Source organism: Bradyrhizobium sp. BR 10289 (assembly GCF_019455385.1).
In the GTDB taxonomy this organism is placed as follows: Bacteria; Pseudomonadota; Alphaproteobacteria; order Rhizobiales; family Xanthobacteraceae; genus Bradyrhizobium.
Genome location: NZ_JACOFR010000004.1, coordinates 226391 through 340016, shown reverse-complemented (window position 1 = coordinate 340016; position 113626 = coordinate 226391). Strand labels below are relative to the sequence as shown.

At 65.2% G+C, this 113626-nt stretch carries 107 protein-coding genes, 1 pseudogene and 2 riboswitches (2 of these 110 cut by a window edge); of the genes and pseudogenes, 68 read left to right on the top strand and 40 right to left on the bottom strand.

The window, feature by feature from the left end:
• From frc to HYH08_RS10470, 3 genes are all read right to left on the bottom strand, one after another.
• Window positions 1-655, bottom strand: the 5' portion of a protein-coding gene (gene frc / locus HYH08_RS10480) for a formyl-CoA transferase (RefSeq protein WP_220009693.1). 623 nt of this gene lie to the left of the window's left edge; 655 of the gene's 1278 nt are visible here — the first part of the coding sequence; its start codon is at window positions 653-655; its stop codon lies beyond the left edge, outside the window.
• A gap of 65 nt (window positions 656-720) precedes the next feature.
• Window positions 721-2451 (bottom strand): oxalyl-CoA decarboxylase, encoded by a 1731-nt coding sequence (oxc, locus tag HYH08_RS10475; protein WP_220009692.1) that lies wholly within the window; start codon window positions 2449-2451, stop codon window positions 721-723.
• A 74-nt stretch (window positions 2452-2525) separates the two neighbouring features.
• The gene (locus HYH08_RS10470) at window positions 2526-3221 is read right to left on the bottom strand and encodes a GntR family transcriptional regulator (protein WP_166819518.1); all 696 of its coding nucleotides are present in this window, start codon (window positions 3219-3221) and stop codon (window positions 2526-2528) included.
• Between the two features lie 346 nt (window positions 3222-3567).
• Here HYH08_RS10470 and HYH08_RS10465 point away from each other — a divergent pair, with 346 nt between their 5' ends.
• The 11 genes and pseudogenes from HYH08_RS10465 to HYH08_RS37775 all read left to right on the top strand — a co-directional run bounded on the left by HYH08_RS10465 (window position 3568) and on the right by HYH08_RS37775 (window position 16727).
• A complete protein-coding gene (locus HYH08_RS10465) occupies window positions 3568-5697 on the top strand; it encodes an acetate--CoA ligase family protein (protein ID WP_220009691.1) in 2130 nt (709 codons plus the stop codon).
• Between the two features lie 188 nt (window positions 5698-5885).
• On the top strand, window positions 5886-6728 hold the full coding sequence (locus HYH08_RS10460; RefSeq protein WP_220009690.1) for an IclR family transcriptional regulator: 843 nt from the start codon (window positions 5886-5888) through the stop codon (window positions 6726-6728).
• Window positions 6729-6841: 113 nt separating this feature from the next.
• Window positions 6842-7810, top strand: coding sequence for a Bug family tripartite tricarboxylate transporter substrate binding protein (locus tag HYH08_RS10455; protein WP_220009689.1), 969 nt, complete (start codon window positions 6842-6844; stop codon window positions 7808-7810).
• Window positions 7807-8292, top strand: a complete 486-nt coding sequence (locus tag HYH08_RS10450) for a tripartite tricarboxylate transporter TctB family protein (RefSeq protein ID WP_220009688.1) — start codon at window positions 7807-7809, stop codon at window positions 8290-8292. Before HYH08_RS10455 ends, HYH08_RS10450 begins: the two co-directional genes overlap by 4 nt.
• Window positions 8292-9791, top strand: a complete 1500-nt coding sequence (locus HYH08_RS10445) for a tripartite tricarboxylate transporter permease (RefSeq protein ID WP_220009687.1) — start codon at window positions 8292-8294, stop codon at window positions 9789-9791. Before HYH08_RS10450 ends, HYH08_RS10445 begins: the two co-directional genes overlap by 1 nt.
• A 55-nt stretch (window positions 9792-9846) precedes the next feature.
• Window positions 9847-10626: an NYN domain-containing protein gene (locus HYH08_RS10440; protein WP_220009686.1), complete on the top strand. Its 780-nt coding sequence runs from the start codon at window positions 9847-9849 to the stop codon at window positions 10624-10626.
• 161 nt (window positions 10627-10787) lie between these two features.
• Entirely contained in the window at window positions 10788-12590 is a 1803-nt protein-coding gene (locus HYH08_RS10435; RefSeq protein ID WP_220009685.1) for an adenine deaminase C-terminal domain-containing protein, read from the top strand.
• A gap of 150 nt (window positions 12591-12740) precedes the next feature.
• Entirely contained in the window at window positions 12741-14531 is a 1791-nt protein-coding gene (gcl, locus tag HYH08_RS10430; RefSeq protein WP_220009684.1) for a glyoxylate carboligase, read from the top strand.
• A gap of 11 nt (window positions 14532-14542) precedes the next feature.
• On the top strand, window positions 14543-15328 hold the full coding sequence (gene hyi, locus HYH08_RS10425; RefSeq protein ID WP_220009683.1) for a hydroxypyruvate isomerase: 786 nt from the start codon (window positions 14543-14545) through the stop codon (window positions 15326-15328).
• A 13-nt stretch (window positions 15329-15341) separates the two neighbouring features.
• A pseudogene (locus HYH08_RS10420) lies at window positions 15342-16228 on the top strand (2-hydroxy-3-oxopropionate reductase).
• Complete coding sequence (locus HYH08_RS37775; RefSeq protein WP_349631411.1) at window positions 16149-16727, top strand: DUF1236 domain-containing protein; 579 nt, start codon at window positions 16149-16151, stop codon at window positions 16725-16727. The pseudogene HYH08_RS10420 and the gene HYH08_RS37775 overlap by 80 nt, the downstream one beginning before the upstream one ends.
• Window positions 16728-16770: 43 nt before the next feature.
• Here the strand turns inward: HYH08_RS37775 and HYH08_RS10410 are convergent, their stop codons facing one another.
• The 3 genes from HYH08_RS10410 to HYH08_RS10400 all read right to left on the bottom strand — a co-directional run bounded on the left by HYH08_RS10410 (window position 16771) and on the right by HYH08_RS10400 (window position 18391).
• Window positions 16771-17148: a VanZ family protein gene (locus HYH08_RS10410; RefSeq protein WP_220009681.1), complete on the bottom strand. Its 378-nt coding sequence runs from the start codon at window positions 17146-17148 to the stop codon at window positions 16771-16773.
• A gap of 77 nt (window positions 17149-17225) precedes the next feature.
• On the bottom strand, window positions 17226-17822 hold the full coding sequence (locus tag HYH08_RS10405; RefSeq protein ID WP_220009680.1) for a thiamine pyrophosphate-dependent enzyme: 597 nt from the start codon (window positions 17820-17822) through the stop codon (window positions 17226-17228).
• Between the two features lie 8 nt (window positions 17823-17830).
• On the bottom strand, window positions 17831-18391 hold the full coding sequence (locus HYH08_RS10400) for a thiamine pyrophosphate-binding protein (RefSeq protein ID WP_220009679.1): 561 nt from the start codon (window positions 18389-18391) through the stop codon (window positions 17831-17833).
• A gap of 246 nt (window positions 18392-18637) precedes the next feature.
• Here HYH08_RS10400 and HYH08_RS10395 point away from each other — a divergent pair, with 246 nt between their 5' ends.
• Together HYH08_RS10395 and HYH08_RS10390 are read left to right on the top strand one after the other, a co-directional pair.
• A complete protein-coding gene (locus HYH08_RS10395) occupies window positions 18638-19687 on the top strand; it encodes a hydroxyacid dehydrogenase (RefSeq protein WP_220009678.1) in 1050 nt (349 codons plus the stop codon).
• 116 nt (window positions 19688-19803) lie between these two features.
• Window positions 19804-20235 (top strand): flagellar basal body rod protein FlgC, encoded by a 432-nt coding sequence (locus tag HYH08_RS10390; RefSeq protein WP_220009677.1) that lies wholly within the window; start codon window positions 19804-19806, stop codon window positions 20233-20235.
• Between the two features lie 22 nt (window positions 20236-20257).
• On the opposite strand, the gene HYH08_RS10385 is transcribed toward HYH08_RS10390, so the two are convergent.
• From HYH08_RS10385 to HYH08_RS10375, 3 genes are read right to left on the bottom strand one after another with little or no spacing between them, the layout of a single operon-like run.
• Window positions 20258-21199, bottom strand: a complete 942-nt coding sequence (locus HYH08_RS10385; protein WP_220009676.1) for an ornithine cyclodeaminase family protein — start codon at window positions 21197-21199, stop codon at window positions 20258-20260.
• A 60-nt stretch (window positions 21200-21259) separates the two neighbouring features.
• A complete protein-coding gene (locus HYH08_RS10380; protein WP_220009675.1) occupies window positions 21260-21541 on the bottom strand; it encodes a helix-turn-helix domain-containing protein in 282 nt (93 codons plus the stop codon).
• Entirely contained in the window at window positions 21538-21867 is a 330-nt protein-coding gene (locus HYH08_RS10375) for a type II toxin-antitoxin system RelE/ParE family toxin (RefSeq protein ID WP_220009674.1), read from the bottom strand. The genes HYH08_RS10380 and HYH08_RS10375 overlap by 4 nt, the downstream gene beginning before the upstream one ends.
• A gap of 134 nt (window positions 21868-22001) precedes the next feature.
• On the opposite strand from HYH08_RS10375, the gene HYH08_RS10370 reads away from it, so the two are divergent.
• Window positions 22002-22214, top strand: a complete 213-nt coding sequence (locus tag HYH08_RS10370) for a hypothetical protein (protein WP_220009673.1) — start codon at window positions 22002-22004, stop codon at window positions 22212-22214.
• Window positions 22215-22217: 3 nt separating this feature from the next.
• On the opposite strand, the gene HYH08_RS10365 is transcribed toward HYH08_RS10370, so the two are convergent.
• The 6 genes from HYH08_RS10365 to HYH08_RS10340 form a co-directional block, all read right to left on the bottom strand.
• A complete protein-coding gene (locus HYH08_RS10365; protein ID WP_220009672.1) occupies window positions 22218-22796 on the bottom strand; it encodes a GNAT family N-acetyltransferase in 579 nt (192 codons plus the stop codon).
• A gap of 6 nt (window positions 22797-22802) precedes the next feature.
• Entirely contained in the window at window positions 22803-25160 is a 2358-nt protein-coding gene (locus HYH08_RS10360; RefSeq protein ID WP_220009671.1) for an Orn/Lys/Arg family decarboxylase, read from the bottom strand.
• A gap of 94 nt (window positions 25161-25254) precedes the next feature.
• Window positions 25255-27459 carry a xanthine dehydrogenase family protein molybdopterin-binding subunit gene (locus tag HYH08_RS10355; RefSeq protein WP_220009670.1) on the bottom strand — a complete coding sequence of 735 codons (2205 nt, stop codon included), beginning with the start codon at window positions 27457-27459 and terminating at the stop codon, window positions 25255-25257.
• Window positions 27460-27466: 7 nt separating this feature from the next.
• Entirely contained in the window at window positions 27467-28483 is a 1017-nt protein-coding gene (locus HYH08_RS10350) for an FAD binding domain-containing protein (RefSeq protein WP_220009669.1), read from the bottom strand.
• A complete protein-coding gene (locus tag HYH08_RS10345) occupies window positions 28480-28971 on the bottom strand; it encodes a (2Fe-2S)-binding protein (protein WP_220009668.1) in 492 nt (163 codons plus the stop codon). Before HYH08_RS10345 ends, HYH08_RS10350 begins: the two co-directional genes overlap by 4 nt.
• Window positions 28972-29109: 138 nt before the next feature.
• Window positions 29110-29589, bottom strand: coding sequence for an Lrp/AsnC family transcriptional regulator (locus HYH08_RS10340; protein ID WP_220009667.1), 480 nt, complete (start codon window positions 29587-29589; stop codon window positions 29110-29112).
• 137 nt (window positions 29590-29726) lie between these two features.
• On the opposite strand from HYH08_RS10340, the gene ald reads away from it, so the two are divergent.
• The 3 genes from ald (at window position 29727) to HYH08_RS10325 (ending at window position 32477) form a co-directional block, all read left to right on the top strand.
• On the top strand, window positions 29727-30842 hold the full coding sequence (gene ald, locus HYH08_RS10335) for an alanine dehydrogenase (protein WP_220009666.1): 1116 nt from the start codon (window positions 29727-29729) through the stop codon (window positions 30840-30842).
• A gap of 246 nt (window positions 30843-31088) precedes the next feature.
• Complete coding sequence (locus HYH08_RS10330; protein WP_220009665.1) at window positions 31089-31307, top strand: hypothetical protein; 219 nt, start codon at window positions 31089-31091, stop codon at window positions 31305-31307.
• Between the two features lie 111 nt (window positions 31308-31418).
• Entirely contained in the window at window positions 31419-32477 is a 1059-nt protein-coding gene (locus HYH08_RS10325) for a YeiH family protein (RefSeq protein WP_220009664.1), read from the top strand.
• Window positions 32478-32618: 141 nt separating this feature from the next.
• On the opposite strand, the gene HYH08_RS10320 is transcribed toward HYH08_RS10325, so the two are convergent.
• From HYH08_RS10320 to HYH08_RS10300, 5 genes are all read right to left on the bottom strand, one after another.
• A complete protein-coding gene (locus tag HYH08_RS10320; RefSeq protein ID WP_220009663.1) occupies window positions 32619-33491 on the bottom strand; it encodes an ABC transporter ATP-binding protein in 873 nt (290 codons plus the stop codon).
• Window positions 33488-34393, bottom strand: a complete 906-nt coding sequence (locus HYH08_RS10315; protein WP_220009662.1) for an ABC transporter permease — start codon at window positions 34391-34393, stop codon at window positions 33488-33490. Before HYH08_RS10315 ends, HYH08_RS10320 begins: the two co-directional genes overlap by 4 nt.
• Window positions 34390-35802, bottom strand: coding sequence for an ABC transporter substrate-binding protein (locus HYH08_RS10310; RefSeq protein ID WP_220009661.1), 1413 nt, complete (start codon window positions 35800-35802; stop codon window positions 34390-34392). The genes HYH08_RS10315 and HYH08_RS10310 overlap by 4 nt, the downstream gene beginning before the upstream one ends.
• Window positions 35803-35982: 180 nt before the next feature.
• A complete protein-coding gene (locus HYH08_RS10305) occupies window positions 35983-36759 on the bottom strand; it encodes a Crp/Fnr family transcriptional regulator (protein ID WP_220009660.1) in 777 nt (258 codons plus the stop codon).
• A gap of 178 nt (window positions 36760-36937) precedes the next feature.
• Window positions 36938-37255 carry a gamma-butyrobetaine hydroxylase-like domain-containing protein gene (locus HYH08_RS10300; protein WP_220009659.1) on the bottom strand — a complete coding sequence of 106 codons (318 nt, stop codon included), beginning with the start codon at window positions 37253-37255 and terminating at the stop codon, window positions 36938-36940.
• A 195-nt stretch (window positions 37256-37450) separates the two neighbouring features.
• Here HYH08_RS10300 and HYH08_RS10295 point away from each other — a divergent pair, with 195 nt between their 5' ends.
• The 26 genes from HYH08_RS10295 to HYH08_RS10170 all read left to right on the top strand — a co-directional run bounded on the left by HYH08_RS10295 (window position 37451) and on the right by HYH08_RS10170 (window position 66429).
• The gene (locus HYH08_RS10295) at window positions 37451-38224 is read left to right on the top strand and encodes a ferredoxin--NADP reductase (protein WP_220009658.1); all 774 of its coding nucleotides are present in this window, start codon (window positions 37451-37453) and stop codon (window positions 38222-38224) included.
• 101 nt (window positions 38225-38325) lie between these two features.
• Window positions 38326-40068 (top strand): fumarate reductase/succinate dehydrogenase flavoprotein subunit, encoded by a 1743-nt coding sequence (locus HYH08_RS10290; protein WP_220009657.1) that lies wholly within the window; start codon window positions 38326-38328, stop codon window positions 40066-40068.
• A gap of 31 nt (window positions 40069-40099) precedes the next feature.
• A complete protein-coding gene (locus HYH08_RS10285) occupies window positions 40100-40333 on the top strand; it encodes a 4Fe-4S dicluster domain-containing protein (RefSeq protein WP_007593252.1) in 234 nt (77 codons plus the stop codon).
• Window positions 40334-40335: 2 nt separating this feature from the next.
• Window positions 40336-41313 carry a HEAT repeat domain-containing protein gene (locus HYH08_RS10280; RefSeq protein WP_220009656.1) on the top strand — a complete coding sequence of 326 codons (978 nt, stop codon included), beginning with the start codon at window positions 40336-40338 and terminating at the stop codon, window positions 41311-41313.
• Window positions 41314-41393: 80 nt separating this feature from the next.
• Window positions 41394-42566: a fumarylacetoacetate hydrolase family protein gene (locus HYH08_RS10275; RefSeq protein ID WP_220009655.1), complete on the top strand. Its 1173-nt coding sequence runs from the start codon at window positions 41394-41396 to the stop codon at window positions 42564-42566.
• A 548-nt stretch (window positions 42567-43114) separates the two neighbouring features.
• Window positions 43115-44086, top strand: coding sequence for a galactofuranose ABC transporter, galactofuranose-binding protein YtfQ (gene ytfQ / locus HYH08_RS10270; RefSeq protein WP_220009654.1), 972 nt, complete (start codon window positions 43115-43117; stop codon window positions 44084-44086).
• Between the two features lie 113 nt (window positions 44087-44199).
• Window positions 44200-45744: a sugar ABC transporter ATP-binding protein gene (locus tag HYH08_RS10265; protein WP_220009653.1), complete on the top strand. Its 1545-nt coding sequence runs from the start codon at window positions 44200-44202 to the stop codon at window positions 45742-45744.
• A complete protein-coding gene (locus tag HYH08_RS10260; RefSeq protein ID WP_220009652.1) occupies window positions 45741-46733 on the top strand; it encodes an ABC transporter permease in 993 nt (330 codons plus the stop codon). Before HYH08_RS10265 ends, HYH08_RS10260 begins: the two co-directional genes overlap by 4 nt.
• Complete coding sequence (gene yjfF, locus HYH08_RS10255) at window positions 46730-47710, top strand: galactofuranose ABC transporter, permease protein YjfF (RefSeq protein WP_220009651.1); 981 nt, start codon at window positions 46730-46732, stop codon at window positions 47708-47710. Before HYH08_RS10260 ends, yjfF begins: the two co-directional genes overlap by 4 nt.
• Window positions 47707-48483 carry a FadR/GntR family transcriptional regulator gene (locus HYH08_RS10250; protein WP_220009650.1) on the top strand — a complete coding sequence of 259 codons (777 nt, stop codon included), beginning with the start codon at window positions 47707-47709 and terminating at the stop codon, window positions 48481-48483. The genes yjfF and HYH08_RS10250 overlap by 4 nt, the downstream gene beginning before the upstream one ends.
• Window positions 48480-49406: a Gfo/Idh/MocA family protein gene (locus HYH08_RS10245; RefSeq protein ID WP_220009649.1), complete on the top strand. Its 927-nt coding sequence runs from the start codon at window positions 48480-48482 to the stop codon at window positions 49404-49406. Before HYH08_RS10250 ends, HYH08_RS10245 begins: the two co-directional genes overlap by 4 nt.
• A 2-nt stretch (window positions 49407-49408) precedes the next feature.
• Window positions 49409-50485, top strand: a complete 1077-nt coding sequence (locus tag HYH08_RS10240; RefSeq protein WP_220009648.1) for an aldose epimerase family protein — start codon at window positions 49409-49411, stop codon at window positions 50483-50485.
• Window positions 50482-51363: an SMP-30/gluconolactonase/LRE family protein gene (locus tag HYH08_RS10235; RefSeq protein ID WP_220009647.1), complete on the top strand. Its 882-nt coding sequence runs from the start codon at window positions 50482-50484 to the stop codon at window positions 51361-51363. Before HYH08_RS10240 ends, HYH08_RS10235 begins: the two co-directional genes overlap by 4 nt.
• Window positions 51364-51433: 70 nt before the next feature.
• Window positions 51434-52507: a multiple monosaccharide ABC transporter substrate-binding protein gene (gene chvE, locus HYH08_RS10230; RefSeq protein ID WP_228747713.1), complete on the top strand. Its 1074-nt coding sequence runs from the start codon at window positions 51434-51436 to the stop codon at window positions 52505-52507.
• Between the two features lie 170 nt (window positions 52508-52677).
• Window positions 52678-54255, top strand: coding sequence for a multiple monosaccharide ABC transporter ATP-binding protein (mmsA, locus tag HYH08_RS10225; RefSeq protein WP_220009646.1), 1578 nt, complete (start codon window positions 52678-52680; stop codon window positions 54253-54255).
• Window positions 54252-55442 (top strand): multiple monosaccharide ABC transporter permease, encoded by a 1191-nt coding sequence (mmsB, locus tag HYH08_RS10220; protein WP_220009645.1) that lies wholly within the window; start codon window positions 54252-54254, stop codon window positions 55440-55442. The genes mmsA and mmsB overlap by 4 nt, the downstream gene beginning before the upstream one ends.
• 261 nt (window positions 55443-55703) lie before the next feature.
• Complete coding sequence (locus tag HYH08_RS10215) at window positions 55704-56375, top strand: DUF4189 domain-containing protein (RefSeq protein ID WP_220009644.1); 672 nt, start codon at window positions 55704-55706, stop codon at window positions 56373-56375.
• Between the two features lie 605 nt (window positions 56376-56980).
• Window positions 56981-57640: an HAD family hydrolase gene (locus HYH08_RS10210; protein WP_220009643.1), complete on the top strand. Its 660-nt coding sequence runs from the start codon at window positions 56981-56983 to the stop codon at window positions 57638-57640.
• Window positions 57641-57644: 4 nt separating this feature from the next.
• On the top strand, window positions 57645-58595 hold the full coding sequence (locus HYH08_RS10205; protein ID WP_220009642.1) for a sugar-binding transcriptional regulator: 951 nt from the start codon (window positions 57645-57647) through the stop codon (window positions 58593-58595).
• A 259-nt stretch (window positions 58596-58854) separates the two neighbouring features.
• Window positions 58855-60165 carry an ABC transporter substrate-binding protein gene (locus HYH08_RS10200; protein WP_220009641.1) on the top strand — a complete coding sequence of 437 codons (1311 nt, stop codon included), beginning with the start codon at window positions 58855-58857 and terminating at the stop codon, window positions 60163-60165.
• Window positions 60166-60257: 92 nt separating this feature from the next.
• Window positions 60258-61130, top strand: coding sequence for a carbohydrate ABC transporter permease (locus tag HYH08_RS10195; protein ID WP_220009640.1), 873 nt, complete (start codon window positions 60258-60260; stop codon window positions 61128-61130).
• 4 nt (window positions 61131-61134) lie between these two features.
• A complete protein-coding gene (locus tag HYH08_RS10190) occupies window positions 61135-61965 on the top strand; it encodes a carbohydrate ABC transporter permease (RefSeq protein ID WP_220009639.1) in 831 nt (276 codons plus the stop codon).
• Window positions 61966-61976: 11 nt separating this feature from the next.
• A complete protein-coding gene (locus HYH08_RS10185) occupies window positions 61977-62984 on the top strand; it encodes an ABC transporter ATP-binding protein (RefSeq protein ID WP_220009638.1) in 1008 nt (335 codons plus the stop codon).
• Window positions 62985-63027: 43 nt separating this feature from the next.
• Window positions 63028-63801, top strand: a complete 774-nt coding sequence (locus HYH08_RS10180; RefSeq protein ID WP_220009637.1) for an SDR family NAD(P)-dependent oxidoreductase — start codon at window positions 63028-63030, stop codon at window positions 63799-63801.
• Between the two features lie 39 nt (window positions 63802-63840).
• On the top strand, window positions 63841-65487 hold the full coding sequence (locus tag HYH08_RS10175) for an FGGY-family carbohydrate kinase (protein ID WP_220009636.1): 1647 nt from the start codon (window positions 63841-63843) through the stop codon (window positions 65485-65487).
• 6 nt (window positions 65488-65493) lie between these two features.
• A complete protein-coding gene (locus tag HYH08_RS10170; RefSeq protein WP_220009635.1) occupies window positions 65494-66429 on the top strand; it encodes a carbohydrate kinase family protein in 936 nt (311 codons plus the stop codon).
• Between the two features lie 6 nt (window positions 66430-66435).
• Here the strand turns inward: HYH08_RS10170 and HYH08_RS10165 are convergent, their stop codons facing one another.
• A complete protein-coding gene (locus HYH08_RS10165) occupies window positions 66436-67323 on the bottom strand; it encodes a LysR family transcriptional regulator (RefSeq protein ID WP_220009634.1) in 888 nt (295 codons plus the stop codon).
• A 122-nt stretch (window positions 67324-67445) separates the two neighbouring features.
• On the opposite strand from HYH08_RS10165, the gene HYH08_RS10160 reads away from it, so the two are divergent.
• From HYH08_RS10160 to HYH08_RS10125, 8 genes are all read left to right on the top strand, one after another.
• A complete protein-coding gene (locus HYH08_RS10160; RefSeq protein ID WP_220009633.1) occupies window positions 67446-68867 on the top strand; it encodes an amidase in 1422 nt (473 codons plus the stop codon).
• Between the two features lie 280 nt (window positions 68868-69147).
• Window positions 69148-70098 carry an ABC transporter permease gene (locus HYH08_RS10155; RefSeq protein ID WP_220009632.1) on the top strand — a complete coding sequence of 317 codons (951 nt, stop codon included), beginning with the start codon at window positions 69148-69150 and terminating at the stop codon, window positions 70096-70098.
• A complete protein-coding gene (locus HYH08_RS10150) occupies window positions 70095-70988 on the top strand; it encodes an ABC transporter permease (RefSeq protein WP_220009631.1) in 894 nt (297 codons plus the stop codon). The genes HYH08_RS10155 and HYH08_RS10150 overlap by 4 nt, the downstream gene beginning before the upstream one ends.
• A gap of 2 nt (window positions 70989-70990) precedes the next feature.
• Entirely contained in the window at window positions 70991-72004 is a 1014-nt protein-coding gene (locus HYH08_RS10145) for an ABC transporter ATP-binding protein (protein ID WP_220009630.1), read from the top strand.
• Window positions 72001-73002 carry an ABC transporter ATP-binding protein gene (locus tag HYH08_RS10140; RefSeq protein WP_220009629.1) on the top strand — a complete coding sequence of 334 codons (1002 nt, stop codon included), beginning with the start codon at window positions 72001-72003 and terminating at the stop codon, window positions 73000-73002. Before HYH08_RS10145 ends, HYH08_RS10140 begins: the two co-directional genes overlap by 4 nt.
• A 54-nt stretch (window positions 73003-73056) precedes the next feature.
• Window positions 73057-74553 carry an ABC transporter substrate-binding protein gene (locus HYH08_RS10135; protein WP_220009628.1) on the top strand — a complete coding sequence of 499 codons (1497 nt, stop codon included), beginning with the start codon at window positions 73057-73059 and terminating at the stop codon, window positions 74551-74553.
• Between the two features lie 363 nt (window positions 74554-74916).
• Window positions 74917-76593: a methyl-accepting chemotaxis protein gene (locus HYH08_RS10130; RefSeq protein ID WP_220009813.1), complete on the top strand. Its 1677-nt coding sequence runs from the start codon at window positions 74917-74919 to the stop codon at window positions 76591-76593.
• Between the two features lie 2 nt (window positions 76594-76595).
• Window positions 76596-77057, top strand: coding sequence for a hypothetical protein (locus HYH08_RS10125; protein ID WP_220009627.1), 462 nt, complete (start codon window positions 76596-76598; stop codon window positions 77055-77057).
• Here the strand turns inward: HYH08_RS10125 and HYH08_RS10120 are convergent.
• Complete coding sequence (locus tag HYH08_RS10120) at window positions 76971-77924, bottom strand: helix-turn-helix domain-containing protein (RefSeq protein ID WP_220009626.1); 954 nt, start codon at window positions 77922-77924, stop codon at window positions 76971-76973. The two genes, HYH08_RS10125 and HYH08_RS10120, sit on opposite strands and share 87 nt — an antisense overlap.
• A gap of 207 nt (window positions 77925-78131) precedes the next feature.
• Here HYH08_RS10120 and HYH08_RS10115 point away from each other — a divergent pair, with 207 nt between their 5' ends.
• Window positions 78132-78716, top strand: a complete 585-nt coding sequence (locus tag HYH08_RS10115) for a response regulator transcription factor (protein WP_220009625.1) — start codon at window positions 78132-78134, stop codon at window positions 78714-78716.
• A gap of 46 nt (window positions 78717-78762) precedes the next feature.
• Here HYH08_RS10115 and HYH08_RS10110 read toward each other — a convergent pair whose 3' ends face one another.
• The 10 genes from HYH08_RS10110 to HYH08_RS10065 all read right to left on the bottom strand — a co-directional run bounded on the left by HYH08_RS10110 (window position 78763) and on the right by HYH08_RS10065 (window position 88539).
• Entirely contained in the window at window positions 78763-80316 is a 1554-nt protein-coding gene (locus HYH08_RS10110) for a hydantoinase/oxoprolinase N-terminal domain-containing protein (RefSeq protein WP_220009624.1), read from the bottom strand.
• A 6-nt stretch (window positions 80317-80322) separates the two neighbouring features.
• Window positions 80323-81429 carry an S-methyl thiohydantoin desulfurase family protein gene (locus HYH08_RS10105; RefSeq protein WP_220009623.1) on the bottom strand — a complete coding sequence of 369 codons (1107 nt, stop codon included), beginning with the start codon at window positions 81427-81429 and terminating at the stop codon, window positions 80323-80325.
• The gene (locus tag HYH08_RS10100; RefSeq protein WP_220009622.1) at window positions 81426-82112 is read right to left on the bottom strand and encodes an AroM family protein; all 687 of its coding nucleotides are present in this window, start codon (window positions 82110-82112) and stop codon (window positions 81426-81428) included. The genes HYH08_RS10105 and HYH08_RS10100 overlap by 4 nt, the downstream gene beginning before the upstream one ends.
• Before the next feature lie 4 nt (window positions 82113-82116).
• Window positions 82117-83187, bottom strand: coding sequence for an ABC transporter ATP-binding protein (locus tag HYH08_RS10095; RefSeq protein WP_220009621.1), 1071 nt, complete (start codon window positions 83185-83187; stop codon window positions 82117-82119).
• Window positions 83184-84242, bottom strand: a complete 1059-nt coding sequence (locus HYH08_RS10090; protein WP_220009620.1) for an extracellular solute-binding protein — start codon at window positions 84240-84242, stop codon at window positions 83184-83186. Before HYH08_RS10090 ends, HYH08_RS10095 begins: the two co-directional genes overlap by 4 nt.
• A gap of 23 nt (window positions 84243-84265) precedes the next feature.
• Window positions 84266-85126 (bottom strand): ABC transporter permease, encoded by an 861-nt coding sequence (locus tag HYH08_RS10085; RefSeq protein ID WP_220009619.1) that lies wholly within the window; start codon window positions 85124-85126, stop codon window positions 84266-84268.
• Window positions 85127-85134: 8 nt separating this feature from the next.
• Window positions 85135-86010 (bottom strand): ABC transporter permease, encoded by an 876-nt coding sequence (locus HYH08_RS10080; protein WP_220009618.1) that lies wholly within the window; start codon window positions 86008-86010, stop codon window positions 85135-85137.
• Complete coding sequence (locus tag HYH08_RS10075; protein ID WP_220009617.1) at window positions 86007-86789, bottom strand: IclR family transcriptional regulator; 783 nt, start codon at window positions 86787-86789, stop codon at window positions 86007-86009. The genes HYH08_RS10080 and HYH08_RS10075 overlap by 4 nt, the downstream gene beginning before the upstream one ends.
• Before the next feature lie 179 nt (window positions 86790-86968).
• Window positions 86969-87604 (bottom strand): alpha/beta hydrolase, encoded by a 636-nt coding sequence (locus tag HYH08_RS10070; RefSeq protein WP_220009616.1) that lies wholly within the window; start codon window positions 87602-87604, stop codon window positions 86969-86971.
• The gene (locus HYH08_RS10065; protein ID WP_220009615.1) at window positions 87601-88539 is read right to left on the bottom strand and encodes a ring-cleaving dioxygenase; all 939 of its coding nucleotides are present in this window, start codon (window positions 88537-88539) and stop codon (window positions 87601-87603) included. The genes HYH08_RS10070 and HYH08_RS10065 overlap by 4 nt, the downstream gene beginning before the upstream one ends.
• Before the next feature lie 130 nt (window positions 88540-88669).
• Between HYH08_RS10065 and HYH08_RS10060 the strand changes: the two genes are divergently transcribed.
• On the top strand, window positions 88670-89560 hold the full coding sequence (locus tag HYH08_RS10060) for a LysR family transcriptional regulator (protein ID WP_220009614.1): 891 nt from the start codon (window positions 88670-88672) through the stop codon (window positions 89558-89560).
• Window positions 89561-89585: 25 nt separating this feature from the next.
• Here HYH08_RS10060 and HYH08_RS10055 read toward each other — a convergent pair whose 3' ends face one another.
• The 5 genes from HYH08_RS10055 to cobU form a co-directional block, all read right to left on the bottom strand.
• Window positions 89586-92276 carry a hybrid sensor histidine kinase/response regulator gene (locus HYH08_RS10055; protein WP_220009613.1) on the bottom strand — a complete coding sequence of 897 codons (2691 nt, stop codon included), beginning with the start codon at window positions 92274-92276 and terminating at the stop codon, window positions 89586-89588.
• Window positions 92273-93316 (bottom strand): ABC transporter substrate-binding protein, encoded by a 1044-nt coding sequence (locus HYH08_RS10050; RefSeq protein WP_220009612.1) that lies wholly within the window; start codon window positions 93314-93316, stop codon window positions 92273-92275. Before HYH08_RS10050 ends, HYH08_RS10055 begins: the two co-directional genes overlap by 4 nt.
• A gap of 369 nt (window positions 93317-93685) precedes the next feature.
• Window positions 93686-94318: a 5,6-dimethylbenzimidazole synthase gene (gene bluB, locus HYH08_RS10045; RefSeq protein ID WP_220009611.1), complete on the bottom strand. Its 633-nt coding sequence runs from the start codon at window positions 94316-94318 to the stop codon at window positions 93686-93688.
• 5 nt (window positions 94319-94323) lie between these two features.
• Complete coding sequence (gene cobS, locus HYH08_RS10040) at window positions 94324-95106, bottom strand: adenosylcobinamide-GDP ribazoletransferase (protein ID WP_220009610.1); 783 nt, start codon at window positions 95104-95106, stop codon at window positions 94324-94326.
• Window positions 95107-95112: 6 nt separating this feature from the next.
• On the bottom strand, window positions 95113-95619 hold the full coding sequence (gene cobU, locus HYH08_RS10035) for a bifunctional adenosylcobinamide kinase/adenosylcobinamide-phosphate guanylyltransferase (RefSeq protein WP_220009609.1): 507 nt from the start codon (window positions 95617-95619) through the stop codon (window positions 95113-95115).
• Window positions 95620-95741: 122 nt separating this feature from the next.
• Here cobU and cbiB point away from each other — a divergent pair, with 122 nt between their 5' ends.
• Together cbiB and cobD are read left to right on the top strand one after the other, a co-directional pair.
• The gene (gene cbiB, locus HYH08_RS10030) at window positions 95742-96683 is read left to right on the top strand and encodes an adenosylcobinamide-phosphate synthase CbiB (RefSeq protein ID WP_228747709.1); all 942 of its coding nucleotides are present in this window, start codon (window positions 95742-95744) and stop codon (window positions 96681-96683) included.
• Window positions 96684-96694: 11 nt separating this feature from the next.
• A complete protein-coding gene (gene cobD / locus HYH08_RS10025) occupies window positions 96695-97660 on the top strand; it encodes a threonine-phosphate decarboxylase CobD (RefSeq protein WP_220009608.1) in 966 nt (321 codons plus the stop codon).
• On the opposite strand, the gene HYH08_RS10020 is transcribed toward cobD, so the two are convergent.
• Window positions 97649-99097, bottom strand: coding sequence for a cobyric acid synthase (locus HYH08_RS10020; RefSeq protein ID WP_220009607.1), 1449 nt, complete (start codon window positions 99095-99097; stop codon window positions 97649-97651). The two genes, cobD and HYH08_RS10020, sit on opposite strands and share 12 nt — an antisense overlap.
• A gap of 5 nt (window positions 99098-99102) precedes the next feature.
• On the bottom strand, window positions 99103-99738 hold the full coding sequence (cobO, locus tag HYH08_RS10015; protein ID WP_220009606.1) for a cob(I)yrinic acid a,c-diamide adenosyltransferase: 636 nt from the start codon (window positions 99736-99738) through the stop codon (window positions 99103-99105).
• A gap of 40 nt (window positions 99739-99778) precedes the next feature.
• A riboswitch (cobalamin riboswitch) is annotated at window positions 99779-99999 on the top strand.
• Between the two features lie 95 nt (window positions 100000-100094).
• On the opposite strand from cobO, the gene HYH08_RS10010 reads away from it, so the two are divergent.
• The 7 genes from HYH08_RS10010 to cobJ are packed head-to-tail and all read left to right on the top strand — an operon-like array spanning window position 100095 to window position 108002.
• The gene (locus tag HYH08_RS10010; protein ID WP_220009605.1) at window positions 100095-100469 is read left to right on the top strand and encodes a DUF1636 family protein; all 375 of its coding nucleotides are present in this window, start codon (window positions 100095-100097) and stop codon (window positions 100467-100469) included.
• A complete protein-coding gene (gene cobW, locus HYH08_RS10005) occupies window positions 100466-101500 on the top strand; it encodes a cobalamin biosynthesis protein CobW (protein ID WP_220009604.1) in 1035 nt (344 codons plus the stop codon). The genes HYH08_RS10010 and cobW overlap by 4 nt, the downstream gene beginning before the upstream one ends.
• Window positions 101500-104748, top strand: a complete 3249-nt coding sequence (cobN, locus tag HYH08_RS10000; protein ID WP_220009603.1) for a cobaltochelatase subunit CobN — start codon at window positions 101500-101502, stop codon at window positions 104746-104748. The genes cobW and cobN overlap by 1 nt, the downstream gene beginning before the upstream one ends.
• Window positions 104745-105908 (top strand): precorrin-3B synthase, encoded by a 1164-nt coding sequence (gene cobG / locus HYH08_RS09995; RefSeq protein ID WP_220009602.1) that lies wholly within the window; start codon window positions 104745-104747, stop codon window positions 105906-105908. Before cobN ends, cobG begins: the two co-directional genes overlap by 4 nt.
• A complete protein-coding gene (locus HYH08_RS09990) occupies window positions 105908-106537 on the top strand; it encodes a precorrin-8X methylmutase (protein WP_220009601.1) in 630 nt (209 codons plus the stop codon). Before cobG ends, HYH08_RS09990 begins: the two co-directional genes overlap by 1 nt.
• Window positions 106538-106539: 2 nt before the next feature.
• Window positions 106540-107271, top strand: coding sequence for a precorrin-2 C(20)-methyltransferase (locus tag HYH08_RS09985; protein ID WP_220009600.1), 732 nt, complete (start codon window positions 106540-106542; stop codon window positions 107269-107271).
• Complete coding sequence (cobJ, locus tag HYH08_RS09980) at window positions 107268-108002, top strand: precorrin-3B C(17)-methyltransferase (protein ID WP_220009599.1); 735 nt, start codon at window positions 107268-107270, stop codon at window positions 108000-108002. Before HYH08_RS09985 ends, cobJ begins: the two co-directional genes overlap by 4 nt.
• On the opposite strand, the gene HYH08_RS09975 is transcribed toward cobJ, so the two are convergent.
• Complete coding sequence (locus HYH08_RS09975) at window positions 107978-108724, bottom strand: cobalt-precorrin-6A reductase (RefSeq protein ID WP_220009598.1); 747 nt, start codon at window positions 108722-108724, stop codon at window positions 107978-107980. The two genes, cobJ and HYH08_RS09975, sit on opposite strands and share 25 nt — an antisense overlap.
• On the opposite strand from HYH08_RS09975, the gene cbiT reads away from it, so the two are divergent.
• From cbiT to HYH08_RS09945, 6 genes are all read left to right on the top strand, one after another.
• Window positions 108723-109904, top strand: coding sequence for a precorrin-6Y C5,15-methyltransferase (decarboxylating) subunit CbiT (gene cbiT / locus HYH08_RS09970; protein WP_220009597.1), 1182 nt, complete (start codon window positions 108723-108725; stop codon window positions 109902-109904). The genes HYH08_RS09975 and cbiT overlap by 2 nt on opposite strands.
• Complete coding sequence (locus HYH08_RS09965) at window positions 109901-110269, top strand: cobalamin biosynthesis protein (protein WP_220009596.1); 369 nt, start codon at window positions 109901-109903, stop codon at window positions 110267-110269. Before cbiT ends, HYH08_RS09965 begins: the two co-directional genes overlap by 4 nt.
• The gene (gene cobM, locus HYH08_RS09960; RefSeq protein ID WP_220009595.1) at window positions 110266-111048 is read left to right on the top strand and encodes a precorrin-4 C(11)-methyltransferase; all 783 of its coding nucleotides are present in this window, start codon (window positions 110266-110268) and stop codon (window positions 111046-111048) included. Before HYH08_RS09965 ends, cobM begins: the two co-directional genes overlap by 4 nt.
• Window positions 111048-112358, top strand: a complete 1311-nt coding sequence (locus HYH08_RS09955) for a cobyrinic acid a,c-diamide synthase CobB (RefSeq protein ID WP_220009594.1) — start codon at window positions 111048-111050, stop codon at window positions 112356-112358. The genes cobM and HYH08_RS09955 overlap by 1 nt, the downstream gene beginning before the upstream one ends.
• Window positions 112355-113086, top strand: coding sequence for a uroporphyrinogen-III C-methyltransferase (gene cobA / locus HYH08_RS09950; RefSeq protein ID WP_220009593.1), 732 nt, complete (start codon window positions 112355-112357; stop codon window positions 113084-113086). The genes HYH08_RS09955 and cobA overlap by 4 nt, the downstream gene beginning before the upstream one ends.
• 44 nt (window positions 113087-113130) lie before the next feature.
• Window positions 113131-113350, top strand: a riboswitch (cobalamin riboswitch).
• Between the two features lie 37 nt (window positions 113351-113387).
• Window positions 113388-113626, top strand: the start of a protein-coding gene (locus HYH08_RS09945; RefSeq protein ID WP_220009592.1) for an energy-coupling factor ABC transporter permease. Its footprint extends 439 nt past the window's final position; only the first 239 of its 678 coding nucleotides appear in the window; its start codon is at window positions 113388-113390; the stop codon falls past the right edge of the window.

Genomic DNA, 113626 nt, shown 5'->3' with positions numbered 1-113626 from the left:
GGGCGAGGCGCTGCTGGTCGCGCAGCTTGACACGGCAGAGGTTGAGCACGCCATCCTGCATCGCCGCGGTGACGCGCTGGCCCTTGCCGGTGTGGGTGCGCTGATAGAGCGCGGTGACGATGCCGAGCGCCAGGTGCAGGCCGGTGCCGCTGTCGCCGATCTGCGCGCCGGTGACGAGCGGCAGGCCGTCGCGGAAGCCGGTGGTGGAGGCGGCGCCGCCGGTGCACTGCGCGACGTTCTCATAGACCTTGCAGTCTTCGTAGGGGCCGGGGCCGAAGCCCTTGATCGAAGCGACGATCATCTTCGGGTTGATCGACTGGATCTTCTCCCAGGGGAAGCCCATGCGGTCGAGCACGCCCGGACCGAAGTTTTCCACCAGCACGTCGCACTTCTTGATCAGCTCGGTGAGGACTTCCTTGCCCTTGGGATTCTTGGTGTCGAGCGTGATCGAACGCTTGTTGTGGTTCAGCATGGTGAAATACAGGCTGTCCACGTTCGGGATGTCCTGCAGCTGGCCGCGGGTGATGTCACCCACGCCCGGGCGTTCCACCTTGATCACGTCGGCGCCGAACCAGGCCAGCAGCTGCGTGCAGGTCGGTCCGGACTGGACGTGGGTGAAGTCGAGAATGCGAACGCCCTCGAGCGCTTTGGTCATCGTGTTTGCTCCGTACTCTGTGTCTGCCCCTGCACCCGGCAGGGAATAAGGGTTGAGGGGTGGACTTACTTCTTCTTCTGCAGAACGCTCTGCGGATTGAGGTTGCCGATGCGGCCGCTCTCCGAGCCCGCCGCCGGATCGATCACCGCGTTGATCAGCGTCGGCTTGCGCGACGCCATTGCCTCGTTCACGGCGCGCTTCAGCTCATCCGGCGAGGTCGCATTCACGCCGACGCCGCCGAAAGCCTCCATCATCTTGTCGTAGCGCGCGCCCTTCACGAACACGGTGGTCGCCGGATCGTCGTTGGCGCCGTTGACGTCGGTGCCGCGATAGATGCCGTCATTGTTGAAGATGACGACGCAGATCGGAAGGTTGTAGCGGCAGATGGTCTCGACCTCCATGCCGGAGAAGCCGAACGCCGAGTCGCCTTCCACTGCGAGCACGGGATGGCCGGTCTCGAGCGCAGCCGCGATCGCCTGGCCCATGCCGATGCCCATCACGCCCCAGGTGCCGACGTCGAGACGCTTGCGTGGGCGGTACATGTCGATGACGCCGCGGGCGAGGTCGAGCGTGTTGGCGCCCTCGTTGACGAGGATCGCCTCGGGATACTCCTTGATCACGTTCTTCAAGACGCCAAGCGCGCCGTGATAGTCCATCGGCGATTTGTTGTTCATCAGCTTCGGCGCCATCTTGGCGACGTTCTCTTCGCGCTTGGTGGACACGGCTTTGGTCCAGTCGGCCGGCGCGGTCCAACCCGCACCGATCGCCTGGTTGAAGGCGGAGACGACCGAGCCGATGTCGCCGACCACGGGCGCGACGATCTCGACGTTGGAGTCCATCTCCTTCGGCTCGATGTCGACCTGGATGAACTTCTTCGGCGTCTCGCCCCAGCTCTTGCCCTTGCCGTGCGACAGCAGCCAGTTCAGCCGCGCGCCGATCAGCATGACGACGTCGGAATCCTTCAGCACCGTCGAGCGGGCAGCGCCGGCGCACTGCGGATGCGTGTCGGGCAAGAGGCCCTTGGCCATGCTCATGGGGAGGAACGGCACGCCGCTCTTCTCGACGAACGTCTTGATCTCCTCGTCGGCCTGCGCGTAGGCCGCGCCCTTGCCGAGGATGATGAGCGGACGTTTTGCGCTCTTGAGCACGTCGAGCGCGCGCTTCACAGATGCGGGCGAGGGGATCTGCGCAGGCGCAGCGTCGATCACCTTGACCAGCGATTTCCGGCCGGCCTCGGCGGCCATGACCTGGCCGAACAGCTTTGCCGGCAAGTCGAGATAGACGCCGCCCGGACGGCCCGAGACCGCGGCGCGGATGGCGCGGGCAAAGCCGATACCGATGTCCTGGGCGTGCAGCACGCGATAGGCCGCCTTGCACAGCGGCTTGGCGATCGCGAGCTGGTCCATCTCTTCGTAATCGCCCTGCTGGAGGTCGACGATCTCGCGCTCGGAGGAGCCCGAGACCAGGATCATCGGGTAGCAGTTGGTGGTGGCGTGGGCGAGCGCGGTGAGACCGTTGAGGAAGCCGGGCGCGGAGACCGTGAGGCAGACGCCGGGCTTCTTGGTGAGATAGCCGGCGATGCCCGCGGCATAGCCGGCGTTCTGCTCGTGGCGGAAGGAGATCACGCGGATGCCGGCGGCCTGCGCCATGCGGCCCAAATCCGTGATCGGGATGCCCGGCACATTATAGATGGTGTTGATGCCGTTCAGCTTGAGCGCGTCGATGACGAGATGGAAGCCATCCGTCAGTTCCTGCTCGGTGCCCGGTGCCTCGGACTTGGTCGCGGTGTTCAGCATGGGCCTTGTCTCCCTGGTCTCAAGATAACGGGGCGAATGTCTCGCCCTTCTGGTGAACGTTGCTAGGTGAACAGTTACGTGAAAAGTTCCTGGCCGTGCGCTTCGACGTAAGCGGCAAGGCCAAGGGTGTGGTCGCGGGCGCGCTTCTCGGCGAGCTCGGTGTCGCGCGCTTCCAGCGCCTCGATCATGCCGAGATGCTCGGGCAGCGACGTCGCGGTGCGGTCCTTGCGTCCGATCGTCAGCTGGCGGTAGCCGCGCACGTGCAGCAACAAATCGTTGGTGAGATCGACCAGCACCGGCGATTCCGACAGCGAGATCAGCGCCTGGTGGAAGGCGATGTTGGCGCGCGAATATTCCTCGACGTGATCCTCGGGCAGGCGGTCCTTGCCGAAATCCTTGAAATAGTCGCGCAGCGCCGTGATGTCCTTCTTGCGTGCTGTGGTGGTGATCAGGCGCGCGGCCATGCTCTCCAGCGCCGCCCAGGCGCGGATCATGTCGACGATCTCGCTCTTGGTTCGGCGCACCACCATGATGCCGCGGCGCGGAACCGTCTTCACGAAACCGTCCTGCTCGAGCATCGCGATGGCTTCGCGGATCGGCGTGCGGCTGACACCCAGACGTTCGGACAATGCGCGCTCGTCGAGCATCACCGGCTCGGGCGTCGAATAGATGTCCATCTTGAGGATGGCTTCCTTCAAGGCGTCATACGCCTTGTTCTTGAAGCTAGACTCCGGGGCAATACGAACGATTGCGATATCTGCCTCGGCCATGTTCGGCAACGCCTTGGTTGGTTTCCGCAGTGACACGACGAATCTCCTCCAGTGGGAGTCGTCTTTTACAGGAATATTAACGGGAAAGTTTTTGGCATACCACATGCCAGAATGTCAAGCTGCCTATTTTTTGCGGCCTTCCAAGGCACGCGGTAGCTTGACAAGTTGGCTTCTGGCATACCAAATGCCATCGCCAGCCATTTTTGATCCAAGCGGGCGGAGTAATTTCAGGCTTTATGCCACTCCGTTCCGCCGCATGGAACAGAGCGCGGCGAATGGCAAGCATCACGGGCAGCCGCAACACGCGCGCTTTGCAAAGAACGAACCAGGTCAAGGGAGAAGCCACATGTCCAATTCCAAAGACGCAGTCCGCAAAGTCCTTGACCAGGTCAAGGCGGATAAGCGCACCAGCCTGACGGCGCCGGAAGGCAAGCTGGTCTGCGACGCCTACGGCATTCCGGTGCCGAAGGAAGGGGTGGCGAAGTCGGCGGGCGAAGCCGGCAAGATGGCCTCTTCGATGGGCTTCCCCGTTGTGATGAAGATCGTCTCGCCGGACATTCTCCACAAGACTGAAGCCGGCGGCGTCATCGTTGGCCTCAAGACGGCCGAGGATGCCGAGAAGGCCTACGAGACCATTCTCTCCAACGCCAGGAAGTACAAGGCCGACGCCAAGATCGAGGGCGTGCAGGTGCAGCAGATGCTGGCCGGCGGCACCGAGGTCATCGTCGGCTCGATCACCGACGGCTCGTTCGGCAAGCTCGTCGCCTTCGGCCTCGGCGGCGTGCTGGTTGAAGTCTTGAAGGACATCACCTTCCGCCTCGCGCCGGCGACGAAGGAAGACGCGCTCTCGATGCTCGACGGCATCCAGGCGCATGAGATTCTGAAGGGCGTTCGCGGCGGCGAGGCGGTTAACCGCACGGCGCTGGCCGATGTCATCGTCAAGGTCTCGCAACTCGTCACCGACTTCCCTGAAATCGTCGAGCTCGACCTCAACCCGGTCTTCGCGACGGCGAAGAGCGCAATCGCCGCCGACGTCCGTATCGTCGTCGACTTCGCCTACAAGCCGAAGCCCAAGCCGCGCCCGACCGAAGAGATCGTTGCGGCCATGAACCGCATCATGCAGCCGAAGGCGGTCGCCGTGGTCGGCGCCTCCGCCGAGGACGGCAAGATCGGCAACTCCGTGATGAAGAACCTCATCAATGGCGGCTACAAAGGCGACATCTATCCGATCCATCCAAAGGCCGCCGAGATCCTCGGCTACAAGGCGTATAAGAGCGTCAAGGACGTGCCAGGGGTGATCGACACCGCAGTGTTTGCGATCCCCGCCAAGTTCGTCGCGGCGGCGCTGACCGAGTGCGGTGAGAAGAAGATCCCGGGCGCGGTGCTGATCCCGTCGGGCTTCGCGGAGGCCGGCGCGCCGGAACTGCAGGCCGAGATCGTCGAGGTCGGCAAGAAGTACGACATCCGCCTGATGGGGCCGAACATCTACGGCTTCTATTATACCCCGGCCAATCTCTGCGCGACCTTCTGCACGGCTTACGACGTCAAGGGCCACGCCGCGCTGTCGTCGCAGTCGGGCGGCATCGGCATGGCCATCATCGGCTTCTCGCGCTCGGCGAAGATGGGCGTGTCGGCGATCGTGGGCCTCGGCAACAAGTCGGATATCGACGAAGACGATCTGCTCGCCTTCTTCGAGCAGGACCCGAACACCAATCTGATCGCGCAGCACTGCGAAGACCTCAAGGACGGCCGCGCCTTTGCGGAAGCCGCCAAGCGCGTCTCCAAGAAGAAGCCGGTCGTCGTGCTCAAGGCCGGCCGCACTTCGGCCGGCGCCAAGGCGGCCTCGTCGCACACCGGCGCGCTCGCCGGTAACGACAAGATCTACGAGGACGTGCTGGCGCAGTCGGGCGTGATCCGCGCCCGCAGCCTGCGGCAGCTGCTCGAATTCGCCCGCGGCGTGCCGGTGCTGCCGACGCCGAAGGGCGAGAACGTGCTGATCATCACCGGTGCGGGCGGCTCGGGCGTGCTGCTGTCGGATAGCTGCGTCGACAACGGCCTGTCGCTGATGTCGATGCCGCCGGATCTAGACGCGGCCTTCCGCAAGTTCATTCCGCCGTTTGGAGCTGCTGGAAATCCTGTGGATATCACCGGCGGCGAGCCCCCGATCACCTACGTCAACACGGTGAAGCTCGGCCTGTCGGACGAGCGCATCCATTCGCTGATCCTCGGCTACTGGCACACCATCGTGACGCCGCCGATGGTGTTCGCCCGCAACATGGTCGAGGTGAAGAAGGAGATGGAGGCCAAGGGTTTTGTGAAGCCGATCGTCGCCTCGCTCGCCGGCGACGTCGAGGTCGAGGAAGCCGCCGAATATCTCTACCAGAACGGCATCCCGGCCTATGCCTATTCGACCGAGCTTCCGGTCGAAGTGCTCGGCGCCAAGTACAAATGGGCGCGCGGGGCAGGGTTGCTCTGACGGTCTTCGCCTCTCCCCGCTTGCGGGGAGAGGCCGGGATTTGCGCAGCAAATTCCGGGTGAGGGGGACTCTCTGCGAGTCCGTCTCTCACCGTCCTTGTGGAAGCTCCCCCTCACCCCGACCCTCTCAGCGCGAGCGAAGCTCGTCGCGGCCCCGCAAGCGGGGCGAGGGAGAACGGTCAGGTCGCGATGAGCAAGAACGTGATCCGGCGTAAACCGCTTGAGCCCCGATCGCCATCGGAGGCCGACCACGACGCGCGCGACGGCGGCGTGCAGTCGGTCGATCGTGCGCTGTCGATCCTGGAAACGCTGGCCGAAGACGACGAAGGCTATCGCCTCAGCGATCTCGCCGTTCGCACCGGCCTGTCGGCCTCCACCGTGCACCGCCTATTGGCGACGCTGGAAAGCCGCCGCTTCGTGCAATTCGACCGCGCCGAATCCAAATGGCATGTCGGCGTGCGCAGCTTTACCGTCGGCGCGAGCTTCGCGCGGCGGCGCAATTTCTCCACGCAGGCCGTTCCATATTTGCGCAAGCTGCGCGATCTCACCCGCGAGACCGCCAACCTCGCCGTGGTGGACGACGAATTCATCATCGTGCTGACCCGGATGGAGAGTCGCGAGATCATGCGTTCGCTGACCCAGGTCGGCGGCCGCGTCGCCATGGTGACCTCGGGCGTCGGCAAGGCGGTGCTCGCGACCTATTCGGACGAGGAGGTCGGGGCCGTCATCCGCCATCATGGCATGCCGCGCCTCACCGAGAAATCGATCGTGCGGCCGAGCGACCTGTTCAAGGAGCTCGAAAAGATCCGGAAGCAGGGTTTTGCCCTCGACGACGAGGAGGCCTGCATGGGCCTGCGCTGTATTGCCGCAGTCGTGTACAACGACTGCACCGAGCCGCTCGCAGCGATCTCCGTCTCGGGCATGACCAGCCGCCTGACCGACGAGAGATTGCCGGAAATCGGGCAAATTGTGCGCGATGTCGCCGCTGAGCTGACGCTCGCGCTCGGCGGCGTGATGCCGAAGTCCGGCTGACAAAGAACCGGGCCCGTCGCTGGACAGCGTCGGCCGTTTTGGCTGATATGCGGCCAAACGACACAATGCGGCAGCTGATCAGCAAAGTCCGCATGAGCCTGGAGAATGCCCTCATGTTTCAGTTTCCCGCGCGCCTTTTCGGCGCAGCCGTTGCGTTGACCCTCGCTGCGGCGACGCCCGCCTTCGCCCAGCAGCTCGAGCTCAAGCTGATGGCGCCCGCGGCCCCGGGCGGCGGCTGGGACCAGACCGCGCGCTCGATGCAGCAGGCATTGGTTGCCACCGGCGTCGCGCGCAGCGTGCAGGTCGTCAACGTTCCCGGCGCGGGCGGCAGCGTGGGCATTGCGCAGTTCGTCAACGGCGCCAAGGGCGACGGCAACCAGCTGATGGTCAACGGCTTCGTCATGGTCGGTGCGCTCGCCATGAACAAGTCGCCTGTCACGCTCGAGCAGGTGACGCCGATCGCACGCCTCACCGAGGAAATCCAGGTGATCGTCGTGCCTGCGAATTCGCCGATCAAGTCCGCGCAGGATCTCGCCGCCGCGGTGAAGGCCGACATCGCCAAGGTGACGTTTGCCGGCGGCTCGGCCGGGGGCGTCGACCATGTGATGGCGGCGTTGTTCGCCGGAGCGGTTGGCGCCGATGCGAAGAAGATCAACTACATCCCGTTCTCCGGCGGCGGCGAGTCGCTCGCCGCGATTCTCGGCGGCAAGGTCACCGCGGGCATCTCGGGCCTCAGCGAATATGAAGGGCAGATCAAGTCCGGCAAGCTGCGCGCGATCGGCGTGACCTCGGAGAAGCGTATCGCCGGCAGCGACATCCCGACCTTCAAAGAGCAGGGCATCGACCTCGTGATCGCCAACTGGCGCTCGGTGGTCGCGCCTCCCGGCATCACGCCGGAGCAGAAGAAGACGCTCAGCGACGCCGTCGAGAAGATGGTGAAGTCGGACGCCTGGAAGGAGATCCTCAAGCAGAAGGGCTGGGAGGATGCCTACCTAGGCGGCGACGCCTTCGCCGACTTCCTGAAGAAGGAAACCGTGCGCGTCACCGACGTCTTGAAATCGGTCGGCCTCGTCAAGTCATGACCTCACGCGATCCAGCCCAGCCACAGCGGCGCGTTGATCGCGCCGGCATCGTCATCGCGGCATTGCTTGCAGGTCTTGCCGCGGTGCTGGTCTGGGATGCGCGCGGCCTGCAATCCACGTCGATGTACGGCATGGGCCCGGAGGCGATGCCGGTGGTGGTCGCTACCGGCCTCGCGCTGCTGGCGATCGGCAATTTCATCGACGCGCTGCGCGGCAATCTGCCGGCGCGCGAGAGCGCCGATCCCCTCCCGGTGCTTCTGATACTCATCGGCTTGGCGCTGCTGATCGCCATCATCGGCTTCGGCGGCGGCTTCATCCTGGCGACCGCGGCGCTGTTCGTGACGACGTCGGCGGCGTTCGGGCGCCGCGCCATTGTCGTCGACAGCATCATCGCTCTCGTGATGTCCAGCCTCATCTATCTCGCGTTCGACCGCCTGTTGACGCTGAGCCTTCCGGCCGGCCCTCTGGAGCGACTGCTGTGATGGACACTTTTGCGGCGCTGGCCCACGGCATGGCGGTCGCCGTCCAGCCGATGAACCTGCTCTATGCGCTGATCGGCGTGTTCCTGGGCACTGCGGTTGGCGTGCTGCCCGGTATCGGCCCGGCGCTGACGGTCGCGCTGCTGCTGCCTGTCACCTACAAGCTCGACCCCGGCGGCTCGCTCATCATGTTTGCCGGCATCTACTACGGCGGCATGTATGGCGGATCGACCACAGCGATCCTGATCAACACGCCCGGCGAGAGTGCCTCGATGGCGACGGCGCTCGAGGGCAACAAGATGGCCAAGGCCGGCCGTGGCGGGCCGGCGCTCGCGACCTCCGCGATCGGCTCCTTCGTCGCCGGCACCATCGCCACGATTGGCTTGGCTTTCCTTGCGCCGTGGCTGGTCGATTTCGCCGTGCGCTTCGGCCCTGAGGATTATTTCGCGCTGATGTGCGTCGCCTTCGTCACGGTGTCCGCGACCTTCGGCGATTCCCCGATCCGCGGCCTGACCAGCCTGTTCATCGGCCTGACGCTGGGCCTCGTCGGCATCGACAAGCTGACTGGACAGGCGCGGCTCGCGTTCGGTGTGCCTGAATTGCTAGACGGCGTCGAGGTGACGACGCTGGCGGTCGGCCTGTTCGCAGTGGGCGAGGCGCTCTACGTCGCATCGCGCCGCCACCACACCGAGGAAAAGCTCGAGCCGGTGCGCGGCTCGCTGTGGATGACCAAGGAAGACTGGAAGCGCTCGTGGAAGCCGTGGCTGCGCGGCACGATGTTCGGCTTCCCGATCGGCGCGCTGCCCGCGGGCGGCGCGGAGATCCCGACCTTCCTGTCTTATTCGACCGAGAAGCGGCTGACAAAACATCCCGAAGAGTTCGGCAAGGGCGCGATCGAAGGCGTCGCGGGACCGGAAGCCGCCAACAACGCCTCCGCCGCCGGCACGCTGGTGCCGCTCCTGACGCTGGGGCTGCCCACCTCGGCGACGGCCGCGATGATGCTGGCGGGTTTCCAGCAATACGGCCTCAACCCGGGGCCGCTGCTGTTCGCCGAACGGCCCGACCTCGTCTGGGGCCTGATCGCAAGTCTCTTCATCGCCAATTGCATGCTGCTCGTGCTCAACCTGCCGCTGGTCGGCCTGTGGGTGCGGCTGCTCGCGATCCCGCAGCCCTGGCTCTATGCCGGCATCCTCGTCTTCGCCACCATGGGCACCATCGCGGCAAAGCCGTCGGTGGTCGAATTGTCGATGCTGGCCGGCTTCGGCGTGCTCGGTTTCCTGATGCGCCGGTTCGATTTTCCGATCGCGCCGGTCGTCGTCGGCCTGATCCTCGGCCCGATCGCCGAGAGCCAGTTGCGCCGCGCGCTCGCGATCAGCCTCGGCGACCCCGTGACGCTGCTGCAGAGCCCGATCTCCGCGACCCTGCTCGGTATCGCGCTCGTTGCGCTGCTGGCGCCCTTCGTGCTGAAGGGGCTCGGGCGGTTCAAGGCGAACGAGGATTAGCGATCTCTCGCGCGAATATCTGCTAGTCTCCCGTCGATCTCGTTGGGAGAACACGATGCCGTCGGAAATTCGCTCGCCCCGTCTCGCCGTCCTGATCGACGCTGACAATACGTCGGCGAAAATCGCAGATGGGCTGTTCGAGGAGATTGCTAAGATCGGCGAGGCCAGCGTCCGCCGCATCTACGGCGACTTCTCCAATGCGCGGTCGAAGGGGTGGGCCGACATTTTGGCGAAGCACGCCATCATCCCACAGCAACAGTTCGCCTACACCACCGGCAAGAACGCGTCCGACATCACCCTCGTGATCGACGCGATGGACCTGCTGCACAGCAGCCGCTTCGACGGCTTCTGCCTCGTGTCGTCGGACAGCGACTTCACTCGGCTTGCCGCGCGGATCCGCGAGCACGGCATCGACGTGTTCGGGTTCGGCGAGCAGAAAACGCCGGAGAGTTTTCGGCAAGCCTGCCGAAAGTTCGTCTACACCGAGAATTTGCGCGGAGCCGTGCTCAACAATCGAGATGCCGCGTCCGCACCGCGCTCGCTGCAGCCGCCGGAAGCCGCGACATCAATCATCAAGAACGTCATCACCCAGTCGGAAAGCGAAGATGGCTGGGTCGAGCTTGGCGTCATCGGCCAGCAGGTGACCAATCTGGCGCCCGATTTCGATCCGCGGACCTACGGCTCCCGCAAGTTGATCGATCTCGTGCGCAAGACCAATGCCTTCGACCTCGACCTGTCAAAGGGGTCGGTGCGCATACGTGTCAAGCCCGTGACGGTCGCTGCGTCGGCGCCGAAACGTCGTTCGCGGCGAAAGGTCGAGGAAGCCAAGAGCTGATCGCGGCGACATTCTCCTGCGCACGGGTCCAAGCTCGCCCCGGCCTGAAACGGCCGCGGGCCTTTGCCCAATGCGTAAGCACGGGTGCCGCATTATTTGAGTTGCCCCTGCCGCCGCCGGAGGCAACCATCGCTGGGCTGTCCATCCATGCGAGAGCTCCGATGACCAAACTCACCCGTTTCTCCGTCGCGCCGCTGCACAGCATGACGCGGCGCCTCGCCGACGTCGCCTCGGCGCGCGTCGCGCCTGATCTCGTCATCACCGGTGCGCGGGTGCTCTCGACCTATTCGGAGCGGATCCATCCCGGCCGCGAGGTCTGGATCTCAGGCGGCCGTATCGCCGCGGTCAAGCCGGCTGGAACGGCCAGCAAAGCCTGGACCGGCGTCGCGACTTACGATGCAGCCGGCGGCATCATCGCGCCGGGCCTGGTCGATCCGCACATCCACATCGAATCCTCGATGGTGACGGCCTGCGCCTATGCCGAGGCCGCGCTGCTCAACGGCACCACCACCATCTTCTGCGACAGTCACGAGATCGGCAACGTCATGGACGTCGCCGGCGTCGAGGCGATGCTGGAGGATGCGCGCGAGGCGCCGCTCTCGATCTTTTTGACCGTGCCGAGCACGGTGCCGGCGACCTCTGCCGAACTCGAGACGGCCGGGGGCGACCTCACACCCGACAAGATTGCCGGCCTGTTCGATCGCTGGCCGGAGGCCGTGGCGCTCGGCGAGAAGATGGACTTCGTGCCTGTCACGATGGGGGACGAGCGCAGCCACGCGATCATCGCGGCCGCGTTGAAGCGGGGGCGGCCGGTGTCCGGCCACATCTACGGCCGTGAATTCGTCGCCGCCTATGCGGCCAGTGGCGTCACCGACACCCATGAGGCGATCGACCGTGACATCGCCGACGACCTGCTCGAGGCCGGCGTCTGGATTTTCCTGCGCGGCGGTCCACCGACGACGCCCTGGCATTCGCTGCCGCAGGCGATCCGGACGATCACCGAGCTCGGGGCCTCGCACAAGCGCACGGCGGTGTGCACCGACGACCGTGACGCCGACGATCTTCTGCTATTCGGCCTCGACTGGGTGGTGCGCGAAGCCGTGAAGGCGGGGATGTCGCCGGAGCAGGCCTGGTCGATGGGCTCGCTGCACGGCGCCACGCGCTTCGGCATGGAAGGCGATATCGGCGGCCTCGGCGGCGGTCGCCGCGCCGATCTCGTGCTGATGGACGATAACCTCAAGCCGCAATCGACCTGGTACGGCGGCGAGCTGATGGTCGAGAACCGCAAGATCACGCCAAAACTCGATCAGGCGCTGTCGCAGCGCTATCAATACCCGAAGGCGGCCTACGCAACCGTCAAACTGCCGGAGAAGATGAAGCTGACGCCGGAGCTGCCGGCAAAGGCCTGCACCGTCAACGCGATCAAGACCGCGCTGCCGGGAATCACGCTGGTCCACGAGAAGGTCAAGATCGAGCCGGCCAAGGACTGGCCCTCGTTGTTTGAACGCTACGGTCTGTGCTTTGTCACGGTGGTCGAGCGCCACGGTAAGTCGGCCGGCAATGTCGCCTATGGCCTGCTGAAGGATTTTGGCCTGAAGCGCGGCGCGGTCGCCTCCAGCGTCGGGCACGATAGCCACAATCTCATCGTCGCCGGAACCAACGAGGGCGATATGCAGGTGGCGATCGCGGCCGTCAAGGAGCATCAGGGGGCCGTCTGCGTCGTCGCCGACGGCCAGGTGAGGGCGCTGGTGCCGCTGCCGATCGCGGGCCTCTTGTCCGACAAGCGCGTCACGGAAGTGGCCGAAGAGGTCAAGGTGCTCAAGAAGGAATGGGCCGAGGCCGGCTGCACCATCCCCTACATGGGCTTCAATCTGATTCCGCTATCGGTCATTCCGGAAATTCGCATCACCGACAAGGGTCTCGTACTGGTCCCGCAAATGGAGCTGGCACCGCTGTTCGAGTGATCCGCTTTCATCGATGTCTCGGCTTAACCGCTTGAGACATCCACGATTTTTCCACGGCTGCCGCATCGTGGAAAATAAAATCGATCTCGTTGAGATCGGATTCTGCACGCCTGATGATCTCGCTCGCTGACTAACCAAGCGAGGTCCGATATGGCGAAGATGCGAGCTGTCGATGCGGCCGTGCGTATCCTGGAGAAGGAAGGCGTCTCGACTGCCTTCGGCGTTCCCGGGGCCGCGATCAATCCGCTTTACTCGGCGCTGAAGAAGCGCGGCTCGATCCGCCATATCCTGGCGCGCCATGTCGAGGGCGCCTCGCACATGGCCGAGGGCTATACGCGGGCCAAGGCCGGCAATATCGGCGTCTGCATCGGCACCTCGGGTCCGGCCGGCACCGACATGATCACCGGGCTCTATTCGGCGATCGCCGATTCGATTCCGATCCTCTGCATCACCGGCCAGGCGCCACGCGCGCGGCTCTACAAGGAGGACTTCCAGGCCGTCGACATCGAGTCGATCGCAAAACCCGTGACCAAATGGGCGGTGACGGTGCGCGAGCCGGCGCTGGTGCCGCGCGTATTCAGCCAGGCCTTTCATGTGATGCGCTCGGGCCGGCCGGGCCCGGTGCTGATCGATCTGCCGCTCGACGTGCAGCTCGCCGAGATCGAGTTCGACGACGAGATCTATGAACCGCTGCCGGTCTACAAGCCTACCGCGACGCGCAGGCAGGTCGAGAAGGCCCTGGAGATGCTCAACGCCGCCGAGCGTCCGCTGATCGTTGCCGGCGGCGGCATCATCAACGCCGATGCTTCGGACCTGCTGGTCGAGTTCGCCGAGATCGCCAACGTGCCTGTCGTCCCGACGCTGATGGGGTGGGGCGCCATTCCCGACGATCACGTGCTGATGGCCGGCATGGTCGGGCTCCAGACCAGCCACCGCTACGGCAACGCCACGCTGCTGGAATCCGATTTCGTGCTCGGCATCGGCAACCGCTGGGCCAACCGCCACACCGGTTCGGTCGAGACCTACACGAAGGGCCGCACCTTCGTGCATGTCGATATCGAGCCGACCCAGATCGGCCGCGTGTTCAACCCCGATCTCGGCATCGTCTCGGACGCCAAGGCCGCGCTCGAGCTCTTCGTTGGCGTTGCCAGGGAGTGGCGACGTTCCGGCAGGCTCCGCGAACGCCAGGCGTGGCCAGCTTCCTGCCGCGACCGCAAGAAGACCATGCTGCGCAAGAGCCATTTCGACAACGTCCCGATCAAGCCGCAGCGCGTCTATGAGGAGATGAACAAGGCATTCGGCCGCGACACCACCTATGTCACGGTGATCGGTCTGTCGCAGATCGCGGGCGCCCAGTTCCTCGGCGTCTACAAGCCGCGCAACTGGATCAATGCCGGGCAGGCGGGCCCGCTCGGCTGGACATTGCCTGCTGCGCTCGGGGTGCGCGCGGCGTGTCCGGATCGCGAGATCGTCGCGCTCTCCGGCGACTACGACTTCCAGTTCCTGATCGAGGAGCTCGCGGTCGGCGCGCAGTTCAATCTGCCCTACATCCACGTCGTCGTGAACAATTCCTATCTCGGCCTGATCCGCCAGGCCCAGCGCGGTTTTGAGATGGACTATCACGTCCAGCTCTCCTTCGAGAACATCAACGCGCCCGAGATCGGCGTCTACGGTGTCGATCATGTCGCGGTCGCCGAAGGCCTCGGCTGCAAGGCGATCCGCGTCACTGATCCCAAGGACACGCAGGCCGCGTTCGCCACCGCGCGCGAATTGATGGCCAGGCATCGCGTCCCCGTGGTGGTCGAGTTCATCCTCGAGCGCGTCACCAACATCGCGATGGGGACCGAGATCGACAACATCGTCGAGTTCGAGGAGGTGCTGGATCTTCCTCTCGACGAGGTCGGGGTCAAGAAGCCCGGCGTGCTTCAGCCGGCGGAATAGGGGAGCGCACCATGCCGAAATTCGCCGCCAACCTCACCATGCTCTTCAACGAGATGCCGTTCATCGACCGCTTTGCCGCGGCGAAATCGGCGGGCTTTGCCGGGGTCGAATATCTCTTCCCCTACGACTTCGACAAGGCGCAGCTCCGCGAGCAGCTCGAATCCCATGGGCTGACCCAGGTGCTGCACAATCTGCCCGCCGGCAACTGGGCCGGCGGCGAGCGCGGCATTGCGATCCTGCCCGATCGCACCGCTGAATTTCGCGACGGCGTGTTCCGTGCCATCGATTATGCCAAGGCGCTCGATTGCGACCAGCTCAACTGCCTCGTCGGCATCGCGCCTGTCGATGCCGATCCGCGCGAGTTGCAAGAGACGCTGGTCGGCAATTTGCGCTTTGCCGCCTCGACGCTGGCGCGCGAAAACATCAAGCTGCTGGTCGAGCCGATCAACACGCTCGACATTCCCGGCTTCTACCTCAACGGCACCGAGCAGGCGGTGCAGCTGATCTCCGAGGTCCGATCGAACAATCTGTTCATCCAGTACGACATCTATCACATGCAGATCATGGAGGGCGATCTCGCCCGCACCATGCAGGAATATCTGCCAGAGATCGCCCACATCCAGCTGGCCGACAATCCCGGCCGCAACGAGCCGGGCACGGGCGAGATCAACTATCCCTTCTTGTTCCGCCATCTCGACGCGATCGGTTATCGCGGTTGGATCGGCTGCGAATACAAGCCGCGCACCACGACGCTGGAAGGCCTGTCCTGGCACGCCGCGCAGACGTTTGAGACTTGAGGAAATCAAAGACATGATCGACATCGGCTTCATCGGACTTGGCACTATGGGACGGCCGATGGCCGGCCATCTCCTTGCCGCAGGCCATCGCGTGCTCCTGCATGACGTCGCACCGGTCGCGCCCGAATTGATCTCTGCCGGCGGCATCTCCTGCAAATCGGCCAGGGAGGTCGCGGAGGAGGCGGATGCCGTCATCATCATGGTGCCGGATACGCCGCATGTGGAGGCCGTCCTGTTCGGCAAGGACGGCGTTGCGAGCGGCATCTCCAAGGGCAAGATCGTCGTCGACATGAGCTCGATCTCGCCGCTGGCGACGAAGGAATTCGCCAGGAAGATCGAAGCGCTCGGCGCGGATTATCTCGACGCGCCGGTGTCGGGCGGCGAAGTCGGTGCGAAAGCTGCGAGCCTCACCATCATGGTCGGCGGTCCCGAGCGCGCCTTCGGCACCATGAAGCCGGTCTTCGACAGGATGGGCAAGAACGTCACGCATGTCGGCGCCAACGGCGACGGCCAGACCACCAAGGTCGCCAACCAGATCATCGTCGCGCTGACGATCGAGGCGGTGAGCGAAGCACTGCTGTTCGCGTCCAAGGCCGGGGCGAATCCCGCCTTGGTGCGGAAAGCCCTGATGGGCGGATTTGCCTCCTCGCGGATTCTCGAAGTGCATGGCGAGCGCATGGTGAAGCGCAATTTCGATCCGGGTTCCGCATCGAGCTGCACCAGAAGGATCTCAACCTCGCGCTCGAAGGCGCGCGTGCGCTCGGCCTCTCATTGCCGAGCACGGCGGTGGCGCAGCAATTGTTCTCGTCCTGTGCCGCGCATGGCGGCAAGGCCTGGGATCATTCGGCGATGCTCCGTGCGCTGGAACTCATGGCGGGCCACCAGATCGCAGCGACCTGAATTGTTACGCGGTAACACTCTTCCGGGTGTGGGTGCATTTTCGCCGCAGCGGAACTGGAACAATGCTCCGGTCTCGCGGTTGAAGGCGCATCAACAAACACTGGAGAGTGTAGACATGAAGACCCGTCTTGCGATTACGTTGGCTGCCGCCTCGCTGCTGGCGTCGAGCGCAGCCTTTGCCCAGTCGACGACCGAGCAGGGCGCCCGGGACGGCGCGCGCGCGGGCGGCGACATTGGCGGCCCGATCGGCGCGATGGTCGGCGGCACCGTCGGTGCGGCGGTCGGCGCTGGATTGGAAATTCCGAATGCGGTGCTCGGCGGAATCCCGCGCGATGATTCCGTCGTGGTCCACGAGCGCGTCGTGGTCGGCGAACCGCTGCCGCCGACCGTGGTACTGCGTCCCGTGCCGAACTACACCGAATATCGCTATGCGGTCGTCAACGACCGCCGCGTGATCGTCGAGCCGCGCACCCGCCGCGTCGTCAAGATCATCGACTGATCGGCGCAAGCCTCGACTTGAGAGAGACCGGCCCTGCGGAGCGTTACTCCGCGGGGCCTTCGCTTGTAACGGCGAAGCTGGCGCGAAGCCGCGTCACGGCCCAGTCGGCGATGGCCGCGAGCGCAAAGCCGGCGCAGGCGGTGGCGGCATCGACCAGAAAATCCTCCAGCCGCGCATGCCGGCCCGGCGCCCAGAACTGCATCAGCTCGAGCACGCCGATCAGGACCACCGCGATGGCCGTCACCGCGAGGCGCCGCTGCCGGTAAGCGAGGCCGAAGGCGAGGCCAACCAGGACGAAGGCAACCGCGTGCTCGCCGTCCTGTCCGAGGTCGGAATGGGGCCGCAGGCCCGGCGGCCCCAGGGTCGCGAAGGTGACGGCGGCGGCGAGCAGCCAGGCAAAACAACGAACAAAAATCGACATCCGGTCCCGATAGCACAGAATCGCGACAGCCCGTTGCGGCGGGAGGATCAGATCGCCGTGTAGTTAATGACGAAACGTTAAAGCGGCTCGCGCACGCCAAGACCGTGCATGAAGCGTTCCCGGATCTGTACGGGATCCCTGCGGGTGGTGCCGACGCCCGGCTTGTCGTCGATCCGAACTGCGATCAGGCTGGGCTCGGCGGCGGCCATCGCCTCGTCGACCAGCCGCTCGAAATCCTCTTCGTCCGCGGCCCAGGAACTCCTGGCGAGCCCCGAAGCGGCGGCGATGCCGACGATGTCGGCGACGTGTGCTGCCGGGGTCGGCTGCGAACCGGTGATCTGGTAGATGCCGTTGTCCATCACGATCATGATCAGGTTCTTCGGCTTCAAGCTCGCAATGGTCGAGAGCGCGCCGAGCTGCATCAGCAGTGAGCCATCGCCTTCGAGCGCAAAGACGCGCCGGTCCGGTTGCGCCAGCGCCACGCCGAGCGCGATCGGGAAGGCGAGACCCATGCTGCCCAGCATGTAGAAGTTCTGCGGGCGATGGCCGGCGGCCCAGAGGTCGAAATTGGTGTTGCCGATGCCGCCGACTACGGCTTCCTCGTGCTTGAGCTTTGCGATCAGGCGCGTGGTCACGTCGAAGCGGTTCATCACCTTGGTATTGCGCGTGGTCATGGCTGATCTCACTTGTCGAAGGTCTTGCCGCCGGTCAGCAGCGGGTTGAGGATCAGCGCCACCGGCGCCTGCGTGGTCACGGCCTGCTTGACCGAGCGATCGGCGATGAATTCGAGCTCGTCGAGCCGTGTGATGGTGTGGTGCTCCAGCGCCAGCGAGTCCAGCACCGGGCGCATGGTGCGGCAGACCAGCGACTGGCCGTAATTGAACTCGCCGAGCGTGCCACGCTCGGAGACGAACATGATCAGCGGGATCTGATAGGGCACGGCGAGCGAGGCCAGCACGTTGGCGAGCGTGGCAAAGCCCGAGGTCTGCATCAGCACCGCGCCGCGCCTTCCGCCCATCCATGCACCGGAGACGATGCCGACGGCCTCCTCCTCGCGGGCGGTGGCAAAGGTGGTGAAGAAGGGATCTGCGTGCAGATTCTTGATCAGCGGCGTCAGCACGCGGTCGGGCACGTAAGGGATCAGGCTGATCTCGTTCCGCTTCAGGGTCTGCAGGACGATGCTGTGCCAGCTTGTTTCGCTGGACCCCTGTGCCGCCTGGGCCTGCTGCTCCGCAATCGCCATTGCGTTCTCCCTCGCGCCGCGCATGCTTCTTGGTTCTGGCCGTCGCGGCGATCTGACGAACTTGACGCAGGCCGCGGGATTGTCAACATGTCCGGGCCGGCACCGTGATCTGCGCCAGACGGCCTGCCGTGGCCGGCATCGCCATGCCATAAGCGGCGACAACGAGAAAGCGGGAGGGACGCATGGACGGAGCGCGGATCGCGCTGGCGCCTTGCGGGTCTCCGCGAGAGAGCCGGAAGGGTCCTGATGTCCGTGAACAGCAAGCGCGTCTTCTATGTCAAATATCTGGCCAATCCGATCTATATCGACATCCTGAAGGCGCGGCCCGACGTCCGGCTCGACCGCATCGAGAACGAGAGCTCCGAAGATTTCTACGCGCCGATCCTGAGTGCCGCCCACGTCTACCAGATCGGTGCGGCCCGCGACGAGCTGGCGCCGCATTTCCATGTCGACGCTGCGCTCCTGAAGCGTACACCGAACCTGCTGCTGGTTTCCAGCAATGGCGCGGGCTTCGACCCCGTCGATGTCGACGCCTGCACGGAGGCGGGCGTGCTGGTCGTCAACCAGTCCGGCGGCAATGCCCATTCCGTCGCCGAGCATGCGCTGGCGATGATGCTGACGCTGTCCAAGCGCATCATCCAGTCCGATCGCAAGCTGCGCCGGGATTCCAACGTCAACCGCAACGAGCTCATCGGCAACGAGATCGAGCACAAGACCGTCGGCATCATCGGCCTCGGCAATGTCGGCCGTCGCATTGCAGCGCTCTGCAAGGGCCTGTTCGGCATGAAGGTGCTGGCCTACGATCCCTACCTCACTGCCGAGGTAATGGCCGAGCGGGGCGGCGAGAAGGTCGAGCTCGACGAGCTGTTGCGCCGTGCCGATTTCGTCTCGATTTCCTGCCCGCTCGACAAGAACAGCCGCAACATGATCAGCACGCGCGAGTTCGCGCTGATGCAGCCGCACGCCTATTTCATCACCACCGCGCGCGGCTTCATCCACGACGAGGACGCGCTGCTCCAGGCGCTGCGCGACAAGCGCATTGCCGGTGCCGGCCTCGACGTCTGGTCCAAGGAGCCGCCGCCGCCCGAGCATCCGCTGCTGAAGTTCGACAACGTGCTGGCGAGCCCGCACACCGCCGGCGTCACCATCGAGGCCCGCCGGAACATGGGCCGTCTCGCCGCCGAGCAGGTGCTGGATGCGCTCGACGGCAAGCGCCCGCCGCGCATCATCAATCCCGAAGTCTGGCCGCGCTATGCCGAGCGCTTCAAGCAGGCCTTTGGTGTGACCCCGGGGTAGGGCGCGCCGAGTTCGGTCGCACGCCGGTCGTTGGTTACGAGGCTGCAAACGGAATCCGGCGTATTTTAGTGATGGCGCGAGGGAACGGGTATGACTTGTCCTGTAAATCAGGGGACATGAGCATACTTTCGATTGCGACATCCGGATTGTCCGCGGCCAGCCTGCGCGTGAGCGTGGCCGCGAGCAACATCGCCAACGCCCAGACGACCGGCCCGCTGCCGGCATCAGCCGGATCGACCAATTCGGGCATCGCTCCGACATTTCCCGCCGCTTACGTGCCACTGCGCGTCGATCAGGTCTCCCAATCGAGCGCCTCGACGCCTGGAGGTACGTTTGCGACCGTCTCGGCGGTGTCGCCGAGCTACACCGCGCAGTCCGACCCGAGCGCTCCCTTCGCAAACCAGGATGGCCTGGTCGCTGCGCCGAATGTCGATCTCGTCAGCGAATTCGCTGAGCTGGCGACCGCAAAGTACAGCTTCATTGCCAATGCGAAGGTCATTCAAGCCTACGCCGAAACGCAAGACACACTCCTCGACATCAAGACGTGATGGCCGCACTGGAGAAGGGCGGCTAACCCAGCCTTGTGCCGAGCTGCCTGAACACGGCCTCGCAGGTCATGAGGTCGAGATGGCCGCCGCCCGCGTTCTTGAAGAACGTGATGTCCGAGGGTGACGTGCGCCCCTGCACGCGACCGCTGGCGAGATCATAGTGGTCGCCGAGCACGTCTTTCTCGCTGATCGCGCCGTTCGCGATCGGTTGCAGGATGTCACCTACGCCGTGGAAGGCTGATTCCCGCATGTCGACGAACACTCGCGACATCTTCGCGGCCTCGTCATCCGCCTCGCGGGTTTGTGGCGTGTAGCCGCCGACCAGGTCCAGATGCGTGCCAGGTCGCAAATTGCGGCCCTTGATCAGCGGTTGATGCGCGCGGGTGCAGGCGGTGATCACGTCCGCCTCGCGCGTCGCCGCGTCGAGATCTGCGATCGTCTCCGCCCTGATGCCGTCCTTCGCCAGTCGCTTCGCGAGGTCATCCGCCCGGTCCGCGCTCCGATTCCAGATCAGGACCCGTTGCAGCGACGGCCGCACGGTGCGATGCCCCCGGATCAGCCATTCCGACATCTCGCCGGCACCGACGCACAGCAACGTCTCGGGATGGAGCGGGGCGAGCAGCTTCGTGCCCAGCGCGGAATCGGCCGCGGTGCGCCAATGCGTGATCTCGGTCCCGTCCATCGCCGCCAGCGGCTTGCCATTGGTGCCGTCGAACAGCACGCAGACGGCCTGCACCGCCGGCATCTTGCCTTCGGCCAGGTTGGCCGGAAAGCTGGTGAACATCTTGCTCGCCATGTAGCGGCCGCGATCGACCGCGCTGCGGATGACATATTGCGCCCCTTCGCCGCCCAGGAAGGCGTCGAGCACCTCCATCTTCGGCCGGCGGTGCGCCTCTTCCAGCGCGGCAATGAGGATCGGAAAGGTCAGAACTTTGGTGACGTCGGTATCGGAGACAAAGTGCAAGGCAAAATCCTCATGGGTAGAGGCCTCGCAGCCTCTAGCTCTGGTTCAGGGGCACATGCCCTAAGCCGCTTCTGAAACCCGAACTTCGACCTTGAGTCCAGCGGCGACTGCCATATTGACCAGGGTATCGATCCCGAACAGCTCGATCTTTCCGCGCATCAGGTCGGAGACGCGGGGCTGGGTGACACCAAACAGCTTCGCGGCCTCCGACTGATTGAGCTTCATTCCGGCGATGTGGTCGCGTAGCGCCAGCATCAGCTCGGAGCGGAGCTTCATGTTCGCGGCCTCAGCCGGCGTATCCTCGATTGCGTCCCAAACGCTGGTGAAGCGTCTCTTTGTCATCGGTTCAGTTCCCTCAGCAAGTCTCGAAAACGCAGTCGCGCGATGTCTAGATCCGCTTTGCTTGTTTTTTGGGTCTTCTTCTGAAAACAGTGTAGCACGTAGATCGCACGTTCGAACTTCGCTACATACACGACCCTGAACGCTCCGGATTCATCGCGAATCCGTATCTCCTGTACGCCCTGGCCAATGCCGCTCACCGGCTTCCAATCGTCGGGCTGACGCCCGCGCTGAACCAGGTCGAGCTCAAAACCAGCCTGCCGCCGCGCCGTACCGGGAAATTCGCGCAGATCGTCCAGTGCAGTGCCTCGAAACTCGATCGGCTTCATGGCTCGTCTATACAATATTTTGTATAGTTTTGCAATCGCGCTCGGCGTGAGTTGCCCTTGATCCGCGTCAAAATCCCCCTCCCGCTTTCCGGCAAAATGGGCCTAGAGTGCTGCCGGGGCAGCAGGGAGGTCCCATGTCTACTTATGTCGTCAGGTTCATGAAGGACGTGCTTGGCGAGTATGGCCGGCAGTGCGAGGTGTGCCAGGGTACGCTCGAGGTGGATGCCGCCGACGAGATCGAAGCCACGGAGCGGGCGAAAGCAAAATTCTGCGAGGACCAGGCGCTGCATCACTGGTCGCTGCACGCCGACCGCATCCACGTGAAGCCGGCCGATTTTCCGTCCTGAGGCTTAACGGCCGGGCGCGGCGACGGGCGGCGGGGCGGTCACGCCGGCGCCGAGCGAACGTTGCACCATGACGGTGTCCGACCATCGCCCGTGGCGATAGGCGACGCCACACAAAAGGCCGGCGCGCGCGAAGCCGAATTTTTCGTGCAGCGCCAGCGAAGGCGCGTTGTCGGCATCGATATAGCCGATCAGCTGGCGGAAGCCCGCCGCAGCGCAGGCATCGACCATGGCGCCCAGCAGGAGCCGTCCGACGCCCCGGCCGAGATGCTCGTGGTGGACGTAGATCGAATGCTTGGCCGTATAGCGATAGGCCGGACGCTTGCGGAACAGAACCGCATAGGCGTAGCCGACGACCTCGCCGCGCCAGGTTGCGACCAGATGCGGCAGGCGGGTCTGCTTCAAATTCTTGCGCCGGTCGCGAAAATCATCCGGCTCCGGCGCGCCGGTTCCCTCGACATCGCGCGGCACGCCGTTGCGGACGTGATGGCGATAGATCGCCAGCATCGCCTCGACGTCGCTCTCGCGTGAGGGGCGGATAAGAACCGGCTCGTCATCGGCCCGTGCAATCGCAGATTCGTTCATCGGCACCTACTCGGCAACGACGTAGGTATAGAGCCCGATGCGCCCCTTCGCATCGGTCTCCTTGTAGACGCCCTGGATTTCGACGTCGAAGCCCGGAAAGATGTTGAAGCAAGTCTCGAACATCTTGAGGTAATCGATCATGGGCTTGGCCCGTTCCGTCAGCCGCTCGCCGGGCACGATGGTGGCGATGCCGGGCGGATAGACCACGAACGGCGTGGTGGCGATGCGGCCGGCGATCGCCTCGATCGGGAGGTAATCGACGTCGTTCTTGAACAAATAGCGCGCGGCATCGCGCGGCGACATTGCGATCTCGGGCATGTGCTCGGGCATGAACTGCCGCGCCTGGAGCGCGCTGACGTCGGCGTCGCGGAAGAACCGATGCATTTCGCCGCAGAGGTCGCGCAGCCGCGCCCCGGCATAGCGCGCCTGCCGCCGCTGGTGGAATTCCGGGATCGCGTCCGCCAGCAGCGCATTGTCGTCGTGCAGGCGCTTGAACGCGACGAGGCCGGAGATCAGCGTGCCGGCCTTGCTCGCCTCCACACCGGGAGTGAGCAGGAACAGCAGCGAATTGAGGTCATTCTTCTCGGGGACGATGCGGTTCTCGCGCAGATATTGGGCGACGACCGGGGCGGGAATGCCGTGCTCGGCATAAGCGCCGGTGGCGCGATTGAAGCCGGGGGTGAGCAGCGTCAGCTTGTTCGGATCGGTCATGGCAAAGCCTTCCGCAAGATCGGGAAAGCCGTGCCAATTGGTATCCGGCGAGAGCTGCCACAGGGCGGGATTGGTCGCGAGCTCGTCGGTGGACAGCGTCTCCCAGGCAACGTTGTGCGCGCCGCCGGGACGACTGACGTCGGGGATCGCGACGCGATCGGGCACGAACGGCTCGAAGAACCATCGACGATCGGCGTTCTGCTCCTTCTCCTCGAACTCCCGGCGCATCGCGCGGACCTTCTTGCGCAGCTCGATGCCGAGCCGGATCGTGTCGTCCCACAGCACTTCGCCGGAGCGGCCCTTCATCATCTGCGCGCCGACGTCGAGCGAGGCGAACAGCGGATAGAACGGCGAGGTCGAGGCGTGCTGCATGAAGCTCTCGTTGAAGCGGCGGTGCTCGACGCGGCGCTTCTGGCCGCGGATGTGGCGGTCCTTGATGTGGATCTGCGAAGCCTGCGAGAAGCTCGCGAGCTGCTTGTGGGTCGACTGCGTCGCGATGATGCCAGGTGCTTCCGGGGGAAGGCTGGTGAGGCCCATGGCGAAGCGGCCGGCATAGAGCGGGTGGAATTTCATGAAGCCGGCCCAGGCCTCGTCGAACAGGATGTAGTCGCAGAGATGGCCGATGCGCTTCAAAATCATCTCGGCGCTGTGGATCGAGCCGTCATAGGTGCATTGCTCGACCACGGCGACGCGGAACGGGCGTTCCTTGCGCCAGGCGTCACGGTCTTTCACCAGCGGATGGTTACGGATCGCCTCGCGCAGCGTCTTTTCGTCGAGCACATCCCAGCGCATCGGGCCGATCAGGCCCCAGGCATTGCGGACGGTCGGCACGTAGATCGGGATGCCGCCGTTGATCATCAGCGCGCCGTGATGGGCGGCCTTGTGGTTGTTGCGGTCGAACAGCACGAGGTCGCCGTCGGTGACGAGCGCGCCGAGCGCGACCTTGTTCGAGGTCGAGGTGCCGTTGAGGACGAAATAGGTTTTTTCAGCGCCGAAAATCTGCGCGGCTTCCTTCTGCGCCTTCAGCGCCGGGCCTTCGTGGGTGAGGAGGTCGCCGAGGTCGAGCACGGAATTGTCGAGGTCGTCACGGAACACGGATTCGCCGAGATGCTCGACGAACACCCGGCCGATCGGGCTGCGATTGTAGAACACGCCGCCATTGTGGCCCGGACAGGTCCAGAGCTGGTTGCCTTCCTCGGCGTAATCGACGAGGGCGCCGAAGAACGGCGTCTTCAGCGTCTCGGCATATTGCTTGAGCCGGCTGATCAAATTCTTGGCGATGAAGGGCGGGGTCTCTTCGGAGAGGAAGACATAGCCGTCGATGAAGTCGAGCACCTCGACGGGGAGGTCCTCGAAGCGCTTGCGCCGGATCAGCAGGATGATCGGGAAGTCGAGGCCCCGGCGCCGCATCAGGTTGATCAGCGCGGAGGTCTTGCCCTCCAGGCCCTTCTTGCCCCAGTCCACCACCATGCAGCCGATCGCAGCGTCGGTCTGCACCGCCATCTCGGCATCTTCCAGCTTGCGGGCCCGGACCACCTCGAAGCCGGAGCGCTGGATCTCCTCGATGATCTGGTTGAAGCGAACGCCCTCGAGGTCGTCGGCATCGAACACAGGGGCGGCGAACAGGAAGTTGAAGCGCTTGAAATAGTCCATTGGCTGTCCCGAATATGCAGGAGCTACAGCTCTCGGCACATTCGATGACAGTTCTATGACGATGAACGCCCCTGCATGCGCTCAGATCGCGTGCTCAGTCGAGAAGCTTGTCCAGCGTGATCGGAAACCGGCGGATCCGCTTGCCCGTGGCATGATAGATAGCGTTCGCGATGGCCGCTGGCACGCCCACGACGCCGATTTCGCCGATGCCCTTGACCCCAAGCCGGTTGATGCGATCGTCCGGTTCATCGACGAAGATGACGTCGATGTCATGAATGTCGGCATTCACGGGTATATGGTACTCTGCGATGTTGGGATTCATGATCCGGCCGAAGCGGTGATCCATCACCGTCTCCTCGTGCAGGGCCATTCCGATCCCCCACACCACGCCGCCCATGATCTGGCTGCGGCCCGTTTTGGTGTTGAGGATCTTTCCTGCCGCAATAGCGCTGACCACGCGCGTGACGCGGATGACGCCGAGCTCCTCGTCGACCTTGACTTCGGCGAAGACGGCCGAATGCGTGTTGCGGGCGTGCGACTTGTCCTCGTCGAACTTGTTGAGCTTCTCCTTCTCGATTCGCCCTACGCCTGCGTGGCGCATCACATCCGCGATCGGGACAGAGCGGGCGCGCTCGCGGTCGTCGACGATGGCGCCATCGATCAGGGCCAGATCCGCGGCATCGACGCCGGTGAACGGCGAGTTGGGCATCGATTTTGCGAGGTCCGCGAGTTCGCTGCGAATGTCCTCTGCTGCGCCCAGCACCGCGTGCGCGCTCGAGGCCGCCATCCAGGAGCCTCCTTCCACCGGTGCTTGCGGCAGGGTCGAGTCGGCAAGCCTGACGCTGATGTTCTCGATCGGCAGACCGAGCGCGTCGGCAGCCACCTGTGCCACGATAGTATAGGTGCCGGTGCCGATGTCGGATGCGGCACAAGACACCTCCGCATGACCGTTGGAGGTCAGTACGATGCGGGCCGCGACCGGCATCTGGAGCGCCTCCCAGACGCCCGTGGCCATGCCCCAGCCGACCAGTTCCTTGCCGTCGTGCATCGAGCGCGGCGCGGGATTGCGCTTGCTCCAGCCGAAGGCGTCCGCACCGCTTGCATAGCATTCGCGGAGCTGCTTGCTGGTGTAGGGCAAGTCCTCGCTTTGGTCCCGGTCCGAGTAGCACTTCAACCGCAGCTCGACCGGGTCCAGCTTGAGTGCGATGGCCAGCTCGTCCATGGCGGATTCGAGGGCGCAGACGCCGGAAGCTGCTCCGGGGGCCCGCATGTCGCAGGGGGTGGAGACGTCGAGGTGCACGAGCTTGTGCGAGTAGCGGCTGTTGGCGCTCTTGTAGAGTTGTTCGGCCCAACCGGTGTCGTTGCGCGCAAAATCCTCGTAACGCGACGTGATCGCAATGGCCTCGTGGGTGACGGCATCGAGCATACCGTCTGTCTGTGCCCCGAGCGCGACACGCTCGATAGTCATCGGCCGATAGCCGAGCCCATATGTCTGCTGCCGCGTCAGCACGACGCGAACGGAACGCTTCAGCGCCAGCGCAGCAAGCGTCGCCAGCACGACCTGGTATTGCGGCCGCAGCCCGGAGCCGAAGGCGCCGCCGACATAGGGCGAAACCACGCGGATGTCCTCAGCCTTTTTATCGAACACAGCGCACAGGAACTTGTGGACGTTCTGAACGCCTTGCGTCTTGTCGTAGACGGTGAGCCGGCCGTCGTGGTCCCAGACCGCCGTCGTCGCGAAGAGCTCCATGGGATTGTGATGCTCTGTCGGAATAACGTAGTCCGCTTCGTGGCGCACTGCGGCTCCGTCAAGAGCTCTCGCGGCGTCGCCGCGTGGCTCGTGTGGTTTGTCCAGCTCAGTCGCGCTGCCGCGTTCGGCTTCGAGATCCGTGGCAAACGCCTGCTGCTCGTATTCGACATCCACAAGCGTTGCCGCGAATTTTGCGGTTTCCCAGTCCTCCGCAACGACCAACGCGATCGGCTGGCCATTGAACTTGACGCGGTCGTCGTAAAGCGGACGGAAGGGCGAGCCGTCCTCGGGCGCGACCTCGTCCTTCCAGGCCTCATCCTTGTCGGCGAGCGGCGGGCGGTTCGCGTGCGTGAGCACGTCGAGCACGCCCTTCACCTTGAGGGCCTCGGTGGGATCGAGGCGGGCAATGCGCCCGCAGGGAATGGTGGCTTCGACGACAAAGCCATGGACGAGCCTGTCGGCCGGGAATTCGCCGGCATATTTGGCGGTCCCGGTGACCTTGGCTCGGCCGTCGACGCGGGACGTTGGCGTTCCGACATAGGCGTTCATGGGGCCCTCACGCGATCTTCTTGTGAGCCTGCGATTGCGGCGTTGTGCTCGCGGCCTGGATCAGCGTCCGCACGATGGCGCGCCGCGCGAGCTCGATCTTGAAGCCGTTGTGTCCATGGGCTTTCGCGCCCTGCAACAGCAGATCCGCAGCGTGTGAAAAATGATCCGCCGTTGCCGCTTGGCCGCGCAACGCCGCTTCGGCTTCAAGGCTGCGCCAAGGCTTGTGAGCCACGCCGCCGAGCGCGACCCGAGCCTCGCCGATGGCGTTGCCCTCGAGCTCGAGCGCAGCCGCAACGGAGACCAGAGCGAAAGCATATGACAGTCGGTCGCGCACTTTCAGATAACTGTAGTTGCGGGAAAAGCCGCGCGGCGGCAGCTCGATCGTGGTGATGATCTCGCCGGCGCCGAGATTGGTATCGATATGAGGCGTCTCGCCCGGCAATCGGTGGAAATCCGTCAGCGCGACGCGGCGCTCGCCTGTGGGCCCTGCAATGTTCACGAGCGCACCGAGAGCGGCCAGCGCCACGCTCATGTCGGACGGATTGGTCGCGATGCAAGACGGGCTCGTGCCGAGGATCGCGTGGTTGCGGTTGAGGCCATCGATCGCCGAGCAGCCGCTGCCGGGAGTTCGCTTGTTGCAAGGCGTCGTCGTGTCGTAGAAATAGGCGCAACGTGTCCTTTGCATCAGATTGCCGCCGACCGAGGCCATGTTGCGCAATTGTGCGGAGGCGCCGGCCAAAATGGCGCTAGCGAGCAGGGGATAGCGCTGCTCGACATGCGGATGGTAGGCAAGGTCCGAATTCGGCACCAAGGCGCCGATGCGCAGACCGCCGTCGGCGGTCTCTTCAATCTTGTCAAGCGGCAGGCGGGAAATGTCGATCAGCCGCGAGGGCCGTTCGACATTCTCTTTCATCAAGTCAATCAGATTGGTGCCGCCCGCAATCAGCTTGGCATCGGGATCGATGGCAAGCAGGCCGATGGCATGGTCGAGGTCGGTGGCGCGCGAATACTGAAAGTTGTTCATGACTGGCCCATGGCCTGCCGGATGGCGGCGACGATGTTCGGATAGGCGCCGCAGCGGCAGAGATTTCCGCTCATCAGCTCCCGGATCTCGTCGGCATCCTTGGCTCGCCCTTCGGCCAGAAGGCCCGCTGCCGAGCAAATCTGTCCCGGGGTACAATAACCGCACTGGAAAGCGTCGTGGTCGATGAAGGCCTGTTGGAGCGGGTGTAGGGCGCCATCTCTGGCCAGGCCTTCAATGGTGGTGATTTCCGCGCCATCCTTCATGACCGCAAGCGTCAGGCAGGAATTGACCCGCCGGCCGTCGACAAGCACGGTGCAAGCGCCGCACTGGCCATGATCGCAGCCTTTCTTGGTGCCGGTCAGCCCGAGACGGTCCCGCAAGGCGTCCAGAACTGTGGTCCAGGGCACGATGTCGAGCGTGTGCCTGACGCCATTCACGACGAGATTAATCGGAACGCGTTCCGCGATCTGATGTGCGACATCGACCATGTTTCTGTTCCCTGCGACGGAGACCGAGCTGACAAACGAGCGTGCTGACGCGGGGGCGCGGCACCTCTGCTGACCAACTGCGCCCAACGGGCGGCTGTCGGCTTGGTTCCAAAGTCGATTATTCTGGCCAGAACGCAATCAGCGCTTGGTCTCGCCGAACACCACGGTCGGCACCGCGCGGTTGACGACCTCGCGCAAGGCAAAACTCGATTGCACCCGCGCGACGCGCGGCAGGCGCGACAGCTCGGTGCGGTGGATGCGCTCGAAATCCTGGATGTCGCGGGCGAGCACGATCAGGATGTAGTCGTCGGTCCCCGACATCAGGAAGCAGCGCACGACGGAAGGGCATTTCACCACCTCCGCCTCGAACGCTTTCAGCGCCTCCTCGCTCTGGCTCTCCAGGGCAATGCGCACCAGCACTGTCGTGGTGAGGCCGAATTGCTTGAGGTCGAGCGCGGCCTGATAAGCCTGGATGTAGCCGTCGTCCTCCAGCGTCTTCTGCCGCCGGGCCAGCGCGGTGCTGGATAGCCCCACCTTGTTGGCAAGCTCGGTGTGGCTGGCGCGCGCATTGGTGGTGAGTTCCGCGAGGATGGCGAGATCTTTCCGGTCGAGGGCCAATGTTTTGTTTCCAGCGTGAAATGGCATTTGCACGCCGGAAACCGGCGTCCGCATGGGGAAACTAGCGGATATTTGCACGAAACCAAACCGGCGGCCTCGCTACGATCGGCAGCGGAATCAATGCGAAGGAGCGGACAATGCGTGTCGGTGTGCCCAAGGAGATCAAGGTGCAGGAATATCGCGTCGGGCTCACCCCGGGCGCGGTCCGCGAATATGTCGCGGCCGGGCACCAGGTGACGGTCGAGACCGGCGCCGGCAGCGGCATCGGCGCGTCCGATGAGGTGTACCGGCGGGCAGGGGCCTCCATCGTAGAGAGCGCGCGCGACATCTTTACGAAGTCCGATATCATCGTGAAGGTGAAGGAGCCGCAAAAGGGCGAGTGGGCCCAGCTTCGCGAAAGCCAGATCCTGTTTACTTACCTGCATCTTGCGCCGGACCCCGAACAAGCCAAGGGCCTGCTCGCGTCCGGCTGTACGGCGATCGCCTATGAAACCGTCACCGACGCGGCTGGCCACCTCCCCCTGCTCGCGCCGATGAGCGAAGTCGCCGGCCGCCTCGCCATCGAGGCAGCCGGCGCCGCGCTCAAGCGATCGGCCGGCGGTCGCGGGTTGTTGCTCGGCGGCGTCCCCGGCGTGCAGCCGGCGCGGGTCGTCGTGCTCGGCGGCGGCGTGGTGGGAACGCAGGCCGCGCGCATGGCTGCGGGGCTTGGCGCCGAAGTCACCGTGATCGACCGCTCGATCCCGCGCTTGCGCGAGCTCGACGATCTCTTTGCTGGACGCGTCCGCACCCGCTTCTCGACCATCGAGTCCGTCGAAGAGGAAGTCTTTTCCGCCGACGTCGTGATCGGCGCGGTGCTGGTGCCGGGCGCCAGCGCGCCAAAGCTCGTGACGCGCACCATGCTCAAATCGATGCGGCCGGGCGCCGTGCTGGTCGACGTCGCCATCGACCAGGGCGGCTGCTTCGAGACCTCGCATCCGACCACGCATGCAGAGCCCACTTACGAGGTCGACGGCATCGTCCATTATTGCGTCGCCAACATGCCCGGGGCGGTGCCGGTGACGTCGAGCCAGGCGCTGAACAACGCAACGCTTCCGTTCGGCCTGATGCTCGCGAGCAGGGGCTTTGCGGCCGTGCTGGAGAATCCGCATTTGCGCAACGGCCTCAACGTCCATCGCGGCCGCGTCACCAACAAGGCGGTGGCGGAGAGCCTCGGGCTGGAGTTTGCGCCCGTGGGGAACGGCCTGGCGGCGTAGCTTTCTTCGACAAGGGCCACATCGGCTATGCCGCGGGAATCGGCGCGCTGAGGCCCAACGACGCCATTATCTGCCCCTCAAGGTCGGTCCACCGGTGGCCGAATAGGCCGAAAGAAGAAAACTATTGCCCCGGGGGCGTCCTGCGGAAGGAGTTTCCCTGCGGGGGAGCAAAAACGCCAATCGCTTCCATTGCCGTTTTGGGCCGAAACGACGACATTCCCATCACGATTTGATGGATTGACGGCCATGGAACGCACTGGATTCGAACCCTTCGGCGAGCAGCTGGTGTCCGCAAAGTACAGCCAGCCGAAGTCGCGTGCCTCGAAGCTCCTGCTGCGGGCCGGCACCACGGTGTTCTGGTCGCTGGTGGCAGGAATCGTGCTCGCCCGTGCCGCGTTCTTCGAGCCGGGCACCTACGACGGCTTCAGCCGCGTCGCCTCGCTGGCCAAGAGCCTGATCTTCTGATCCAGCTTATTCCGGGCTGAGGAGAGAATTTCTCTCGGCCCTGATATGCCGAAAACTTGTTCCCCAATCGGACATCGCTGCGTATAAATCTTTCTCCTCTGGGAGAGATTTGTGTCGCAGAATCAAGCATCCAGCCCGGCCGGCGCCAAGCCGACCACGGCCGTTAGCCGCGTCTTCGCGCTGATTCCCGGCATTGTCCTCTGCATCGCCGTCGCCGGCGTCTCGGCCCTGCTCGAGCACCTGGAGCTCGGCGTTTTCGAGCACCCCTATGTCGAGGCGCTGGTCATGGCCATCCTGCTCGGGATGGCGCTGCGCAGCTTCTGGAAACCCGCGCCGCGCTGGCAGGCCGGCATCGCCTTCAGCGCCAAGCAGCTGCTCGAAGTCGCGGTGATGCTGCTGGGGGCCTCGATCAGCTTTGCCGCCATCGCCGCCTCGGGCATTGCACTGCTGGCCTCGATCGCCGCAATCGTCGTGGTCGCGCTCACCGCCAGCTTCGGCCTCAGCCGCCTGCTCGGGCTCTCGACGCGCCTCTCGATCCTGATCGCCTGCGGCAATTCCATCTGCGGCAATTCCGCGATCGCGGCGGTGGCGCCGATCATCGGCGCAAGCAGCGACGAGATCGCATCCTCGATCTCCTTCACCGCGATTTTGGGCGTGATGATGGTGCTCGGCCTGCCGCTGCTGATCCCGCTGCTGCAACTGTCCGCCACGCAATACGGCATCCTCGCCGGCCTCACCGTCTATGCGGTGCCGCAGGTGCTCGCGGCGACGGTGCCGGCGGGCCTGATCTCGACGCAGATCGGCACGCTGGTGAAACTGATGCGCGTCCTGATGCTCGGGCCCGTCGTCGTCGGCCTCTCGCTGATCGCCTCGCGCTGGCAGACTGGCGCCAAGAAAACCAATGTAGGCTTCTTCCGCCTGGTCCCCTGGTTCATCCTCGGCTTCCTCGCGCTGGCGACGCTGCGCTCGCTGGAGGTCGTGCCCGGCACGGTGGTTGGACCCGTGACGAAGATCACCAGCTTTCTGACGGTGGTGTCGATGGCCGCGCTCGGGTTGGGCGTCGACGTGAAGGTGCTGGCGAACGTCGGCGGCCGCGTGACGGCGGCGGTGACACTGTCGCTGTTGCTGCTGCTCGGCATCAGCATCGCGCTGGTGCACTGGTTCAAGTAAGGGACGCGAAGCTCCCGTAGGGTGGGCAAAGCGAAGCGTGCCCACGCATTCTCGCGATATAGAGACAGGTGGTGGGCACGGCGCAAGGGCGCCTCTACCCGCCCTATGAGACCGTCTCCGCGGCAGGCAGCTTGAACTAGATCAGATCACGTCCGCCAGCGAATGCCCGTGCAGCTCGATGTTGAGCCCCTGCATGCCCATGTCGTTGATCTCGCCGCCCATCGCCTTCAGGCTCTCCTCGCGGATCAGCGACATCAGCCCGCGGCGCAGCGCCAGGAACTCCGACGACATCATCATCGATTGCTGCCGCGGCCGCTCCAGCGGGATCGGGATCTCCGCCTTGATCGAGCCGGGACGGGCGGTCATGCAGTAGACGCGGTCGGACAGGAAGATCGCTTCATCAATGTCGTGGGTGACGAACAGCACCGAAATTTTCAGCCGCTGCCACATGTTGGTGAGGATCTGCTGCATGATGACGCGGGTCTGGGCGTCGAGCGCACCGAACGGCTCGTCGAGCAGCAGCACTTTTGGCCCCGTCGCGAGCGCGCGGACGATGCCGACGCGCTGCTTCATGCCGCCGGAGAGCTTTTCGGGATAATGCTTCTCGAACGCCTCGAGCCCGGCAAGCCCGAGCAGCGTGCGCGCGGCGCTTTCGCGCTGCGAGCGCGGCATGCCGCGCATCTTCAGACCGAACTCGACATTCTCGCGCACGGTCTTCCAGGGAAACAGCGAATATTGCTGGAACACCATGCCGCGCTCGGCACTGGGGCCGTTGACGCGCTCGCCATCGACCGTGACCACGCCCGTGGTGGGCTTGAGGAAGCCGGCGACGGCGTTCAGCAGTGTCGACTTTCCGCAGCCCGAGGGACCGACGATCGAGACGAACTCGCCGGGCTTTACATGGATCTGCGTGTCGGTGACAGCTTGGACCGGCCCTTCGATGCTGTCATAGCTGAGCGAGAAGTTCCTGACCTCGATATGGCCCTTGGGCTCGCTCGCCAGAATCGCGCTCATCTCATCGACCTCCACGGCATTACCAACCCACCCGCGCCGCGGATCAGCAGGCTCGATCCGAGACCAAGGACGCCGATCGCAATCATGCCGAGCGCGATGTCGGCATACTGGACCAGCGAATAGGCTTCCCAGGTGAAGTAGCCGATGCCGTACTGGCCCGAGATCATCTCTGCGGCGATCAGCGAGACCCAGGCGACGCCCATGCCCACCGTAAGGCCGGTGAAGATGTGCGGCAGCGAGGCCGGGAAATAGACCTCCCGGAAGATCGAGCGCTCGCGTGCGCCGAGACACTGCGCGGCGCGCACCAGCACGGGATCGACCAGCGACATGCCGTGCAGCGTGTTGACCAGGATCGGGAAGAACGAGCCGAGGAAGGTGATGAAGACGATGCTCTGTTCGTTGGTGGGCCACAGCATGATCGCCATCGGCACCCAGGCGATCGCGGGGATCGGCCGCAGCACTTCGGCCACGGGGAAGATGATCTCGTGCACCAGCTTGAAGCGGCCCATGATCAGCCCGAGCGGCACGCCGACGATGGCGGCCAGCGAGAAGCCGATGAAGATGCGCCGGCAGCTCAAGAGGACGTGCATGAAAAATTTGGGATCGTGGATTGCCTTGGTGAAGCTGGCATAGACGGCGAGTGGCGAGGGCACGTTGGTGAAGCGCACGAAGAACACGACGCGATAGGTCGTGAGCAGGTGCCAGACCAGCAGGAAGGCGAGCAGCGAGACGATGCCGATCGCGGTGGCGCGCAAGGGCCCGCGATTGAGCTTGTACCAGCGCAGCGCGAGCGTGCCGAAGGAGGGCGGTGTTGCAGGCGGGGTGACGGCGGGCACGGGGGCCGCCTCTGCGATGGCCGGCATGCTGTCCTCGGGATGTCTGACGAGGGCGGGGCTGCTCACGTCTTGCCTCCGACCGCCGCCTTCACCGCGTCGTCGAAGCCGAACACCTTGCCGCTGATCTTGGCGGCATAGGCTTCGGCGTCCTTCTTGAGCAGGAAAGGGGCGACCTCACCATTGCCGACCGCGAAGAAGGCCTGGTCGGCGAACAGCTTGATGCCGCGCGTGGTGTCGAAGACGTAGGCGACGTTGATCTTCTTGCCCTTGGCCTTGAAATCGGCATAGGCGCCGAGGGTGCAGGCGGCCGACGAGAACGGCATGATGCCGGCATTGTCGACCCAGACCTCGCCGGCCTTGCGGGGATCGGCGATCGGCTTCTTGCAGAAGGAATCTTCGCCTGTGATCTCGTAATTCCTAGTGCTCGCGAGCTGCGCGTCATAATCGAGCTTCATCTCGGCATAGGCCTTGCGGAGATAACTGTCGTCGACCCACTTCTTGGGATCGAACTCCTTCATGCGGCCGAGATTTTGCAACACCTTGACGTCGGTCGCGGCCGCATCGATCAGCGCGGGCTTGATCGTGGGATCGGTGGTCATGTTGCCGCCGGGGCCGAGGAAGATGTAGACCACTTCCTTGTTGATGCCGGTCCATTCCTGGATCTTCTCGGCGGCAAGCTTGGGATCGTCGCGCAGCCACTGGTTGGCGGCGATCAGCGCCTTGAAATAGGCAACGATGACTTCAGGATATTTCTCTGCGAAGTCGGTGCGGACGACGATGCCGTGGAAGGTCGGCAGGTTGGTCTCGACGCCATCGAAGATCTTTCGCGCAAAGCCGCGGAACGGCAGCAGCTCGGCGAAGGGGACGAAGTCGGCATGTGCGTCGATCTTCTTTTCCTGCAGGTTGGTCGAGCCGACCTCCGGGCTCTGGCTGACGAGCTGGAAGAAATCGGCCGCATAGCCGCGGTCCTGCATTGCCTTCAGCACCATGCCGTGCGCGGCGGAGCCGAAGGGGACGCTGACCAGCTTGCCCTTGAGATCGGCGAGGTCGTAATAGGGCGAGTCCTTGTGGACGACGAGGCCGTTGCCCGAGCCGGACAGGCTGTAGGCGGCGATGCCGATCAGCCGGCTCTTGCTCTCCGGATTGCTGTCGAAGGTGAAGCCGTTCACGATCAGCGGATAGTCGCCCATCATGCCGATCTGCAGCTTGTTCGCCATCATCGCATTGGTGACGGGCGGGCCGGACGTAAAGTTCTGCCACTCCATCTCGAACTTGATATTGGCGTATTTGCCGTCCTTCGGCAGGTATTTTTCGAGGAGCTTGAGCTGGCGGATGACGACGCCGGCGGTCACCGTGTTGGTCGTGGTGTCCTGCGTTCCGATGCCGAGCGTGACGGTTTCCGCCGAGGCCGGCTGCGCGATGAGAAGCGATGTCAGGGACATCGCGATCGAGAGCGTGGGAAGATGGCGGACCATTCTCATCCTCATTCGGTTGGATGTGCTGTGGTTGCCATGATTGGTGGAGGGCTTCGGCAGGGCAAATCCGGAATGAGCGCCGCAGTCGATTAGTTGCCGGGAAAAGCTGATTGCATACTCCTTGGGCAGTCCTGCACTATAAAGCCGCTTGCCTGTGCACGGGCCTTACCCGCAACTTTCTTAGTCAGACGCGTGGCCGCGCATCTCCTCCAGCACGTCGGTCCGGCACACCACGATCTGCGACCTCTTGGTGACGACGATTCCCTTCTCCTGCATCCGCTTCAGGCTGATCGTGACCCATTGCCTTGTGGCGCCGACCATGTGGGCGATATCGGCATGGGTGAAGGCCGCCGCAATCACGCGGCCGTCGGCGTCCTCGACGCCGTAGAGCTCGACGAGGTGCAGCAGCAGGTGCGCAAGGCGCTGCGTGATCGAGCGCGTTCCGAGCATTTGCGCCAGCGCCGAATAGCATTTGCCCTTGAAGGTGAGACCTTCGATCAGGCCGATCGCGAGGTTGGGGATCTCTGCGGCAAGGAGGCGCAGTTCCTTTCCGGGAAGGTGCACGACACTGCAATTGCTGGATGCGACACCGGACCATTGGTGCACGGTACCTTCGAACACTTCGGGGCCGCCGACGAAATTGCCGACATGCCAATAGGCCAGCGTGATCTCGCGTCCCTGCGGCGAGGTGTAGAACACGCGGATGCGGCCGCTCTCGATCAGCCAGATGCCGTCATGCTTGCCGCCCTGGCTGAACAGTGTCTGGCCGCGATTGAGCACTTTTCGCCGGCCCTGCTTCAGCACCAGCTCGCGCTCGCGCGGTGAGAGCTTGTCCATCAGCGGCGGCGGCCCGCCGATCCATTGCTGGTTCTCGGTCAGCAGCAGCGAAGAACCGCCCGCAGGCCGGACTCCCGGTGGAACAGCCCCGCGCACCACATTGGCCGCCTGCAACATCATCTGCCTCCGGAACGTTCAAATCGTTCTAAAGAGGAGCAATGTCCGTGCCAGATGGGGTGCGAGGTACCTCTGCCGTCATGTCCGGGCTTGTCCCGGGCATCCACGTTCTTGGTGCGGCAGAAAGATCGTGGATGGCCGGGACAAGCCCGGCCATGACGCTGGTTGCGAAATCGAACGCTCAGGACGCAGGGTTGTCCGCGGCAGCCAAACTCAGCAAATACGTCTTCGGATAAATCCCGCGATTGTGCCCATCCGAAAACGAGATGTTCAGCCCATAGCCGAGATCGCCGATCTCGGTGATTGCAATGCCCGGAAACGCGTCCGGAAATCGTCCGTCGAAGCGGGCACGGGTGCAGTGGGCGCATTTGCAGGAGAGGCGGAGCGTTTCGGCGGGCACGCTCAAGGCGTCGTCCTGCGTGGTGCGGACGAGCAGCGCTGCGAGATCGGCGCTTGTCTCGTAATCGGCGACGGTCGGTGCCACCAAAGTCACGGTCATGACGAACCTCCAACTTCGTTCTACGCGCGCGCGAGCACGCGCGAATAGCAACTAATTGCCAGGACCGGCAGGACCGCGTGCCTCCTGTTCGATCACTCCCCGCGAAATGTGAAACTAATCGACCGGGAATTTCACTTCCGAATTGCCGGACTCTGCGCTCTCCGAGAACCTGTGCGCGATCACGCAGGAGAGACCATGAGCGCATTTCAGAAGGAAACGGTTTTGTCGGTGCGGCATTGGACCGACAGCCTGTTCAGCTTCACCGCGACGCGCGATCCCGGCTTCCGCTTCCAGAACGGCCAGTTCGCGATGATCGGCCTGGAAGTGGAAGGTAAGCCGTTGATGCGGGCCTACAGCATGGCCAGCGCCAATCACGAGGAGGCGCTCGAATTCTTCTCGATCAAGGTGCAGGACGGCCCGCTGACCTCGCGTCTGCAGAAGATCCGGGAAGGCGACATCATCCTGGTCGGCCGCAAGGCGACGGGGACGCTGATCACCGGCAATCTCGTTCCGGGAAAACGCCTGCTGCTGCTCTCAACCGGCACCGGCCTTGCGCCCTTCGCCAGCCTGATCAAGGACCCTGACGTCTACGAGAATTACGAGACTATCGTGCTCGCCCATGGCTGTCGTCAGGTTTCGGAACTCGCCTATGGCGAGCATCTCGTCGAAGGCCTGCGCAGCCACGAATTCTTCGGCCCGCTGATCCTCGACAAGCTCGTTTACTATCCGACCGTGACCCGCGAGCCGTTCCGTAATCGCGGCCGCATCACCGATCTGATCGCCTCCAACCAGCTGTTCGACGACATCGGGCAGTCCGGCCTCGACATCGAGACCGACCGCATCATGCTGTGCGGCAGCCCGGCGATGCTCGAGGAGCTTCCCGCGATGTTTTCCGCACGCGGCCTTGTCGAGGGCAACCACAGCCAGCCCGGCCATTTCGTCATCGAGAAGGCTTTCGTCGAGCGCTGAGGCAAATCGGGCCGGGGCGACAACTAATTGCTATCGCCGGGACGGCCACCTGAACAAATCTGATGCAAAGGCGCCGGGGACCGGCGAACCAGGAGCAAGCGATGGCACTAGATCAGATCGTCGACGGACTTTCGGAGGTTTCCTGCGATGTGCTGGTGATCGGCGGCGGCACGGCCGGCCCGATGGCGGCGCTGAAGGCGAAGCTGAAGAACCCGAAGGCCAATGTCGTTCTGCTCGAAAAGGCCAACGTCAAGCGCTCCGGCGCGATTTCGATGGGCATGGACGGGCTCAACAACGCCGTCATCCCCGGCTATGCGACGCCGGAGCAGTACACCAAGGAAATCACCATTGCGAACGACGGCATCGTCGACCAGAAGGCGGTCTATAAATACGCCCAGAACTGCTACAAGATCATCGAGGAGCTCGACAGCTTCGGCATCCGCTTCCTGAAGAACGAGAACGGCGACTATGCCGTCAAGAAGGTGCACCACATCGGCACTTACGTTCTGCCGATGCCGAACGGCGAGACCGTGAAAAAGGCGCTGTACCGCCAGCTCCGCCGCGCCCGCATCCTGATCTCGAACCGCTATATGGCGACGCGACTGCTCAAATCATCGGACGGCCGCATCGCGGGCGCGATCAGCGTCAACACGCGCACTGCCGAGATCCTGGTGATCAAGGCCAAGGCCGTCATCCTCTGCATGGGTGCCGCCGGCCGTCTGGGCTTGCCGACCTCCGGTTACATGTTCGGCACCTACGAGAACGCCGCCAATTCCGGCGACGGTTACGCCATGGCCTATCACGCCGGCGCCGCCCTCGCGAACCTCGAATGCTATCAGATCAATCCGCTGATCAAGGACTATAATGGCCCGGCCTGCGCCTATGTTGCAGGTCCCTTCGGCGCCTTCACGGCCAACAACGAAGGCTCGCGCTTCATCGAATGCGACTACTGGTCCGGCCAGATGATGCTGGAATTCTATAACGAATTGCTGTCCGGCAAGGGCCCGGTGTTCCTCCAGCTCAAGCATCTCCATCCCGACACCATCTCGGAGATCGAGTCCACCCTGCACAAGGTCGAGCGTCCCACGCGCGGCCTGTTCCAGCAGGGGCGCGGCGTCGACTACCGCAACGAGTCGATCGAGATGCACATCTCCGAGATCGGCTTCTGCTCCGGCCACAGCGCTTCCGGCGTGTTCGTCGACGACAATGCCCGCACTACCGTGCCCGGCCTCTACGCCGCCGGCGACATGGCGAGCGTGCCGCATAATTACATGCTGGGCGCCTTCACCAACGGCTCGGTCGCCGGCATCGATGCGATGGAGTTCGCCGACAATCACGACTTTGCGGAATTCGACGCGGCCGATGTCGCGACGGAACGCGACCGCGTGCTGGCGCCGACCAGGCGCGAGGACGGCATTCCACCGAACCAGGTCGAGTACAAGACCCGCCGTCTCGTCAACGATTATCTTCAGCCGCCAAAGGTCACGCGCAAATACGAGCTCGGCATGCGCCGGCTCGCCGAGACGCGGCAGGACATGCAGGAGCACATGATCGCGCGCAACGCGCACGAGCTGCTGCGTGCGCTCGAAGTGCAGTCGATCATGGACTGTGCCGACATGGCCGTGCATGCCTCGCTCTACCGCGAGGAGAGCCGCTGGGGCCTCTATCACTGGCGCACGGATTTCCCGGAGAAGGACAACGAGAACTGGTTCTGCCACACGCTGCTGTCCAAGCAGAACGGCAAAATGACCAGCGAGAAGCGCGCGGTCGAGCCCTACGTCGTCCCGATCGCCGACGACGAGAAGGATCTCTACGACAAGCAGCGCATCCGCGCGACCGCCTGATCCGCCGCAACAGAACAACAGGAGACATCGCATGCCTCTCGCGTCCTATCAGACTTCGGTTCCGGTGGTCGTCGACGACGCCAAATGCATCGCCGACAAGGGCTGCACCGTCTGCGTCGACGTCTGTCCGCTCGACGTGCTCCGCATCAGCGACATGACCAACAAGGCCTACATGGCCTATGACGAGTGCTGGTACTGCATGCCCTGCGAGGCCGATTGCCCGACTGGCGCCGTCACCGTCAACATTCCCTATCTGTTGAGGTGATCATGTCGAGCCCGTTCGAATCCTACGACGATCTCGAAGATGCCGACGAGCGGCTTCAGGCCGCCGATCCCGCCGAGCGCCGCGTCGCCATCATCGCGCTCGGTCATTCCGGCGATCCCGCGGCGGTCGGCCATCTCGCCAACATGGTTGCCGATCCCGACGCCGGCGTACGCCAGCAGGTCGCGATGGCGCTTGGCGAGTTCGACGGGCCGGAGGCGGCGAGCGCGCTGGTCAAGCTGCTGGTCGATCCCGAGCGGATCGTGGCGGCGGCCGCGGCCGACAGCATGGCCGAGTTCAAGGATCCCGCCTGCGCCGAAATCATCCTGCCGCTGGTCGGGCATGCCCACGCCTTCGTCCGCATGGGCGCGCTGCGTTCACTGAAGGAGCTGCGCTGCAAGGATACGCTGAAGCCGGCGCTGGAGGCACTCCAGGATCCGGATGCCGCCGTGCGCGTGCAGGCGATCGGCGTGATCGGTTTCCTCAAGCTGGAGGAATCCATTCCCGCGCTGACCGCGCTGATCAACGATCCCGACGCTCATGTCCGCCGGGCCGCCGTGAGCGCGCTGGCGTTTTCGCAGATGAAGCCGGCGGCCGAGACGATCACGCGCGCGCTGAAGGATGCCGACTGGATGGTGCGCGAGATGGCGGCGGAGACGCTCGGCCTCAACGTTAACGGCTCGCTCGCCGCCGACCAGCTTGTCGGCGCGCTTACGGACGAATTCTGGCAGGTGCGGCTGAAGGCGATCCGCAGTCTCGGCAAGATGAAGATCGAACGCGCGGTGCGCCCGATCGGCCATTGCATCAACCACGACCAGGCCAATTTGCGGAAGGAGGCGGCGGCTGCATTGGGCGAGATCGCCCATCCCGACGGCGAGGCGTTCCTGGCCGTCATCGCCGACGATGCCGACCCCGATGTGCGCAAGAATGCGCGCTGGGCGCTCCAGCAGATCGCAGCCCGCAAGGCGCGCGCAGGGGCATAGCAGAGGGGCATCCTGCCGCTCTGGACTTCCAGAGCCAGACGTTTATTGGTCTTCGCCAAGAAACAGCGAGGACGCCGACCATGACGACACTGTCCGTTAAAGACCTTCTCCCCGTGGACGGAACCAAGGGGACGCTGGTCGGCCGCGTCTGGCTGCCGCAGGCGAGCGGTCCGGCCGTCGCCGCCGTGCGCGCCGATGGTGTGTTCGACGTCACTGCAACATTCCCGACCGTCAGCGCGCTCTGTGAAGAGGACAATCCGGCCAAGGCGCTTGCCGCGGTCAAGGGCGAGCGCATCGGCGATCTCGACGCGATCGTCGCCAACACGGCTCCCGATACACGCGACCCGAAGAAGCCGTGGCTGCTCGCGCCGGTCGACCTCCAGACCCTGAAGGCCGCCGGCGTCACCTTCGCGATCTCGATGCTGGAGCGCGTGATCGAGGAGCGGGCCAAGGGCAATCCGGCCTCGGCCGAAGCGATCCGCAAAGAGGTCACGCGGCTGATCGGCGACGATTTGTCAAAACTCAAGCCGGGTTCGGACCAGGCGATGCACCTGAAGCAGGTGCTGATCGATCAGAACGCCTGGAGCCAGTATCTCGAAGTCGGTATCGGCCCGGACGCCGAGGTCTTCACCAAGGCCCCGACCATGTCCTCGGTGGGTACCGGCATGGATGCCGGCCTGCATCCGAAATCGACCTGGAATAACCCGGAGCCGGAGCTCGTGCTGTTCGTCTCGAGCCGCGGCAAGATCGTCGGCGGTGCGCTCGGCAACGACGTGAACCTGCGCGACTTCGAGGGCCGCTCGGCGCTGCTGCTGTCGAAGGCCAAGGACAACAACGCCTCGTGCGCGATCGGCCCGTTGCTCCGCCTGTTCGACGATAGCTTCACACTCGATGACGCGCGAAAACTCGACATCAGCCTGAATGTGACCGGCACGGACGGTTTTGTCCTCGACGGCCATTCCTCGATCAGCAAGATCAGCCGCGATCCGACCGACCTCGTCGCGCAGACCATCGGCAAGGTGCATCAATACCCCGATGGTTTTGTCCTCTTCCTCGGCACGATGTTCGCGCCGGTGAAGGATCGCGACGCGCCGGGCCAGGGTTTTACGCATAAGCGCGACGACATCGTCACTATCTCGGCGCCCCAGCTCGGCAAGCTCGTCAACCGCATGCGCACCAGCGACGAGTGCGAGCCGTGGACCTTCGGCATCGGCGCGCTGATGAAGAACCTCGCGCAGCGGAAGCTGATCTAGCGCTGGCTTCTTCGCCTCTCCCCGTGTGCAGGGAGAGGCCGGAATGTGCGAAGCACATTCCGGGTGAGGGGGGACACACCGCGAGTCGGTCTGCTCGACCGACGGACAACTCCCTCCATACCGTCATTGCGATTGAGCCGCGAGCACTTATCTCACCCCGTCACCCTGAGGTGCTCGCCTCTTCGGCGAGCCTCGACGGGCGACGGCCCGGCTGCATCGGGGCCGCTCATCCTTCGAGGCTCCCGGCGCGATGCTTTTGCATCGCGCCACTCGCACCTCAGGATGACGGTCACTGTTCTCGACTTCCGGCCTCCAAATTTTCCATCATCTCCTCGTTGCATCTTCGGAACAAAATCGCGCTTGGCGTGTCATAGAACCGCTCAACCTACAAACCAGCGGCTCCCCACAAATAGTCAAATAATATGACTAGTCGGAACCGATCTTCCGTGAAATAGTGCCCGTCGCCGCCCGGAAAGGGCGTCTGCGGGTGCCATGCTACCGACCGGCGCCCGAGATAAACACAAGATCACTCTTGGGAGACACGCCTGATGACCCCTAAAGCTAAAGCCCTCCTTGCGGCCAGCGCCACGGCTGCGTTGCTGCTTGCGCTGCCGGCCAAGGCCGCCGAGCTCACCATCGGCTTCTCGCAGATCGGATCGGAATCCGGCTGGCGCGCGGCCGAGACCTCGGTCTCGAAGCAGGAGGCCGCCAAGCGCAAGGTCAATCTCAAGATCGCCGATGCGCAGCAGAAGCAGGAGAACCAGATCAAGGCGATCCGCTCCTTCATCGCGCAGAACGTCGATGCGATCTTCCTCGCGCCCGTCGTCTCGACCGGTTGGGACGCCGTGCTGAAGGAAGCCAAGGAAGCCAAGATCCCGGTCGTGCTGCTCGACCGCGACATCGATCCGTCGGGCAAGGACCTCTATCTCACCGCCGTCACCTCGGACAGCGTGCACGAAGGCGCGGTCGCCGGCGACTGGCTGGCCAAGACCGTTGGCGACAAGACCTGCAACATCGTCGAATTGCAGGGCACCGTCGGCGCCAGCGTTGCCGCCAACCGCAAGAAGGGTTTTGACACCGCGATTGCCAAGCATGCCAATCTAAAGGTGGTACGCAGCCAGACCGGCGACTTCACCCGCGCCAAGGGCAAGGAAGTCATGGAGAGCTTCATCAAGGCCGAAGGCGGCGGCAAGAATATCTGCGCCGTCTACGCGCACAACGACGACATGATGGTCGGCGCCATCCAGGCGATGAAGGAGGCCGGTCTCAAGCCGGGCAAGGACATCCTCACCGTCTCGATCGACGCGGTCCCCGACATCTTCAAGGCGATGGTCGCGGGCGAGGCCAATGCGACGGTCGAGCTGACGCCGAACATGGCGGGCCCGGCCTTCGATGTCGTCGCGGCGTTCAAGGAGAAGGGCACCGTGCCGCCGAAATGGATCCAGACCGAATCCAGGCTGCTCACCGCCGCCGACAATCCGCAGAAGGAATACGACAGCAAGAAGGGCCTCGGCTACTGAGGCGGTAAGCGCCGCTGCGATAAATCATCCGGCGGCGCGCTTCGAATCCGCCGTGCGACCGAATAGGCTGGGTGTCCGCATCACAAGCGGGCACCGGTGGGAGTAAATTTGCCATGGGGAACGGCCTTGATCCTGCTTCGCCGCTATTGGAGGTGCGCGGGATCAGCAAGAGCTTCGGTGCGGTGCGCGCGTTGCAGGACGTCGACTTCACGCTGCGCGCCGGCGAGATTCATGCACTGCTCGGCGAGAATGGCGCCGGCAAATCCACGCTGATCAAGGTCGTCACCGGGGTCTTCCCGCGCGATGCCGGCATCGTCAGGCTCGGCGGCGAGGACGTCGCGCCGCGCTCGGCCAAGGCCGCGCTTTCGGCCGGCATCGCGACGGTCTACCAGGAAGTCAATCTGCTGCCGAACCTCTCGGTGGCGCAGAACCTGTTTCTCGACCGCCAGCCGATGCGGTTCGGCATCGTGCGCGAAGGCGAGATGCGCCGCCGCGCCAAGGCGCTGCTCGCGGATTTCGGCCTCGACATCGACGTCGCAGCTCCTCTTGGCGATTATTCGGTGGCCATCCAGCATGTCACTGCCATCGCCCGCGCCGTCGATCTTTCCGCGCGCGTGCTGATCCTGGACGAGCCGACCGCGAGCCTCGACCGCCACGAGGTCGAGATCCTCTTCCGCATCATGCGCCAGCTCGCGAAGCGCGGCATCGGCATTGTCTTCGTCAGCCATTTCCTCGACCAGGTCTACGAGATCTCCGACCGCATCACGGTGCTGCGCAACGGCCGCCTGGTCGGCGAGCGCGAGATCGCCTCGCTGCCGCGGATCGAACTGATCCGGATGATGCTCGGCCGCGAGCTGGCGGAAACCACCAGCGCACGGGCGGCGGCGAGCGAACGACCGCCGCGCGAGGTCTGCGCGAGCTTCGAGAACTACGGCAAGGCCAGCTATGTCGCCCCGTTCAATCTCGAACTGCGTCACGGCGAGGTCGTGGGCCTCGCCGGGCTGCTCGGCTCGGGCCGCACCGAGACGGCGCGGCTGGTGTTCGGCGCCGAGCGGGCCGATCGCGGGCAAGCGAAGGTGGAGGGCGCAGCCGTGCGGCTGCAGTCGCCGCGCGACGGCGTGCGGCACGGCTTCGGCTATTGCCCGGAGGAGCGCAAGACCGACGGCATCGTCGCCGAGCTGACCGTGCGCGAGAACATCGTGCTCGCGCTCCAGGCCAAACGCGGCCTGCATCGTCCGTTGTCGCGCCGCGAGCAGGACGAGATCGGGCGCCGCTACATCAGGATGCTCGACATTCGCCCGCCCGATCCCGAGCGCCCGGTGGGCCTGCTCTCCGGCGGCAACCAGCAAAAGGTGCTGCTCGCGCGCTGGCTCGCGACCTCGCCGCGGCTCCTCGTTCTGGATGAACCCACCCGCGGCATCGATGTCGGCGCGCATGCCGAGATCATCCGCCTGATCCGCGAGCTCTGCGACGACGGGCTTTCTCTGCTCGTGATCTCCTCCGAGCTCGACGAGATCGTGACCTATTCCGATCGCGTCGTGGTGCTGCGCGACCGCGCCCATGTCGAGGAGCTCGCGGGCGAGGCGATCGACGTCGGCAACATTCTCGCCGCCATTGCCGCCGATAGCGTCGCTGTTGCGCTCGAGGCCCACACATGACCGCGCTGTTGCCGCGCCGCGGCCTTGCCCAGATCCTGGCGCTGATCGTCATCCTCGCGGTCGATCGCGTGGTATCGCCGCAATTCTTCGATCTCCGTCTCCAGGACGGCCGGCTGTTCGGCAGCCTGATCGACGTGCTCAATCGCGGCACCCCGGTGGCGCTGCTCTCGCTCGGCATGGTGCTGGTGATCGCGACGCGTGGCATCGATTTGTCGGTCGGCGCGGTCATGGCCATCTGCGGCGCGATCGCGGCGAGCCTCGCCGACAGCCATGGCTTGCCTGTGGTGCTGGCCGCTGCGCTCGGCGCCGGCCTCGTCTGCGGACTGTGGAACGGCTTTCTCGTCGCCGTGCTCGGCATGCAGCCCATCGTGGCCACGTTGATCCTGATGGTCGCCGGGCGCGGCATCGCCCAGCTCATCACCGAGGGCCGGATCGTGACGTTCTCATCGCCCGACCTCGTCTGGCTCGGCAATGGCTCGGTGCTCGGCCTGCCGGTGCCGGTGGTGATTGCTTTGGGCATGCTGATCCTCACCGGCGCGGTGGTGCGCGGCTCCGCGCTCGGGCTCCTGATCGAGGCGACCGGCGGTAATGCGCGGGCAAGCGAGCTCGCCGGCGTCGGCACCCGCGCGATGATTTTGGCGGTCTATGTCTGGTGCGGCGTCTGCGCCGCGCTCGCAGGCGTGATCGCGGCCGCCGACATCATGGGCGCGGATGCCAACAATGCCGGCCTATGGCTCGAGCTCGACGCGATCCTCGCCGTCGTGATCGGCGGCACTTCGCTGTTCGGCGGGCGTTTCAGCCTCGTGCTTGCGGTGCTGGGTGCGCTGATCATCCAGACCATGAACACCGGCATTTTGCTGTCCGGCTATCCGCCGGAGTTCAACCTGCTGGTCAAGGCGGTGGTCGTGCTGGCGGTGCTGCTGCTGCAATCGCCGAAGCTGTCGGGCTTTGCCGGTGTCATGGCGCGGCTGCGGGGGACGAAACCATGAAAGGCCTGCCGCCCGTCCTGATCACGGCGATCGTGCTCGTCCTGGGCTTCGCGGCCTGTGCCGTGCAGTTCCCCAACATCGCCTCCACCCGCGTGGTCGGCAATCTCCTCACCGACAACGCCTTCCTCGGCATCGTCGCGGTCGGCATGACCTTCGTCATCATCTCCGGCGGCATCGATCTGTCCGTCGGCTCGGTGATCGGCTTCACCACCGTCTTCGTCGCGCTCGTCATCGAGCGCTGGGGCGTGCCGCCGCTGGCTGCCTTCCTCGCCATCCTCGTGCTCTCCGCAGCCTTCGGCGCGGCGATGGGCGCTGTCATCCACGTCTTCGACCTGCCGCCCTTCATCGTGACGCTGGCCGGCATGTTCCTGGCGCGCGGCGCGAGCTTCCTGCTCTCGACGGAATCTGTGCCGATCACCGCGCCGATTTACTCAACCGTCTCCGACTTCGCGTTGCGCATGCCCGGCGGCGGACGGCTGACGGCGATCGCGATCATCATGCTCGTCATCGTCATCGGCGGGGCCTTGCTGTTGCATCTCACCCGGTTCGGCGCCAACGTCTATGCGCTCGGCGGCAGCCGCACCACGGCAAGCCTGATGGGCGTCGCCGTCGGCAAGATGACGATCAAGATCTACATGCTGTCGAGCCTGCTCGCGGGGATCGCCGGCATCGTGTTCTCGTTCTACACCAGCGCCGGTTATTCGCTCTCCGCCGTCGGCGTCGAGCTCGACAGCATTGCCGCCGTCGTGATCGGCGGCACGCTGCTCACCGGCGGGCAAGGCTCGGTGATCGGCACCTTCCTCGGCGTGCTGATCCAGGGCATGATCCAGACCTACATCAATTTCGACGGCACGCTGTCGAGCTGGTGGACCAAGATCGCGACCGGCGTGCTGCTGTTCGCCTTCATCGCACTTCAGCAGGGACTGGTCGCGCTGGCGCGCCGGCCGGTGACGAAAAGCGCGGGAGTCGCATCATGACCTCGCGGATCGTCGTCATTCCGACCCGGCGGGCCCATTCAAACCATGCGGAGGTCGCCCGTTCGATCGGCGTCGACATCATCGCCGGCCGCTATGCGGAAGGCACGCGGCTGCCGGGCGATGCCGAGATGATCGCCATGTTCGGCGTGTCGCGGCCGGTGCTGCGCGAGAGTGTGAAGACGCTGGTCGCCAAGGGGCTTCTGAGCACCAAGGCCCGCGTCGGCACCGTCGTGCGCGAGCGCGCCGCCTGGAACATGTTCGACGCGGATGTACTGGCCTGGCATCTCGATGCCGGCATCGACAAGCGCTTCCTCAACGATCTCGCCGAGATCCGTCTCGCGGTAGAGCCGCGCGCGGCCATGCTCGCGGCGGCGCAGCGGTCGGACCAAGACGTCGCCGAGCTTCGCCGCAGCATGGAGCGGCTGCGACGTGAGGCCTCGGACTCGGTCGGTTTTGCCGATGCCGATCTTGCGCTTCACGTTGCGGTAGCACGCGCCTCCGGCAATCTGTTCATGCGCTCGATCGGTCACGTCATCGAGGCCGCGCTACGCGCCTCGTTCCTGCTCAGCGCCCCGGTCGAGCCTGAAGACCGCGATACCGTGCTGCTGTGGCACCAGAAGATCGTCGATGCCATCGCGGAAGGCGATGCGGACGCCGCGTCCGAGGCGATGGTCTATGTCATTCATAACGGCATGCGCCGCCACGAGGGCACGGTGATCGAGACCGCGCCCGCGGATCCGCTGCCGTCTGCCGATACCGGAGAAGAAGCGTGACCGAACTTCGCATCGCCATCGTCGGCTTCGGCAAGATCGCAAGGGATCAGCATGTCGGAGCGATTGCCACCGTGCCGGGCGCAAGGCTCGCGGCCGTCGCCAGCCGCAACGCCTCGCTGCCGGAGCTGCCGCACTTCGCCACCATCGAGGAACTGCTGGAGAAGGGACCGCCGATCGACGGCGTCTCGCTCTGCACCCCGCCGCAGGTGCGGCGCGCCCAGGCCGTCGCGGCGCTCAAAGCCGGCAAGCATGTCATGCTGGAGAAGCCGCCCGGAACCGGCGTTGCCGAGCTGGACCCGCTGATCGCGATGGCGGCGGAGGCTGGGCGTACGCTGTTCGCGACCTGGCATTCGCGCTACGCGCCGGCAGTCGAGCCGGCCCGCGCATGGCTTGCCACGCGCCGGATCAAGTCGGTGCACATCACCTGGAAGGAAGACGTCCGCGTCTGGCATCCGGGGCAGGCCTGGATCTGGGAGCCGGGCGGGCTTGGCGTGTTCGATCCCGGCATCAATGCGCTGTCGATCCTGACCCGCATCCTGCCGGAGCCCGTGTTCGTCACTGCGGCCGAGCTGGCCTTTCCCGCCAATTGCCAGGCGCCAATCGCCGCCAATCTGTCGCTGACTGACATCGGCGGCCTGCCCATCACCGCCGAGTTCGATTTCCGCCAGACCGGGCCGCAGAGCTGGGATATCATCGCGGAAACCGACGAGGGGCAGATGACGTTGTCTCGCGGCGGCCGGATCATGGCGGTCGACGGCAAAATTGTTGCCGAGGCGCCCGATGAGGAATATCGCGAGCTGTATCGGCGCTTCGTCGAGCTCGCCGCAACCGGCGCCAGCGATGTCGACCTGGCACCGTTGCGCCTCGTTGCCGACGCCTTCCTGCTCGGCAAGCGCACTCTGGTCGAACCCTTCGTGGATTGAACATGGCCGGCTCAAAAATAACAAAAGACGTTTTCGGAACGCTGCCGGACGGCCGCAACGTCGATCGCATCGTGCTGCGCGGCGAGGGCGGCTTCGAGGCCCGCATCATCACCCACGGCGCCGTGATCCAGGCGCTCATCGCGCCGGACGCCAAGGGAAACTACGACGATGTCGTGCTCGGCCACGATGCCTTTGCCGGCTATCTCGCCGAACGCAAGTTCTTGGGCGCCACCGTCGGTCGTTACGCCAACCGCATCGCCAGGGGACAGTTCTCGCTCGACGGGCAGGCGTTTCAGCTTCCCGTCAACAACGGTCCGAATGCGCTGCACGGTGGCCTCGACGGTTTCGACCGCAAGCTTTGGGACATTGCCGAGATCGACGACAGTACCGAGCCCGCGGTGACGCTCACTTATACGAGCCCGCATGGCGAGGAGAACTATCCCGGCAAGCTCGACGTGCGCCTGACCTATCGTGTCACCGGCCCGGCCGAGCTGTCGCTGCAGATGGAAGCGCGGACCGACCGGCCGACCATCGTCAACCTCACCAACCACAGCTTCTTCAATCTGGAAGGCGCCACATCAGGCACGCCCATCCTCGACCACAGGCTGACGGTCGCGGCCGAGCATTTCCTCGGGGTCGATCCCACGTCCATTCCGCTGCCGGAGCCGCCGCGCAGCGTCGCCGGCACCCCGTTCGACTTCCGTGATGCCCGGGCGGTCGGGGCGCGGATCCGCGAGAGCCACGAGCAATTGCGCAACGGCAAAGGCTACGACCACACCTATTGCCTCGGCCGCGGTGGCAAGCTTGCGTTCGCCGCGCGGCTGGAGGCGCCGCGCGCGGGGCGCGTGATGGAGCTGTTCACCGATCAGCCCGGCATCCAGGTCTATTCCGGCAACTATCTCGACGGCACCATGTCGGGCAAGGGCGGCAAGCTGATCCGGCAGTCGGACGCGATGTGCCTGGAGCCGCACATCTGGCCCGATGCGCCGAACCGGCCGGATTTCCCGAGCCCGCGCCTCGATCCCGGCAACGTCTATCGGCATCACACCGTCTATCGCTTTGCAACGAGGGCGCCATGACGGAGCAAGTTGCGACGTCCGTTCTTTCGGACCACCCCTGTCATCTCGGAGAAGGGCCGACCTATGATGTGACCACCGATACCGCCTGGTGGTTCGACATTCGTGAGGAACAACTGTTCGAGGCACATCTGGGCAGCGGCAGAATCCGTGTCCACGCACTCGGCCGGATGGCCAGCGCGCTCGGGCGCATCGATGCCGAGCGGCAGTTGATCGTGGCGGAGGATGGTCTTTACATCCGCACACTCGCCGACGGGGCGATGACGTTGCTCTGTCCGCTCGAAGCCGACAATCCTGCGACGCGCTCCAACGATAGCCGCGTGCATCAATCCGGCACGTTCTGGATCGGCACCATGGGCAAGAAGGCCGAGCGCGGGGCAGGAGCGATCTACGCGTTCCACCGCGGCAAGATCTCGACGCTGTTTCCCGGTATCAGCATTCCCAATTCGATCTGCTTCTCGCCTGATGGCGCCATCGGCTATTTCACCGACACCGCGCGCGCGGTGCTCTATGCGGTGCCGCTCAACCCCGCCACCGGCCTGCCGCGCGGCGAGCCGGAGGTGCTGCTGCGTCACAGCGGCGTCGGCGGCCTCGACGGCTCGGTCTGCGATGCAGACGGGAACATCTGGAACGCCTGCTGGGGCGCCAGCCGTATCGATGTCTACTCGCCGCAAGGCGAGCGGCTGCGCTCGCTCGGCGTGCCGGCCAGGCAGGCGAGCTGCCCCGCTTTTGTCGGCCCCGGGCTGTCGCGCCTGCTCGTCACCTCGGCCTGGCAGGATATGGACGCAGCGGCACGCGCCGCCGATCCGCAAGCCGGCTGCACCTTTCTGCTCGAGGCCTCCGCGCGCGGTCGCGCGGAGCCCGACGTCAAGCTCGCATAGGAGATCCCAAGAAGCCCACCGAAGTTCTCGACGACACCAAAAACAGTCTGACACCCAAAGGGAGTGAAGCATGCTGAAACTGAAGACGACATTCCTCGCACTCGCCCTGGCAAGCGCCGCTGCGCTGATCGTGGGCGCGCCGGCTTCCGCGCAGGAGAAGGCGACCGTCGGCATCGCCATGCCGACCAAATCCTCGGCGCGCTGGATCGACGACGGCAACAACATGGTGAAGGTGCTGAAGGAGCGCGGCTACAACACCGATCTGCAATATGCCGAAGACGACATCCCGAACCAGCTTTCGCAGGTCGAGAACATGGTGACCAAGGGCGCCAAGGCGCTGGTGATCGCCGCGATCGACGGCACCACGCTGTCCGATGTGCTCAAGCAGGCCAAGGCCAAAGGCATCACCGTGATCGCTTATGACCGTCTGATCCGCGGCACGCCCAACGTAGACTACTACGCCACCTTCGATAATTTCCAGGTCGGCGTGCTCCAGGCGGAATCGATCGTGCAGGGGCTCGGCCTCAAGGACGGCAAGGGCCCGTTCAACATCGAGCTGTTCGGCGGCTCGCCTGACGACAACAACGCCTACTTCTTCTACAACGGCGCGATGAGCGTGCTGAAGCCTTATATCGACAGCGGCAAGCTCGTCGTCGTCTCCGGCCAGATGGGCATGGACAAGGTCGCGACGCTGCGCTGGGACGGCGCCACTGCCCAGGCCCGCATGGACAACCTGCTCAGCGCCTATTACGGCAACAAGAAGCTCAATGCCGTGCTGTCGCCTTATGATGGTCTCTCGATCGGCATCATCTCCTCGCTGAAGGGCGTCGGCTACGGCAGCGCCGACCAGCCGATGCCTGTTATCTCAGGGCAGGATGCCGAGGTGCCCTCGATCAAGGCGATGCTCCGTGGCGATCAGTACTCGACCATCTTCAAGGACACCCGCGATCTCGCCAAGGTGACCGCCGACATGGTCGACGCCGCGCTCGCGGGCAAGCAGGTCACGGTCAACGACACCAAGACCTACGAGAACGGCGTCAAGATCGTGCCGTCCTATCTGCTGAAGCCGGTCGTGGTCTACAAGGACAATTGGGAGAAGGTTCTGGTCGACAGCGGCTACTACAAGAAGTCGCAGTTCCAGTAAGACTCTCTCGTCCCCCTCGCCCCGCGCTTGCGGGGAGAGGGCGGGGTGAGGGGCTCTCTCAAAACGGGCAGCGGCCCTCGCGGAGACTCCCCCTCACCCGATCGCTTCGCGATCGACCTCTCCCCGCAAGCGGGGTGAGGTGAAGTCAGCGACCAAGGGACACCAACGCCATGACCGCCATGCTTGAAATGCGCAACGTCAGCAAGAGCTTTGCCGGCGTCCAGGCGCTGCGCGACGTCAACTTCTCGGTTCACGCCGGCCAGATCCACGCGCTCGTCGGCGAGAACGGCGCCGGAAAATCTACCTTGATGAAGGTGCTCAGCGGCGTCTATCCCGCCGGCAGCTATGAGGGCACCATCGTCTTCGAGGGCGAGGAGCGGCGTTTCCGCGACATCAACGATTCCGAGGCGCTCGGCATCATCATCATCCATCAGGAACTTGCGCTGATCCCGCTGATGTCGATCGCCGAAAACATTTTTCTGTCGCATCCGCCGTCAAGACTTGGCGTCATCGACCGCGATGAAGTCTACCGCCGCACCCGCGAGCTGCTCGCGCAGGTCGGCCTCAAGGAATCGCCTGACACCCTGATCACGGACCTCGGCGTCGGCAAGCAGCAGCTCGTCGAGATCGCCAAGGCGCTCTCCAAGCGTGTCCGCATGCTGATCCTGGACGAGCCGACCGCGAGCCTCAACGAGGCCGACAGCGCCGCGCTGCTCGAGCGCCTGATGGCCTTTCGCGCGCAGGGGATCGGCTCAATCCTGATCTCGCACAAGCTCAACGAGGTCGCCAAGGTCGCCGACCACATCACCGTGCTGCGCGACGGCCGCACCGTCGACAGCATCGATTGCCACGCCGAGCCGATCCAGGAAGACCGCATCATCCGCAGCATGGTCAACCGCGACATGGCGCACCGTTTCCCGGAGCGCAGCGTGACGGTCGGCGAGCCCGTGCTCGACGTCGCGAACTGGTCGGTCTATCACCCCATCCATCCCGAGCGGCAGGTGATCAAGAACGTCAATTTCAGCGTCAGGCGCGGCGAGGTCGTCGGCATCGCCGGGCTGATGGGCGCCGGCCGCACCGAGTTCGCCATGAGCCTATTCGGCCGCTCCTGGGGCACCAATATCAGCGGCCATATCCGCCTCGAGGGCCATGAGATCATTCTGCCGAGCGTTGCGGCCGCGATCGACGCCGGCCTTGCCTATGTCACCGAGGACCGCAAGCAGCTCGGCCTGATCCTCGCCGACGATGTCCGCAAGAACATCACGCTGGCGAGCCTCGATCAGGTCGCGCCCCGCCGGGTGATTGACGACATCGCCGAGCTGAAGGTCGCCAGCGACTACCGCAACCGCATGCGGATCCGCTGTTCCGACGTCTATCAGGAGACCGGCCAGCTCTCCGGCGGCAACCAGCAGAAGGTGGTGCTGTCGAAATGGCTGATGACCGATCCCAAGGTCTTGATCCTGGACGAGCCGACACGGGGCATCGACGTCGGTGCCAAATACGAGATTTACTGTATCATCAACGAGCTCGCGGAAGCCGGGCGTGGCGTCGTGGTGATCTCCTCGGAGATGCCCGAGCTGCTCGGCATCTGCGACCGCATCTGCGTCATGAACGACGGCGCCTTCGTCGGCGAGTTCAACGGCGCGGACGCGACGCAGGAGAAGATCATGCGCGCCATCATGCGCAACGAACGAAGCAATGGAAACAGCGTGCCTGAGGCCGCGGAGATGGGAGGAACGCAGCCATGACCGACAAGACGGTATCGCTGCCCGAGGAACGGCGGCACGGCAGCTTCATCAAGAACAATCTGCGCAATTACGGCATGCTGATGTCGCTGATCGCGATCATGCTGTTCTTCCAGGTCATGACCGGCGGCACGCTGCTGCAGCCGCTCAACCTCACCAATCTGGTGCTGCAGAACAGCTACATCGTCATCATGGCGCTGGGCATGCTGCTGGTGATCGTCACCGGGCATATCGACCTCTCGGTCGGCTCGGTCGCGGGCTTCGTCGGCGCTGTCGCAGCACTGCTGATGGTGACCTGGAAGGTCGACTACACGCTCGCCTTCATCATCTGCCTCGCGGTCGGCGCGGCCATCGGCGCGGCGCAGGGCTATTGGGTGGCCTATTTCAAGATCCCGTCCTTCATCGTCACGCTGGCCGGCATGCTGGTGTTCAAGGGCCTTGCGCTCGCGGTGTTGCAGGGCCAGTCGCTCGGGCCGTTCCCGGCGACCTTCCAGAAGCTGTCCTCCGGCTTCATTCCGGAGCTGCTGCCCGAGGCCGGCACGCTGCATCCGACCTCCATGCTGATCGGCGCGTTGCTCGCGCTGGGTCTCGTCTATGCCAGCGCCAGAGGGCGGTCGCGCGAGCTGTCGCACGGCATCGAGGTCGAGCCCTATGCGTTCTTCCTCGGCAAGAGCATCCTGCTCGCCTGCGCCGTGCTCTATTTCACCTATCTGATCGCGAACTATCGCGGCCTGCCCAACGTGCTGGTGATCATGGGCGCGTTGATCGCGCTCTACGGTTTCGTCACCCGCCGCACCGTGATCGGCCGGCAGATCTATGCCGTCGGCGGCAACGTCAAGGCGGCGAGCCTGTCAGGCATCAAGACCGAGCGGCTGACCTTCCTCACCTTTGTCAACATGGGCGTGCTCGCGGCGCTCGCCGGCCTCGTCTTCGCCGCGCGCCTCAACACCGCAACGCCGAAGGCCGGTCTCGGCTTCGAGCTCGATGTCATCGCGGCCTGCTTCATCGGCGGCGCCTCGGCCTATGGTGGGGTGGGGCGCGTCGGCGGCGCCGTGGTCGGCGCCATGATCATGGGCGTGATGAACAACGGCATGTCCATCCTCGGCATCGGCATCGACTACCAGCAGGTCATCAAGGGCCTGGTGCTGCTGGGTGCGGTGTGCATCGATGTGTACAATCAGCGGCGCTAGCCACATCGGCAGTGCCGTAGGGTGGGCAAAGGCGCAACGCGCCGTGCCCACGATCTTGCGCGATGGATACGGATCGTGGGCACGCTTCGCTTTGCCCACCCTACGGCACCGGTGCGGTCAGGCTACGGCCTTTCTCCGTCATTGCGAGCGCAGCGACTTGTCCACCTAAGCCTTTGGCGAAGGCGGAGGCAATCCTGAATTCTCGCGCTTTCAATTGTAGCGGCGAGTGGCTACAATTTACTGGGGTGGGGGATTTCCAGAATGAAAACGTTCGCGCAATTTCTCATATGCGCCTCGCTGTTGGCGAGCCCGGCGATTGCCGGACCGACAACCGCCGAGAGAAAATCTCAATTTGAAAAGGCGATGAACCTCATTATTGCGACGATCTCGCCGCGCATGTCGGAGAGAGTGCGGGAGGGCGTGGTTCACGACTATGTCGAGAGCGAGCCGAACAAGGGGCAGGCGATAGAACCGGTAAGCGGCGGCGCGTGGCGATCCAGCAGGCATGAGGATCTTGATGCTGCGAGCGATCGAACGCTGGAGGGGTGCCAGTTGCGCTACGGTAAGCCCTGCGGGCTGCTCGCTCTCAATGGCGATATCGCCGCCGAGGGTGAGCTCAAGACTAGGGATATGCCGCGCGTGCATTATGATGGCGAATTCGACTTGGCGAAGATACCGATCATTCGTCCTGCGGTGCGAGCCCGCGCCGATGTTCAGGGCTACTTTGGCGTGACTGCGCCGAAGGCGATCGCCATTCATCCATGGGGAACGCTGTTTGTCTCGACTGGCAAGCCGAGCCCTCGCGATGCTCAGGATGCCGCGTTGGCGGCCTGCAACGCAGACCCCGGACGCAATTTCAAGGACGGCAATTGCTTCGTTTACGCGGTGGGCAATCAGGTCGTGATCTCCGAGCGGCGCCAGCTCGGGAAATGACGAACGGACCCTCGCCGGAGTAGCCCAACATCCGTGGATCACCACGAACGAAGATGACCTTCTCGCTCGCTTTGGCCTCACGCCTGTAGCTGCCGATCTGCCGGAAATCCGCCGGCTGATCAAAGCTGCAATCGAGGATCGCAATCGCGAGAGCAACGAGCCGCTCAGGCTCCTGTGCATCCAGCTCTTCTTGGACGGCATCCCGAGCGACGCTCTGCTCATCTACAGATCTAAGAGGTCGTCTTTCGACGCGGCGAGCTATATCGCATTCAGCTCGCCTGCGGCGCAGGCCTCGACGCCACCGGGACGTTTTTACGCGAAAGCAATACTTCCGAAGCGAAATGCTTCTGGCTGACTTGGAGAAGTGCCGTAGCGCCGGAGATTTCGGCGGTTTTACACCCGAGCGCCAGCTCGAATCCTACCGCCGTTGCTATGGGCTCTCTTAGGGCTACGGTCTTTCCCCCGTCATTGCGAGCGCCGCGAAGCAATCCGGAATCCCTCCACGGAGACAGTCTGGATTGCGGCGCGGCGCTCGCAATGACGGGTGTTGCGGCCGTTTCTCGTGAGCTATTGCCCAGCCGTTGAGTATATGGTCGAATGTCGGGATGGATCCCGGCTGGCCCGATCTCATCATCTTCGACTGTGACGGCGTGCTCGTCGACAGCGAGTTGCTGAGCTGCCGGTGCCTGTCCGACGAATTGTCGGAATTCGGCATATCGCTGACGCTTGATCAAGCGCTCGAACTGTTTCTCGGGCGCAGCGTGAGCGCGGTCATCCAGCACTATCGCGAGTTCGGCCAAACGGTGCCGGACGATTTTCCGGTCCGGCTGAAATCGCGGGTGCTCACCGCTTTCCGGGAGGCGCTCCGTCCGATTCCGGATGTCGACACCGTCTTGTCCGACCTGAGCATGCCTTGTTGCGTAGCATCGTCGAGCGATCTCGACCGCGTCGCGCTGTCGCTTGATGTCACCGGCCTCGCGCCGCATTTCGGCGACCGGATCTACACCGCGCAAATGGTCGAGCGTGGCAAGCCGGCCCCTGATCTCTTTCTCTACGCGGCGGCCAAGATGCAGGCGGATCCCGCACGCACGCTGGTGGTGGAGGATAGCGTCAGCGGTGTGCAGGCGGCCAAGGCCGCCGGCATGACCGTCTGGGGATTTGTCGGCGGCAGCCATTATCGCTGGCGCGACGGCCACGCTATATTGTCGGCTGCCGGAGCCGATCGGGTCTTCGCGCGTATGGGCGATTTGTGGACGGAGGCCTGACGCCTTGGCTGGCGAGAACGAAAAGTCGAGACTCGATGATGCCGCGCGGGCCGGCTGGCTCTATTTCATTGCCGGTCATACCCAGGACGAGATCGCAAAGATGCTCCAGGTTTCGCGCGCCTCGGCGCAGCGGTTGGTGTCGCTGTGCCTCGCCGAGCGGCTCATCACCTTCCGCCTCGAGCATCCCATCGCCGCCTGCATGGAATTGGCCGCGCAGCTGAAGCAGCGGTTCGATCTCGTTCATTGCGAGGTGGTTCCGGCCGATCCCGCGGCGCCGCAGGCCACCGCGGGCATCGCGGAGCGTTGCGCCAATCTGCTCGATGCGACACTGCGCTCCGAGACGCCTGTCATCGTCGCGCTGGGCACGGGGCGGGCGGTGCGCGCTGCGGTCGAGCGCGTCACGCCGATCGACCGGCCCAATCACCAGATCGTCTCGCTGGTCGGCAACATCTCTGCCGACGGCTCGGCAAGCTTCTACGACACCGTCGGCCGGCTCGCCGACCGCACCGGCGCGCGGCACTATCCGATGCCGCTGCCGTTCCTGATGTCGTCGGAGGACGAGCGCAACAGGATGGTGCGGATCGAGCCGATCGCCAAGGTCAAGGCGGTCGCAGCAAAGGCCGATTTGCGCCTCGTCGGCATCGGCCAGATGGACCAGAAGGCGCAGGTGCACGTCGACGGCTTCGTCACCCGCGACGAACTGTTCGAGATGATGCGGCAGGGCGCCATCGGCGAGATCACCGGCTGGGCTTACGATTCCAAGGGCCGCCTGCTCAAGGCCGGCACCAACAAGCGCCTGACCAGCATCCCCCCGGAAGTGCCCGCGAAGACCACGACCATCGGGGCTGCGGTCGGCGCGGCCAAGGTCCCCGCGATATCGGCAGCGCTGAACGGCGGGTTGATCAACGGGCTGATCACGGACGAGACGACGGCAAGGGCGATCCTGGCGCGGTAGGGGCTCCTCTGTTGCCACATCGTCATGGCCGGGCTTGACCCGGCCATCCACGTCTTTCGTACGGCACCCAAGAACGTGGATGCCCGGGACAAGCCCGGGCATGACACCTCCTTTGACAATTCCCACCATCCCTTCGCACCGCAGCACTCATAAGTTGCGCAAACGTCCTTCCGCCTTCTTGACAAGCGTCGCCTCTCACATGAACATACGCCCAACGCGTGGGCATATGCTCAAAAGCGCGAGCTTAGGGAGGTCACCCGTGAAACACATCTTCGGCGCCGTCTGCGGCGCGTCTGTTCTGCTGGCCGTCCCCGCGATGGCCGAAACCACCCTGACCATCGCCACCGTCAACAATGGCGACATGATCCGCATGCAGGGGCTCACCGGCGAATTCACCAAGAAGAACCCCGATATCTCGGTGAAATGGGTGACGCTGGAGGAGAACGTGCTGCGCCAGCGCGTCACCACCGACATCGCCACCAAGGGCGGCCAGTTCGACGTGCTCACCATCGGCACCTATGAGGTGCCGATCTGGGCCAAGAAGGGCTGGCTGGTTCCGCTCGCCAATCTCGGCGCCGATTACGACGTCGCCGACCTCTTGCCCAAGATCAAGGACGCCGTCTCCGCCGACGGCAAGCTCTACGCCGCGCCGTTCTACGGCGAGAGCTCGATGGTGATGTACCGCACCGACCTGTTCGAGAAGGCCGGCCTGAAGATGCCGGAAAAGCCGACCTGGGACTTCGTGATCGACGCCGCCAGGAAGCTCACCGACAAGAACGCCGGCACCTACGGCATTTGCCTGCGCGGCAAGGCCGGCTGGGGCGAGAACATGGCGTTCCTCTCGGCGATGGCCAATTCCTACGGCGCGCGCTGGTTCGACGAGAAGTGGGAGCCGCAGTTCAACACGCCGGAATGGAAGGCGACGCTCACGACTTACGTCAACCTGATGAAGGACGCCGGTCCTCCCGGCGCGAGCTCGAACGGCTTCAATGAGAACCTCGCGCTGTTCAATGCCGGCAAATGCGCGATGTGGATCGATGCGACGGTTGCGGCGTCCTTCGTCACCAACCCCAAGGACTCCAAGGTCGCCGACAAGGTCGGCTTTGCGCTCGCGCCCAACACCGGGCTCGGCAAGAACGCCAACTGGCTGTGGGCCTGGAATCTCGCGATCCCGGCCGGCTCGAAGAAGACCGAGGCCGCGGAAAAGTTCATCGCCTGGGCGACCAGCAAGGACTACACCAAGCTCGTGGCGTCCAAGGATGGCTGGGCCAACGTGCCGCCCGGCACGCGCACATCGCTGTACCAGAACGACGAATACCTGAAGGTCGCGCCGTTCGCAAAATTGACGCTGGCCTCGATCGATGCGGCCGATCCGAACAAGCCGACGGTGAAGCCGGTGCCTTACGTTGGCGTGCAGTACGCCGCGATCCCTGAATTCCAGGGGATCGGCACGCAAGTCGGCCAGCAGTTCTCGGCCGCGCTCGCGGGATCGACGACGGTCGATGCCGCGCTCACCGCAGCGCAATCGGTCACCGAGCGCGAGATGAAGCGCGCCGGCTACATCAAGTGAACCCGAGCTCTCCCTGAGCTCCAACTCGCGGCCATCCACCAGCCCAGCCCCGGATGGATGGCCGCTTCTTTCCTCCAAGCGGAGCGCCAAGAATGGCAACCCGGCAGACGCAGTTTCTTGCGCGCGCGCTCCTGACGCCGGCCGTCGGGCTGCTGTTCATCTGGATGATCGTTCCGCTCGCGCTGACGCTCTACTTCTCGACCCTGCATTACAGCCTGCTGGATCCCGGCTCCGAGTCATTCGTCGGGCTGGAGAACTTCCGCTACTTCCTGACCGATCCCGCCTTCCTCGCCTCGCTCCAGAACACGCTGGTGCTGGTCGGCTCGGTGCTGGCGCTGACGATCCTGCTCGGCATTCCCCTGGCGTTGCTGCTCGACCAGCCCGTGGTCGGGCGCAACTTCGTGCGGCTGATGGTGATCGCGCCGTTCTTCGTGATGCCCACAGTGAGCGCGCTGGTCTGGAAGAATTTGCTGATGCACCCGGTGTCCGGGCTGTTCGCCTGGCTCGCAAAACTGGTCGGGCTGACGCCGGTCGACTGGTTCAACAACGTGCCGCTGTTGTCGGTGATCCTGATCGTGGCCTGGCAATGGCTTCCGTTCGCGACCCTGATCCTGCTCACCGCGCTGCAATCCCTCGACGAGGAGCAGAAGGAAGCCGCCGAAATGGACGGTGCCAGCGCCGTCTCGACCTTCATCTACATCACGCTGCCGCATCTGGCGCGTCCCATCACCGTGGTGATCCTGATCGAGACCATCTTCCTGCTCACGGTGTTCGCGGAGATCTTCGTCACCACAGGCGGCGGACCGGGTCTTCAGACCACCAACATCGCGTTCCTGATCTATTCGCAGGCGCTGATCCAGTTCGATGTCGGCAGCGCCTCGGCGGGCGGGCTCGTCGCGGTGGTGATCGCCAATATCGTCGCCTTCTTCCTCGTCCGCATCGTCGGCCGCAACCTGGAAGCCTGAGATCATGGCGCGCAAATCAACGACGCAGCGGGTGGTGGTCTCGACGATCGGGGCGTGGCTGTTCGGCTTCCTGATCTTCTTCCCGATCCTGTGGATGGTGCTGGCGAGCTTCAAGACCGAGCTCGAGGCGTTTGCCATCCCGCCGTCCTTCCTGTTCTTCCACTGGACGACGGAGAACTACGCGACGGTGCAGGAGCGCAGCGATTATGTCCTCCATGCGATGAACTCGATCATCATCGCCGGCGGCTCGACGCTGATTGCGCTTTTGATCGCGATCCCCGCGGCCTGGTCGATGGCGTTCTCGCCGACCAAGCGCACCAAGGACATCCTGCTCTGGATGCTCTCGACAAAGATGATGCCGCCGGTCGGCGTGCTGGTGCCGATCTATCTGATCTACAAGAGCTTCGGTCTGCTCGATTCCCGCATCGGCCTCGTCTTCATCCTCTGCCTCGGGAACTTGCCGATCGTGATCTGGATGCTCTTCACCTATTTCAAGGAGATCCCGCGCGACATCCTCGAAGCCGCACGCATGGACGGCGCCACCATTGGCCGCGAGCTGGTCTATGTGCTGACGCCGATGGCGATCCCGGGGCTCGCCTCGACGCTGCTGCTCAATCTGATCCTGGCCTGGAACGAGGCGTTCTGGACGCTGAACCTGTCGACCTCGAACGCCGCGCCACTGACCACGTTCATCGCGTCCTATTCCAGTCCGGAAGGGCTGTTCTGGGCAAAACTGTCGGCGGCCTCGACGCTGGCGATCGCGCCCATTCTCGTCCTCGGTTGGTTCAGCCAGAAGCAGCTCGTGCGCGGGCTCACCTTCGGCGCGGTGAAATAAGAGAGGCGGCCATGGGTCAGATCACACTGCAGGGCGTACAGAAATCCTTCGGCCCCGTGCACATCATCAAGGGCGCCGATCTAGACATCACCGACGGCTCCTTCGTGGTGTTCGTCGGTCCCTCCGGCTGCGGCAAGACGACGTTGCTGCGGCTGATCGCGGGCCTCGAGGACGTCACCGGCGGCAGCATCTTGATCGACGGCAAGAACGTCGTGGACACCCCGCCGGCGAAGCGCGGCTTGTCGATGGTGTTCCAGTCCTACGCGCTCTATCCGCATATGAGCGTGCGCGGCAATATCGGCTTCGGCCTGAAGATGGCGGGGCTTCCCAAGGACGAAATCGCCCGTAAGGTCGAGGCGGCCGCCGCGACGCTGAATCTCACGCCGTATCTCGACCGCAAGCCGCGCGAGCTCTCGGGCGGCCAGCGCCAGCGCGTCGCGATCGGCCGCGCCATCGTGCGTGAGCCCAAGGGGTTTCTGTTCGACGAGCCGCTGTCCAATCTCGACGCCGCGCTGCGCGTGCAGATGCGCATCGAGGTGACGCGGCTGCAAAAACAGCTCGGCACCACCGCGATCTATGTCACCCATGATCAGGTCGAGGCCATGACCATGGCCGACAAGATCGTCGTGCTCAATGCTGGCAAGATCGAGCAATACGGCTCGCCGCTGGAGCTCTACGAACGGCCGAATAATCTCTTCGTCGCCGGCTTCATCGGCTCGCCCAAGATGAACTTCGTCTCCGGCGAGCCCGCCTTGCAGCATGGTGCGGCCACGATCGGCGTCCGGCCGGAGCATCTCAAGATCGAGCGCGACGGCACCGCTGGCTGGCAGGGCACGATCGCGGTCGCCGAGCATCTCGGCAGCGACACCTTCCTTTATGTCGATGCCGGGCCGCTCGGGATGCTGACCGCGCGCTACATCGGCGAGCTCAGCCTGCATGCCGGCGACCGCGTGTCGCTGTTGCCGGACCCCGCGCGGATCCACCGCTTCGACGGAAACGGCAACGCGCTTCGGAACTAACAAGAAACGGCAAGAAAAGCTTCAAGACAACGGGAATACGACCATGTACCTGGAAAAATTCAAGCTGAACGGCAAGACCGCGTTCATCACCGGCGGCGGGCAGGGCATCGGCCTTGGCTGCGCCGAGGCACTGGCCGAAGCCGGCGCAAAAGTCATCATCGGCGACCGCGACAGCAAGGTCGCGGGCAGCGCCAAGGGCGAGCTGAAAGCCAAGGGCTACGACATCGAGACCGCGGTCATGGACGTCACCGACACCAAGCGCGTGGCGGAGGTCGCGAGCGACCTCGTCACCCGCCACGGCAAGGTCGACATCCTCGTCAACAATGCCGGCATCGCCCGCAGCGAGACGCCGGCGGAGACCGTCACCGACGAGCACTGGCTCAACGTCATCGACGTCAACCTCAACGGAACCTTCTGGTGCTGCCGCGAATTCGGCAAGCACATGCTCAAGGCCAAAAGCGGCGCCATCGTCAATGTCGGCTCGATGTCCGGCTTCATCGTCAACAAGCCGCAGGAGCAGTGCTTCTACAATGCCTCGAAGGCCGGCGTGCATCACCTCACCAAGTCGCTGGCCGCCGAATGGGGTGCGCGCGGCATCCGCGTCAACGCGGTGGCGCCGACCTATATCGAGACACCGCTCAACGCTTTCGTGAAGAGTAATCCCAAGATGTACGACGCCTGGATCGGTGGAACCCCGATGGCGCGGATGGGGCAGGTCGAGGAGATCGCCTCGGTCGTCCTGTTCCTCGCCTCGGACGCCGCGAGCCTGATGACCGGCAGCATCGTGCTGGTGGATGGCGGCTACACTTGCTGGTAGGCTTGCCGTCAAAACTGACGAGAGCTTCCGGGAGCGACAATGCCGCGAGCGTATATCGGCGTCGATGTGGGGACCACGAGCACGCGGGCAGGGGTGTTTGACGAGACGGGCACCTTGCTCGCGACCGCCAGACATCCGATTCAAATCTGGCACGAGGCCGGCGATATCGTCGAGCAGTCGTCGGACGACATCTGGAACGCCTGCGTCACATCGGTGCGGGCCGCCATGGCGCAGGCCGCGATCGCGCCCGACAGCGTCGGCGGCATCGGTTTTGACGCGACCTGTTCCCTGGTCGTGCTCGACAAGCAAGGCGAGCCGCTCACCGTCAGTGCTTCCGGCGATAAGCAGCGCAACGTCATCGTCTGGATGGACCACCGCGCCATCGCCGAGGCGCGGCTGATCAACGAGACCGAGGATGCCGTGCTGCGCTATGTCGGCGGCTCGATCTCGCCCGAGATGGAGATGCCGAAACTGCTGTGGCTGAAGCGCCATCTGCGTGCGAGCTTCGATGCGGCCGGTCATTTTTTCGATCTGGCAGACTATCTGACCTGGCGCGCCACCGGCTCGCTGCAGCGATCGACCTGCACGGTCACCTGCAAATGGAACTATCTCGCCCATGACGGCGGCGGCTGGAGTGCGCCGTTCTTCAAGCGTATCGGCCTGTCGGATTTCGTCAACGAAAGCTACGCCCGCATCGGCACCGAGATCGTCGCGCCCGGCACGCGGCTCGGCGAAGGTCTCGCCCGCATGGCCGCCGCCGAGCTTGGCCTGTCGCCCGGCACGCCGGTGGGCGCCTCGCTGATCGACGCGCATGCCGGCGGCATTGGCGCGATCGGCGGCCGCGATGGAGCGGGTGGTTCAGCCGACGTCAGCGATCGTCTCGCCTACATCATGGGAACGTCGGCCTGCATCATGGCGACGACCAGGGAGCCGTGCTTCGTGCCCGGCGTGTGGGGCCCTTATTATTCCGGCATGGTGCCGGAGTTCTGGCTCAACGAAGGCGGCCAGTCGGCCGCGGGCGCGGCGATCGACCATCTCCTCAAGTCGCATCCCGGCTACAGCCAGGCGAGTGCGGCGGCGAAGAGCCAGGGTGTCGATCTCATCGAGTTCCTCGAACGCCGCATCATCACTCGCGCCGGCGATGCCAGCCGCGCCGCGCTGCTCGCGCGTGACGTCCACGTGCTGCCCGAATTCATCGGCAACCGCTCGCCCTATGCCGACCCTGATACGCGCGCCGTGATCGCCGGTCTCGATCTCGACACCGATACCGCATCCATGGAACGCCTGTTCGTCGCCGGCCTCTGCGGGCTCGCCTACGGCCTTGCCGAGGTGATCGAGGCCTTTGCCGCGCATGGCGTCCGCGCCGGCATCATGATCATGGGCGGTGGCGCCAGCCGCAGTCCGCTGGTGCGGCAGATCATGGCCGACACCACCGGCCTCACGGTCGCGCTGCCGCAGACCAGGGAGCCGGTGTTGCTCGGCGCCGCCATGCTCGGGGCGGTCGCCGGCGGCGCCTATGGCTCGATCGGCGAGACCATGGCAAAGATGTCGGCACTGGGCCGCAAGAGCGAGCCGACCGCGCCCGACATGGCCGCGTTTCACAAGCGCAAGCGCGATGTCTACAAGCTGCTGCGCGAGGTCGATCGCGGCAGCCGTGTCGCGATGCGCGATGGTCCCAAGGGTTGAAAACGGATGCTGATTGCCAGCGGCGATGCGCTGATCGATTTCGTCCCGACGCGAACCGCGGATGGGCGCGAGGCGGTGATGCCCGCCGTCGGCGGCTCCTGCCTCAACGTCGCGATCGGAATCGCACGGCTCGGTGCGCCCTCGGGCTTTGTCGGCGGGATCTCGAACGACCTGTTCGGACGCATGATCGCCGATCACGCCGCGGCCTCGAATGTCGCGCTCGATCTCGCCACCCGCAGCGATCACCAGACCACGCTCGCCTTCGTCCGCATCGTCGCGGGTGAATCGCACTATGCCTTTTATGATGCCGAGACCGCGACGCGGAGCTGGACCTACCGGCGCGGGACGATTCCCTTCAACACGGTCGAAGCGGTCCATGTCGGTTCGACCACGCTGGTCAATGACCAGGGCGCCGCCGAGACCACGGCGCTGATTGCGGATGCGCGGGCGTCCTCGACCATCTCCTTCGATCCGAACTGCCGGCCCAACCTCGTCAAACACAAACCCGCTTATCTCTCGCGCATGGCCGGGTTCGCCGCGAGCGCCGATCTCATCAAGATGTCCGACGTCGATTTTGCCTATCTCTTCGGCGAGGAACCTTATCAGCAGCGCGCGAGCGCGTTGCTGGCGCAGGGCACCAGCATTGTCGTCATTACCCGCGGCAACAACGGCGCGATCGCCTGGCACGCGGGGGCAGGGCAGATCGAGGTGCAGGCCCCGAGCATCGCGGTCGCCGACACCATCGGCGCAGGCGACAGCTTTCAGGCCGCGCTGCTGTTCGCCCTGCACAAGCTGGGCCGTCTCGCGCGCGACAGGCTGAAGGACATCGGCACCGACGAACTGCGTCGCGCGCTCACCTTCGCCGCCAATTGCGCCGGCCTCACCTGCACCCGCCCGGGCGCCGATCCGCCCTGGAGCCACGAGATCACATGGAGCTTGTAGCGGGCCTCACAGCCGCGCGACGGCCTTCTCGGCGCATTTGAGAAAAGTCTTGATCAGCGGACTCTGCGAATCCCGCCGCCAGCACACCGCGATGTCGATGGAATCGCTCGCATCGCGCAGCGGCCTGAACACGATGCCGCGCGGCGCGCCGAGCTGGGCGCAGGCGGGCAGGATCGCAAAACCCTCGCCGGCGAGAACCAGGCTCATCGCCGAATGCACCGTCTCCACCCGACCCGCGATCGGCATTACGACCTGATGCCGCCGCAGCAGCGCCGAGACCGCGGAGGAGGCGGGGTCTCGCTCCGGCGGTGGGAGCGCGATCAGCGGACGGCCCTGGAGACGAGCCATCGGCACCTTGCTCAGGCGCGCCAGCGGCGAGCGGCTTGGGACGACCAGCATGAAGGGCTGCGTGCCGATCCGTGCCACCTGGATCTCGGGATGGTTGATCGCCGGCATGCATAGCGCCACCGTGACGCTGCGGTCGAGCAGCCGCGCCTCACGCGTCGAGGCGCTGAGCTCGGCGAAATCGAGATCGACGCCGGGAATGGATCGGCGCAGCTCGGGGATCAGCCGCGGCAGCATCGCATTGGCCAGCACGAACATGTAGCCGACCGACAGCCGCCCGCGCTTTCCCGCCGCGACGGCGCGCGCTGCTTCGGCGCCGTCGGCGGCCAGCGCCAGTGCTTCGCTGGCGCGCGCCAGCAGCGCCTGGCCGGCTTCGGTCAGATCCATGCCGCGGGTGCCGCGCCGGAACAGCGGCGCGCCGATCTCGGCCTCGAGCTTGCGGATCTGCACCGAGAGGGGCGGCTGTGCCATCCGCAATCGCTCGGCGGCCTTGCCGATGCTGCGCGCCTCGGCGACGGCGACGAAATAGCGGAGCCGGCGAAGATCCATTGGCATACCGAAAATGTATGGGTTGGCGACCAAAAACGTATTGGACGGCGAGTTAACAAAACTGTCATTCTCGCTGTCAATGTCTTCGGGCCAACGACGGCCCGTTTCGGAGCGATGTGACGATGAACGGTGATCCCTGTCTCCTGTCCGCGACCGAGCTGCGCGGCCTCATCGCCGCAAGGAGGATTTCGCCCGTCGAGCTCACCCGCGCCGTGCTCGCCCGCGCCGAGGCGCTCCAGAGCGAGCTCAACTGCTTCATCACCATCTGCGGCGATGAGGCGCTTGCCGCCGCGCGCGCCGCCGAGCGCAAGGTGATGGCCGGCGAGCCGCTCGGTCTGCTCCACGGCATCCCCGTCACCGTCAAGGACATCGTCAACACCAAGGGCGTGACAACCACCTTCGGCGCCGTTCCCTACAAGGACAACGTCCCGACCGAGGACGCCGTCGCGGTCGCGCGGCTGCGCAGTGCAGGTGCGATCCTGATCGGCAAGACGACGACGCCGGAATTCGGCAGCAAGTGCCTGACCGATTCGCCGCTGTTCGGACGCACCCGCAATGCGTGGGACGCCTGCCGCTCCTCCGGCGGCTCCAGCGGCGGCGCGGCGGTGGCAGTGGCAAGCGGCATCGCGCCGCTGGCGATCGCAACCGACGGCGGCGGCTCGACGCGCATTCCCGCCGCCTGCAACGGCGTGGTCGGCCTGAAGCAGAGCAACGGAGTCATCCCGCACAGCCAGGCGCAGGATGTGTTCGGCAACCAGACCTATGTCACGCCGATGACGCGCACCGTCGCCGACACCGCGCTGATGATGCAAGCCATGGCCGGCGAGGATCCCGTCGATCCCTGGTCGATCGGCGTGCCCGTGCCCGATTTCATCGGCACCGCCAACCCGCTCGGCGATCTGCGCGGGCGACGCATCCTGTACTGCCTGACGCCGCCGGGCCGTCCGGTCTCCGCCGAAGTCGAAGCCTGCTTCAAGGCGAGCCTTGACCGGCTCGCGGGCCTCGGCGCCGAGCTCGAGGAGTTTTCGGGCGAAGGCTTTGACATCGAGCCGATGTGGCGCGCCATCAACCACACCGTCTGGCGCACGCGCTTTGCCAAGCTCGCGGTCGAGCATGGAGACGAACTGAGCGAAGCCTTCCTTAGGCAGATCGCGCTCGCGACCAAAGTCAGCGGCGTCGATTATCAGGAGGCGATGTTCGCGCGCACCGCGCTGTTCCGCCGCGTGCAATCCCTGCTTGCGCGTGGCGACGTCCTGGCGATGCCGACCCTGACGCGCACCGCACTGCCGATCAAGCAGGACCTGTTCGGCACCATCGAGATCGACGGCAAGCATTTCGACAGCGTCCGGCCGCACTGGTTTCCCTGGACCATGCCGTTCAACATGACCGGCCATCCCGCCATCAGCCTTCCCGCAGGCTTCAGCCGCGATGGCCTGCCGATCGGCCTCCAGCTGGTCGGCCGCTTCCGAAGCGACGCCGACTTGCTCCGTGTCAGCGCGCTGTTCGAGGCCGCGAGCGACCATCTCTCCCGCTGGCCAAGCTGATGGCGGTCTATGGGCCATTCCGCTGCCGGTCCCGTCATCCTGAGGTGCGAGTGGCGCGATGCAAAGCATCGTGCCGGGAGCCTCGAAGGATGAACGGCCGAGCTGGCAGCCGGGCCGTCGCCCTTCGAGGGCCGCTGAAGAAGCGGCCACCTCCAGCGACAACGGCTTCGCCGTTGCGCGGGGGTGACGGTGATGGAGCGCCTGTGCTCTCGCAAAGCCCTTGCGTCGGCTGTCCGGACATGGTGTTCGTGCGGCCGATGAGCCCTGACCCCGAGCGCGCATGAGCGTATTTCTCCTCCGACGTCTGGTGACCCTGCTGGCGACGCTGATCGGCGCATCGCTGATCATTTTCCTGGTGCTGGACGCGCTGCCGGGCAATGCCGCGCAGATGCTGATGGGCGCCGATGCGTCGGCCGACGCGGTCCGCGCCCTCACGGTCAAGCTCGGGCTCGACCAGCCGCTGGCGGTTCGCTATCTGCAATGGATCAAGGGCCTTCTGGTCGGGGATCTCGGCAACTCCTACGTCTACGGCACGCCGGTCGCCAGCCTGATCGCGGAGCGGCTGGTGCTGACCATTCCGCTCGCGATCATGTCGATGCTGATCACGGTGACGCTGGCGCTCTCGGCCGGCATCTACACCGCCGCCAATCACAACAAGCTCGGCGATGTCGGCGTGATGTCGCTGACGCAAATCGGCATCGCGCTGCCGAACTTCTGGTTCGCGATCCTGCTCGTCCTCCTGTTTGCGGTGCGGCTGCAATGGCTCTCGGCCGGCGGCTTCGCCGGCTGGGAGGATGGCATCTGGTCGGGAGTCAAATCGCTGCTGCTGCCGTCGATCTCGCTGGCGGTGGTGCAGGCCGCGATCCTCGCCCGCGTCACCCGATCGGCGGTGCTCGAAGTGCTGCGGGAAGACTTCGTCCGCACCGCCCGCGCGAAAGGGCTCGGCAAGCGCGAGGTGCTGTGGAGCCATGTGCTGCGCAACGCCATGATCCCCGTAATGACGGTGATGGGCCTGCAATTCGCCAACCTGCTCGCTGGCACCATCGTGATCGAGAACGTGTTCTACCTGCCGGGCCTCGGCCGCCTGATCTTCCAGTCGATCGCCAACCGCGACCTGATCGTGGTGCGCAATTGCGTGATGCTGCTCGCGGCCATGGTCGTTATCGTCAATTTCATCGTCGACGTGCTCTACGCCTATATCGACCCCCGCATCAAGGTGCATGACCTGTGAGCGCGCCCTCGACCCATTCGATTGATGCACCTGCCGCAACGCGACGCCTGCCGGCAAAGACCTTCTGGGGCCGCGCGCTGCGCCATCGCAGTTTTGTCTTGGGCGGCTCGTTGAGCCTGCTTGTTCTCGCCTCGGCGCTGTTGTCGCTGGTCTGGACGCCGTATTCGCCCTACGAGATCGACATCGCCTCAAAGCTCCGGTCGCCCTCGGCGGAGCACTGGCTCGGCACCGATGCGTTCGGTCGCGACACCGTCTCGCTGCTGCTCGCCGGCGCCCGTTCCACCATCCTTGTCGGCATCATCGCGGTCAGCATCGGTCTCACCTGCGGCGTCTGTCTCGGCCTGATCGCCTCGGCCAAACGCGGCTGGACCGAAGAGATCATCATGCGCTTCTCCGACTTCACCTTCGCCTTTCCGGCGGTGCTCTCGGCGATCATGCTGGCGGCCGTCGTCGGGCCGGGCATGGTGACCTCGATCATCGCGATCGGCATCTTCCAGATCCCGACGCTGACTCGCCTGACGCGCGGCTCGGCCAATGCGATCTGGGCGCGCGAATTCGTGCTGGCCGCCCGCGCCGCGGGCAAGGGCAAATTCCGCATCACCATTGAGCACGTCTTGCCGAACATCCTGTCGATCCTGATCGTGCAGGTGACGATCCAGTTCGCCCTCGCGATCCTCGCGGAAGCCGCGCTGTCCTATCTCGGCCTCGGCACACAGCCGCCGCAGCCGTCCTGGGGCCGCATGCTGAACGATGCGCAGACGCTGCTGTTCCAGTCGCCGATGCTCGCGGTCTATCCGGGGGCGGCAATCGCGGTCGCCGTGCTCGGCCTCAATCTGCTCGGCGACGGTCTTCGCGATCTGCTCGATCCCCGGCTGGCGCGGGAGCGATGACGATGGCTGATCCCAAAGTCACTCCGCTGATCGACGTCAGCAATCTTGGCGTCCGCCTCAACACCAGCCGCGGGCCGGCGCAGGCCGTGCGTGGCGTCAGTTTCGCGCTCAGGCGCGGAGAGACCCTCGGCCTCGTCGGCGAGTCCGGCTGCGGCAAGTCGGTCACCGCGATGTCGCTGATGGGCCTGTTGCCGGACAGCGCCGTCGTCACCGGCAGCGTCAAGCTCGATGGCAGCGAGCTCGCCGGCCTGCCTGATGCGGACTATTGCCGCCTGCGCGGCAACCGCATCAGCATGATTTTTCAGGAGCCGATGACCGCGCTCAATCCGATGCACACGATCGGTCATCAGGTCGCAGAACCCTTGCGGCGTCACAAGAAATATTCCGCGGCGCAGGCGCGCCGGGAAGCGATCGCCTTGCTCGACCGCGTCGGGCTGCCGGACCCCGCCAGGCGCGTCGATGCCTATCCGCACCAGTTCTCCGGCGGCCAGCGCCAGCGCATCACCATCGCGATGGCGCTCGCCTGCGAGCCGGATCTTCTGATCGCGGACGAGCCGACCACCGCGCTCGACGTCACCATCCAGGGCCAGATCCTCGACCTCATCGCCGATCTCGTCGAGGAGCGAGGCATGTCGATGATCCTGATCTCGCACGATCTCGGCGTCATCGCCGAGAACGTGCAGCGCATGATGGTGATGTATGGCGGCACCGTCGTCGAGAGCGGGCCGACCGACGAGGTGTTCCGCCGCATGGGCCATCCGTACACGCAAGGGCTCTTCCGCGCCCGCCCGAAGCTCGGCGCGCGCAAGGGGACGCGGCTGACGACGATTGCGGGCACCGTGCCGGAGCTCGCCGATCTGCCGCCCGGCTGCGCCTTTGGCGAGCGCTGTCCGCTGGTCCTGGACAAGTGCCGCGCCGCGCTGCCGCCAATGGTCGAGGTCGGCCACGGCCACGTCGTGCGCTGCGTGCGCACCGATGTCTCGATGGCCGCCAATGTCCGAGCGCTGCCCGCATGAGCACCGCGCCCCTTCTTGACGTCAAGGATCTCGAGCAGCGTTACACGCTGCCGCGCGAGAGCCTGTTCCGCCCACCGGGCCAGGTGCGCGCGCTCAATGGTGTCAGCGTGCAGGTTCAGGCCGGCAAGAGCCTCGGCATCGTCGGCGAGTCCGGCTCCGGCAAGTCCACCTTCGCGCGCGTGGTGATGGCGCTGGAGCGGCCGACCTCGGGGCAGGTCGCTCTGCTCGGCCGCGATCTCAATCAGATTTCCGGCGATGAACTCCGCCGTGCCCGCCGCGATTTCCAGATGGTGTTCCAGGACCCTTACGGGTCGCTCGATCCGCGCCAGACCATCGCGCGCATCGTTGCCGAGCCTCTGACCGTGCTTGACGGCGCCGACCGCACCACATTCCGCGATCGTGTCGCGACGGTACTGCGCCAGGTCGGCTTGCGCGATGCCGATATGGACAAATATCCGCACGAATTCTCCGGCGGCCAGCGCCAGCGCATCGCCATCGCGCGCGCGCTGATCACCCAGCCGAAGCTCATCGTCGCCGACGAGCCGGTCTCCGCGCTCGACGTTTCCGTGCAGGCGCAGGTGCTGAACCTGATGCAGGACCTCCAGGAGCAGTTCGGCCTCAGCTACGTCCTGATCAGCCACGACCTCGCCGTCGTCGACTATCTCTGCGACGAGGTCGCGGTGATGTATCTCGGCCGGATCGTCGAGCAGGGGCGGCCCGAGGATCTGTTCGAGCGTTGCGCCCATCCCTATACGCGGGCGCTGCTGGATGCCGTGCCGCGGGCACGCGCAGGTGGCCGGCGCCGGCGCGGAGCCCAGGCCATCGCCTCGCAGTCGGCGACGTCCGCCGGCTGTCCCTATATCGCGCGCTGCGCGCTGGCCGACCAGCATTGTCGGGAGGCGCTGCCTGAGCTACGCAGGGTGGGCGAGGGGCACCTCGCCGCCTGCCACAAGGCGGAAGCCGTGATGGCGTTGCCGCCGGCGGCCATGGAAGGTTAGTGTCCGAAGCAGGACAGGCGTAATCTGGAAAGACAGAGGGCCGGAGAGTTGGGCATGTTCAAGAAATTATCGATCATCGCATTGGCCGCCGCGCTCGCCGCAGCGCCGCTGCCGGTTCTGGCGCAGAGCAAGAAGGACAGCGTCGTCATGGCGATGGCGCTGGAGCCGCCGGGGCTCGATCCCACCAATGCCGCCGCGGCCGCGATCGCCGAGGTCACGCTCTACAACATCTACGAGACTCTGACCAAGATCAACGAGGATGGCAGCACGTCGCCGCTGCTGGCGGAGAGCTGGACCGCTTCGCCTGACCTCAAGACCTACACCTTCAAGCTGCGCAAGGGCGTCAAATTCCAGAACGGCGAAGCGTTCGATTCCGCCGCCGTCAAATTCTCGTTCGAGCGCAACGCGGTGCCCACCAGCACCAATAAGGACAAGAGCCTGTTCCAGAGCTTCGAGTCCGTTGCCACGCCGGACGCCGACACGGTCGTGATCACCCTGAAGAATTCCGAGCCCAACCTGCCGTTCCTGCTCGGGCAGGCGAGCGGCTCGATCGTCGAGCCGAAGAGCGCGGCCACCAACGTCACGCAACCGGTCGGCACCGGGCCCTATCAGCTGGGCGCCTGGGCCAAGGGCTCCTCGATCACCCTGAACAAGTGGGCCGACTACCGCAACGCCGGCGCGATCAAGCTCTCGAAGGTGACGATCCGCTTCATCTCCGATCCCGCCGCTCAGGTGGCGGCGCTGCTGTCGGGCGATGTCGATGCATTCCCGCGCGTCGCCGCGGCGCGCGCCTTGCCCCAGTTCAGGTCCGATCCGCGCTTTGCGGTGCTGGTCGGCGGCTCCAAGGCCAAAACCATCGTCGCATTCAACCACCGCAAGAAGCCGCTGGACGACGTCCGCGTCCGCCGCGCCATCATCGCCGCGATTGACCGCAAGGCCATGATCGACGGCGCCGTCGACGGCTTTGGCACGCCGATCGGCAGCTTCTACGTGCCGGGTTCACTCGGCTATGTCGACACCACCGGCATCAACCCTTACGATCCGGAGAAGGCCAAGAAGCTGCTTAGCGAGGCCGGCGTCACCACCCCGCTCGAGCTGTCGCTGAAGCTGCCGCCGCCGTCCTATGCGCGGCAGGGCGGCGAGATCGTCGCAGCCCAGCTCGCCAAGGTCGGCATCATCGCCAAGATCGAGAACGTCGAATGGGCGCAATGGCTGTCGCAGGTGTTCGCCGGCAACGGTCCGCATAATTTCGACCTCACCATCGTCAGCCATGTCGAGCCGTTCGACCTCGTCAAGCTCACCGAGCCCGACTACTATCTCGGCTACAACAACGAGGCCTACAACGCGCTTTACAAGCAGATCGTCTCGACGCCGGACGAAGCCGCCCGCGCGAAGCTCCTCGGCGACGCCCAGCGCATGCTCGCCACCGACGCCGTCTCCGCCTACCTCTACCAGCCCCAGCTGATCACCATCACGGCCAAGAAGCTGAAGGGCGTCTGGAAGGACGTGCCGCAGTACGAGAACGATTTCTCGACCTGGTATTGGGAGTAGGCGGCGGCCATTTCAGTCCGGTCGCAACGCGGAGGCCTCTCCCTTGGAGAGGCCTCTTTTTTGCGGCTGTCTCCAACAAAATTCGAAAACAACCCCATGCACAGTAGGCGGGGTCAATCAATTCAATGGCTTGCCAGCGCTCCTCGGGGATTGCGCCGGACGCCGGGCGGCGAGGACCCGTCGGGCAAAACAGGAGCATGATAGCAGGTTCGGAAAATCAGAAATAGCGGTTTGATGGCTGTCAGGCTAACATTTGTTAGCTTCGCCCCGTACTTACACGATGGTCGCCGGTTAGCTTTCGTCAACCAACTCGAACAACGATGCCCGCGTGTTTTATTAAACCTTTTGCTTGCCGGAGCAAACATGCGCCTCACTGTCAAAGCCACTCTTCTTGGAATTGTCGCTCTGCTTATTGTCTTGCTGACGGGACAAGCCTGGATGGCTCTATCCCGCGCCGCAGCGATCAACGCAAACGCTGAAGACCTTGCCACCAACTGGCTGCCCGCTACCAAGGCGCTGGGGGACGTCAAGTTCTGGGCAACCCGTGTTCGGGTCGTAGGTGCTCGCCTCGTCATGACGGCGGACCCGTCCGAGCGTCGCGCGGCGGAATCACAGCTGGCCCAGTTCCACGTGAACCTCGACAAGGCCGCCAAGCTCTATGAGCCGACGATGGTGTCTGCCGAGGAGAAGGCACTTTGGAGCGCTTTTCAGGAGAAGTGGAAGCTGTACAAGGTCGAGCAAGAACGTGTCCTGAGGATCGCCGCGACAGATCCAGCCAAAGCGGTTAGTGAGTTCAATGGGCCGGCCAATGCCGCGTTCAACGAGGCTCAGGCTGCAATCGATGCGGATGTCGAATTCAACGAGAAAGGCGCAGCGCAGGCTGTAAACGATTCCCGAAGCACCTATTCGTTTGCCAAGATCGTCACGTTCTCGCTCGCCGCAATCGCGCTCGTTATCGGAGTGATAGCCGCGTTCTTCGTCCTGGTCCGCGTGACGACGCCGCTGCAGCGGCTGAACGGCACGATGCGGACGATTGCCGACGGGAAGCTCGAGACCGACATCGTCTATACGGCGCGGAATGACGAGATCGGAGACATGGCGAAGGCGCTGCTCGTGTTCAAGGAAAACGGCTTGCGCGTCCGCCAGATGGAGGACGAGCAGAAGGCGAGCGAGCAGGCCGAAGCAAGACGCCGCAAGCAGGAGATGGAAAAGCTGGCCAACGAGTTCGAGCACGCGGTCGGCGAGATCGTCGATGCGGTGGCCTCTGCCTCGACCGAGCTTGAAGCGTCCGCCAACACGCTGACCGGCTCTGCGACCCGAGCCCAGGAAGTCACCACGACGGTTGCCGCCGCTTCCGAGCAAGCCTCCGCCAACGTGCAGTCGGTCGCGAGTGCAACGGAAGAACTTTCGACGTCGGTGAACGAGATCGGACGGCAGGTTCAGGAATCGGCGCGGATGGCCAGCGAAGCGGTCGGTCAGGCCAAGAGCACCATGGACCAGGTCGGCGAACTGGCGCGCGCCTCGACGCGGATCGGAGACGTCGTAGAGCTGATCAACACCATCGCCGGCCAGACCAACCTGCTGGCGCTGAACGCGACGATCGAGGCGGCGCGTGCGGGTGATGCCGGACGAGGATTCGCCGTGGTCGCTTCCGAGGTCAAGGCATTGGCCGAGCAGACTGCGCGCGCAACCGGCGAGATCGGCCAGCAGATCACCGGCATCCAGGCCGCGACCCAGGAGTCGGTCAGTGCAATCAAGGGCATCAGCGGCACGATCGAGCGTCTTTCCGAGATATCCTCGACGATTGCCGCCGCAGTCGAGGAACAGGGCGCGGCGACTCAGGAAATTGCCCGCAACGTCCAGCAGGCCTCCCAGGGTACGCAGCAGGTCTCCTCCAACATCGTCGAGGTGCAGCGCGGCGCCACCGAGACGGGCGGAGCCTCGAGCCAGGTGCTGTCCTCCGCGCAATCGCTGTCGGCGGACAGCAACAGGCTGAAGGCGCAGGTGCAACGGTTCCTTTCAACCGTCCGCGCCGCCTGATCATGCACTCGGTCGCGCCCGATCAACGTCGGGCGCAATCCCTCTCGCTCAAGCATCCATGGTCGAAGATGCTCAACGTGACAACCCTGCACTTCAGTGAATCTCTTGCCCAGTATCGTAGCATCGCGGCCGATCTCATCGCGCAGAGCGAAGAAACCCGGCAAAAAGCGGTGGCATACGCACACTGCTTCGAAAACTTGGAGGAGATCATCGCCTCGTTGAACGGTTCCAAACGGCACGGCTACCGCATCCGTTTCCGCGCGCTTCAGTGCGAGCTGAAGGCCGCCGTCGACGAACTGATGCTGCTGGAGCAGCAGCTTGTGGACATCAGGCGATGCCTCGCTCAGCAAGCCGTAGCCGCATCCCATGCCGTCGCATCAGCCTCGCTCCCTGCGTCGGCGAAGGTCGCTGGGCAGCATCCCGTAGGCTCGCTTGAAGCAGCGGCTGAAGTGCGTCAGGTCTGAGAAGCCCCAGCCGAGCGCGATTTCGCTGACGGAGCGGTGGGCGAGGCTCGGATCTTCGAGCGCCTGCCGGCATCGAGCTAGCCGTTTACTCTGCACCAACCGCATGAGCGAGCTGCCCTGTTCTGCGAGGAGCTTGTTGGCTTGACGAACGCTGATTCCGACAGCCTCGGCGATCCGCTCCGGATCAAGACCGGCGCTGTGCAGTCTTGCTTCGATGGCGCGATGGATGCGCCAGATCAGTTGTGATTTGTTGGGCGAAATATGCGCTGTCCGATTGGTGACGTTGCCAAGCGACAGCGAAATCAGGTCGACCGCGTGCGTCGCGATCATCTCTGCGCTGGAGCTTTCGATTGTGCCGCTCAGCATCCCCAGTTTCGCCGCGAACAACAGGGTCAGGTGGTCCTGAGGACAGGATGGCGTGATGTGGCTGGCCGCGATGTCGAGGTTTCTGCCAAGGCGTCCTTCCAGTTCCGCGCGCGGAACCTTGATGATCAGGACGGATGGCTCATCTAGGAAGTGCATGGTGTGGGCACGCCGGGGATCGACGCAAAGCAGGGAGCCAGTCTCCATGGACACACGCCGATCCCGTTGCTCCAGCAGGACCCGGCCCGTAAGGGAACAGAAAACCAGGATCTCGTTGGGGTTCGCGTGATCGGCATGCCGAGCCGTGCAGGCCACCTCGAGCGGAGAGTTGCGCGAGCTCACGAGACCCAGCGAGCCCACGCGGCCGACCGACAGCTCGGCCTCGAAGCTGTCGCGCGACGGTGTCCACGAATCATGATCGGCGACCCGCTCGCGGGTGGCAAATTGCCAGTAGTCGAAGCGGTCCCGTGGATGCACGGCCGCGGTGGAGAATGCGAGCTCCATCGATCTCCTCCCTATTCCTTGTCAGCCGAGCGATTGGGCCCGCCCGGCCGAGCGCGCGCTGTCTTCTCCGACTAGGCTGCTTCGCAACGGCCCCCTACGACCGCCGCGCATGCGATGCGCTGATCGTCCTTTGACACGAGGCATATGGATCGCGCGAGACGTAATTCTACGGATGCCGCTCACGCCAGCGCGCCCGGACTGGTCCTGGTGCTCGATGACGAGCCGGGAATTTGTCAGACTATATCATCCGTCCTGTCTCGGGCCGGGTTTGATGTCGAGTGCTCCAGCGATCCGCTAGCCTTCGTGGGCGCTTGCCTGGAGAAGACTCCGAGCTGCATTCTCATCGATCTCGTTCTGCCAGGCGTCACCGGACTGGATGTCCTGAGGGAGCTTCGGAGCAGGGCGTGTCAGGCACCGATCGTGATGATCTCGGGCCAAAGCGATATCGCGACCGCGGTCGCTGCGATCAAGCAGGGTGCCTTCGATTTCATCGAGAAGCCTTTCCGCGGCAGCGAACTCGCGTCGCGCATCAGCGCTGCGGTCCACACCCGGAATAACGGGACAACGCGTTCGATCTTTCACTTCCCCGGATGTCCCCCGCTGACCATGCGCGAGCAGGACGTTCTTACAGAGCTAATCGGGGGACAATCGACCGCGGATATAGCCGCTCGCCTCGAGCTGAGCCCGCGGACAGTCGAAAGTTATCGGGCCAACATCATCCGCAAGATCGGCGCCAGAAATCCGGTCGAGATGGTTCGACTTGCGATCGAGGCGCTGCGGAAGAAGCCCTGAACGGCCTGGCGTCTCCCGCGCAAATAAAACGGCGGCAACGCGCCCTCTACGCCGCCGCCGGCAGATCCGGATCCGCGATTGCCCCCGCCACCCGTACCCTCACACGTAGCGCATTGCCGGGCAGATAGGCGATCGGCATGTCCTCGACATCGACGGTCTTGAGGCTGTCGCGCGCGGCACCTGCCTGCACCGCACGGTCCGCAGCGATGTCGCGTGCGGCTGCGATTGCGTCCTCGCGGCTGAGATCGCGGAACACCTGGTCGGCTTCGCCACTGACCTGCGCGATCGCGGCCCCCACCGCATTGGCGCAGTCGCCATGCGGCACCCGCACGATTTCCGAAATGCCGGGCAGTCGATCCGGCACCAGGAAGGCGCCGCCGCCGACCGCGAGCAGCGGCACGTCGCCGGCTTCGGTCTTCATGCGGTCGATGTCCTCCTCAAGCTTGCGCCAGGCATCGCGCAGCGCGGCATCGATCAGCCGCTTCGGCAAGTTCGCGACCCGCGAGCGGTCACCAATGTCGATGAGGCCCGCCGCAACTGCGATGTCGGTCGCCGTGAGCCGCGAGCCGCCGAACACCAGGGCATCCGACGTCAGGCGATAGCCGACGCTGAGCGGGCCGACGCGGACCGGGTCCTCGTCGACATGGCTGCCGCCGCCGAGTCCGATCGAGAGCAGGTCGGGCATCCGGAACAGCGTGCGCACGCCGCCGACCTCGACCACGGCATTGGCCTCGCGCGGAAAGCCGTGACGAAGCTGGCCGATGTCGCTGGTGGTGCCGCCGACGTCGACGACCATGGCGTCGTCGAGGCCGGACAGATGCGCGGCGCCGCGCATCGAGTTGGTCGCGCCGGAGGCGAAGCTCATCACCGGAAAGGCGGTGGCGATTTCGGCCTGCATCACCGTGCCGTCGTTCTGGGTCAGGAACAGCGGCGCGTCGATGCCGCTGTCGGCGATCGCCTTGCGGAAGGCCGCGACGGTGGTGACGGCGAGGTCGTGCAGGGACGCGTTGAGCAGCGCGGCATTCTCCCGCTCCAGAAGTCCGATGCGGCCGAGGTCGTGCGACAGCGTCACCGCGACATCAGGGCAAATCTCCGCGAGGATTTCACGCGCTGTCGTCTCGCAGGAGGGATCGAGCGGAGAGAAGCTCGAGCACACCGCGACCGAACGCAGGCCTGCGTCCTTGATCTTTCGCGCGGCGTTCTTGAGGCCGGCGGTGTCGAGCGGCATGAACGGACGGCCATCGTAGTCGTGGCCGCCCTCCAGCATGAAGATCTCGCCATCGACGAGGCTCGCGAGATCCGCCGGCCAGTCGCAGAACGGCGGCAGCGAGGCGCTGGCGGGCATGCCGATGCGGATCGCGCCGATCTTCTGCACGTGGCGGCGCTGCACCACCGCGTTGATGAAATGCGTGGTGCCGATCACGACCGCGTCGACCTTCACCGCGGCCGAGGGCTCGGCGCGGAGCGCCTTGAGCGCGTCGAGGATGCCCGAGGTGACGTCGGCCGTGGTCGGACGCTTGACGGAATGGACGACCTTCTCGTCGACGATCAGCACGGCGTCCGTGTTGGTGCCGCCGACATCGATGCCAATACGCTTCATGGGATCTTAAGCTCCGGCCGCAGCAGGCGAGAAGAGGGAACAGAAGTCGAGGTCATAGCCGAAGGCGCGCGGGCCGACGAATTCGAGGCCTCGCGGGCTGGTCAGCACCGCCGGGGCGGGCAAGGCGACGACGGTGACGCGCTGGCCGTAGCGGATGGTCTCGGTGCCGATGCCGTGGCCGTTGACGCTGTCGAGCACGCAGATCAGATCGGGGGAGGTCGCGATCGCCTCCTCGCCGCGCCAAGCCACGATCCATTCGTTCTGGAACGAGAGCTTCAGCTTGGTGCCGCGATCGGCATCGCTGCCGTCGACCATCGCGGTGCCGCGCAAGAATCCCTCGGTGGTGCGGCGGGCGACGTCGACGATCTTGCCGGTGAACAGCTTCTTGCCGCCTTCGGTTTCGAGCAGCGCCGCGATCGGATCCTCGTGGCGTCGGTTCGCTTCCTGCACGGCGCGGCCAATCCGGATCGCCTTGGTGGTGGTAAAGTGGATGCCCCAGTCCTTGACCTCGCGCCCGGTGCGCGGCGCCTTGCTGGTGGAGGCGATCGAGCCCATCTCGACGCAGATCTTGCGGCTCGCCCGCTCCATCCATTTCCAGGTCGGCACTTTCGTCACGACCGCTTCGATGCCGCGGGGATCGTAGAGGGTGCAGGGATAGGGACGGAGGTCACCGATCGCGACCGAGGTCATCTGCGCTTCGGGGAAGGCGCGGCCCATGCAGTCGGCGTCGACCACGGGAATGCCGAGATGCGCAGCCGCCATCAGAGCCTGCACGCCGTTGCCGCCGCCGATTTCGACCGACATCACGGCGCGGAACTTGATGTTGTTGATCTCTTCCTGCATCCGCACCGCGCGCGCGATGTTGCGGCTGTCGGCGAGGCGCTCCTGTCCGACCAGCGGCGCGCCCATGTTGGAGACCACCGCGACCCAATCTTCGTCGTCGAGGTCGAGCGGCGACATCAATTGCACGCGGGTGCCTTCGGCATACAGCCGGCGCAGGTTGAGCAGGCCGAGATAGGGGCTGCCGCCGCCGCCGGTGCCGAGGATCCAGGCGCCGACCGCGAGCGCCTCGATCTCATCGAGGCTGATCGTCTTCAATTCCGCTTTGCTCACGACACCAGCTCCTCGACGATGCGGGCGGCGGCGGCGATGCCGAGGATGACGGGGCCGGGATAGGCGGTGCGCACGCGCGCCTTGTTGGCGCTGGTGTAGCTGATGCAGTCCATCACAACGAGATCGGGTTCGAGGTCCGCCATCGTGCGTGCGGCCTCATCCACCGCGGCCTCGTCCGAGCCGGGACGTAGCGTGATGCCGACCACCTCGACGCCGCCGCGCTGCCACTTCTTGTCGATCAGTGCGGTCTGTTCGGGTAGCGGCGAGAACACGCCGAGCCGTCCCTTCGGCAGCACCGCCTCGACGAGATTATGCAGGATCGCCGAGGGCAGGATGACGAGGCCGTCGGCCGCGAGGTTGGGGAATTTGCCGGTGCAGGCCATCAGCGTCACGCCGACGCCCTCGTGCTTGAAGCGGGTGATCTGCTGGCTGGCGCGCCGTTCGACCTCCTTCTTGCTGATGGTGACGCCGTCACCGTTCGGCAGCAGCGTGAACAGCGTGTCGTAGCCGTCCATCGGCGGGATGGCGTCAATTTCGGCGCGGCTCATGCCGTCGAGCGCGCCGCGCAGCTCGATCTGGACGCCGGGTGTCAGCACGGCGGCGATTTCGGCAGCGACGCTCGGGCGCGGGCTCTGGCCGATCACGACCACCCCGATGCGCTGGTGCTTCAATGGCATGTTCATGCGGTTAGTCCTTCAAGACGACGAGATCGGCCGGCGTCCACTCGAGGGTGGCGCTATCGCCGGGAACGAACAGGCGGCTCGTGCCCGCATTGGGCTGTTGCACGAGAACGCGATGGCCGCCTTCGAGCGTGACGCGGTAGAGCACGGCGCCGCCGAGGAAATTGGTGTTCTCGACGATGCCATGCGCGGAGCTGCCAGCCGCGATGGGGGCATCACCGCGCGGCGACAGACGGATCTTCTCGGGGCGCAGTGCGATGGAGAGAATGCCGGTGCCCTGCATCTCCGAGGGCGGCAGCGCGAGCATCAGGCCCTTGCCGACATCGAGGTTGGGGCCGGCGCGCTCGCCGCGCAAAATGTTGGTGTCGCCGATGAAGTCAGCGACGAAGCGCGTGGTGGGCTGGTTGTAGATCTCCGTCGGCGTGCCGACCTGCTCGACGCGGCCGCCGTTCATGACGGCGATGCGGTCGGACATCGCCAGCGCCTCTTCCTGATCGTGGGTGACGAAGACGAGGGTGAGGCCGAGCCTCTTCTGGAGCTGCTTGAGCTCGAACTGCATCTGCTGACGCAGCTTCTTGTCGAGCGCTCCGAGCGGCTCGTCGCAGAGCAGGACGCGCGGGGCGATGACGATGGCGCGCGCCAGCGCGACGCGCTGCTGCTGACCGCCGGAGAGCTGGGCCGGGCGGCGCTCTTCCATGCCTGACAGTTCGACCATGGCGAGCGCCGCTTTCACCTTCGCCGCGATGGTCACCTTGTCGAGCCCGCGCATGCGCAGGCCAAAGGCGACGTTCTCGGCGACGGTGCGATGCGGGAATAGCGCGTAGTTCTGGAACACCATCCCCATGTCGCGCTTGTGCGCGGGCACATGAGTTATGTCCGAACCGTCGACGCGGATCGCGCCCGCACTCGGCGTCTCGAAGCCGGCGATCATGCGCAGCGTGGTGGTCTTGCCGCAGCCGGACGGGCCGAGCAGGGAGAAGAACTCGCCCTGCCTGATGTCCATCGCGACCGCGTCCACCGCGCGGACGCCACCGTCATAGACCTTGCTGACGCCGGCGATTTCGATCGATGCGCTCATGCGCGGAAGATCCGGTTGACGCGCTGGTCGATCTCGTCCTTGCGCTCGTTGTACCACTTCCAGTCGACCTGGATCAGCTTCGAGACCTTCTCCGGCGTGGTGAGCAGCTTGGCGTCGTACTTGGCGTCGAGCTTGACCTTCTTGTTGGCCGGTGAGTACCACACGGTCTCGGCGAGGCGCTTCTGCACCTCGGGGCGGAGCATGTAGTTGACATAGGCGTTGGCGAGCTCCTTCATCTTGCTGCCGGGCGTGATGGTCAAAACCTGCTCCAGCGACAGCACGCCTTCGCTCGGCGATACGAAATCGGTCGGCTGGTTCTGGCCGTCATAGCGGTAGATGCCGGAATCGTGGATGACGCAAAGGCCGACTTCGCCTGACAGCAGCATCTTCTCCATCGCGCCGGTGAAGTCGACGATCTTGATCGGCTTCAGCTTCTCAAGTGCCGCATAAGCCGCATCGAGATCAGTCTGGCCCTTGCCGAACAGCGTGCCGCACATCATCAGGAAGGCCTGGCCGAGGCTGTTGACCGGGATGACATAGCCGCCGCGGACGCCGTTGTACTTCGCGTCCCACAGCTCCTTCCAGGAGGTGACGCCGCCATAGCCCTTGTCGGTACGCATGCCGAGGCCAATGGCGCTGGTGAAGATCGAAACGCCGACGATCTTGTCGCTAATGGCGTAGGGATAGACGTCGGCGAGGTTCGGCACGAGTTTTGGATCGATCTTCGGTTCGACCAGACCCATCTCGGCGGCGGCCCATTGCTCATTGGAATTGGTGTGCAGCACGTCGTAGATCGGCGCCGAGCGCGAACTCGCCTGCAGCTTTGGCAAGTAAGGGAAGGCGGAGTCGGTCTGGAGCTTGCACTTGAACTCGCTCTCGAAGGCGGGACCGATCTCGGCCTTCATGATGTCGCCCCACTTGCCGCCCCAACCGGTGATGCGCAATGTCGGATCGTCGGCGCGCGCGACATAGGGCGCGGCAATCGTGCCGATGCCGAGCGAGGCGCTCGCGGTCAGAAAGCGGCGGCGGCTGAGCGGTCCCATAGCTTTCATCATGTCTCGAATCCTTCGGGTGTGCGTTACAATTTGACGTAGGAGCGCAGGCCGACTGTGCGGTCGAGCCCGATGACGACGACAAAGGCGAGCACGATCGAGACGACGGAGGCGGCGCCGATGGTGCCGTCCAGATCGAACTTGAGATAATTGAACAAGGTGACCGGCAGCGTTTCGTTGCCGGGAGAGACAAGGAACAGCGACACCGGAAACTGGTCGAACGAGACGATGAAGGCGAAGATCGCCCCCGCCAGCACGCCCGGCTTGATCAGCGGCAGCGTCACCTCGAAGAAGATGCGCAAGGGGCTAGCGCCGAGATTCTGCGCCGCCTCCTCCAGGCGCGTGTCGAAATTGTGCAGCACGGCGAGTGTGGTGCGCACGACATAAGGCAGCGTCACCAGCGTGTGGCCGGCGACGAGGCCCCAGGTCGGCCGTCCCACGTCGAGCAATACATAGGTCTGGAACAGAGCAAGGCCAGTCAGGATCGCGGGCAGCATCAGCGGCGAGAGCATGGTCGCGACGATCAGCCGCGTGCCCGGCAGGTTGCCGCGCGCCAATGCCAGCGCGGCGGAGGCGCCGAGGATCGTCGCGGACAAGGTGGTGAGAACCGCGACCTCGAGGCTGAACCACAGCGCATGCATGAAGTCGCGCGAGGCAAAGAACTTCTCGAACCAGCGTAGCGACACGCCGACCGGCGGAAACTGGATGAACGGCGTCGGGTTCAGCGCGAACACGACGACGATCGCGATCGGCGCCAGCAGAAACACCAGGATGGCGATGTTGGCGGCGAGATAGAGGGTGCGGCCGTAAGGCCGGGTGGGCCTCGGTATACGCACAGACGCCGTCTGTTGTGCCGCGGGGAGCGAGGAGGAGGCCGTCGTCTGCATCGCCGGCCTCACTGCAATTCACGTTGGCCTGAGACGAGGCCAAGCGCGCGGTTATAGGCGATGACGAGTATGAGCGAGATGATCAGCAGCACGATGCCGAGCGCGGCGGCGAAGCCGACGTTGAAGTTCGCGGAGATCTGCTGATAGATCAAAATCGGCAGCGTCATAATCTGGAAGCCGCCGAGCAGGATCGGCGTGACATAGGCGCTGATCGCGAGCGCGAACACGAGCAGCGAGCCGGCGAGGATGCCGGGCAGGCTGAGCGGCAGCGTTACCTCGATGAACGCGCGGAAGGGGCTGGCGCCGAGATTTTCCGCAGCCTGCTCCAGCCGCTCGTCGATGCGGCCGATCACGCCTGTCAGCGTCAGCACCATGAAGGGAACGTAGATGTGGACGAGGCCGACCACGATGCCGGTCTCGGTGTACATCAGCTTCAGCGGCTGGGAGATGAGGCCGAGCGACATCAGCGTCTGGTTGACCACGCCCTTGTCGGATAGCAGCGTCATCCAGGCGAAGGTGCGCACCACGATGCCTGTCAGCATCGGCGCCAGCACCGCCATCAGCAGCAACGCGTGTCCGGTTCGGCTCTTGATGCGCGCCATCCAGTGCGCCAGCGGATAGCCGATGGCGAGCGCGACCAGCGTGGTCACGAGCCCGATCCGGATCGTGGTCCAGATCACCTCGAGATAAAACGGATCGTCGATCATACGGACGTAGTGACGCATGGTGAAGGCGACCTTCGGCATCACCACGGGATTGCCGGTCAGCACGCTCATCACCGCCATCAACCCGATCGGCAGGAAGAAGAACAGGGCGAACAACAGCGCGCTCGGCAGGATGAAGAGCGCAAGGCCGTTGGGACGCTGGCTAGCCGCCGTGCTCATCGCGTCCCCGTCCGGATGCGCGCGGCGTCCTGATCGAGCGGATCGCCGGTCAGTCGTCGCAATTTCGTGGCCATCGCGGCCAGCTCGCGGCGGACATTGGCGCGCTCGGCGGCGGTGGTGGCCTGCACCGAATAGGACACCGCGATCCCGACCATCTCGCCGGTCTCGCCGCTCTTCAGCGCAAAGCCCTGCGAACCCACGCCTTCGATCGATTCGTCGGCTGCTTCCGACAGGCCGGTGTCGCGAATCTCATTCAGACGCAGCATCAGCTGCTTGAAGTTTTGCGGCGAGTTGCGCGGCAGCTTTGGATAGGTCACGGGCACCCGCGCGCGGATGTCCTCGTCGGAAAGGCGGGCCAGCATGGCGCGGCCGTTCGAGGTCGCGAGCGCCGGCGTGCGTTGTCCAGGCGGATTGACGACGCGAAGCGGATTCGAGCCCGGCACGATTCTCAGCACGACCTGCTCGAAACCGTCGAGCACGGCGATGTAGCCGGTATGGCCGGTGCGGGCGCAGACCTCGCGCAATTCGCGCTCGGCCGTGCTGATGAGATCGTCATGGGCGCGGTGCAGCCGGCCGAGCTCGAAGGTGAGCAGGCCTGGCCGGTAGCGGCGGGTATGCGGGTCCTGCTCGAGCAGGCCGCAATCGCGCAGCGAGCGCAGAAGCCGCGAGGTCGAGCTCTTCGGCTTGCCCGTCAAAGCCATCACGTCCGCAAACGACAAATCCGGCCGCCCGCTGGAGAAGCAGCGGAGAATCTCGATCGCGTTGGTAAGGGCGCTCATTCAGGCAGGTCCACGTGAGTTCCAAATTTCGGAACCTTGTCCCAAATTTTAGGCCTGACGCCGGAACGGGCAAGCGGAAATTTCCGGCAGGGTGGTGCCCGATTGCGCAGCTGCGGCGGAAGGTCGCTTGTTGATGTGTGGACGCGGCGCGCCTGCAGGCGGTGCGCCGCGCCTTGGGATCAGGCCGCTTCGGCGGCGATGGCACCAATCCATTTGCGGGCGAGCGTCACGTCGGCTTGCGACAATTGATGGCCCGCCGGCAGGATCTTGTGCTCGACCAGCGCGCCAGCTTCGGAGAGCAGTGCTGCGAGCCGCGCCGAATTGCTTGCCGGCACGATTGGATCAGCCTGTCCGGACAGCAACAACACCGGCTTGCCCGCGAGCGTCGGCTTTACAAGATCAGCCCTGGGCGGATCCGACAACGGCACCATCGCGCGCAGCAGGATCGCGCCTGCCAGCACATCCGGTTTCAGCAGCAACAGCGCGGCAGCGATGTTGGCGCCGTTGGAAAAGCCGACCGCGACCGGGGCGGCGACGCCGTAGCGCTTGCGCGCATCCGCGATGAAGTCGCCGAGTTCGAGCGCGCGCTTGCGTACGTCGTCCTCGTCGAACACGCCTTCCGCAAGACGGCGGAAGAAGCGCGGCATGCCGTGCTCGAGCACGCGGCCGCGTGGCGAGAGCAGGGCAGAGCCCGGCGAGATCATCTTGCCCAGCCCGAGCAGGTCGTTCTCGTCGCCGCCGGTGCCGTGCAGCAGCAGCAGTGGGGGCGAGCCCGCGCTGGTCGCGGGCTCGAAACGATGGATGAAGTCGGTCATGATGCGGTCTCTTCCAGGTTCGGCAGCACGTCCTCGATCTGCTTGCGGTGCGGTTCGAGGAAGCTTGGCAGCTTCAGGTCACGCCCCAGCGTCGCGACGGGCTCGTCGACGGCGAAGCCGGGGATGTCGGTCGCGATCTCGAACAACACGCCGCCCGGCTCGCGGAAGTAGATCGAGCGGAAGTAGTTGCGATCCCGCTGCTCGGTCGGGCGCAGGCCATGATTGCTGACGAGCTTCTGTGCCATTACGCCCTGCTCGGCGTCATCGGCCGCGCGGAAAGCTATGTGATGCACCGAGCCGCCGCCCTGATGTCCGCGCAGAAAACCCTTGGCCTCGTAAATGTCGACGACGCTGCCTTCTGTATCGCCCGACGCCTTGAAGCGGATCACCGAACCTTCGCGGCCGGTCTCCTTGAAGCCGAACACGTCGGTGAGCACGGCGGCCGTCTTCGCCGCGCTGTCGAGCAGCAAGGTCGCGCCGTGGAAGCCGCGGATCGCATGCTCGGCCGGCACGTCGCCATTGCTCCAGCCGGGCTCGTTCTCGGCGCCGGGAATGCCGATCAGCGCGAGTGCCATGCCGTCAGGATCGGTGAACGGCAGTACGGATTCGCCAAAGCGCTTCTCGAGCGCCTCATAGGCGATGCCCTTCTCGATGAAGCGCTGCGTCCAATAGCCGAGCGAGCGTTGCGGCACGCGGAAGGCAGTCTGATGGGTCTCGCCGACGCCGCGGCGGCCGGGGGACACGCCGGCCCACGGGAAGAAGGTCAGGATAGTGCCGGGGCGGCCGGTCTCGTCGCCGTAGTAGAAGTGATAGGTGCCGGGATCGTCGAAATTGACCGTCTTCTTGACGAAGCGCAGTCCGAGATCACGGGTGTAGAAGCCGAAATTGCGGATGGGGTCGCCGGCGATCGCGGTGACATGGTGCAGTCCAGACATTGTCGTCCTCCTGGAAATCGGGGAGCGGTCTTGCTCTGGCCGGAAATATCATTCCGCTTTGGATTGGATACAATCCATGTAAATATGACGGCTATGTCTACGATTTGGAAACAATCGGGCGGGCCGGGCCTTGGATAAGGTCGCCAGCCTCCGGGCCTTCGTGAAGGTGGTCGAAAGCGGCAGCTTTGCCGAGGCGGGGCGGCAGCTGCGGCTGTCGCGCTCGGCGATCAGCAAATACATCGCCGACCTCGAGGAGAGCCTCGGCGTCCAGCTGCTGAACCGGACCACCCGCCACGCAAGCCCGACCGAGAACGGCCAGCGTTATTTCGAGCGCGCGGTTGTCATCCTCTCCGAGATCGAGGCCGCCGATCAGGCGGTGACGCAGGCCCAGTCCGCGCCGCGGGGCCTGTTGCGGGTCAACGCGCCGATGTCGTTCGGCACGATGCGGCTCGGGCCGGTGCTCGCCGATTTCATGAATGCATATCCGGAGCTTCAGCTCCAGATCGTGCTCAGCGACGATCTGCTCGATCCCGTCCAGGACGGTTTTGACGTGACGCTGCGGATCGCGGAGCTGGAATCGTCGAGCTTGATCGCGCGGAAAATCATGCCGGTGCCGCGCACGATCTGCGCTTCGCCTGATTACCTCGCGCGTCACGGCGTGCCAAAGCATCCGCAAGATTTGCGCGGGCATACGTCGCTCACCTACGGCTTCCTTCTCACCGGCAATCAGTGGAAGCTCACCGGCTCTGACGGCGACCACTGGATCCAGCCGGCCTGGTCGCTCTGCGTCAACAATGCCGAGGTGCTGCGCGACGTCGCGATCAAGGGCAGGGGGCTGGCGCTGCTGCCGGAGTTCATCGCGGCTGAAGCCTTGAAGAAAGGCGCGCTGCGGACGGTGCTAGACGATTATTCCGCACCGCCGCTCGCACTCTATGCAGTCTATCCGCCGACGCGCCACCTTTCGGTGAAGGTGCGGCTGTTCATCGACTTTCTGGTCGAGCGGTTTGGGCGAGAGGAGTAGCCATGCTTGCACGAATCGGTAGCGGCTAATTGACCGAGCGCTGCTCGAGAGGCGATAGCAGGTCGTCCAGCGCGCTCATCGAGGCCTTTTGGAGCGCGGCGAGGTCGCGCGCGGCACTTTGGCACTCGGATGTGGACGTCGAGGCTGCCGCCACCTCGACCTCGCGACAGCGCTCAAACAGCCGGACGAGGCCGAGTGCGCTCGCCGCGCTGCCGAGCTGGTGCGCGGATCGCACGAGCTGCTTGTGATCGCCGATCGCCGCGGCGTTCGCGATGTCCGCGATCAGCCTGTCGCTGGTCTCCTGGAGCAGATGATGCAGCTTTGCTATCTGCGGTGGGCCCAGCAGGTCCTTCTGCTCGTCGAGGAAATGCCGGTCGATCAACGCGCCCGCGGCAAGTTGGGCTGCAGCCGGCTCGTCCGGAGCGCCTTCGATCGCCTCGCGCAGGGCGCCGATGAGGATCGGCTTGCTGACGATCTTGGCGATGCCGGCGCGGGCCAGTCGCTCGCGGGCGCTGGCGGACACGTCGGCGGTCACGGCGATGATGCGCGGCATCTTCGGCAGATCGAGCTTGCTGATGCGCGAGGCCGCTTCGACGCCGTCCATGTCGGGCATGTGGAGATCCATCAGGATGACGTCGAAGGCGTGATCGCGGGCGAGTGCGACGGCAGAGGCGCCGTTTCCGGCAAGGGTGGGGCGGTGGCCGAGCCGGTTCAAAATAGCTTCGCCGACCTCGCGATTGACGGGATCGTCGTCGACAAGCAGCACGCCGAGCCGCCGCGATGGCGGCGCGATCGCGGCTTGCGCGAGACCGCTCTGCCCCCGGCCAAGCGGCACTTCAAGCGTGAACGTGCTGCCCGCGCCCGGTGTGCTCGCCACCGTCAGCTCACCGTGCATCAGGCGTGTCAGTCGCCGCGCGATGGCAAGGCCAAGGCCGGTGCCGCCGAACCGCCGCGCGATGCTGTCGTCAGCCTGCACAAAGTCCTCGAAGATGCGCTCATGCATGTCGGGCGCGATGCCGATGCCGGTGTCGCGAATGGTGATATGCAGCAGGACGTGATCGTCGAATAGCTCGGCGGACGCGGTCAGGCCGATGCCGCCGCGCGGGGTAAACTTGATCGCGTTGCCGATCAGGTTGAGCAGGATACGGTTGAGCCGGACGGGATCGCCGTGCACGGAGGTGCCAGCCGTCGCCTCGCAGGCGAGGTCGAATGTCAGGCCCTTGCCAAAGGCCTGCGGACGCATCAGGTCGGCGGCGGTCTCGATCAGCCGGTCAAGGCGGAAGTCCCTCGTCTCCAGCGCTTCGGTGCTGGCCTCCAGTCGCGCATATTCCAGGATGGCGTCGACCAGCGCGATCAGCGTTTCGCCTGAGGCTGCGGCCGTGGCGAGGTGTCGGCGCTGGGCGTCGCTGAGGTTGCCGTCGTCGAGCAATTGCAGCACGCCCATGACGCCGTTCAGCGGCGTGCGCAGCTCGTGGCTGACGACGGCAAGGAAGCGCGATTTGGTCTCGTTGGCCTGCACGGCGATGCTACGCGCGCGTTCGGCGGCGTCATGCTCGGCGAGGGCGTGGTCACGGGCCTTCTCGAGCTCGGAGGTACGCTCGACAACCTTGCGTTCGAGCGTCGCGTAGGAGTCGCGCAAATGCGCGGCCATCCGGTTGAACTGGTCGCCGAGCGCTTCCAACTCGTCGCCGGTCTTGATCGCGAGCCGCAGGCCGAGATCGCCGCTGCCGATCCGCTTCGCTCCTTGCGTCAGCATCTGAATCGGCACCGTCATGCGCCGGCTGAGGAAGAGAGACACCAGAATCGCGCCGGCAAGCAGGATGACCAGCAGAAAGGTCGAGCGGCCGATCGAGGCATAGATCGGCGCATAAGCCTCGCTGAGCGGAAGCTCGACGAACACCAGCCAGCCGAGCGAGGGCACCGTCGCATAGGTCGACAGCACGCGCTGACCGGACAGGTCCTCCTTGACAAGGCCGCCGGAGGGCGGCCCGACGCCGTCGAGCGCGGCGCGCACGTCCGCATGCGCGGAGAGATCGCTGCGTTGCAGCGCGGGCCACAAATCGGGATGCGCGATCAGCACGCCCATGCGGTCGACCACATAGGCCTTGCCCGTGTTGCCGACCCTGATGCCGGCGACGAGGTCCCAGATGAAGCGCAGATTGACCTCGGCGATCAACACATTCGGCGCAGGGCCGTTGCCGCGCGCGGCCAGCGTCATGAACGGCTCGGTGTCACCGAAGAAATAGACCGGGCCGTAATAGGCGCGGCTGTCATTGGCGCCGCGAAAGGCGGGCGAGCCCGAGAGGTCAGCCTTGCTGCCGATCCGGTCCGCGATGCGGCGCGATACGCGCACCTGCTCGCGGCCCTGGGCATCGACCTCGGCGATCTCCGCGATCGCGGGCGAGAGGCGCAACAAGCGGATCGCGTTGAGGCGGTCGTCCTCGTTGGTCGACAGCTCCGGAGGCAGGCGCGAGAGCCATCTGATCTGGTTCTCGATCTGGCCGATGAACTGGCCGATCTGGATCGCCGCGGATGCGGCCTGCTCGCGTTGGGTTGCCGCGAGCAGCTGCTTCTGCTCGCGATAGGAGAACCAGACGTCGAAGCCGGTGTTGATGGCGAGCGCGGCAAAGGCGAGGGCGACGATCGAGTAGAGATATTTGCGGAACAGCCGTCCGGGAGGCGTCCGCAAATAGCCCTGGTCGACCTGATCGTTCACTCGCGGATCTCGTCGGCGCGCGCCAGCAGCGTGAAGGGGATGGTCAGCCCGAGCGTGCGGGCGACCGTGCGGTTGATCAGCAGCTCGTATTTTCGCGGCGACTGCACCGGCAGATCACCGGCCTTGGTGCCGCGCAGGATGAGATCGACATAGTCGGCGGAGCGCACTTCGAGCGTCGGCCCGTAGCTCATCAGCCCACCGGCGTCCATGAAGTAGTGGAACGGATAGATCATCGGGACACGATATTTTGCCGTGGCCGCGATGATCGCCTGGCGGTTCACCACCAGGAAGCTGTCGACCAGCGAGATCATCGCGGCCTTGGGCGGCTCGGCAAAGCGGCTGATCGCGCCCTCGATCTCCGCCGGCTTGCCGACGGGGACGAGGACGACCTCGACCCGGGAGGTCACGGCCTCCTGCTCCAGCGAGTCGAGATAGTAGCGTCCGGCGCGCGGCGTGGTCGCCGGATTGAACAGCACGCCCACGCGCGCGATGTCAGGCACGGCTTCCTTGATGAGCTGAAGCCATTTGGCGCCCATCTCGGGCGTGCTGCTGGTGAAGCCGGTGACGTTGCCGCCGGGATGTGCGAGGCTCTGGACGAAGCCGTAGCCGACGGGATCGTTGGAGGTGGCAAACACGATCGGGATCGTCTTGGTGACCGCCAGGACCGCTGCGGTTTCACCCGTCGAGCCGGTCAGGATGACGTCGGGCTTGAGATCGATGATCTCCTGGATGGCGCTCTTCAACTTGTCGGGTCCGCCGAAGCTCGAGCGCAGCTCCAGGCGGAAATTGACCCCTTCGACCCAGCCGCGTTGCCTGAGGCCTGCGATGAGACCGCCAAGTCGCGTCGTCGCAGCTTCGGTCATGCTCCGTCTGGTCAGTTCGTCGTCGAGTGACAATGCCGTCAGCGAGGCGACAATGCGCACGCGATCCGACACTGCCCCTAACGCAAAAAATCCCGCAGCGGTTGCGCCCGCGAGCCGCAGGAAATCGCGGCGGGCGACCGCCGGCACAACGCGGGCAGGAGCGGTCCGCTCAGACATGAAATGTTTCGCGAAAATTGTCCCGGACCACGTGCATAACGCGAAAGCCTAATGACCACAACTGATGAAAAACGACGCATATGAATGTGCATTCGCAGCATTCGGCAGTTCGATACCGTATTCCTACGCCGCTAAAGAGTCACTGTTTCGAACCTTGGTCATAATCTCACGGTCTTGACCGGGAAGGCCGTGCTGCAAGGCACCGTCGTCGAGTAAGCATCGCCCTCGCCATGTCATTGCGAGGAGCCCTTGCGACGACGCAATCCAGAGTCTTTCTGCAGGGGATTCTGGATTGCTTCGCTTCGCTCGCAATGACGGAGGAGAGATCAACGCCAGTTGTCCGACTGACGGGCTTGAGAGGCTGCCCGACTAACGCCGCAGCGTGAACTCGCCCGCATCGCGCCGGCGCTCCCACTTCGCCTGCTCCAGCTCCGGCTGGTCGCACTCGGCCTCCGGGTATCCGATGCAGAGATAGGCGATGAACTTCCAGCTGTCAGGCACCTCGAGAATGGCGTGCATCCGCGCAGGGTTCAGGATCGACACCCAGCCGAGGCCAATGCCTTCGGCGCGCGCGGCGAGCCACATCGCGGTGATCGCGGCGACCACCGAATATTCCGTCGTCTCCGGCATGGTGGCGCGGCCGAGCCCATGGCCGATGTCGCTGGCCTTGTCGGCGAACACGGCGAGGTGGCCGGGCGCCTGTTCGAGGCCCGACAGTTTGAGTGTCGCATAGCGCGCGGCGCGTTCGCCGGAGTAGCAATTCAGCGCATCGGCGTTGCACGCCTTGAAATCGTCGATCACCGCGACACGCCGCGCGGTGTCGTCGACGGTGACGAAGCGCCAGGGCTGGCTCAGGCCGACCGAAGGCGACAGGCAGGCGGTCTCGATCAGACGGTCGATCGCACCGTCCGGCAGCGGGGTGCTGCGGAAGCGGCGTACGTCGCGGCGCCACACGAACAGCTCGCGCAATTGCCGGCGGAAGGTGTCGTCGAACTCGACCATCGGGCTCAATGTCCCACCTGGAAGGCCGCGGCGACAAGCAGGATCAGGATCTCGCCGAGTTGCTCGAACGTGCCGAGAACGTCGCCGGTCTGTCCACCGATCCGGCGGATCGCCAGCCGCGCCAGCGTCAGGCCGGCGAGAGAGAGCAGGATCAGGCTAGCCAGCGCCTTGCCCGGCCCGAGCGTGAGTGCAAGTACCAGCGTACCGAGAGCGAAGGCGATGGCGACGCTGCGGCCCGGCGGCACGCCCGCGCTCGCCGAAAGACCATCCGGCCGCGCCGGCGGAACCAGCGACATGAAGGCGGGCACCCCCGCGCGAGCAGCCGTATGCGCGGCGCACAGCGCGAGCGTGACGGCGAAGGGACTGGCGATCGCCGCGAGCGCGCTCCAGCGCAGGCCGAACGAGAGGATCAGCGCGCAGACGCCGTATGTGCCGATCCGGCTGTCGCGCATGATCTCGAGCCTGCGCTCGCGCGTGCGGCCGCCGCCGAGACCGTCCGCGGTATCGGCAAGCCCGTCCTCGTGCAGCGCGCCGGTGATGAGGGCGGTCGTCGCCAGCGTGAGCAGGGCGGCCAAGTTCGGTGGCAATCCCAACCGGGTGGCAGCCTTGTAGACGAACGCGCCGGCGAGGCCGACCAGCAGTCCGGCGACGGGAAGCGCCCAGGTCGCACGCGCGACGGCGCCGTCGGCTGCGGGCTTGGACGAGGCCACAGGGAGGATCGTCACGAACGATGCCGCCATCCTGAGATCGGCGAGGATGTCCTTGAGAAACTCGGCGCGCGGAATCATTTCAGCCTATTTAAGTTTCATAGGCAGGCCGGCGACAATGAACTCGACCTCGTCGGCAACGGCCGCGATGAACTGATTCATGATGCCGGCAGCGTCCCGATAGCTGCGCGCCAGCGCGTTGTCGGGCACGATGCCGAGGCCGACCTCGTTGGTGACGAAAACGACGGGGCTCTTCTGGCCGCCCATGAAGGCTACGAGCTTCGTGACCTCGAACTCCCAGTCACGCCCCGCATGCATCATGTTGGAGAGCCACAAGGTCAGGCAGTCCACCAGCCTTGGGCCGCCACCATCGGTGTCGATCAGCGCCTGCAGGAGATTGAGTGGGACCTCCCGCTCGATCCAGTCGACGGCCTTGCGCTTCCTACGATGCTTTGCGATGCGAATCTCCATTTCGGTGTCGAGCGCCTCGGCCGTCGCGATGTAGATGGGCTGGCCCGGAAAGCCGAGTGCGCGCTTTTCCGCGTGGGCGCTCTTGCCCGACCGGGCTCCGCCCGTGATCAAGATGATGGCCATAAAAGGTCTCCCGTGGGCCTGACTAATCACCAAACGCGGCCAAAGACAAAGCCGAAATCAGCCAGGCAGGGGCTTGCGCTCGCCCCTTGCTTTGCGCAACAGGGGCGGGACAGGAGACGGATTTGGGCTTTGCGGGCGCGATGGTGGTGGCGATGGCGGTGGATGCCCTCCTGGGCTGGCCGTCATGGCTGTTCGCGCGGATCGGCCATCCCGTGACCTGGCTGGGCCGGCTGATCGGTGCCATCGATGCCGTCTGGAATCGCCGATCCGATCCGCCGGCGCTTCGCCGTGCTGCCGGCGTCGGCGGTGCACTGCTCGTGATCGTGATGTCGGTTGTGATCGGCTGGGTGCTTCAATCGCTGCTTCCGTCGGGCTGGGTGCAGATCGTGCTGATGGGTGTGCTGGCTTGGCCGTTAGTCGCGCTGCGTTCGCTGCATGACCATGTCGCGGCGGTCGCCAATCCGCTGCGGGCCGGCGACATTGCTGGCGCACGCGCCGCGGTCTCGCGCATCGTCGGCCGCGATCCGGCTGCACTCGATGAGGCCGGCATCGCGCGTGCGGCGATCGAAAGCCTCGCTGAAAACGCCTCCGACGGCATCGTCGCGCCGGTGTTCTGGGGCGCGCTGTTCGGGTTGCCCGGCATCTTGGGTTACAAGGCGATCAACACGCTGGATTCCATGATCGGCCATCGCAGCGAGCGGTACGACGCGTTCGGCTGGGCGGCGGCGCGCATCGACGATGTCGCCAACTTTATTCCCGCGCGCCTGACCGGTTTTCTCTTCGTACTGCTGGCGCCGCGGCGATCCGAGGCGCTGTCGTGCATGACGCGCGATGCGCGCCGTCACCGTTCGCCTAATGCCGGCTGGCCGGAAGCGGCGATGGCTGGTGCGCTCGGCGTGCGGCTCAGCGGCCCTCGCATCTATCACGGCAGAGCGACCGACGAGCCCTGGCTCAACGAAGGCGCGCGCGATCCGCTTGCCGCCGATATCGGTGAGGGACTGACGGTCTACCGCCGCGCGATGCTGCTGCTGGCAGGCATGCTTGCGATCCTGGCCTTCGCGTGAAAGAACGGGGCATGCGCGAGCACGGTGGAAATCTCGATCTGGCCCAGCGGCGTTTTGGCGGACGCGCTGAGGACTGGATTGATCTGTCGACCGGGATTAACCGGCGTTCCTATCCCGTGGGTGAAGTGGGCGCGCGTGCCTGGACCGCGCTGCCATCGCGGGCCGAGATCGAGTCCTTGCATCAGGCGGCGCGGCACGCCTACCGCACGAGCGCGCCAGTCGCTGCGCTCGGCGGTGCGCAAGCCGCGATCCAACTGTTGCCGCAACTTGCCCCGCGAGGGCGCGCGCGCATCCTTGCACCGACCTACAATGAATATGCGGGCGTCCTGTCGGCCGCGGGCTGGGATGTTGATGAGGTCCGCGAACTCGACGCGCTCGCCGGTGCGGATCTCGCCATTGTCGTCAATCCCAACAATCCCGATGGCCGGTGTCTTGCGCCAAACGACTTGCTCGCCCTGCTGCCGCGAGTCGGCCGTCTCGTCATTGACGAGAGTTTTGCCGATCCGGTTCCACAGCTATCTCTCGCGCCGGAGGCGGATCGTCCGGGACTGCTGATCCTGCGCTCGTTCGGAAAGTTTTACGGGCTTGCCGGCCTGCGGTTAGGCTTTGCGCTCGGCCATGCGGCTGACATCGCGAAGCTTGCGTCGGTTTCGGGACCATGGCCGGTCTCGGGCGCGGCCATTGCCATCGGCTGCCGCGCTTTGCGCGACGACGCCTGGGCCGAGGCCACATCCGCGCGCCTTGCGCGCGACTGTGGACGTCTCGACGAGATGGTGCATGCGCAGGGGTGGCGGCTCGTCGGCGGTGCATCGCTGTTTCGGCTCTATGAAACGCCTGACGCGCTGGCCGCGCAGGACAAGCTCGCGCGCAGCCACATCTGGTCGCGCGCGTTCGCGCAAAAGCCGACATGGCTGCGCCTTGGGCTTCCGGGCAGCGAAGCCGAGTGGACGCGCGTTGCCGACGTTCTAGCGCGCTAGGGCGAGCATGCCGTCGACGTCGAGATGCTTTTCGATGTGATCGGCGAGTGCGTCGAGCGCACTCTCGACCCGCGCGTGATATGGCTCGTTGCCGGCGGGAATGTCGAGCCTTGCCAAAAACGCCCTGCGGAAATCATCCGACGTGAACAGGCCGTGCAGATAACTGCCTTGCACGCTGTTGTTGCCAGAGATCGCGCCTTCCGGCTCGCCGTTCAGCATTGCGAACGGACGCGCGCGATCAGGCCCGTCGGTGTGGCCGATATGGATTTCGTACGCCTCGATCGGCTGCTTCGTCGCCGCATGCACTGCCGCCACACGCGTCAGCGTCTTCTGCGGGCTCATCACGGTTTCCACATCCAGCAGTCCGAGCCCCGGTGTGTCGCCCGCGGGGCCTTCGATGCCTTCAGGATCGGCGACGCTACGCCCGAGCATCTGGTAGCCGCCGCAGAGGCCGAGCACATGGCCGCCGCGTCGATGGTGCGCGAGCAGGTCGATGTCCCAGCCCTGCGCGCGCAGGAAAGCGAGATCGCCTCGCGTCGATTTCGAGCCGGGGATGATAACGAGGCGGACGTCGCCGGGAATCGCTTCGCCCGGACGCACCATCACGAGATCGACACCCGGCTCGAGTTTCAGCGGATCGAGATCGTCGAAATTGGCGATCCGCGATAGCGCAAGGCAGGCGATCTTGCATTGGCCCGGCTTGCGTGCATCGCTCAGGCCCAGCGCATCCTCGGCCGGCAGCTCGCCAGCGCGCGCAAACCAGGGTAGCACGCCGAGGCCGCGCCACGCGGTCTTTTGCTCAATTAGTCTGTAGCCGTCGTCGAACAGCGTGGGATCGCCACGGAACTTGTTGATGACAAAACCCTGGATCATCGCGGCATCGTCGGGATCGATCACCGTCTTGATGCCGACCAGCTGTGCGATGACGCCGCCGCGGTCGATGTCGCCGACCAGCACGACCGGCACGTCGGCCTTGCGGGCAAAGCCCATATTGGCGATGTCCGCCTTGCGCAAGTTGACCTCGGCCGGACTGCCGGCGCCTTCGACCAGCACCAGATCGGCGCGCGCCTTCAGCCGCTCAAAGCTCTCCAGCACGGCGCCCATCAATGACGGCTTCATGGCGGCGTATTCGCGCGCGCGGGCGGTTGCGATGCGCTTGCCGTGAACAACGACCTGCGCGCCGACATCGGTCTCGGGCTTGAGCAGCACCGGGTTCATATCGGTGTGCGGCTCGACGCCGGCCGCGAGGGCCTGCAAGGCCTGGGCGCGTCCAATCTCGCCGCCATCGACGGTGACGGCCGCATTGTTCGACATGTTCTGCGGCTTGAAGGGGAGCACGCGCAGGCCCCGCCGCGTGAAGGCGCGCGCAAGGCCGGTAACGATGAGCGATTTGCCCACGTCCGAGCCGGCTCCCTGGATCATCAGCGCGCGTGCCATCGATGTCAGAACTCGACGCCGGCCTGCGCCTTGATGCCGGAACGGAACGGATGCTTCACCAGCGTCATCTCGGTGACGAGATCGGCGATCTCGATCAACTCGTCCTTGGCGTTGCGGCCGGTGAGGACGACATGCGTCATTGGCGGCTTCGATGTCGTCAGGAAGTCGACGACCTCGGCGATGTCGAGATAGTCGTAGCGCAGGGCGATGTTGATCTCGTCGAGCACCACCATGCGAAGCCTCTCATCGAGGATCAGCTCCTTGGCCTTCTCCCAGCCGGCGCGCGCGGCGGAGATGTCGCGGGCGCGGTCCTGGGTCTCCCAGGTGAAGCCTTCGCCCATGGCGTGGAACTGGCAGAGCTCGCCGAAATGGCCGGTGAGCAGGCGCCGCTCGCCGGTGTCCCAGGCGCCCTTGATGAACTGCACGACCGCGCAGGGGAAGCCGTGGGCGACGCAGCGGACGATCATGCCGAAGGCCGAGGACGACTTGCCCTTGCCGGCGCCGGTGTGGACGATGACGAGGCCTTTTTCGCCGCTCTTGGTCGCCATGATCTTGTCGCGGGCGGCCTTCTTCTTCGCCATTTTGTGGGCGTGCCGGGCGTCGGTGTCCTCGGCTGTTTGGGGTTCCGGTTCAGGTGCCATCGGTCCCGGTCCTTCGGCTTGACAAGAGGCGGCCGGGGGCAAATGGTGGCCCGGCGTTGGTTCCTGTCCTATGACAGGCGAAGAGGGAATGCGATAGGGTCCGAATCGGTAAGATTAGGGTCCAAACTGCAGCCGCCCCCGCGACCGTGACCGGAGAGATGCCCGAAGCCACTGATCCCTGAGGGGATCGGGAAGGCGAGGATCGAAGGGCCAAAACCCTGCTCCGCAAGCCGGGAGACCTGCCAGCGCGGACGAGTTTTGGACCGGCGGACGGGGTGTTCCGCGACGGGGAAACGGCCTCTCAAGTCAGGGTCCGTGCGCCTCTTCGCCTCCCGCTGTTTAATCTGGAAGAGGCGATGACCGTCACACTTCACGTCTGCATCACCTGCCGCGCCGGCGAGACGCCCGGCGAGGGCGAAGCGACGCCCGGCAAGCGGCTGCATGGCGCGATCCTCGAGGCCGGTGTGCCCGAGGGCGTCAATGTGGTTCCCGTCGAATGCCTCTCTGCATGCAGCCAAGGCTGCTCGGTCGCGCTCAGCGCGCCCGGCCGCTGGTCCTATGTCTATGGCCGCCTCTCGGACGCGAACGCCCAAGACGTCATCGCGGGCGCCGCAGCCTATGCGGCGGCACCCGACGGGCTCGTGCCCTGGCGTAGCCGTCCCGAAATCTTCCGCAAGCAGTCGCTTGCCCGTATTCCCCCAATTGTCGTGCTGCCGGAGGCCGCTGAATGAACTCGCTCGCAAAAGTCCCGGTTACGGTGGTCACCGGCTTTCTCGGTTCCGGCAAGACGACGCTGATCCAGCATCTGCTGAGCAATCCGAATGGCAAGAAGCTCGCCGTGCTCGTCAACGAGTTCGGCAGCGAGGGCGTCGACGGCGAGATCCTGAAATCCTGTGCGGATGCAAACTGTCCGGAAGAGAACATCGTCGAGCTCGCCAATGGCTGCATCTGCTGCACCGTGGCCGACGATTTCATTCCGACCATGGAGCAATTGCTGGCGCGCCCGGTGCGGCCGGATCACATCCTGATCGAGACCTCGGGCCTGGCTTTGCCGAAGCCGCTGCTGAAGGCGTTCGACTGGCCGGAGATTCGCTCGCGCATCACCGTCGATGGCGTGATCGCGCTCGCCGACGCCGAGGCTGTCGCCGCCGGTCGTTTTGCGCCGGACCCGATTGCTGTCGAAGCGCAGCGCGCGGCGGACCAGAATCTCGATCACGAGACGCCACTGTCGGAAGTGTTCGAGGACCAGATCGCCTGCGCGGATATCGTGCTGCTGACCAAGGCCGATCTTGCAGGCACGGCTGGGGTGGAAGCGGCCAAAGCCGCGATCACCGCCGAGATGCCGCGCCGCGTGCCGATGCTGCCCGTCACGGACGGTGCGATCGACGCGCGCGTCATCCTCGGCCTCGGCGCCGCCGCCGAGAACGATCTCGCCGCGCGGCCCTCGCATCATGATGGCGAGGAGGAGCACGAGCATGATGATTTCAATTCCTTCGTGATCGATCTCCCTGAAGTGACCGATGTCGATGCGCTGGTCGCATCGGTGCAGAAGCTGGCGCGCGAGCAGAACGTGCTGCGTGCCAAGGGCTACATCGCAGTCGCGGGCAAGCCGATGCGGCTGCTGCTTCAGGCCGTCGGCGAGCGCGTGCGCCACCAGTTCGACAAGCCCTGGGGTGCGGGCAGCCGGCAATCAAAGCTCGTGGTGATCGGCGAGCACGGCGATATTGATGAAGCCGCGATCAAGGCGGGATTGGGAGTCTGATGCACGTCGTCTTCCGCGAGAGCCGCGGTCTCGAGGAGACCGCGACGCCAAGAGACATCGGCCAGGACCCGGCCGATCTCGTGGTGCTCTCGTACTCGGATTCCGACCTTGCCGCCTTCGCAGCCGGCTGGCGGCGCGGGCGCAACAGCCTGCCGTCGTTGCGGCTCGCCAATCTTGCGGAGCTGCGTCATCCGCTGTCGGTCGACACCTATATCGAGCGCACGCTCTCGCAGGCGCGCGGCATTCTGGTGCGGTTGATCGGCGGTGAATCCTACTGGCCCTATGGCCTCGCGACACTTCAGCAGCTCGCCAAGGATCGCAACATCGTGCTGGCTGTGTTGCCGGCCGACGGCCGCGATGATACGCGGCTCGATGCGTACTCGACCTTGCCAGTCTCGACGTTGCGCCGGCTAAAGGTGCTTTGCGATACGGGCGGTCCGGTTGCGGCCCAGGCTGCGATCGCGCAGCTCGCGCTCGCCTCCGGTCTTTATGCCGGGCCAGTCATCGGTGAGATGACCGTGCCCGAGATGGGCTTTTATGATCCTGCGCGCGGCGTTGTCGCGGCGCCGCAGGCCTGCGAGGGGAAACCGCGCGCACTCGTGACGTTCTATCGCTCCTATCTCACCGCCGCGGACACCGGGCCGGTCGATGCCCTGATCGCCGCACTACGCGAGGAGGGTTTTGATGCCTGTGGCGCGTTCGTCACCTCGCTGAAGGCTCCAGGCGTCGCTGATTGGCTGCGGGAGCAGCTTGCCAAAAGTCCTCCGGCCGCGATCGTAAATGCGACGGCGTTCTCGGCGATAGGCGACGACGGCACCACGCCATTCGATGCCGCATCGTGCCCGGTATTGCAGGTCGCGCTCTCGACCGCGCGCCGCGAAGATTGGGCGGAGTCGCTGCGCGGCCTGTCGCCGGGCGACCTGGCGATGCATGTGGTGCTGCCCGAGGTCGACGGCCGCGTGTTCACCGGCGTCGTGAGCTTCAAGTCGGCCGCGGAGCGCGATCCCGATCTGCAGTTCTCGCATCTCGCGCATCGGCCCGATAAGGATCGCGTGAGAGCTGTTGCTGCGCGCTTCGCGGCATGGCGGCGTCTCGCGGAGAAGCCGGCTGCCGAGAAGCGGCTGGCGGTCGTGCTCTCGAATTATCCCGGCCGCCCGCACCAGATCGCGCACGCGGTCGGTCTCGATGCGCTGGCGTCGGTCGAGAGCCTGGTGTCCGATCTGGGGGAAGCCGGCTTCGATGTCGCGCCGGTGCACGCGCTCGGCGGGACGCTGCTCAAGCGGCGATTGACCTGGAGCGTTGCAGAGTACCGCGCGGCTCTCTCACGCCTTCCGCAAGTGCTCCAGGATGAGCTCGCGCAAGCCTGGGGCCTGCCGGAGAACGATCCGAGCTGCCGCGATGGTGTGTTCCATTTCGCTGCGATCCAATCCGGCCGATCGATCATCGCGGTGCAGCCCGAGCGCGGCGACGCGTCCACGCGCGATGCCGATTATCACGATCTCACCCGCACGCCGCGCCATGCCTATGTCGCGTTCTATCTCTGGCTTCGCGAGCACGGCATCGACGCTGTCGTGCACATGGGCGCGCATGGCACGCTGGAGTGGCTGCCCGGAAAATCCGTGGCGCTGTCGTCAGCCTGCTGGCCGGAAGCGCTGATCGGTGATCTTCCCGTCATCTATCCCTTCATCGTCAACGATCCCGGCGAGGCCGCGCAGGCCAAGCGGCGTATTAGCGCCGTCACCATCGGCCATCTGCCGCCGCCGCTGGAGACATCCACGGTTCCGGAAGGATTGCGCCGCCTCGAATGCCTGCTCGACGAATATTCGACGGCCGACGGTCTTGATCCCGCACGCCGCCAGCGCCTGATCGCCGCGATCCGCGACGAGGCACGCGCCGCCGGCCTCGAAGACGATCTCGGCCTCGATGCCTCCGCCGCACCCGCCGAAGCCATCCCGCGCATCGACCGCTTCGTCTGCGACCTCAAGGAGAGCCAGTTCGGCGACGGCCTGCACGTGTTCGGCCGCGGCGACTGTGGTGATGCCGAGCGCGACGCGTTGCGGGCTGCGCTTGAGGGCCGAGGCGTCGCGCCGGGCCCATCCGGTTCGCCCTATCGCGGGCGCCAGGACGTGCTGCCGACCGGCCGCAATCTCTTCACCGTCGATCCGCGCGCGGTGCCGACGCCGTCGGCGCATGCGCACGGGATCAAACTCGCCGAAGAGCTGCTGCGCCGTCATTTGCAGGATCATGGCGACTGGCCGAAGGGCCTCGTCGTCGATCTCTGGGGCTCGGCGACGATGCGCACCGCCGGCGAGGAATTTGCGATGGCGCTGCATCTGGCCGGTCTTGCGCCGCGCTGGGATTACGCGTCCGGCCGCGTCATAGGCTACGACATCATCGCGCCGGCAGAGCTCGGTCGTCCCCGCATCGACGTCACGCTGCGCGTATCCGGCCTGTTCCGCGATGTCTTCTCCGGCCTTGCGCAGTTGTTCGAAGCCGCCTCCAAGGCGCTCGCGGGTCGCGCGGAGGAGGGCGAGGAAAATCCCTATCGCCATCGCACATCCCGCGTGTTCGCGCCGCGCCCCGGACAATACGGCGTCGGCCTCTCGGCGATTCCCGATGCCTTCACGCCCGCGACGCGCGATGCTGCCGGCGAAGCCTGGCTGTCGGCCTCGTCCTGGGCTTTCTCCGCCGATGGTGAGATCAAGCCGGATCGCGCCGGTCTCGAACAGCGGCTCGCGTCTGCTGATGCTTTCGTGCATATCCAGGATTTGCCGGAAACCGATCTGCTGCTCGCCGCCGATTATGCTGCGCATGAAGCCGGCGTTGCGGCCGCCGCCGCGCATCTCGGCGGAACAGCGCCATCGCTCTATCATCTGGACGCAACGCGCCCCGACGAGCCGCATGCGCGCACGTTGACGGAAGAGATTTCGCGTGTCGTCCGTGCCCGTGCCGCCAATCCGGCCTGGATCGGCGGCATGATGCGCCACGGTTTTCGTGGCGCGGCCGAGATCACCGCGACGCTCGAGCACATGGCGGCGTTCGCGCATCTGGCCGGGGCCGTGCCGCCGCATCTGTTCGACCTCTACTATGATGCGACGCTCGGCAATGATGATATCCGCGCCTTCATGGCCCGCGAAAATCCGGCCGCGCTCGCCGCGATGGAGGTTTGCTTCACACGCCTGCACGAGGCCTCGCTCTGGCTCACGCGCCGCAATTCGATCGCAGCCGCGCTGCGGGAGGCGTCATGAGCGCATCGGTAGTCAAGGGCTGGTGCCCCGGCGCGCTGCGGCCGATGCAATCGGGCGACGGGCTCGTAGTTCGCGTGCGCCCGTTCGGCGGGCGGCTCGACGCGGCACAGATCTCGGGACTGGCGCACCTCGCGGAGCGCCATGGCAATGGCCTGATCGACGTGACCAGCCGCGCCAATCTCCAGATCAGGGGCGTTAGCGAGACCAGCCACCGCTTGCTGCTCGACGGCCTTTCGCAGTTGGCGTTGCTTGATCCCGATGCCGAGACCGAATCCCGGCGCAACATCCTCGTCACGCCGTTCTGGCGTGACGGCGACGAGACTCAGGCTCTGGCCGCCGAGCTTGAAGAGGCGCTCGAAACGTGCACGCTGGCGCTTCCGACGAAGTTCGGCTTTGCGATCGATGACGGCACGTCGCGCGTGCTGGCCGGCGATTCCGCGGATGTGCGGATCGAGCGCGATCGCGCCGGCGGACTGCTGGTGCGGGCCGATGGCGCGAAGTTCGGTCGTCCAGTCGCGCGCGGCGAGGTGACGGCAACAGCACTCGCGCTTGCCGATTGGTTTGCGAGCTCCGGAGGCGCGAAGGGCGGGCGAGGGCGCATGGCAGCCTATCTTGCTGCCGGCGCAATCTTGCCCGAGGCGCTGCGCGGCGAAGCCGAGCCGGCGCCGATCATGGCTTCGTCGCGCCCCGGCCTTTATCCGCAGGGAGCGATGGTCGGTGTCGCCTTCGGGCAGATGCCGCATGCCATGCTCAACCAGTTCGCCGGCTGCGGACATGCACTGCGCCTGACGCCGTGGCGCATGGTGTTGAGCGAGGGCAAACGGACGATGCCGTCCGCGCCCGGCTTGATCACCGAGGCTTACGATCCGGCGCTGCGCGTCATCGCCTGTAGCGGCGCGCCGCGTTGCCGTGAGGCCCATGCCGATACACGCGGGCTGGCGGCGGCGCTGGCGCCGAACATCGGCGGGGCCGCGCGGCTGCACGTCTCGGGCTGCGCCAAGGGCTGCGCCCATTCCGGCGCGGCCGCGATCACGCTGGTTGCGACGGCTAAGGGATTCGATCTCGTGCGCGGCGGATCGACCCGCGATGCGCCGATCCTGCGTAGCCTCAGTCGCGACGACATCGTCGAAAATCCCTCCATTCTGATGGGAGGGCACTGATGCCGCATACTTACGAAACCGACGGCGCGGCGATCTACCGGCAGTCCTTCGCAACCATCCGCGCCGAAGCCGATCTTGCCCGCTTCACGCCCGATGAGGAGCAAATTGTGGTGCGGATGATCCATGCCGCCGGCATGGTCGGCCTGGAAGCGCATATCCGTTTCACACCAGGCATGGCGATCGCTGCGCGCGCGGCGTTGCAGAAGGGCGCGCCGATCCTGTGCGACGCCCGCATGGTCTCGGAAGGAATTACGCGCGCGAGATTGCCCGCGGCCAATGCGGTGATTTGCACGCTCGGTGATGAGGCCGTTCCTGCGCTGGCGCAGTCCATGCGCAACACGCGCTCGGCCGCCGCGCTGGAGTTGTGGCGTCCGCATCTCGATGGCGCGATCGTCGCAATAGGCAACGCGCCGACCGCGCTGTTTCATCTGCTCAACATGCTGGAGGATCGTGATTGCCCGCGGCCCGCGGCGATCATCGGCTGTCCCGTCGGCTTTGTCGGCGCTGCCGAGTCCAAGGCCGCGCTGATGGCCAATCCGCCTGTGCCGGCACTGACGGTCGAAGGCCGCCTTGGCGGCTCAGCCATCACCGTAGCCGCGGTGAACGCGCTGGCGAGCCGGAGCGAATAGCGATGGGACGCATCATCTGCTGCGGTCTCGGCCCCGGCAACCCCGATATGATGAGCGTGCGCGCCGACCGCACCGTGCGCGGCGCCAAGCACGTCGCTTATTTTCGCAAGAAGGGCCGGCCTGGCCAGGCGCGCCGCATTGTTGAAGGCATGCTGCCCGCCGACGTGACCGAATACCCGATGGAATATCCGGTCACCACGGAGATCGCCTTCGACAGCGCGGAATATGTGCAACTGCTCGCCGGCTTCTACGACGAATGGGCCGAGCGCCTGGCACGGCTGTCGCGCGCCGTCGACGTCGTCGTGCTCTGCGAAGGCGATCCCTATTTCTACGGCTCCTTCATGCATCTGCACGCGCGCCTGCAGGGCCGCGTCGAGATCGAGGTGATCGCCGGCATACCCGGCATGGTCGGCTGCTGGAACGGCGTCGGCCAGCCGATTGCGCTCGGCGACGACGTGACGACGGTCCTGATGGGGACGCTGGCCGAGCCCGAGCTCGAACGCCACATGCGCGATTCCGATGCGCTGGTCATCATGAAGACTGGCCGCAACCTCGCAAAAGTGCGCCGCGCCCTTGCCGCCGCGGGTCGGCTGGACGATGCCTGGCTGGTCGAGCGCGGCACCATGCCCGGCGAGCGTGTGGTGCGGCTCGCGGAGGTCGATGCCGCCGATTGTCCTTACTTCGCAATCGTGCTCGTGCACGGCAAGGGCCGGCATCTGGACGCTGCCGAATGACGGGCTCGCTGACGATTGTGGGCCTTGGCCCCGGCAGCGAGGCAATGGTGACGCCCGAGGTCTCGGCCGCGCTCGCGTCCGCGACCGACATTCTGGGTTACGCGCCCTATGTCGCGCGCGTGCCGCCGCGAGCAGGGCTCACGCTGCATCCGTCGGACAACCGCGAAGAGCTCGCGCGAGCGAGCGAGGCTTTGCGGCTCGCGGCCGATGGCGGGCAGGTCGTCGTCGTTTCTTCCGGCGATCCCGGCGTCTTTGCCATGGCCTCGGCCGTGTTCGAGGCGCTCGAACAGGCGCCGCAATGGCAGGCACTTCCGATCCGCGTGCTGCCGGGCATCACCGCGATGCTCGCAGCCAGCGCGCGCGCAGGCGCGCCGCTCGGTCATGATTTCTGTGCGATCAACCTTTCCGACAATCTCAAGCCATGGGCGGTAATCGAGAAGCGCTTGCGGCTTGCCGCTGAAGCGGATTTTTCGATCGCGATGTATAATCCGCGTTCGGCAAGCCGGCCGGAAGGCTTTGGCCGCGCGCTAGCAACGTTGAAGGAGGCCGGCTGCGGCGATCGCCTCTTGATATTTGCACGCGCGGTCAGCACGGCCGAGGAGAAGATCGAGACCGTCACGTTGAACGAGGCGACGTCCGAGATGGCGGACATGCGGACGCTGGTCATCGTCGGCAATTCGCAGACCCGCCGCGTCGGCCGCTGGGTCTATGCACCAAGGCGCGCCGAGTGACCCAGCCATTGCATCACCTCGGCAACGCTCTCGACCCGCTTGCGTTCGGGCAATGCCGGTCGCGAGATCATGATCACAGGCAGACCGAGCATCCGCGCGGCGTCGATCTTGGCGCGCGCACCGTCGCCGCCGGAATTGCGCGCGACGATCCATCCGATGCCGCGCACGCGCAGCATCTCGAGCTCGCCGTCGAGCGTGAACGGCCCGCGCGAGACAATGACGTCAGCGGCGAAAGGCAGCGGTGCTTGCGGTGGGTCGACGAAACGCAGCGTATAGGCGTGCTGCGGCTTGCTCGCGAACGGCGCGATGTGCTGGCGGCCGATGGCAAGGAACACATCTGCCGGCGCCGCGGGCAGTACGGCGACCGCGGCACTGACGTCGGCGACCTCAATCCATTTGTCGCCGGCGGCTTTCGTCCAGGGCGCGCGCTCCAGCGCAATCAACAGCGTCCCGGTTTCGGCGCAAGCCTCGATCGCATTCCGGCTCATCTCGGCCGCGAAGGGATGCGTCGCGTCGATCACATGCGTGATGCCTTCGCTGCGGATATAGTCCGCAAGCCCGCTCACGCCGCCAAAGCCGCCGATGCGGGTCGGCAGCGGTTGGTCAGCAGGCGCGCGGGTGCGGCCGCCATAGGAATACACGGCGTCGACGCCGGCGCGCGCGATGTCCGCCGCGAGCAGGCTCGCATCGGCAGTTCCGCCCAGAATGAGCGCGCGTGTCATGTCTGATCCCTGGCTGACCATCATCGGTATCGGCGAGGATGGCCTTGCGGGGCTGTCCGAGGCAAGTCGAAAGGCGCTTGCCAGGGCGGAAACAGTCTTCGGCGGCGAGCGCCATCTCGCGCTTGCCGACGTGGGCAGTCGCGGTCGTCCGTGGCCGGTGCCTTTCAATGCAGAGATCGTGCTGAGCTGTCGGGGCAGGCCGACCGCTGTGCTCGCCTCCGGCGATCCGTTCTGGCACGGCGCAGGTGCGAGCCTGGCGGAGAAGCTGGAGCCTGGCGAATGGATCGCGCATTCGGCCCCGTCGACCTTCTCGCTCGCCGCAGCGCGGCTCGGCTGGCGCCTCGAAAGCGTAATCTGCCTTGGCTTGCACGCAACGCCATTCGAACGTCTTGTGCCGTATCTGGCGAATGGTGCGCGAATCGTTTGCCTTGTGCGTGATGGGAAGGCAGCGGGGGATCTCGCGAAATGGCTGTGCGAGCGTGGTTGGGGCGCTTCGGCTTTCTGGACGTTGGCTGCGCTTGCCGGCCCGCACGAAAGCGTCGCCGAGCATCGCGCTGACAGCTTTGCGGGTGATCTCGCTGGGAACCTGATCGCGGTCGCCGTCGAGGTGAAGGGCGAGCACGGCATTCCCCGAAGCTGCGGCCTCTCGGACGATCTCTTCGCTCACGACGGCCAGATCACCAAGCGGCCGGTGCGCGCGCTCGCGTTGTCGGCGCTGGCGCCGTGTCCGGGTGAACGCTTGTGGGATATCGGCGCCGGTTCGGGTTCGATATCGGTCGAATGGGCGCTGTGTGGCGGGACGGCAACCGCGATCGAGGCGCGCGAGGACCGCGTCGCGAACATCCGCAGCAATGCCGCTGCATTCGGACTATCGCATCGGATCAGCGTCATCGCGGGCACCGCGCCCGAGGCTCTCGTGGCGCTGGACGCGCCTGATGCGGTCTTCATCGGCGGCGGACTCGATAGCGCGATGTTTGATGCGATCTGGTCGCGGCTCGCGCCGGGCGCGCGGCTCGTCGCACATTCAGTCACGCTGGAGACGGAAGCACTGCTCGGCGAATTGCACCGGCGCCATGGCGGCGAACTGATGCGGGTTGAAATTGCGCAGGCCGCGCCGCTCGGTCGCTACCGCTCCTGGGAGGCGGCGCGGCCGGTGGTGCAATGGAGTGCGGTCCGATGAAGGTCGCCGGGCTCGGATTCAAGACGGATGTCACGCTGGCGTCGCTGCGCGAGGCGCTGCTCGCGGCCGGGGGGCCTGAAGGACTTGCAGCGGTGGCGACCGTCAGCGACAAGGCCGATGCCGAAGCGCTGAGACAGCTCGCGCACGAATGCGGCGTGCCGATCAAGGCTATTCCGGCCGATGTGCTCTCTAGCATCGACACGCCGACGCAGTCGAAGCTCGTCATGGAAAAATTCGCGACGGGATCGGTCGCCGAGGCCGCAGCGCTCGCGGCGGCCGGTCCTCGCGCGCGCCTGATTGCGGTGCGTGCGGTCTCGCAGGATCGTACCGCGACCGCGGCGATCGCGGAAGGAGACGGCGGATGACGGTGCACTTTATCGGCGCAGGGCCGGGCGCGCCTGATTTGCTCACGTTGCGCGGCCGCGATCTGATTGCGGCCTGTCCGGTCTGCCTCTATGCCGGTTCGCTGGTGCCGGAGGGCGTGCTGGCGCATTGCCCGCCCGGTGCACGGATCGTCAACACCGCGCCGCTGTCGCTCGACGAGATCATCGCGGAGATGTCTGCCGCGCATGCTGTGGGCAAGGACGTGGCGCGGCTGCATTCCGGCGATCTCTCGATCTGGTCGGCGATGGGCGAGCAGCTTCGCCGTCTGCGCGCGCTCGGGATTCCCTATTCGGTTACGCCGGGCGTTCCCTCGTTCTCGGCTGCCGCGGCGGTGCTGGAAGCTGAGCTGACGTTGCCCGGTCTTGCCCAGACAGTTGTGCTGACGCGCACGCCCGGCCGGGCCAGCGCGATGCCCGAAGGCGAAAAGCTCGCCGCGTTTGCCGCGACCGGCGCGGTGCTCGCGATCCATCTGTCCATCCATCTGCTCGACAAGGTCGTTGCCGAGCTGACGCCGCATTATGGCGCGGACTGCCCGGTCGCGATCGTCTGGCGCGCAAGCTGGCCCGACCAACGCATTGTCCGGGCGACGCTGGCAACACTCGATGCAGCCTTCGGCAGCGAGATGGAGCGCACCGCGCTGATCCTGGTTGGCAAGACGCTCGGCCCTGCGGATTTCGACGAGAGCCGTCTCTACGCTGCCGATTACGACCGCCGCTATCGCCCCGTCGGCGCCGAGCCGCGCTTTCCCGAGGCGTCGTGATGGCGGCGGGCCTCGTCATCTCCGCACCGGCCTCCGGGGTCGGCAAGACCACGCTGACGCTGGCGCTCGCGCGCGCCTGGCGCCAGCGCGGACTGAACGTCCAGTGTTTCAAGAGCGGTCCGGACTATATCGATCCTGCCTTTCACGCCGCCGCGACGGGACGCGCCTCCGTCAACGTCGATAGCTGGGCAATGGACCGTGGGACCATCGCGCATCTCGTCAGCCGCGGCACTGATGCCGATATCGTGCTCGCGGAGGGCTCGATGGGCCTGTTCGATGGCGTCGCCGCGCGCGGCGTCTCCGGCACCGGCGCCACCGCCGACATTGCGGAAATGCTGGGCTGGCCGGTGGTGCTCGTGATCGATCCCTCCGGACAGGCGCAGACGGCAGCTGCGATCGCCGCAGGCCTGCGCGACTACCGCCACGGCGTGCGTCTTGCCGGCGTTGTGCTCAACCGCGTCGCCAGCCCGCGCCACCAAGAACTCGTGCGGCGCGCGTTGAACGATGCCGGCATCGTCGTGTTCGGCGCGCTGCCGCGCCATGCCGAGATCAGCCTGCCGAAGCGGCATCTTGGCCTGGTGCAGGCCGAGGAGCAGGCGGAGATCGGAAAACTGATCGACGAGGCCGCGCGCTTCGTCATCGAGCATGTCGATCTCGATGCGGTGCTGCGCTCGGCCGCCCGCTGGTCGCCGCAACCTGCCGCGAACGGGCTGAACGTGACGCCGCCCGGGCAACGCATTGCGCTGGCCCGCGATGCAGCCTTCTCCTTCGTCTATCCGCACATGCTGGAAGCCTGGCGCGCAGCCGGCGCGGAGATCTCGACATTCTCGCCGCTAGCCGATGAGGGTCCTGATACGAGCGCCGATGTGTGCTGGCTTCCCGGCGGCTATCCCGAGCTTCATGCCGGCAGGATCGCGGCCAATGCGCATTTTCGCAACGGCCTGCGTGCCTTTGCCGAGACCCGGCCCGTGCACGGCGAATGCGGTGGGTATATGGTGCTGGGCAATGCTTTGACCGATGCCGAAGGTGCCCGGCATGAGATGACGGGTCTGCTCGGCCTGGAGACGAGCTTTGCAAAACGCCGCATGCATCTCGGTTATCGTCTCGCCGCGCTCGCTGCCGCGATGCCGGGGTTTCAGGCGGGCGCACGCCTGCGCGGCCACGAATTCCACTATTCGACGATCCTCACCCAGCCCGATACGCCGCTCGCGGTCGTGCATGACGCAAGCGGTGCGGTCATCGCCGAAACCGGCTCGCGCCGGGGCCGCGTCACGGGGACGTTCTTCCATCTGATTGCGGAGGACCGGTGAGCGGTTTTGTGTCCTTCATCTCCGCCGGCCCCGGCGATCCCGAGCTTCTCACGCTCAAGGGCGCGGCGCGGCTGCGCGAGGCCGACGTCGTGCTCTATGACGATCTTGCGTCAGGCGCGATCCTCGATCTGGCCCGTCCCGGCGCCAATCTCGTTGCAGTGGGCAAGCGGGCCGGGCGGCCCTCGACCAAGCAGCACCATGTCAATCGCCTGCTGGTCGACTACGCCGCGACCGGCGTCCGCGTCGTGCGGTTGAAATCGGGCGATGCCGGTATCTTCGGCCGGCTCGAGGAGGAGCTGGAGACGGTGCGCGAAGCCGGCATCGGCTACGAGATCATTCCGGGCGTCACCTCGGCCTGCGTCGCCGCCGCCCAGGCCGGCATTCCCTTGACCCGGCGTCACACCTCGCGCCGGGTGCAGTTCGTGACTGGCGCCGACGTCACCGGCGAATTGCCGCCGAACCTGAATTGGGCGGCGCTGGCCGACGCCGAGGCGACGACCGTGGTCTACATGGGCCGGCGCACCTTTCCGGCGCTTGCCGCAAAATTGACCGAGCACGGCCTCGCGCCAAGCACGCCGGCGCTCTATGCCGAATCCCTTGGGCGGGCGGATGAGCGGCTGATCCGCACCACGATTGCCGAGCTCGCCGAGCAGCTTGCGCGTGGCGGCGCGGCCTCGACTGCCGCCGTGATTCTGTTCGGGGCGTTGGCGGGAGATTATCCGTCATGATCGCAGCGGCCGCCGTTCGGCCCTTGCGCCCGGCTGGCGAAAGAGGCACACAGGAGGGGCATGGTGCTCGACGCGGCGCAAAGCGCCGGAGCATAATCGGGAATGGGGATGGGCGGACCCAGTTGCGGCGCCCAAAACCCCAGCCGCCCCCGCGACTGTAAGCGGTGAGGGGCTCCGATCAGCCACTGGGCCGCAAGGTCCGGGAAGGCCGGAGAACCCCAGTGAACCGCGAGCCAGGAGACCGGCCGTGCATGTTTTGAGACCAACGCCGTCGGGTGTGACGGCAGGAAGGAACTGAACCATGCATATCGAACCCGGAATCGTCACGGGCGCCAAGCTTGTCTTGAGTTACGCAACCGGCATCGCCGCAGGCGGTGTTGCCTTGAAGCTCGCGGTCGAGACCGTGCGCGAGCAGGGCATCGGCTCGCTCGCCCTGCGCACGCTCGCGACCACCGCAATCGTCTTCACCTTCTTCGAGATCCTGCCGCACTTCCCGGTCGGCGTCTCCGAGGTGCACTTCATCCTCGGCTCGACCCTGTT

Bases quoted from the DNA above. Each gene is read 5' to 3' on its own strand.
- HYH08_RS10075 (WP_220009617.1), bottom strand. From the start codon at position 86,789: ATGAGCGCCCTTACCAACGCGATCGAGATTCTCCGCTGCTTCTCCAGC.
- HYH08_RS10070 (WP_220009616.1), bottom strand. From the start codon at position 87,604: ATGACCGACTTCATCCATCGTTTCGAGCCCGCGACCAGCGCGGGCTCG.
- chvE (WP_228747713.1), top strand. From the start codon at position 51,434: ATGCTGAAACTGAAGACGACATTCCTCGCACTCGCCCTGGCAAGCGCC.
- HYH08_RS10290 (WP_220009657.1), top strand. From the start codon at position 38,326: ATGGCACTAGATCAGATCGTCGACGGACTTTCGGAGGTTTCCTGCGAT.
- HYH08_RS09965 (WP_220009596.1), top strand. From the start codon at position 109,901: ATGAAGGTCGCCGGGCTCGGATTCAAGACGGATGTCACGCTGGCGTCG.
- HYH08_RS09975 (WP_220009598.1), bottom strand. From the start codon at position 108,724: ATGACACGCGCGCTCATTCTGGGCGGAACTGCCGATGCGAGCCTGCTC.
- HYH08_RS10330 (WP_220009665.1), top strand. From the start codon at position 31,089: ATGGAACGCACTGGATTCGAACCCTTCGGCGAGCAGCTGGTGTCCGCA.
- HYH08_RS10020 (WP_220009607.1), bottom strand. From the start codon at position 99,097: ATGGCACGCGCGCTGATGATCCAGGGAGCCGGCTCGGACGTGGGCAAA.
- gcl (WP_220009684.1), top strand. From the start codon at position 12,741: ATGGCGAAGATGCGAGCTGTCGATGCGGCCGTGCGTATCCTGGAGAAG.
- HYH08_RS10110 (WP_220009624.1), bottom strand. From the start codon at position 80,316: ATGAAGCGTATTGGCATCGATGTCGGCGGCACCAACACGGACGCCGTG.
- cbiT (WP_220009597.1), top strand. From the start codon at position 108,723: ATGTCTGATCCCTGGCTGACCATCATCGGTATCGGCGAGGATGGCCTT.
- HYH08_RS10445 (WP_220009687.1), top strand. From the start codon at position 8,292: ATGGACACTTTTGCGGCGCTGGCCCACGGCATGGCGGTCGCCGTCCAG.
- HYH08_RS10345 (WP_220009668.1), bottom strand. From the start codon at position 28,971: ATGGTCGATGTCGCACATCAGATCGCGGAACGCGTTCCGATTAATCTC.
- HYH08_RS10235 (WP_220009647.1), top strand. From the start codon at position 50,482: ATGACGGAGCAAGTTGCGACGTCCGTTCTTTCGGACCACCCCTGTCAT.
- HYH08_RS10100 (WP_220009622.1), bottom strand. From the start codon at position 82,112: ATGAACATGCCATTGAAGCACCAGCGCATCGGGGTGGTCGTGATCGGC.
- HYH08_RS10120 (WP_220009626.1), bottom strand. From the start codon at position 77,924: ATGGAGCTCGCATTCTCCACCGCGGCCGTGCATCCACGGGACCGCTTC.
- HYH08_RS10285 (WP_007593252.1), top strand. From the start codon at position 40,100: ATGCCTCTCGCGTCCTATCAGACTTCGGTTCCGGTGGTCGTCGACGAC.
- HYH08_RS10180 (WP_220009637.1), top strand. From the start codon at position 63,028: ATGTACCTGGAAAAATTCAAGCTGAACGGCAAGACCGCGTTCATCACC.
- HYH08_RS10460 (WP_220009690.1), top strand. From the start codon at position 5,886: ATGAGCAAGAACGTGATCCGGCGTAAACCGCTTGAGCCCCGATCGCCA.
- HYH08_RS10410 (WP_220009681.1), bottom strand. From the start codon at position 17,148: ATGTCGATTTTTGTTCGTTGTTTTGCCTGGCTGCTCGCCGCCGCCGTC.
- HYH08_RS10010 (WP_220009605.1), top strand. From the start codon at position 100,095: ATGACCGTCACACTTCACGTCTGCATCACCTGCCGCGCCGGCGAGACG.
- HYH08_RS10295 (WP_220009658.1), top strand. From the start codon at position 37,451: ATGAGCGCATTTCAGAAGGAAACGGTTTTGTCGGTGCGGCATTGGACC.
- HYH08_RS10450 (WP_220009688.1), top strand. From the start codon at position 7,807: ATGACCTCACGCGATCCAGCCCAGCCACAGCGGCGCGTTGATCGCGCC.
- HYH08_RS10390 (WP_220009677.1), top strand. From the start codon at position 19,804: ATGAGCATACTTTCGATTGCGACATCCGGATTGTCCGCGGCCAGCCTG.
- HYH08_RS10380 (WP_220009675.1), bottom strand. From the start codon at position 21,541: ATGACAAAGAGACGCTTCACCAGCGTTTGGGACGCAATCGAGGATACG.
- HYH08_RS10125 (WP_220009627.1), top strand. From the start codon at position 76,596: ATGCACTCGGTCGCGCCCGATCAACGTCGGGCGCAATCCCTCTCGCTC.
- HYH08_RS10065 (WP_220009615.1), bottom strand. From the start codon at position 88,539: ATGTCTGGACTGCACCATGTCACCGCGATCGCCGGCGACCCCATCCGC.
- HYH08_RS10080 (WP_220009618.1), bottom strand. From the start codon at position 86,010: ATGAGCACGGCGGCTAGCCAGCGTCCCAACGGCCTTGCGCTCTTCATC.
- HYH08_RS10275 (WP_220009655.1), top strand. From the start codon at position 41,394: ATGACGACACTGTCCGTTAAAGACCTTCTCCCCGTGGACGGAACCAAG.
- HYH08_RS10405 (WP_220009680.1), bottom strand. From the start codon at position 17,822: ATGACCACGCGCAATACCAAGGTGATGAACCGCTTCGACGTGACCACG.
- HYH08_RS10355 (WP_220009670.1), bottom strand. From the start codon at position 27,459: ATGAACGCCTATGTCGGAACGCCAACGTCCCGCGTCGACGGCCGAGCC.
- HYH08_RS10170 (WP_220009635.1), top strand. From the start codon at position 65,494: ATGCTGATTGCCAGCGGCGATGCGCTGATCGATTTCGTCCCGACGCGA.
- HYH08_RS10240 (WP_220009648.1), top strand. From the start codon at position 49,409: ATGGCCGGCTCAAAAATAACAAAAGACGTTTTCGGAACGCTGCCGGAC.
- HYH08_RS10195 (WP_220009640.1), top strand. From the start codon at position 60,258: ATGGCAACCCGGCAGACGCAGTTTCTTGCGCGCGCGCTCCTGACGCCG.
- HYH08_RS10435 (WP_220009685.1), top strand. From the start codon at position 10,788: ATGACCAAACTCACCCGTTTCTCCGTCGCGCCGCTGCACAGCATGACG.
- cobD (WP_220009608.1), top strand. From the start codon at position 96,695: ATGCGCGAGCACGGTGGAAATCTCGATCTGGCCCAGCGGCGTTTTGGC.
- HYH08_RS10300 (WP_220009659.1), bottom strand. From the start codon at position 37,255: ATGACCGTGACTTTGGTGGCACCGACCGTCGCCGATTACGAGACAAGC.
- HYH08_RS10175 (WP_220009636.1), top strand. From the start codon at position 63,841: ATGCCGCGAGCGTATATCGGCGTCGATGTGGGGACCACGAGCACGCGG.
- HYH08_RS10400 (WP_220009679.1), bottom strand. From the start codon at position 18,391: ATGGCGATTGCGGAGCAGCAGGCCCAGGCGGCACAGGGGTCCAGCGAA.
- HYH08_RS10185 (WP_220009638.1), top strand. From the start codon at position 61,977: ATGGGTCAGATCACACTGCAGGGCGTACAGAAATCCTTCGGCCCCGTG.
- HYH08_RS09985 (WP_220009600.1), top strand. From the start codon at position 106,540: ATGGGACGCATCATCTGCTGCGGTCTCGGCCCCGGCAACCCCGATATG.
- mmsB (WP_220009645.1), top strand. From the start codon at position 54,252: ATGACCGACAAGACGGTATCGCTGCCCGAGGAACGGCGGCACGGCAGC.
- HYH08_RS10130 (WP_220009813.1), top strand. From the start codon at position 74,917: ATGCGCCTCACTGTCAAAGCCACTCTTCTTGGAATTGTCGCTCTGCTT.
- ald (WP_220009666.1), top strand. From the start codon at position 29,727: ATGCGTGTCGGTGTGCCCAAGGAGATCAAGGTGCAGGAATATCGCGTC.
- cobU (WP_220009609.1), bottom strand. From the start codon at position 95,619: ATGGCCATCATCTTGATCACGGGCGGAGCCCGGTCGGGCAAGAGCGCC.
- bluB (WP_220009611.1), bottom strand. From the start codon at position 94,318: ATGGTCGAGTTCGACGACACCTTCCGCCGGCAATTGCGCGAGCTGTTC.
- HYH08_RS10280 (WP_220009656.1), top strand. From the start codon at position 40,336: ATGTCGAGCCCGTTCGAATCCTACGACGATCTCGAAGATGCCGACGAG.
- HYH08_RS10470 (WP_166819518.1), bottom strand. From the start codon at position 3,221: ATGGCCGAGGCAGATATCGCAATCGTTCGTATTGCCCCGGAGTCTAGC.
- HYH08_RS10085 (WP_220009619.1), bottom strand. From the start codon at position 85,126: ATGCAGACGACGGCCTCCTCCTCGCTCCCCGCGGCACAACAGACGGCG.
- HYH08_RS10305 (WP_220009660.1), bottom strand. From the start codon at position 36,759: ATGATGTTGCAGGCGGCCAATGTGGTGCGCGGGGCTGTTCCACCGGGA.
- HYH08_RS10050 (WP_220009612.1), bottom strand. From the start codon at position 93,316: ATGTCTGAGCGGACCGCTCCTGCCCGCGTTGTGCCGGCGGTCGCCCGC.
- HYH08_RS10455 (WP_220009689.1), top strand. From the start codon at position 6,842: ATGTTTCAGTTTCCCGCGCGCCTTTTCGGCGCAGCCGTTGCGTTGACC.
- cobS (WP_220009610.1), bottom strand. From the start codon at position 95,106: ATGATTCCGCGCGCCGAGTTTCTCAAGGACATCCTCGCCGATCTCAGG.
- yjfF (WP_220009651.1), top strand. From the start codon at position 46,730: ATGAAAGGCCTGCCGCCCGTCCTGATCACGGCGATCGTGCTCGTCCTG.
- mmsA (WP_220009646.1), top strand. From the start codon at position 52,678: ATGACCGCCATGCTTGAAATGCGCAACGTCAGCAAGAGCTTTGCCGGC.
- HYH08_RS10135 (WP_220009628.1), top strand. From the start codon at position 73,057: ATGTTCAAGAAATTATCGATCATCGCATTGGCCGCCGCGCTCGCCGCA.
- ytfQ (WP_220009654.1), top strand. From the start codon at position 43,115: ATGACCCCTAAAGCTAAAGCCCTCCTTGCGGCCAGCGCCACGGCTGCG.
- HYH08_RS37775 (WP_349631411.1), top strand. From the start codon at position 16,149: ATGGCGGCAAGGCCTGGGATCATTCGGCGATGCTCCGTGCGCTGGAAC.
- HYH08_RS09955 (WP_220009594.1), top strand. From the start codon at position 111,048: ATGGCGGCGGGCCTCGTCATCTCCGCACCGGCCTCCGGGGTCGGCAAG.
- HYH08_RS10155 (WP_220009632.1), top strand. From the start codon at position 69,148: ATGAGCGTATTTCTCCTCCGACGTCTGGTGACCCTGCTGGCGACGCTG.
- HYH08_RS10350 (WP_220009669.1), bottom strand. From the start codon at position 28,483: ATGAACAACTTTCAGTATTCGCGCGCCACCGACCTCGACCATGCCATC.
- cobG (WP_220009602.1), top strand. From the start codon at position 104,745: ATGAGCGCATCGGTAGTCAAGGGCTGGTGCCCCGGCGCGCTGCGGCCG.
- cobM (WP_220009595.1), top strand. From the start codon at position 110,266: ATGACGGTGCACTTTATCGGCGCAGGGCCGGGCGCGCCTGATTTGCTC.
- cobJ (WP_220009599.1), top strand. From the start codon at position 107,268: ATGACGGGCTCGCTGACGATTGTGGGCCTTGGCCCCGGCAGCGAGGCA.
- HYH08_RS10210 (WP_220009643.1), top strand. From the start codon at position 56,981: ATGGATCCCGGCTGGCCCGATCTCATCATCTTCGACTGTGACGGCGTG.
- HYH08_RS10215 (WP_220009644.1), top strand. From the start codon at position 55,704: ATGAAAACGTTCGCGCAATTTCTCATATGCGCCTCGCTGTTGGCGAGC.
- HYH08_RS10090 (WP_220009620.1), bottom strand. From the start codon at position 84,242: ATGATGAAAGCTATGGGACCGCTCAGCCGCCGCCGCTTTCTGACCGCG.
- HYH08_RS10165 (WP_220009634.1), bottom strand. From the start codon at position 67,323: ATGGATCTTCGCCGGCTCCGCTATTTCGTCGCCGTCGCCGAGGCGCGC.
- HYH08_RS10250 (WP_220009650.1), top strand. From the start codon at position 47,707: ATGACCTCGCGGATCGTCGTCATTCCGACCCGGCGGGCCCATTCAAAC.
- HYH08_RS10360 (WP_220009671.1), bottom strand. From the start codon at position 25,160: ATGGACTATTTCAAGCGCTTCAACTTCCTGTTCGCCGCCCCTGTGTTC.
- HYH08_RS10375 (WP_220009674.1), bottom strand. From the start codon at position 21,867: ATGAAGCCGATCGAGTTTCGAGGCACTGCACTGGACGATCTGCGCGAA.
- HYH08_RS09990 (WP_220009601.1), top strand. From the start codon at position 105,908: ATGCCGCATACTTACGAAACCGACGGCGCGGCGATCTACCGGCAGTCC.
- HYH08_RS10365 (WP_220009672.1), bottom strand. From the start codon at position 22,796: ATGAACGAATCTGCGATTGCACGGGCCGATGACGAGCCGGTTCTTATC.
- HYH08_RS10265 (WP_220009653.1), top strand. From the start codon at position 44,200: ATGGGGAACGGCCTTGATCCTGCTTCGCCGCTATTGGAGGTGCGCGGG.
- HYH08_RS10465 (WP_220009691.1), top strand. From the start codon at position 3,568: ATGTCCAATTCCAAAGACGCAGTCCGCAAAGTCCTTGACCAGGTCAAG.
- cobO (WP_220009606.1), bottom strand. From the start codon at position 99,738: ATGGCACCTGAACCGGAACCCCAAACAGCCGAGGACACCGACGCCCGG.
- hyi (WP_220009683.1), top strand. From the start codon at position 14,543: ATGCCGAAATTCGCCGCCAACCTCACCATGCTCTTCAACGAGATGCCG.
- HYH08_RS10440 (WP_220009686.1), top strand. From the start codon at position 9,847: ATGCCGTCGGAAATTCGCTCGCCCCGTCTCGCCGTCCTGATCGACGCT.
- cobN (WP_220009603.1), top strand. From the start codon at position 101,500: ATGCACGTCGTCTTCCGCGAGAGCCGCGGTCTCGAGGAGACCGCGACG.
- HYH08_RS10310 (WP_220009661.1), bottom strand. From the start codon at position 35,802: ATGGTCCGCCATCTTCCCACGCTCTCGATCGCGATGTCCCTGACATCG.
- HYH08_RS10320 (WP_220009663.1), bottom strand. From the start codon at position 33,491: ATGAGCGCGATTCTGGCGAGCGAGCCCAAGGGCCATATCGAGGTCAGG.
- HYH08_RS10145 (WP_220009630.1), top strand. From the start codon at position 70,991: ATGGCTGATCCCAAAGTCACTCCGCTGATCGACGTCAGCAATCTTGGC.
- HYH08_RS10370 (WP_220009673.1), top strand. From the start codon at position 22,002: ATGTCTACTTATGTCGTCAGGTTCATGAAGGACGTGCTTGGCGAGTAT.
- HYH08_RS10095 (WP_220009621.1), bottom strand. From the start codon at position 83,187: ATGAGCGCATCGATCGAAATCGCCGGCGTCAGCAAGGTCTATGACGGT.
- HYH08_RS10395 (WP_220009678.1), top strand. From the start codon at position 18,638: ATGTCCGTGAACAGCAAGCGCGTCTTCTATGTCAAATATCTGGCCAAT.
- oxc (WP_220009692.1), bottom strand. From the start codon at position 2,451: ATGCTGAACACCGCGACCAAGTCCGAGGCACCGGGCACCGAGCAGGAA.
- cobW (WP_220009604.1), top strand. From the start codon at position 100,466: ATGAACTCGCTCGCAAAAGTCCCGGTTACGGTGGTCACCGGCTTTCTC.
- HYH08_RS10160 (WP_220009633.1), top strand. From the start codon at position 67,446: ATGAACGGTGATCCCTGTCTCCTGTCCGCGACCGAGCTGCGCGGCCTC.
- HYH08_RS10260 (WP_220009652.1), top strand. From the start codon at position 45,741: ATGACCGCGCTGTTGCCGCGCCGCGGCCTTGCCCAGATCCTGGCGCTG.
- HYH08_RS10190 (WP_220009639.1), top strand. From the start codon at position 61,135: ATGGCGCGCAAATCAACGACGCAGCGGGTGGTGGTCTCGACGATCGGG.
- HYH08_RS10140 (WP_220009629.1), top strand. From the start codon at position 72,001: ATGAGCACCGCGCCCCTTCTTGACGTCAAGGATCTCGAGCAGCGTTAC.